This window comes from Meridianimarinicoccus sp. MJW13 (genome assembly GCF_014901205.1).
Classification (GTDB): Bacteria; Pseudomonadota; Alphaproteobacteria; order Rhodobacterales; family Rhodobacteraceae; genus Meridianimarinicoccus.
This window is the reverse complement of record NZ_JACNMU010000001.1, coordinates 341,791-450,853: the sequence shown is the minus strand read 5'-3', so window position 1 is coordinate 450,853 and position 109,063 is coordinate 341,791. Positions and strand designations below refer to the sequence as shown.

Annotated in this window: 128 protein-coding genes, 2 tRNA genes and 1 pseudogene (2 of these 131 running past the window's edge); 95 read left to right on the top strand and 36 right to left on the bottom strand. The window is 63.6% G+C overall.

The features are described 5' to 3' along the window. Positions 1–248, bottom strand: partial view of a 1-phosphofructokinase family hexose kinase gene (locus H8B03_RS02170; RefSeq protein WP_193139808.1) — the 5' portion only. The gene continues 709 nt to the left of window position 1, outside the view; 248 of the gene's 957 nt are visible here — the first part of the coding sequence; its start codon is at positions 246–248; the stop codon falls past the left edge of the window. A gap of 110 nt (positions 249–358) precedes the next feature. Then, positions 359–2,614, bottom strand: coding sequence for a DNA topoisomerase IV subunit A (gene parC / locus H8B03_RS02165; RefSeq protein WP_193139806.1), 2,256 nt, complete (start codon positions 2,612–2,614; stop codon positions 359–361). A 133-nt stretch (positions 2,615–2,747) separates the two neighbouring features. On the opposite strand from parC, the gene H8B03_RS02160 reads away from it, so the two are divergent. The 8 genes from H8B03_RS02160 (at position 2,748) to tuf (H8B03_RS02125) (ending at position 9,035) form a co-directional block, all read left to right on the top strand. After that, entirely contained in the window at positions 2,748–3,440 is a 693-nt protein-coding gene (locus tag H8B03_RS02160) for an SH3 domain-containing protein (protein WP_193139804.1), read from the top strand. Between the two features lie 68 nt (positions 3,441–3,508). After that, the gene (locus H8B03_RS02155) at positions 3,509–4,336 is read left to right on the top strand and encodes an SDR family NAD(P)-dependent oxidoreductase (protein WP_193139802.1); all 828 of its coding nucleotides are present in this window, start codon (positions 3,509–3,511) and stop codon (positions 4,334–4,336) included. An 80-nt stretch (positions 4,337–4,416) separates the two neighbouring features. After that, entirely contained in the window at positions 4,417–4,623 is a 207-nt protein-coding gene (locus H8B03_RS02150) for a twin transmembrane helix small protein (protein ID WP_193139799.1), read from the top strand. Positions 4,624–4,625: 2 nt separating this feature from the next. Beyond that, the gene (locus H8B03_RS02145; RefSeq protein WP_193139797.1) at positions 4,626–5,198 is read left to right on the top strand and encodes a cob(I)yrinic acid a,c-diamide adenosyltransferase; all 573 of its coding nucleotides are present in this window, start codon (positions 4,626–4,628) and stop codon (positions 5,196–5,198) included. A gap of 168 nt (positions 5,199–5,366) precedes the next feature. After that, positions 5,367–6,125, top strand: coding sequence for an electron transfer flavoprotein subunit beta/FixA family protein (locus H8B03_RS02140; RefSeq protein ID WP_193139795.1), 759 nt, complete (start codon positions 5,367–5,369; stop codon positions 6,123–6,125). Then, positions 6,125–7,054, top strand: a complete 930-nt coding sequence (locus tag H8B03_RS02135) for an electron transfer flavoprotein subunit alpha/FixB family protein (RefSeq protein ID WP_193139793.1) — start codon at positions 6,125–6,127, stop codon at positions 7,052–7,054. The genes H8B03_RS02140 and H8B03_RS02135 overlap by 1 nt, the downstream gene beginning before the upstream one ends. 115 nt (positions 7,055–7,169) lie before the next feature. Beyond that, a complete protein-coding gene (locus H8B03_RS02130) occupies positions 7,170–7,748 on the top strand; it encodes a hypothetical protein (protein ID WP_193139791.1) in 579 nt (192 codons plus the stop codon). 111 nt (positions 7,749–7,859) lie between these two features. Continuing rightward, positions 7,860–9,035, top strand: a complete 1,176-nt coding sequence (gene tuf / locus H8B03_RS02125; RefSeq protein ID WP_193139789.1) for an elongation factor Tu — start codon at positions 7,860–7,862, stop codon at positions 9,033–9,035. A 108-nt stretch (positions 9,036–9,143) separates the two neighbouring features. On the opposite strand, the gene H8B03_RS02120 is transcribed toward tuf (H8B03_RS02125), so the two are convergent. After that, complete coding sequence (locus H8B03_RS02120; protein ID WP_193139787.1) at positions 9,144–9,665, bottom strand: peptide-methionine (R)-S-oxide reductase; 522 nt, start codon at positions 9,663–9,665, stop codon at positions 9,144–9,146. 158 nt (positions 9,666–9,823) lie between these two features. Here H8B03_RS02120 and H8B03_RS02115 point away from each other — a divergent pair. From H8B03_RS02115 to H8B03_RS01915, 41 genes are all read left to right on the top strand, one after another. Beyond that, positions 9,824–9,899 (top strand) — tRNA-Trp (locus H8B03_RS02115). 120 nt (positions 9,900–10,019) lie between these two features. Next, on the top strand, positions 10,020–11,222 hold the full coding sequence (locus H8B03_RS02110) for a glycine C-acetyltransferase (protein ID WP_193139785.1): 1,203 nt from the start codon (positions 10,020–10,022) through the stop codon (positions 11,220–11,222). A gap of 8 nt (positions 11,223–11,230) precedes the next feature. Then, on the top strand, positions 11,231–12,256 hold the full coding sequence (gene tdh, locus H8B03_RS02105; RefSeq protein WP_193140128.1) for an L-threonine 3-dehydrogenase: 1,026 nt from the start codon (positions 11,231–11,233) through the stop codon (positions 12,254–12,256). A 115-nt stretch (positions 12,257–12,371) separates the two neighbouring features. Further along, positions 12,372–12,572, top strand: a complete 201-nt coding sequence (gene secE / locus H8B03_RS02100) for a preprotein translocase subunit SecE (protein ID WP_193139783.1) — start codon at positions 12,372–12,374, stop codon at positions 12,570–12,572. A 199-nt stretch (positions 12,573–12,771) separates the two neighbouring features. Continuing rightward, positions 12,772–13,305 carry a transcription termination/antitermination protein NusG gene (nusG, locus tag H8B03_RS02095; RefSeq protein WP_193139781.1) on the top strand — a complete coding sequence of 178 codons (534 nt, stop codon included), beginning with the start codon at positions 12,772–12,774 and terminating at the stop codon, positions 13,303–13,305. A gap of 125 nt (positions 13,306–13,430) precedes the next feature. After that, entirely contained in the window at positions 13,431–13,883 is a 453-nt protein-coding gene (gene rplK / locus H8B03_RS02090) for a 50S ribosomal protein L11 (RefSeq protein ID WP_193139779.1), read from the top strand. A gap of 2 nt (positions 13,884–13,885) precedes the next feature. After that, positions 13,886–14,587, top strand: a complete 702-nt coding sequence (gene rplA / locus H8B03_RS02085; protein ID WP_193139777.1) for a 50S ribosomal protein L1 — start codon at positions 13,886–13,888, stop codon at positions 14,585–14,587. 268 nt (positions 14,588–14,855) lie between these two features. Continuing rightward, positions 14,856–15,374, top strand: coding sequence for a 50S ribosomal protein L10 (rplJ, locus tag H8B03_RS02080; protein WP_193139775.1), 519 nt, complete (start codon positions 14,856–14,858; stop codon positions 15,372–15,374). Positions 15,375–15,434: 60 nt separating this feature from the next. After that, on the top strand, positions 15,435–15,815 hold the full coding sequence (rplL, locus tag H8B03_RS02075) for a 50S ribosomal protein L7/L12 (protein WP_193139773.1): 381 nt from the start codon (positions 15,435–15,437) through the stop codon (positions 15,813–15,815). 240 nt (positions 15,816–16,055) lie between these two features. Beyond that, positions 16,056–20,192: a DNA-directed RNA polymerase subunit beta gene (gene rpoB, locus H8B03_RS02070; protein WP_193140126.1), complete on the top strand. Its 4,137-nt coding sequence runs from the start codon at positions 16,056–16,058 to the stop codon at positions 20,190–20,192. Between the two features lie 100 nt (positions 20,193–20,292). Further along, positions 20,293–24,546 carry a DNA-directed RNA polymerase subunit beta' gene (gene rpoC, locus H8B03_RS02065; RefSeq protein ID WP_193139771.1) on the top strand — a complete coding sequence of 1,418 codons (4,254 nt, stop codon included), beginning with the start codon at positions 20,293–20,295 and terminating at the stop codon, positions 24,544–24,546. A gap of 98 nt (positions 24,547–24,644) precedes the next feature. Then, a complete protein-coding gene (locus H8B03_RS02060; protein ID WP_193139769.1) occupies positions 24,645–25,559 on the top strand; it encodes a DMT family transporter in 915 nt (304 codons plus the stop codon). A gap of 297 nt (positions 25,560–25,856) precedes the next feature. Beyond that, positions 25,857–26,228, top strand: coding sequence for a 30S ribosomal protein S12 (gene rpsL / locus H8B03_RS02055; protein WP_008331617.1), 372 nt, complete (start codon positions 25,857–25,859; stop codon positions 26,226–26,228). 12 nt (positions 26,229–26,240) lie between these two features. Further along, a complete protein-coding gene (rpsG, locus tag H8B03_RS02050; RefSeq protein ID WP_193139767.1) occupies positions 26,241–26,711 on the top strand; it encodes a 30S ribosomal protein S7 in 471 nt (156 codons plus the stop codon). A 27-nt stretch (positions 26,712–26,738) separates the two neighbouring features. Continuing rightward, positions 26,739–28,856 carry an elongation factor G gene (fusA, locus tag H8B03_RS02045; RefSeq protein ID WP_193139765.1) on the top strand — a complete coding sequence of 706 codons (2,118 nt, stop codon included), beginning with the start codon at positions 26,739–26,741 and terminating at the stop codon, positions 28,854–28,856. Positions 28,857–28,943: 87 nt separating this feature from the next. Next, positions 28,944–30,119, top strand: a complete 1,176-nt coding sequence (gene tuf / locus H8B03_RS02040) for an elongation factor Tu (protein ID WP_193139763.1) — start codon at positions 28,944–28,946, stop codon at positions 30,117–30,119. Between the two features lie 80 nt (positions 30,120–30,199). After that, positions 30,200–30,508 carry a 30S ribosomal protein S10 gene (rpsJ, locus tag H8B03_RS02035; RefSeq protein WP_009503373.1) on the top strand — a complete coding sequence of 103 codons (309 nt, stop codon included), beginning with the start codon at positions 30,200–30,202 and terminating at the stop codon, positions 30,506–30,508. Between the two features lie 14 nt (positions 30,509–30,522). Further along, positions 30,523–31,266: a 50S ribosomal protein L3 gene (rplC, locus tag H8B03_RS02030; RefSeq protein WP_193140124.1), complete on the top strand. Its 744-nt coding sequence runs from the start codon at positions 30,523–30,525 to the stop codon at positions 31,264–31,266. Next, the gene (gene rplD / locus H8B03_RS02025; protein ID WP_193139761.1) at positions 31,263–31,883 is read left to right on the top strand and encodes a 50S ribosomal protein L4; all 621 of its coding nucleotides are present in this window, start codon (positions 31,263–31,265) and stop codon (positions 31,881–31,883) included. Before rplC ends, rplD begins: the two co-directional genes overlap by 4 nt. After that, positions 31,880–32,176, top strand: a complete 297-nt coding sequence (locus tag H8B03_RS02020) for a 50S ribosomal protein L23 (protein ID WP_193139759.1) — start codon at positions 31,880–31,882, stop codon at positions 32,174–32,176. Before rplD ends, H8B03_RS02020 begins: the two co-directional genes overlap by 4 nt. A gap of 122 nt (positions 32,177–32,298) precedes the next feature. Next, positions 32,299–32,919: a YdeI family protein gene (locus tag H8B03_RS02015; protein WP_193139757.1), complete on the top strand. Its 621-nt coding sequence runs from the start codon at positions 32,299–32,301 to the stop codon at positions 32,917–32,919. Between the two features lie 170 nt (positions 32,920–33,089). Continuing rightward, positions 33,090–33,932 (top strand): 50S ribosomal protein L2, encoded by an 843-nt coding sequence (gene rplB / locus H8B03_RS02010; RefSeq protein WP_193139755.1) that lies wholly within the window; start codon positions 33,090–33,092, stop codon positions 33,930–33,932. A gap of 3 nt (positions 33,933–33,935) precedes the next feature. Further along, positions 33,936–34,214 carry a 30S ribosomal protein S19 gene (gene rpsS, locus H8B03_RS02005; RefSeq protein ID WP_193139753.1) on the top strand — a complete coding sequence of 93 codons (279 nt, stop codon included), beginning with the start codon at positions 33,936–33,938 and terminating at the stop codon, positions 34,212–34,214. Positions 34,215–34,217: 3 nt separating this feature from the next. After that, positions 34,218–34,598 carry a 50S ribosomal protein L22 gene (gene rplV, locus H8B03_RS02000; protein ID WP_193139751.1) on the top strand — a complete coding sequence of 127 codons (381 nt, stop codon included), beginning with the start codon at positions 34,218–34,220 and terminating at the stop codon, positions 34,596–34,598. Continuing rightward, positions 34,598–35,323 carry a 30S ribosomal protein S3 gene (gene rpsC, locus H8B03_RS01995; RefSeq protein WP_193139749.1) on the top strand — a complete coding sequence of 242 codons (726 nt, stop codon included), beginning with the start codon at positions 34,598–34,600 and terminating at the stop codon, positions 35,321–35,323. Before rplV ends, rpsC begins: the two co-directional genes overlap by 1 nt. Positions 35,324–35,335: 12 nt before the next feature. Then, positions 35,336–35,749 carry a 50S ribosomal protein L16 gene (gene rplP / locus H8B03_RS01990; RefSeq protein ID WP_193139747.1) on the top strand — a complete coding sequence of 138 codons (414 nt, stop codon included), beginning with the start codon at positions 35,336–35,338 and terminating at the stop codon, positions 35,747–35,749. Positions 35,750–35,908: 159 nt separating this feature from the next. After that, positions 35,909–36,505 (top strand): hypothetical protein, encoded by a 597-nt coding sequence (locus tag H8B03_RS01985; RefSeq protein WP_226925633.1) that lies wholly within the window; start codon positions 35,909–35,911, stop codon positions 36,503–36,505. Between the two features lie 94 nt (positions 36,506–36,599). Continuing rightward, positions 36,600–37,100, top strand: a complete 501-nt coding sequence (locus H8B03_RS01980) for an isoprenylcysteine carboxylmethyltransferase family protein (protein WP_193139746.1) — start codon at positions 36,600–36,602, stop codon at positions 37,098–37,100. Between the two features lie 35 nt (positions 37,101–37,135). Continuing rightward, on the top strand, positions 37,136–37,756 hold the full coding sequence (locus H8B03_RS01975) for a TIGR02466 family protein (protein ID WP_193139744.1): 621 nt from the start codon (positions 37,136–37,138) through the stop codon (positions 37,754–37,756). 211 nt (positions 37,757–37,967) lie between these two features. Then, positions 37,968–38,171 carry a 50S ribosomal protein L29 gene (gene rpmC / locus H8B03_RS01970; protein ID WP_193139742.1) on the top strand — a complete coding sequence of 68 codons (204 nt, stop codon included), beginning with the start codon at positions 37,968–37,970 and terminating at the stop codon, positions 38,169–38,171. Between the two features lie 12 nt (positions 38,172–38,183). Next, on the top strand, positions 38,184–38,414 hold the full coding sequence (gene rpsQ / locus H8B03_RS01965; protein WP_193139740.1) for a 30S ribosomal protein S17: 231 nt from the start codon (positions 38,184–38,186) through the stop codon (positions 38,412–38,414). A gap of 74 nt (positions 38,415–38,488) precedes the next feature. Continuing rightward, the gene (gene rplN / locus H8B03_RS01960) at positions 38,489–38,857 is read left to right on the top strand and encodes a 50S ribosomal protein L14 (protein ID WP_011567679.1); all 369 of its coding nucleotides are present in this window, start codon (positions 38,489–38,491) and stop codon (positions 38,855–38,857) included. Then, a complete protein-coding gene (rplX, locus tag H8B03_RS01955; RefSeq protein WP_193139738.1) occupies positions 38,857–39,162 on the top strand; it encodes a 50S ribosomal protein L24 in 306 nt (101 codons plus the stop codon). Before rplN ends, rplX begins: the two co-directional genes overlap by 1 nt. Next, a complete protein-coding gene (gene rplE / locus H8B03_RS01950; protein WP_193139736.1) occupies positions 39,162–39,722 on the top strand; it encodes a 50S ribosomal protein L5 in 561 nt (186 codons plus the stop codon). Before rplX ends, rplE begins: the two co-directional genes overlap by 1 nt. A 20-nt stretch (positions 39,723–39,742) precedes the next feature. Next, complete coding sequence (gene rpsN / locus H8B03_RS01945; protein WP_193139733.1) at positions 39,743–40,048, top strand: 30S ribosomal protein S14; 306 nt, start codon at positions 39,743–39,745, stop codon at positions 40,046–40,048. Positions 40,049–40,060: 12 nt separating this feature from the next. Next, positions 40,061–40,453 (top strand): 30S ribosomal protein S8, encoded by a 393-nt coding sequence (gene rpsH, locus H8B03_RS01940; protein WP_193139731.1) that lies wholly within the window; start codon positions 40,061–40,063, stop codon positions 40,451–40,453. 12 nt (positions 40,454–40,465) lie between these two features. Next, positions 40,466–40,999, top strand: a complete 534-nt coding sequence (rplF, locus tag H8B03_RS01935; protein ID WP_193139729.1) for a 50S ribosomal protein L6 — start codon at positions 40,466–40,468, stop codon at positions 40,997–40,999. Positions 41,000–41,010: 11 nt separating this feature from the next. Then, entirely contained in the window at positions 41,011–41,370 is a 360-nt protein-coding gene (gene rplR / locus H8B03_RS01930) for a 50S ribosomal protein L18 (RefSeq protein ID WP_193139727.1), read from the top strand. Between the two features lie 11 nt (positions 41,371–41,381). Further along, positions 41,382–41,960 carry a 30S ribosomal protein S5 gene (gene rpsE, locus H8B03_RS01925; protein WP_193139724.1) on the top strand — a complete coding sequence of 193 codons (579 nt, stop codon included), beginning with the start codon at positions 41,382–41,384 and terminating at the stop codon, positions 41,958–41,960. 12 nt (positions 41,961–41,972) lie between these two features. Next, the gene (gene rpmD, locus H8B03_RS01920) at positions 41,973–42,161 is read left to right on the top strand and encodes a 50S ribosomal protein L30 (protein WP_193139722.1); all 189 of its coding nucleotides are present in this window, start codon (positions 41,973–41,975) and stop codon (positions 42,159–42,161) included. A 78-nt stretch (positions 42,162–42,239) separates the two neighbouring features. Next, positions 42,240–42,557, top strand: a complete 318-nt coding sequence (locus H8B03_RS01915) for a hypothetical protein (protein ID WP_193139720.1) — start codon at positions 42,240–42,242, stop codon at positions 42,555–42,557. A 12-nt stretch (positions 42,558–42,569) separates the two neighbouring features. Here H8B03_RS01915 and H8B03_RS01910 read toward each other — a convergent pair whose 3' ends face one another. After that, complete coding sequence (locus H8B03_RS01910) at positions 42,570–43,589, bottom strand: TIGR00341 family protein (protein WP_193139718.1); 1,020 nt, start codon at positions 43,587–43,589, stop codon at positions 42,570–42,572. Between the two features lie 135 nt (positions 43,590–43,724). Here H8B03_RS01910 and H8B03_RS01905 point away from each other — a divergent pair. Next, positions 43,725–43,820: pseudogene (locus tag H8B03_RS01905) on the top strand (uL30 family ribosomal protein); the annotation flags it as partial. Between the two features lie 85 nt (positions 43,821–43,905). Here H8B03_RS01905 and H8B03_RS01900 read toward each other — a convergent pair. Then, complete coding sequence (locus H8B03_RS01900; protein WP_193139716.1) at positions 43,906–44,661, bottom strand: hypothetical protein; 756 nt, start codon at positions 44,659–44,661, stop codon at positions 43,906–43,908. A gap of 141 nt (positions 44,662–44,802) precedes the next feature. Here H8B03_RS01900 and rplO point away from each other — a divergent pair, with 141 nt between their 5' ends. The 16 genes from rplO to H8B03_RS01820 all read left to right on the top strand — a co-directional run bounded on the left by rplO (position 44,803) and on the right by H8B03_RS01820 (position 59,667). Further along, positions 44,803–45,276: a 50S ribosomal protein L15 gene (gene rplO, locus H8B03_RS01895; protein WP_193139714.1), complete on the top strand. Its 474-nt coding sequence runs from the start codon at positions 44,803–44,805 to the stop codon at positions 45,274–45,276. A gap of 102 nt (positions 45,277–45,378) precedes the next feature. Then, on the top strand, positions 45,379–46,731 hold the full coding sequence (secY, locus tag H8B03_RS01890) for a preprotein translocase subunit SecY (RefSeq protein ID WP_193139711.1): 1,353 nt from the start codon (positions 45,379–45,381) through the stop codon (positions 46,729–46,731). 88 nt (positions 46,732–46,819) lie between these two features. Beyond that, positions 46,820–47,944, top strand: coding sequence for a porin (locus tag H8B03_RS01885; protein ID WP_193139709.1), 1,125 nt, complete (start codon positions 46,820–46,822; stop codon positions 47,942–47,944). A gap of 274 nt (positions 47,945–48,218) precedes the next feature. After that, positions 48,219–48,587: a 30S ribosomal protein S13 gene (rpsM, locus tag H8B03_RS01880; protein ID WP_193139707.1), complete on the top strand. Its 369-nt coding sequence runs from the start codon at positions 48,219–48,221 to the stop codon at positions 48,585–48,587. Between the two features lie 15 nt (positions 48,588–48,602). Continuing rightward, positions 48,603–48,998, top strand: a complete 396-nt coding sequence (gene rpsK / locus H8B03_RS01875) for a 30S ribosomal protein S11 (RefSeq protein WP_193139705.1) — start codon at positions 48,603–48,605, stop codon at positions 48,996–48,998. A gap of 113 nt (positions 48,999–49,111) precedes the next feature. After that, positions 49,112–50,128 (top strand): DNA-directed RNA polymerase subunit alpha, encoded by a 1,017-nt coding sequence (locus tag H8B03_RS01870; protein ID WP_193139703.1) that lies wholly within the window; start codon positions 49,112–49,114, stop codon positions 50,126–50,128. A gap of 135 nt (positions 50,129–50,263) precedes the next feature. Next, positions 50,264–50,683, top strand: coding sequence for a 50S ribosomal protein L17 (rplQ, locus tag H8B03_RS01865; RefSeq protein ID WP_193139701.1), 420 nt, complete (start codon positions 50,264–50,266; stop codon positions 50,681–50,683). A 77-nt stretch (positions 50,684–50,760) separates the two neighbouring features. Then, positions 50,761–51,162 carry a DUF3052 family protein gene (locus H8B03_RS01860; protein ID WP_193139699.1) on the top strand — a complete coding sequence of 134 codons (402 nt, stop codon included), beginning with the start codon at positions 50,761–50,763 and terminating at the stop codon, positions 51,160–51,162. Between the two features lie 3 nt (positions 51,163–51,165). Continuing rightward, entirely contained in the window at positions 51,166–52,479 is a 1,314-nt protein-coding gene (locus H8B03_RS01855; RefSeq protein WP_193139697.1) for a replication-associated recombination protein A, read from the top strand. A gap of 96 nt (positions 52,480–52,575) precedes the next feature. Next, on the top strand, positions 52,576–53,616 hold the full coding sequence (locus tag H8B03_RS01850; protein WP_193139695.1) for an RluA family pseudouridine synthase: 1,041 nt from the start codon (positions 52,576–52,578) through the stop codon (positions 53,614–53,616). Beyond that, the gene (locus H8B03_RS01845; RefSeq protein ID WP_193139693.1) at positions 53,613–54,302 is read left to right on the top strand and encodes an HAD-IA family hydrolase; all 690 of its coding nucleotides are present in this window, start codon (positions 53,613–53,615) and stop codon (positions 54,300–54,302) included. Before H8B03_RS01850 ends, H8B03_RS01845 begins: the two co-directional genes overlap by 4 nt. After that, positions 54,295–55,005: an ATP12 family chaperone protein gene (locus H8B03_RS01840; protein WP_193139691.1), complete on the top strand. Its 711-nt coding sequence runs from the start codon at positions 54,295–54,297 to the stop codon at positions 55,003–55,005. Before H8B03_RS01845 ends, H8B03_RS01840 begins: the two co-directional genes overlap by 8 nt. A gap of 209 nt (positions 55,006–55,214) precedes the next feature. Next, positions 55,215–56,231: an amino acid ABC transporter substrate-binding protein gene (locus tag H8B03_RS01835; RefSeq protein ID WP_193139689.1), complete on the top strand. Its 1,017-nt coding sequence runs from the start codon at positions 55,215–55,217 to the stop codon at positions 56,229–56,231. A 119-nt stretch (positions 56,232–56,350) separates the two neighbouring features. Then, a complete protein-coding gene (locus tag H8B03_RS01830) occupies positions 56,351–57,565 on the top strand; it encodes an amino acid ABC transporter permease (RefSeq protein ID WP_193139687.1) in 1,215 nt (404 codons plus the stop codon). A 1-nt stretch (position 57,566) separates the two neighbouring features. Then, positions 57,567–58,865 carry an amino acid ABC transporter permease gene (locus H8B03_RS01825; protein WP_193139685.1) on the top strand — a complete coding sequence of 433 codons (1,299 nt, stop codon included), beginning with the start codon at positions 57,567–57,569 and terminating at the stop codon, positions 58,863–58,865. 10 nt (positions 58,866–58,875) lie between these two features. Further along, entirely contained in the window at positions 58,876–59,667 is a 792-nt protein-coding gene (locus tag H8B03_RS01820; protein WP_319022417.1) for an amino acid ABC transporter ATP-binding protein, read from the top strand. A gap of 65 nt (positions 59,668–59,732) precedes the next feature. Here H8B03_RS01820 and H8B03_RS01815 read toward each other — a convergent pair whose 3' ends face one another. The 10 genes from H8B03_RS01815 to ttcA all read right to left on the bottom strand — a co-directional run bounded on the left by H8B03_RS01815 (position 59,733) and on the right by ttcA (position 68,858). Then, the gene (locus H8B03_RS01815) at positions 59,733–60,161 is read right to left on the bottom strand and encodes a GNAT family N-acetyltransferase (RefSeq protein ID WP_193139683.1); all 429 of its coding nucleotides are present in this window, start codon (positions 60,159–60,161) and stop codon (positions 59,733–59,735) included. A gap of 70 nt (positions 60,162–60,231) precedes the next feature. Further along, positions 60,232–60,738 carry a histidine phosphatase family protein gene (locus H8B03_RS01810; RefSeq protein ID WP_193139681.1) on the bottom strand — a complete coding sequence of 169 codons (507 nt, stop codon included), beginning with the start codon at positions 60,736–60,738 and terminating at the stop codon, positions 60,232–60,234. After that, on the bottom strand, positions 60,723–61,391 hold the full coding sequence (locus H8B03_RS01805) for a ferredoxin (protein ID WP_193139679.1): 669 nt from the start codon (positions 61,389–61,391) through the stop codon (positions 60,723–60,725). The genes H8B03_RS01810 and H8B03_RS01805 overlap by 16 nt, the downstream gene beginning before the upstream one ends. Then, positions 61,388–62,254, bottom strand: a complete 867-nt coding sequence (argB, locus tag H8B03_RS01800) for an acetylglutamate kinase (RefSeq protein ID WP_226925632.1) — start codon at positions 62,252–62,254, stop codon at positions 61,388–61,390. Before argB ends, H8B03_RS01805 begins: the two co-directional genes overlap by 4 nt. A gap of 156 nt (positions 62,255–62,410) precedes the next feature. Further along, entirely contained in the window at positions 62,411–63,061 is a 651-nt protein-coding gene (yihA, locus tag H8B03_RS01795) for a ribosome biogenesis GTP-binding protein YihA/YsxC (RefSeq protein ID WP_193139677.1), read from the bottom strand. Further along, entirely contained in the window at positions 63,058–63,699 is a 642-nt protein-coding gene (locus H8B03_RS01790; protein WP_193139675.1) for a CatB-related O-acetyltransferase, read from the bottom strand. Before H8B03_RS01790 ends, yihA begins: the two co-directional genes overlap by 4 nt. Next, the gene (locus H8B03_RS01785) at positions 63,696–64,436 is read right to left on the bottom strand and encodes an MOSC domain-containing protein (RefSeq protein ID WP_193139673.1); all 741 of its coding nucleotides are present in this window, start codon (positions 64,434–64,436) and stop codon (positions 63,696–63,698) included. Before H8B03_RS01785 ends, H8B03_RS01790 begins: the two co-directional genes overlap by 4 nt. Beyond that, positions 64,433–66,262 (bottom strand): membrane protein insertase YidC, encoded by a 1,830-nt coding sequence (gene yidC, locus H8B03_RS01780; protein WP_193139671.1) that lies wholly within the window; start codon positions 66,260–66,262, stop codon positions 64,433–64,435. The genes H8B03_RS01785 and yidC overlap by 4 nt, the downstream gene beginning before the upstream one ends. A gap of 123 nt (positions 66,263–66,385) precedes the next feature. Next, a complete protein-coding gene (locus H8B03_RS01775) occupies positions 66,386–67,912 on the bottom strand; it encodes a GGDEF domain-containing phosphodiesterase (RefSeq protein WP_193139668.1) in 1,527 nt (508 codons plus the stop codon). A gap of 88 nt (positions 67,913–68,000) precedes the next feature. Beyond that, on the bottom strand, positions 68,001–68,858 hold the full coding sequence (gene ttcA, locus H8B03_RS01770; protein ID WP_193139666.1) for a tRNA 2-thiocytidine(32) synthetase TtcA: 858 nt from the start codon (positions 68,856–68,858) through the stop codon (positions 68,001–68,003). 123 nt (positions 68,859–68,981) lie between these two features. Here ttcA and H8B03_RS01765 point away from each other — a divergent pair, with 123 nt between their 5' ends. Beyond that, positions 68,982–69,935 (top strand): alpha/beta hydrolase, encoded by a 954-nt coding sequence (locus H8B03_RS01765; protein WP_193139664.1) that lies wholly within the window; start codon positions 68,982–68,984, stop codon positions 69,933–69,935. A gap of 171 nt (positions 69,936–70,106) precedes the next feature. Here H8B03_RS01765 and yidD read toward each other — a convergent pair whose 3' ends face one another. From yidD to rpmH, 3 genes are read right to left on the bottom strand one after another with little or no spacing between them, the layout of a single operon-like run. After that, a complete protein-coding gene (yidD, locus tag H8B03_RS01760; protein ID WP_193139662.1) occupies positions 70,107–70,328 on the bottom strand; it encodes a membrane protein insertion efficiency factor YidD in 222 nt (73 codons plus the stop codon). After that, complete coding sequence (gene rnpA, locus H8B03_RS01755; RefSeq protein ID WP_394355438.1) at positions 70,325–70,765, bottom strand: ribonuclease P protein component; 441 nt, start codon at positions 70,763–70,765, stop codon at positions 70,325–70,327. Before rnpA ends, yidD begins: the two co-directional genes overlap by 4 nt. 17 nt (positions 70,766–70,782) lie before the next feature. Continuing rightward, positions 70,783–70,917 (bottom strand): 50S ribosomal protein L34, encoded by a 135-nt coding sequence (gene rpmH / locus H8B03_RS01750; protein ID WP_012177012.1) that lies wholly within the window; start codon positions 70,915–70,917, stop codon positions 70,783–70,785. A 265-nt stretch (positions 70,918–71,182) separates the two neighbouring features. Between rpmH and H8B03_RS01745 the strand changes: the two genes are divergently transcribed. From H8B03_RS01745 to H8B03_RS01690, 12 genes are all read left to right on the top strand, one after another. Further along, on the top strand, positions 71,183–71,917 hold the full coding sequence (locus H8B03_RS01745; RefSeq protein ID WP_193139660.1) for a TVP38/TMEM64 family protein: 735 nt from the start codon (positions 71,183–71,185) through the stop codon (positions 71,915–71,917). A gap of 2 nt (positions 71,918–71,919) precedes the next feature. Further along, on the top strand, positions 71,920–73,335 hold the full coding sequence (locus H8B03_RS01740) for an NAD(P)/FAD-dependent oxidoreductase (protein ID WP_193139658.1): 1,416 nt from the start codon (positions 71,920–71,922) through the stop codon (positions 73,333–73,335). A 31-nt stretch (positions 73,336–73,366) separates the two neighbouring features. Then, positions 73,367–74,758, top strand: a complete 1,392-nt coding sequence (locus tag H8B03_RS01735; RefSeq protein WP_193139656.1) for a HAMP domain-containing sensor histidine kinase — start codon at positions 73,367–73,369, stop codon at positions 74,756–74,758. Positions 74,759–74,815: 57 nt separating this feature from the next. After that, positions 74,816–74,892 (top strand) — tRNA-Arg (locus H8B03_RS01730). 368 nt (positions 74,893–75,260) lie between these two features. After that, entirely contained in the window at positions 75,261–75,953 is a 693-nt protein-coding gene (locus tag H8B03_RS01725; protein WP_193139654.1) for a FadR/GntR family transcriptional regulator, read from the top strand. A gap of 3 nt (positions 75,954–75,956) precedes the next feature. After that, on the top strand, positions 75,957–76,685 hold the full coding sequence (locus H8B03_RS01720; protein ID WP_193139652.1) for a ribonuclease activity regulator RraA: 729 nt from the start codon (positions 75,957–75,959) through the stop codon (positions 76,683–76,685). 323 nt (positions 76,686–77,008) lie between these two features. Beyond that, complete coding sequence (locus tag H8B03_RS01715) at positions 77,009–78,586, top strand: ABC transporter substrate-binding protein (protein WP_193139650.1); 1,578 nt, start codon at positions 77,009–77,011, stop codon at positions 78,584–78,586. 193 nt (positions 78,587–78,779) lie between these two features. After that, on the top strand, positions 78,780–80,345 hold the full coding sequence (locus tag H8B03_RS01710) for an ABC transporter substrate-binding protein (RefSeq protein ID WP_226925631.1): 1,566 nt from the start codon (positions 78,780–78,782) through the stop codon (positions 80,343–80,345). A 108-nt stretch (positions 80,346–80,453) separates the two neighbouring features. After that, entirely contained in the window at positions 80,454–81,437 is a 984-nt protein-coding gene (locus H8B03_RS01705) for an ABC transporter permease (protein ID WP_193139649.1), read from the top strand. Next, the gene (locus H8B03_RS01700; RefSeq protein ID WP_193139647.1) at positions 81,437–82,390 is read left to right on the top strand and encodes an ABC transporter permease; all 954 of its coding nucleotides are present in this window, start codon (positions 81,437–81,439) and stop codon (positions 82,388–82,390) included. The genes H8B03_RS01705 and H8B03_RS01700 overlap by 1 nt, the downstream gene beginning before the upstream one ends. Before the next feature lies 1 nt (position 82,391). Next, a complete protein-coding gene (locus H8B03_RS01695) occupies positions 82,392–83,387 on the top strand; it encodes an ABC transporter ATP-binding protein (RefSeq protein ID WP_193139645.1) in 996 nt (331 codons plus the stop codon). Then, entirely contained in the window at positions 83,384–84,349 is a 966-nt protein-coding gene (locus tag H8B03_RS01690) for an ABC transporter ATP-binding protein (RefSeq protein WP_193139643.1), read from the top strand. Before H8B03_RS01695 ends, H8B03_RS01690 begins: the two co-directional genes overlap by 4 nt. A 20-nt stretch (positions 84,350–84,369) precedes the next feature. Here the strand turns inward: H8B03_RS01690 and H8B03_RS01685 are convergent, their stop codons facing one another. Beyond that, entirely contained in the window at positions 84,370–84,882 is a 513-nt protein-coding gene (locus H8B03_RS01685) for a hypothetical protein (protein WP_193139641.1), read from the bottom strand. 332 nt (positions 84,883–85,214) lie between these two features. On the opposite strand from H8B03_RS01685, the gene H8B03_RS01680 reads away from it, so the two are divergent. The 4 genes from H8B03_RS01680 (at position 85,215) to H8B03_RS01665 (ending at position 90,416) form a co-directional block, all read left to right on the top strand. Further along, a complete protein-coding gene (locus H8B03_RS01680; protein WP_193139639.1) occupies positions 85,215–86,183 on the top strand; it encodes a TAXI family TRAP transporter solute-binding subunit in 969 nt (322 codons plus the stop codon). A 74-nt stretch (positions 86,184–86,257) separates the two neighbouring features. Next, positions 86,258–88,867: a TRAP transporter permease gene (locus H8B03_RS01675; protein ID WP_193139637.1), complete on the top strand. Its 2,610-nt coding sequence runs from the start codon at positions 86,258–86,260 to the stop codon at positions 88,865–88,867. Next, the gene (locus H8B03_RS01670; protein ID WP_193139635.1) at positions 88,864–89,301 is read left to right on the top strand and encodes a universal stress protein; all 438 of its coding nucleotides are present in this window, start codon (positions 88,864–88,866) and stop codon (positions 89,299–89,301) included. The genes H8B03_RS01675 and H8B03_RS01670 overlap by 4 nt, the downstream gene beginning before the upstream one ends. A gap of 74 nt (positions 89,302–89,375) precedes the next feature. Continuing rightward, a complete protein-coding gene (locus H8B03_RS01665) occupies positions 89,376–90,416 on the top strand; it encodes an AI-2E family transporter (RefSeq protein ID WP_193139633.1) in 1,041 nt (346 codons plus the stop codon). A gap of 3 nt (positions 90,417–90,419) precedes the next feature. Here H8B03_RS01665 and H8B03_RS01660 read toward each other — a convergent pair whose 3' ends face one another. The 11 genes from H8B03_RS01660 to ffh form a co-directional block, all read right to left on the bottom strand. Further along, complete coding sequence (locus H8B03_RS01660; RefSeq protein WP_193139632.1) at positions 90,420–91,229, bottom strand: division plane positioning ATPase MipZ; 810 nt, start codon at positions 91,227–91,229, stop codon at positions 90,420–90,422. 319 nt (positions 91,230–91,548) lie between these two features. Beyond that, positions 91,549–91,770, bottom strand: a complete 222-nt coding sequence (gene rpmE / locus H8B03_RS01655) for a 50S ribosomal protein L31 (RefSeq protein WP_193139629.1) — start codon at positions 91,768–91,770, stop codon at positions 91,549–91,551. Positions 91,771–91,781: 11 nt separating this feature from the next. Beyond that, complete coding sequence (rplS, locus tag H8B03_RS01650; protein ID WP_193139628.1) at positions 91,782–92,174, bottom strand: 50S ribosomal protein L19; 393 nt, start codon at positions 92,172–92,174, stop codon at positions 91,782–91,784. A 48-nt stretch (positions 92,175–92,222) separates the two neighbouring features. Continuing rightward, positions 92,223–93,053, bottom strand: coding sequence for a tRNA (guanosine(37)-N1)-methyltransferase TrmD (gene trmD / locus H8B03_RS01645; RefSeq protein ID WP_193139625.1), 831 nt, complete (start codon positions 93,051–93,053; stop codon positions 92,223–92,225). Then, positions 93,050–93,598 carry a ribosome maturation factor RimM gene (rimM, locus tag H8B03_RS01640; RefSeq protein ID WP_193139623.1) on the bottom strand — a complete coding sequence of 183 codons (549 nt, stop codon included), beginning with the start codon at positions 93,596–93,598 and terminating at the stop codon, positions 93,050–93,052. The genes trmD and rimM overlap by 4 nt, the downstream gene beginning before the upstream one ends. Beyond that, a complete protein-coding gene (locus H8B03_RS01635) occupies positions 93,599–93,742 on the bottom strand; it encodes a hypothetical protein (RefSeq protein WP_193139620.1) in 144 nt (47 codons plus the stop codon). It lies immediately after the preceding gene. Positions 93,743–93,761: 19 nt separating this feature from the next. Next, on the bottom strand, positions 93,762–94,394 hold the full coding sequence (bluB, locus tag H8B03_RS01630; RefSeq protein ID WP_193139618.1) for a 5,6-dimethylbenzimidazole synthase: 633 nt from the start codon (positions 94,392–94,394) through the stop codon (positions 93,762–93,764). 8 nt (positions 94,395–94,402) lie between these two features. After that, positions 94,403–94,777, bottom strand: a complete 375-nt coding sequence (gene rpsP, locus H8B03_RS01625; protein WP_193139616.1) for a 30S ribosomal protein S16 — start codon at positions 94,775–94,777, stop codon at positions 94,403–94,405. A gap of 73 nt (positions 94,778–94,850) precedes the next feature. Further along, positions 94,851–95,147 (bottom strand): chorismate mutase, encoded by a 297-nt coding sequence (locus tag H8B03_RS01620; RefSeq protein WP_193139614.1) that lies wholly within the window; start codon positions 95,145–95,147, stop codon positions 94,851–94,853. Positions 95,148–95,271: 124 nt separating this feature from the next. After that, positions 95,272–95,799: a GNAT family N-acetyltransferase gene (locus H8B03_RS01615; RefSeq protein WP_193139612.1), complete on the bottom strand. Its 528-nt coding sequence runs from the start codon at positions 95,797–95,799 to the stop codon at positions 95,272–95,274. Then, positions 95,796–97,271, bottom strand: coding sequence for a signal recognition particle protein (ffh, locus tag H8B03_RS01610; RefSeq protein ID WP_193139610.1), 1,476 nt, complete (start codon positions 97,269–97,271; stop codon positions 95,796–95,798). The genes H8B03_RS01615 and ffh overlap by 4 nt, the downstream gene beginning before the upstream one ends. Positions 97,272–97,751: 480 nt before the next feature. Between ffh and H8B03_RS01605 the strand changes: the two genes are divergently transcribed. Together H8B03_RS01605 and H8B03_RS01600 are read left to right on the top strand one after the other, a co-directional pair. Next, positions 97,752–98,033, top strand: coding sequence for a DUF1153 domain-containing protein (locus H8B03_RS01605; protein ID WP_193139608.1), 282 nt, complete (start codon positions 97,752–97,754; stop codon positions 98,031–98,033). Between the two features lie 80 nt (positions 98,034–98,113). Continuing rightward, complete coding sequence (locus tag H8B03_RS01600; protein ID WP_193139606.1) at positions 98,114–98,818, top strand: response regulator transcription factor; 705 nt, start codon at positions 98,114–98,116, stop codon at positions 98,816–98,818. 18 nt (positions 98,819–98,836) lie between these two features. Here the strand turns inward: H8B03_RS01600 and H8B03_RS01595 are convergent, their stop codons facing one another. Beyond that, the gene (locus tag H8B03_RS01595; protein ID WP_193139603.1) at positions 98,837–99,421 is read right to left on the bottom strand and encodes an FMN-dependent NADH-azoreductase; all 585 of its coding nucleotides are present in this window, start codon (positions 99,419–99,421) and stop codon (positions 98,837–98,839) included. 217 nt (positions 99,422–99,638) lie between these two features. On the opposite strand from H8B03_RS01595, the gene H8B03_RS01590 reads away from it, so the two are divergent. Beyond that, positions 99,639–100,523, top strand: coding sequence for a LysR family transcriptional regulator (locus H8B03_RS01590; protein WP_193140110.1), 885 nt, complete (start codon positions 99,639–99,641; stop codon positions 100,521–100,523). On the opposite strand, the gene H8B03_RS01585 is transcribed toward H8B03_RS01590, so the two are convergent. Continuing rightward, positions 100,520–100,867, bottom strand: coding sequence for a helix-turn-helix transcriptional regulator (locus tag H8B03_RS01585; RefSeq protein WP_193139601.1), 348 nt, complete (start codon positions 100,865–100,867; stop codon positions 100,520–100,522). The genes H8B03_RS01590 and H8B03_RS01585 overlap by 4 nt on opposite strands. A 99-nt stretch (positions 100,868–100,966) precedes the next feature. Here H8B03_RS01585 and H8B03_RS01580 point away from each other — a divergent pair, with 99 nt between their 5' ends. The 7 genes from H8B03_RS01580 to H8B03_RS01550 all read left to right on the top strand — a co-directional run bounded on the left by H8B03_RS01580 (position 100,967) and on the right by H8B03_RS01550 (position 105,036). Next, positions 100,967–101,863, top strand: coding sequence for a DMT family transporter (locus H8B03_RS01580; RefSeq protein ID WP_193139599.1), 897 nt, complete (start codon positions 100,967–100,969; stop codon positions 101,861–101,863). Between the two features lie 30 nt (positions 101,864–101,893). Next, a complete protein-coding gene (locus H8B03_RS01575) occupies positions 101,894–102,145 on the top strand; it encodes a hypothetical protein (RefSeq protein ID WP_193139597.1) in 252 nt (83 codons plus the stop codon). A 241-nt stretch (positions 102,146–102,386) separates the two neighbouring features. Next, positions 102,387–102,731, top strand: a complete 345-nt coding sequence (locus H8B03_RS01570) for an AtpZ/AtpI family protein (protein WP_193139595.1) — start codon at positions 102,387–102,389, stop codon at positions 102,729–102,731. 46 nt (positions 102,732–102,777) lie between these two features. Next, the gene (locus H8B03_RS01565; protein WP_193139593.1) at positions 102,778–103,530 is read left to right on the top strand and encodes a F0F1 ATP synthase subunit A; all 753 of its coding nucleotides are present in this window, start codon (positions 102,778–102,780) and stop codon (positions 103,528–103,530) included. Between the two features lie 69 nt (positions 103,531–103,599). Continuing rightward, positions 103,600–103,836, top strand: coding sequence for a F0F1 ATP synthase subunit C (locus H8B03_RS01560; protein WP_193139591.1), 237 nt, complete (start codon positions 103,600–103,602; stop codon positions 103,834–103,836). A gap of 84 nt (positions 103,837–103,920) precedes the next feature. Then, positions 103,921–104,472, top strand: coding sequence for a F0F1 ATP synthase subunit B' (locus H8B03_RS01555; protein WP_193139589.1), 552 nt, complete (start codon positions 103,921–103,923; stop codon positions 104,470–104,472). Between the two features lie 3 nt (positions 104,473–104,475). Next, on the top strand, positions 104,476–105,036 hold the full coding sequence (locus tag H8B03_RS01550; RefSeq protein WP_193139587.1) for a F0F1 ATP synthase subunit B: 561 nt from the start codon (positions 104,476–104,478) through the stop codon (positions 105,034–105,036). A gap of 77 nt (positions 105,037–105,113) precedes the next feature. On the opposite strand, the gene H8B03_RS01545 is transcribed toward H8B03_RS01550, so the two are convergent. The 3 genes from H8B03_RS01545 to H8B03_RS01535 are packed head-to-tail and all read right to left on the bottom strand — an operon-like array spanning position 105,114 to position 107,568. Next, positions 105,114–105,899, bottom strand: a complete 786-nt coding sequence (locus H8B03_RS01545; RefSeq protein WP_193139585.1) for an FCD domain-containing protein — start codon at positions 105,897–105,899, stop codon at positions 105,114–105,116. A 59-nt stretch (positions 105,900–105,958) separates the two neighbouring features. Further along, the gene (locus tag H8B03_RS01540; protein WP_193139583.1) at positions 105,959–106,627 is read right to left on the bottom strand and encodes an OmpA family protein; all 669 of its coding nucleotides are present in this window, start codon (positions 106,625–106,627) and stop codon (positions 105,959–105,961) included. 59 nt (positions 106,628–106,686) lie between these two features. Continuing rightward, the gene (locus H8B03_RS01535; protein ID WP_193139581.1) at positions 106,687–107,568 is read right to left on the bottom strand and encodes a bifunctional helix-turn-helix domain-containing protein/methylated-DNA--[protein]-cysteine S-methyltransferase; all 882 of its coding nucleotides are present in this window, start codon (positions 107,566–107,568) and stop codon (positions 106,687–106,689) included. Positions 107,569–107,677: 109 nt separating this feature from the next. On the opposite strand from H8B03_RS01535, the gene nth reads away from it, so the two are divergent. Beyond that, positions 107,678–108,331, top strand: coding sequence for an endonuclease III (nth, locus tag H8B03_RS01530; protein ID WP_193140107.1), 654 nt, complete (start codon positions 107,678–107,680; stop codon positions 108,329–108,331). A gap of 60 nt (positions 108,332–108,391) precedes the next feature. Then, positions 108,392–108,772 (top strand): HIT domain-containing protein, encoded by a 381-nt coding sequence (locus H8B03_RS01525; protein WP_193139579.1) that lies wholly within the window; start codon positions 108,392–108,394, stop codon positions 108,770–108,772. A gap of 22 nt (positions 108,773–108,794) precedes the next feature. Here the strand turns inward: H8B03_RS01525 and H8B03_RS01520 are convergent, their stop codons facing one another. Then, a protein-coding gene (locus H8B03_RS01520) for a ribonuclease T2 (RefSeq protein ID WP_193139577.1) crosses the window boundary here: on the bottom strand, positions 108,795–109,063 show its 3' portion. It continues 388 nt past the right edge of the window; only the last 269 of its 657 coding nucleotides appear in the window; the start codon falls outside the window, past its right edge; its stop codon occupies positions 108,795–108,797.

Genomic DNA, 109,063 nt, shown 5'->3' with positions numbered 1-109,063 from the left:
CGCAGGCTGAGGCCTTCGGCAGTCATCATCTGCCGCACCGCTTCGCCAGTGGCGCCGCCAAGGGCCACCACGGCAAGGCTGTCGCCGCCCAAATGCCGGATGGCGCGGCTGACATTGATGCCGCCGCCGCCCGGATCCCGGCGCGGCGAGGCGCAACGCAGTTTGTCGCCTGCGCGGACCTGATCCACCTGCGAGGAGAGATCCAGCGCCGGGTTCAGGGTAATCGTCAGAATGGCCGGATGTGCCATATGCCTTTGCCTCTTGCCGCGCGGCGAAGGAACCGGGCGGAATTTCTTGAACGAATCATGCGAAGATCATGCTGAAAGGGAAAGCGTTTTCAGCCTCCCGTCGCGTTGCCTCAGGTGAACTTGCGATCCTTGGGAAAGCCGCGCGGCACCTGACGGCCCACACCCGCCCGTTTGCCCAGCCATTGCGCCACATCGGGTTCGCGGCGGGTCTGCCCGTTCGGCGTCTGCCAGCTGAGTCCCTGTTCCACATCGAAGGTCGTCAGATCGGCCAGACCGCCATCCAGTTCCAGGCTGCCCTGCCGTCCGCGCGCCATGTTGTATTTCTGCAGCCGGACGCCCTTGCCGCGCACCATTTCGGGCAGGTCCTCGACCGGGAAGGCCAGCAGCTTGCCGTTCTGACTGACCACCGCCACGTGATCGCCGCGCACCGGCCGACACAGCGCCGCGCGGGCAGGCTCCTTGACGTTCAGCGCCTGCTTGCCGCTGCGGGTCTGGGCCAGAACCTCGTCCTCGGTCACCACGAACCCATCGCCGGTGGTAGAGGCAAGGATCAGCTTGCGCCCCGGCACATGCAGGAACAGATCGACGATTTCCACGTCGTTGGGCAGGTCCACCATCAGGCGCAACGGCTCGCCCATGCCCCGGCCGCCGGGCAGGCTGACCGCCGACAGCGTGTAGAAGCGCCCGTTTGAGCCGAACACCAGCAGCTTGTCGGTGGTTTCGGCGTGGAAGATGAACCGGCCTTCGTCGCCGTCCTTGAACTTCAGGGCGCTGTCCAGCGCCACGTGGCCCTTCATCGCCCGGATCCAGCCCATTTTCGAACAGACCACGGTGATCGGCTCGCGGTCGATCATGGCTTCCAGCGGCACCTCGGCCACTTCGGTCAATTCCGAGAACTTGGTACGCCGGGCACCGCCGGGCGCCTTGGCACCGAATTTCTTGCGCACCTCGCGCAGTTCATCCGAGATCCGGCTCCATTGCAACTCGTCGCTTTCCAGAAGGTCCACCAGATCGGCGCGTTCCATCAGCAGCGCGTCGCGCTCGTTGCGCAGCTCCATCTCTTCCAGCTTGCGCAGAGAGCGCAGGCGCATGTTGAGGATCGCCTCGGCCTGCACCTCGGTCAGGGTGAATTCCTCGATCAGCTTGGCCTTGGGATGGTCGTCATAGCGGATGATCTCGATCACCCGGTCAAGGTTCAGGAAGGCGACCATATAGCCTTCCAGCACCTCAAGCCGGTGGTCGATCTTTTCAAGCCGATGCTGCGACCGGCGGATCAGCACCTCGCGGCGATGGTCCAGGAACGCGCGCAGAACCTCTTTCAGCGAACAGACCTTGGGGGTGCGCCCGTCGATCAGCACGTTCATGTTCAGCGAAAAGCGGATTTCCAGATCGGACAGGCGGAACAGGGTGCTCATCAGCACATCGGCATCGACGTTACGCGACTTCGGCTCCAGCACGATGCGCACGTCATCGGCGCTTTCGTCCCGCACATCGGCCAGGATCGGCACCCGCTTGGCCTGGATCAACTCGGCCAGCTTCTCGATCAGCTTGGATTTCTGCACCTGGTAGGGGATTTCGGTGACCACGATCTGCCACTGGCCGCGGCCCATTTCCTCGATCTCCCAGCGTGAGCGCAGGCGGAACGCCCCGCGCCCGGTGCGGTAGGTTTCCAGGATGCTATCGCGCGGTTCGACAATGACGCCACCGGTGGGGAAATCGGGGCCGGGGATCAGGTCGACCAGCGTTTCATCATGGGCATTCGGGGCTTTGATCAGATGCAGGCAGGCGGCGCAAAGCTCATCCAGATTGTGCGGCGGAATGTTGGTCGCCATCCCCACGGCGATGCCGCTGGACCCGTTGGCCAGAAGGTTGGGGAAGGCCGCCGGCAGAACTTCGGGTTCCTGCAGCGTGCCGTCGTAATTGTCGCGGTAATCCACCGCATCCTCGGCCAGCCCATCCAGCAGGGCTTCGGCGGCGGCGGTCATGCGGGCTTCGGTGTAGCGGGCGGCCGCCGGGTTGTCGCCGTCGATGTTGCCGAAATTGCCCTGACCGTCGACCAGCGGGTAACGGATCACGAAATCCTGTGCCAGACGCGCCATGGCGTCGTAAATCGCGGCATCGCCGTGCGGGTGATAGTTGCCCATCACGTCGCCCGAGATCTTGGCCGACTTGCGGAAGCCGCCGTTCGATGCCAGCCGCAATTCGCGCATCGCGTAAAGGATGCGCCGGTGTACCGGCTTCAGTCCGTCGCGGGCGTCGGGCAGGGCGCGGTGCATGATCGTCGACAGCGCATAGGTCAGATAGCGGCTGCCGATCGCGCGGCGCAGCGGTTCGGAATGTTCTTGGGGCGTCTCGGGCGTGTCCATGCTGAGGGTTTAGCGGGCAGCGCGGGGGCGGTAAAGCGGCGCTTGCGGGCAAGGACATCCGGGCTAGCTCCATGCTGGTATCTCGGGACAGAATGGGTACGATAATCTGGCGGGTCACGAAGGAAGTGTACAAATGGGGTTCAAGCTGACGGTCCTGCTGGCGATGGCCATCTTCATCGCCTTCTATTTCGCGCCGGAGCCGGACAGCGGCCCGAAACCGCCGCATGTGTTGGAGCGGGCAGCGGAACTGCAGGAAAATGCCCCGCCACCGGTGGACCAGGCGCCGGAGCGTTCCGCGACGGTGACAGAAAGCACCCCCGCATCGGCCCCCGCGAACACGTCGATTTCACCCGACGCATCCCCAGATGCGGCCCCGGTCGAAGAAACAGCAGAATTGCCCGAAGTTTCCGCCGAAGAACTGGCCACGGAACTGGCCGAAAGGCTGCCCGCGCTGGGGCTGGGCGGGTTGAGCGGCTCCGGTACCGCCGGGGCGCTGGCCCTGTCGGATTCCGTGCGCGCCCGCAGCGGGACCGAGGCCGGTGCCGATCTGACCCGCCCCAGTGTCAGTGGCGGCGAGGTGGTCGCGGTGGCGGAAACTGACCCGCTGCCCGAGGCCGAAGATCAGCCCGCACGCGCACAGGTGCTGGGCACGTCGGTCAACCTGCGGGCCGGGCCGTCGGTTTCTGATGCGGTGGTCGGGCGCGTGAATTTCGGTGATGAAGTGGTGCTGCTGGGCGAGGAGCGCGACGGCTGGCGCAGCATCGCGCATCCGGACACCGGGCAGCCGGTCTATATGGCCAGCCGATTCCTGCAACCGCTGCCCTAGGCCCGGCTTGCGAACGCGCTGCCCGCGTGGCAGGTCAGGCCAGCCGCAATGAAAGGGCCGTCCCCGCCATGTCCCGCACGATTCTGATCACCGGGTGCAGTTCCGGCATCGGCGCCCATGCCGCCCGGGCGCTGCACGAGGCCGGGTGGCGCGTGTTCGCCACCTGCCGGGCCGAAGCCGATGCCGCCCGCCTGCGCGACGCGGGGCTGGAAGCCTTGCGGCTGGATTACCGCGACAGCGCCTCAATGACCGCGGCGGTGGACGAGATCCTGTCGCGCACCGGCGGACGGCTGGATGCGCTGTTCAACAACGGCGCCCACGCGCTGCCCGCCCCGGTCGAGGATATCCCGACCGACGGCTTGCGCGATCTGTTCGAGGTCAACTTCTTCGGTTGGCACGAATTGACCCGTCTGGTGCTGCCGGCGATGCGGGCGCAGGGGCAGGGGCGGATCGTCATGTGCTCGTCGGTGCTGGGCTTCGTGCCGGCGAAATGGCGCGGGGCCTATGTGGCCTCGAAATACGCCATCGAGGGCTATTCGGATGTGCTGCGGCTGGAAATGCGCGAGTTCGGCATCCACGTCAGCCTGATCCAGCCCGGCCCGATTCGGACAGATTTCCGAAAGAACGCCATCCTCCAGTTCGAGCGCTGGATCGACTGGCGCAATTCGCCGCGCGCCGCGCAATACGAGGCCAGCCTGCTGGACCTGTTGCACAAGGGTTCGGGCGACAGCCCGTTCCAATTGCCGCCCTCGGCAGTGACGCAGCCGCTGATCCATGCGCTGACGGCGAAACGCCCGCGCCGCCGCTACCGGGTGACGACGCCCACGCGGGTGATCGCCCAGGTGCAGGGGCTGTTGCCCGCCGCGGCGCTGGACCGGTTGTATGATCGGGCGTAAGGCAGCAGGCAAACGCGACGAAAAGGCCGCTCGCAATCCCGGCAGGGCCGACTAGATGCAGCGCATCCGGAGGAAACACGATGCTCAATGATCCCCTGTTTTTCGTGGTCGCAGCGGCCTGCCTCGTGGTGGTGGTCATTCTGGCCATTGGCATCGGTGGTTTTGGCCGGGGCGGCGAATTCAACCGCAAGCACGGCAACCGCCTGATGCGTTATCGCATCGCGGCGCAATTCGTTGCCATTCTTCTGATCCTGGGCTTCGTGGCCCTGCGCCGCATGGGAGGCTGACCATGGTCGTTCTGAACAAGATATACACCCGCACCGGCGACAAGGGCGACACCGCCCTGGGCAATGGCACGCGGGTGCCGAAGAACGCGGCAAGGGTGAATTCCTATGGCACCGTGGATGAGTTGAACGCCACCGTGGGGATGGCCCGGCTGCATGCCGAGGGCGCGATGGACACGCAACTGGCCGCGATCCAGAACGATCTGTTCGATCTGGGCGCCGACCTGTGCCGTCCCGACATGGCCAGCGATGCCGAGGCCGAGTATCCGCCGCTGCGGCTGGCCGCCAGCCAGGTTGACCGGCTGGAGGCCGAGATCGATGCGATGAATGCCAACCTGTCGCCGTTGCGGTCGTTCATCCTGCCGGGCGGCTCGGCGCTGGCCGCACACCTGCATCTGTGCCGCACCGTGGCGCGGCGGGCCGAGCGGCTGGCGGTGGAGCTGGCCTTCGCCGAGGAGGTGAACCCGGCGGCGGTGAAATTCCTCAACCGTCTTTCCGACTGGTTCTTCGTCGCCGCCCGCATGGCCAACGATTCGGGGGCGGCGGATGTGCTGTGGGTGCCGGGGGCGAACCGTTAACGCTCACAGCGCCAAACCCGGGTCTGAAAATGCAGTCCCCACGGAAAGAACGTTGCGGATTCCGGGGCGTTCGGATCGCTTTTTTGCTGTTGAAGCCCCTGTGGATTGTCTAGATCATGCGCCGAAGCAAACGCTGCTGGTGCAGAAAAACGAACGGAGACCGCCGTCATGAAGGTAATCGTACCCGTCAAGCGGGTGATTGACTACAACGTAAAGGTTCGTGTGAAGGCGGACGGGTCGGGTGTGGATCTGGCCAATGTGAAAATGTCGATGAACCCCTTCGACGAAATCGCCGTCGAAGAGGCCATCCGCCTGAAAGAGGCCGGTGTCGCCTCGGAAATCGTCCTGGTGTCCATCGGCGTGAAACAGGCGCAGGAAACCCTGCGCACCGGTCTGGCCATGGGTGCGGATCGCGCGATCCTCGTGGTGGCCGCCGAAGACGTGCACACAGATATCGAACCGCTGGCGGTGGCCAAGATCCTCGCCAAGGTTGTCGAGGAAGAAGCCCCCGGCCTCGTGCTGTGTGGCAAGCAGGCCATCGACAACGACATGAACGCCACCGGCCAGATGCTATCAGCCCTGCTGGGCTGGAGCCAGGCCACCTTTGCCTCGGAAGTGAAGATCGACGGCGACAGTGCGCTGGTCACCCGCGAAGTGGATGGCGGCCTTCAGACCATCAAGGTCAAGATGCCCGCCATCGTCACCGTGGACCTGCGCCTGAACGAGCCGCGCTATGCCTCGCTGCCCAACATCATGAAGGCGAAGAAAAAGCCGCTGGATCAGAAAACCGCCGAAGACTACGGCGTCGACGTGACCCCGCGTCTTGAGGTCGTCAAGACCAGCGAACCGGCGGAACGCGCCGCCGGGATCAAGGTGGGCTCGGTGGACGAGCTTGTGTCGAAACTCAAAGAAGCAGGAGTCGTATAATGGCTGTTCTCCTTCTTGCCGAAGTCACCAATGGCGAACTGGCGCTGGACGCCACCGCCAAGGCCGTGACCGCCGCTGCCCAGATGGGCGAAGTCACCGCGCTGTGTGCCGGGGCCTCTGCCGCCGCCGCTGCCGAAGAAGCCGCCAAGATCGCCGGCGTCACCAAGGTGCTGGTCGCCGAAGATGCCTCGCTGGGCCATCGCCTGGCCGAGCCGACCGCCGCGCTGATCGCCAGCCTCGCGGGCGACTACGACCACATCGTCGCCCCGGCCACCACCGACGCCAAGAACGTGCTGCCCCGCGTGGCCGCGCTGCTGGATGTCATGGTGATCTCGGATGTCTCCGGCGTCGTCGATGCGGACACGTTCGAGCGGCCGATCTATGCCGGCAACGCCATCCAGACGGTGAAGTCGAAAGACGCCAAGAAAGTCGTCTCGGTCCGCACATCGACCTTCGACGTGGCGGGCGAACAGGCCGCAGCCCCGATCGAGACCATCTCGGTCGGCGACAACCCGGCGCTGTCGGAATGGGTCGAGGACAAGGTGGCCGAAAGCGACCGTCCCGAACTGACCTCGGCGGGTGTCGTTGTGTCCGGGGGCCGCGGTGTCGGCTCGGAAGAGGACTTCAAGCTGATCGAAGCCCTGGCCGACAAGCTGGGCGCTGCCGTCGGTGCGTCCCGCGCGGCGGTCGATTCGGGATTTGCCCCGAACGACTGGCAGGTGGGTCAGACCGGCAAGGTCGTGGCACCCGAGCTGTACGTCGCCGTAGGCATCTCGGGGGCGATCCAGCACCTTGCCGGGATGAAGGACAGCAAGGTCATCGTTGCCATCAACAAGGACGAGGAAGCGCCGATCTTCCAGGTCGCCGACTATGGCCTTGTGGCCGACCTGTTCCAGGCAGTGCCGGAACTGACCGAGAAACTGGGCTGATCGCTCAGCTACGCGGCCCTTCGGGGCCGCGTGCGCAACCGGGGCCAGACGCCCTGTTGCCGTGGCTTGGATGCTCGGGTACCACGGCCCGCAACGCCCCTCACGAGAGCCACCGATGACGTTGCTTCGCCTTCTTCCGACCCTGCTGGCCCTTGCGGTCCTGTCCGCCTGTACCACCGAACTGGATCCCGAAATCCAGAAGACGGGTCTGGGGGACTTCAGCCTTGACCGCCTTGTGGTGGTCATGGACGACAAGCCGCAAAGCGGGTTCCATTCCCGCAAGGTGTCCAACGACACGCTGAAGGCGGCGGTGGTCAAGGCGGTCGAGCCGCGCCTGTCGCGCTTTGACGGCGAGGGCAGCTATTCCATCGGCATCAAGGTGCAGGGCTATATCCTGGCCCATCCCGGCGTGCCGGTGCTGCTGGCGCCGCGCTCTACCCTGTTTTTGTCGGTCAACGTCTATGACGACGCGCCGCGCCGCCTGAACCCCAAGCCCGAGAACCTGACCGTCTGGGAAGATGCCGGCGGCGATACGGTGGTGGGCTCCGGCTATACCCAGACCGGCGAGGAGCAACTGGCCGAACTGGCTGACAACGCCGCCATCGAGATCGAACGTTGGCTGCGCGAGAACCCGCAATGGTTCAAACCCAAGCCCGGTGCCGTCCGCGCAGACGCGGCCCCGGACGAAGGCTGAGCCCCACCCACCGCGCCGGGACTGCAACTGGCGCTTGATTTTCCCCGCTGCGCTTTGTAACGAGCGCGCGATGTTAGACCCGGGCACGTTGATCGCCCCAAGGAGGCCATCATGGCAAAGGAAAAGTTTGACCGCAGCAAGCCGCACGTGAACATTGGCACGATCGGCCACGTTGACCACGGCAAGACGACGCTGACCGCGGCGATCACCAAGTATTTCGGTGATTTCAAGGCCTACGACCAGATCGACGGCGCGCCGGAAGAGAAGGCCCGTGGCATCACCATCTCGACCGCGCACGTGGAATACGAGACCGACAACCGCCACTACGCGCACGTCGACTGCCCCGGCCACGCCGACTATGTGAAGAACATGATCACCGGTGCCGCGCAGATGGACGGCGCGATCCTGGTGGTGAACGCGGCCGACGGCCCGATGCCCCAGACCCGCGAGCACATCCTGCTGGGCCGCCAGGTTGGCATCCCGAAGATGGTCGTGTTCATGAACAAGGTCGACCAGGTGGACGACGAGGAGCTGCTGGAGCTCGTGGAAATGGAAATCCGCGAACTGCTGGAAAGCTACGAGTACCCGGGCGACGAGATCCCGATCATCGCCGGCTCGGCGCTGGCCGCGATGGAAGGCCGTGATCCGGAAATCGGCGAGAACAAGATCCGCGAACTGATGGCGGCCGTGGATGAGTACATCCCGACCCCGGACCGCGCCGTGGACCAGCCGTTCCTGATGCCGATCGAAGACGTGTTCTCGATCTCGGGCCGCGGCACCGTGGTTACGGGGCGTGTCGAGCGTGGTGTGATCAACGTCGGCGACAGCATCGAGATCGTCGGCATCCGCGCCACCACCACCACCACCTGCACCGGTGTGGAAATGTTCCGCAAGCTGCTGGACCGTGGTGAAGCGGGCGACAACATCGGCGCGCTGCTGCGCGGCATCGACCGTGAAGGCGTGGAGCGCGGGCAGGTTCTCTGCAAGCCGGGTTCCGTGACCCCGCACACCAAGTTCGAAGCCGAGGCCTATATCCTGACCAAGGAAGAAGGCGGCCGTCACACGCCGTTCTTCGCGAACTACCGTCCGCAGTTCTACTTCCGCACCACGGATGTGACCGGCACCGTGACGCTGCCGGAAGGCACCGAGATGGTGATGCCGGGTGACAACCTGAAGTTCGAGGTCGAGTTGATCGCCCCGATCGCGATGGAAGAAAAACTCCGCTTCGCCATCCGCGAAGGCGGCCGCACGGTTGGGGCAGGGGTCGTTTCCAAGATCATCGAATGATCCAGGTTTGAAGCGCCCCTCTGCGCCTCAGGCATGACGATCAGGGGCCGCACCTTCGGGGGCGGCCCCTTTTTAATGACCGGCGGGGCGGGCGATGGCACCGGCGCGTCATACGGGTCCGGTGGTGAAGCTCAGGGCGGCGCCGTTGATACAGTGCAGCGATGTCTTGCCCACGGTCAGGATGTGGCCCAGATGAGAGCCGCAGCGGCGGCAGTGTGCCTCGATGATGGACAGGACGCGGATGTCGGTCATCCCGACATAGGGATTGCCATCAATCCCCATCAGGATCGCGTTGGGTTCGGCATGCCGGAAGAAGGCCCAGCCGACACCCGGATAGACCTGCCAGACCGAGGAATAGAGGGTCAGGTCGCAGCCCTTGCAAGCATATTGACCTTCATCGTGGGCGTTCCAGAAGGGGCTGGAAAACTTCTCTTCGGTGCCGCCCTCGCGCAGGATGTGGTACTCTGTTTCGCTCAGGCGGGCGCGCCATCCGGCCTCGCTGCGGGTGATTTCGAACTTGAAGTCGTCGCCGGGCGTTTCGGCCGCAGCCGTGCGGATCTGGGCCGCGCCCAGGGCTGCGATGGCCGTGCTGCTCAGAAAGACACGCCTGCTCAGGGTCGGGGCCGTCATGGGGGGTCTCCTTGAAAACGGAACGGGAAGAAATCATGGCTCAGCCTACCGCCCCGACCGGGACACGGAGAAACCACCTCTCGGAGAGCATCTTGTGATCTTCCCGCCGCTTTTGGCTTGCGGCCCGCAGCGAATACGCTTATCCAGCAGGCCGGCCTAGGGGTTTAGCTCAGTTGGTAGAGCATCGGTCTCCAAAACCGAGGGTCGTGGGTTCGAGTCCCTCAGCCCCTGCCAGTCCTTCAGACATCGTGAATACGCGCGCCTTCGGGCGCCCGGCGTTGTCCGGCGATTCCTCGTGACAGGGCGGCACGGCTTTGACAGGCTGTCATGGCGCAATCCACTTCCGGAGGGGCCATGACCGACGCGTTTCTCGACCATATCGGCACCACGCTGGACAGCCTCAGGGCCGACGGGCTGTATAAAACCGAACGCGAGATCACCTCGCCGCAGGGCGGGCGCATCGACGTGCAGCGCAATGGCACCGTGCAGAACGGAGTGCTGAACCTATGTGCCAACAACTATCTGGGACTGGCCGATCATCCGGCCCTGATCGCCGCCGCGAAGTCCAGCTATGACGACTATGGCTATGGCATGGCCTCGGTCCGGTTCATCTGCGGCACCCAGGACATTCACCGCAAGCTGGAGCGTCGCCTGGCCGCGTTTCTGGGCAAGGACGACGCGATCCTGTTTGCCGCCTGTTTCGATGCCAATGGCGGGCTGTTCGAGCCGCTGCTTGGCCCCGAGGATGCCATCGTCTCGGACGCGCTGAACCATGCCTCGATCATCGACGGGGTGCGGCTGTGCAAGGCGCAACGCTATCGCTACGCCAATTCCGACATGGCCGATCTTGAGGCGCAATTGCAGGCCGCCCGCGATGGCGGCGCGCGCTTCGTGATGATCGCCACGGATGGCGTTTTTTCCATGGACGGCTATCTGGCCAAACTGCCCGAGATCACCCGGCTGGCACAGAAATACGATGCGCTGGTGTTGGTGGATGATTGCCACGCAACGGGGTTCATGGGGCCGCAGGGGCGCGGCACGCCCGCGCATTTCGGGGTCGAGGTCGATATCCTGACCGGCACGCTGGGCAAGGCGCTTGGCGGGGCCATCGGCGGCTATATCGCCGGGCCGCAGGCGGTGGTCGATCTGCTGCGACAGCGGGCGCGGCCCTATCTGTTTTCCAACTCGCTGCCGCCGTCGGTGGTGATGGCCGGTCTGGCGGCGCTGGATCTGGTCGAGCAGGGCGACGCCCTGCGGGCGCAACTCTTCGAGAACACTGCCTATTGGCGAAACGGGCTGGAAAGCCTCGGTTTCACCACCTTGCCGGGGGAGCACCCCATCGTGCCGGTGATGCTGGGCGAGGCGCGGCTCAGCCAGGATCTGGCGGCAGCCCTGTACGACCGCGGCGTCTATGTCGCCGGGTTCTTCTTCCCGGTGGTGCCGAAAGGGCAGGCGCGCATCCGCACCCAGATGAACGCAGCACTGACACGCGAGGATCTGGATCAGGCACTGGACGCTTTCGCTGCGGCAGGCCGGGCCGTGGGGGCGCTGTCATGAGCAACCAGATGAAGGCCCTTGTGAAAGCCCGCGCGGAAATGGGCCTGTGGATGGAGCGTGCCCCGGTCCCCGAGATCGGCCCCGACGACGTGTTGATCCGCATCCGCAAGACCGGCATCTGCGGCACCGATGTGCACATCTGGAACTGGGACGACTGGGCCGCGAAGACGGTGCCGGTGCCGCTGATCACCGGGCATGAATTCGCCGGCGAGATCGTCGAACTGGGCCGTGACGTGACCGACCTGAAGGTCGGACAGCGCTGTTCCGGCGAGGGGCATCTGATCGGCCACCATTCGCGCCAGTCGCGGGCGGGCAAGTTCCACCTTGATCCGGAAACCCGTGGCATCGGCGTGAACGAGCAGGGCGCCTTTGCCGAATACCTGCGGCTGCCGGCCTTCAACGTGGTGCCGCTGCCCGATTCGATCCCGGACGAGATCGGCGCCATTCTCGACCCGCTCGGCAATGCCGTGCATACCGCGCTCAGCTTCGATCTGATTGGCGAGGACGTCCTGATCACCGGTGCCGGGCCCATCGGCATCATGGCCGCCGCCGTGGCCCGCCACGTCGGCGCGCGCCATGTGGTCATCACCGACATCAATCCCGACCGGCTGGACCTGGCGCAAGCGGTCACCGATTTGCGCCCGGTCAATGTGGCGAACGAAGACCTGAAGGATGTCATCGCCGAACTGGGGATGCGCGAAGGATTCGACGTCGGCATGGAAATGTCCGGCAACCAGATTGCGCTGGATCAGATGGTCGAAGGCATGGTCATGGGCGGGCGCATTGCCATGCTGGGCATACCGCCCGGAAAATCCCCCGTGGACTGGTCGCGCATCGTCTTCAAGGCGCTGACCATCAAGGGCGTTTATGGCCGCGAGATCTTCGAGACCTGGTACAAGATGATCGCGATGCTGCAGAACGGTCTGGATGTTTCGCGCGTCATCACCCATCGCTACCCGGTGGACGATTTCGTGGAAGGCTTCGAGGTCATGCGCTCGGGCAAGAGCGGCAAGGTGGTTCTGGACTGGGGCTGACGCCCCAGCGCTGCCGCCGGTTTCGTCCCGTGGCGTCGCGCGCAAGAGGGCCGCTTGAATTCCCCGTCCGAAAGGCGTATCTGCCGCCCATTGCGCAAGAAGGACTCCGTAGACGATGGCGAAGACCAACCCTTTCCAGTTCATCCAGCAGGTGCGTGGTGAAGTAGCCAAGATCGTCTGGCCCAGCCAGCGTGAAGTGCTGCTGACCTCGGCCATGGTGCTGGCGATGGCGACGCTGACGGCCATCTTCTTCTTCTTTGTGGACTTCCTGATCCGCAACGGGCTGACGCTCACTCTGAACTTCTTCGGCAGCTGATCCCGCCCCGGCCCGGCGCCCCGACCGACATTGTGACTTGTCATTCGGGCGTCAAAGGTCTAGCACACCGTGTGTTCTGGATGAGGGCGTGCAATGATTCGTGTTGCGCGCCGCTTTTTTCTTCCGGAATGCTTGAAAAAATTACACACGATCAGGGCCTTACGGGGCTCGGCAAGACGACGTAAAGGCGGCGAGCAAGATGGCGAAACGGTGGTATTCGGTCAGCGTTCTTTCGAATTTCGAAAAGAAGATCGCTGAACAGATCCGGACCGAGGCCGTCGAGAAGGGCCTTGAGGACGAGATCGAAGAGGTTCTGGTCCCTGAAGAAGAAGTGATCGAAGTGCGCCGGGGCAAGAAGGTCTCGGTACCGCGTCGCTTCATGCCCGGCTACGTGCTGGTACGGATGGAAATGACCGATCGGGGTTACCACCTGATCAACAGCATCAACCGGGTGACCGGATTCCTCGGGCCCCAGGGCCGGCCGATGCCCATGCGCGATGCCGAGGTGAACCAGATCCTGAACCGCGTCGAAGAGGGCGAGGCCCAGCCGCGCACCCTGATCCACTATGAGATCGGCGAGCGCGTGAAGGTCAACGACGGCCCGTTCGAGGATTTCGACGGCATGGTCGAGGAAGTGGACGAAGACAACCAGCGCCTCAAGGTGACGGTGTCGATCTTCGGGCGCGAAACGCCCGTGGAATTGGAATTCACGCAGGTCACCAAACAGGCCTGACGTGTCAGACGTGGGAGGCTTTCCGGGCGCGCCCGGCCGGCTGAACCACGGCAACCCAAGGCCGCCGACGCGTTGGCGGCTGTTGTAGGGCGGGGCGACCCGCCGCTGGAAGAAGGAGAGGCCTCATGGCCAAGAAACTTGCTGGGAAGATGAAGCTTCAGATCCCCGCCGGCAAAGCGAACCCGAGCCCCCCCGTGGGTCCGGCGCTGGGTCAGCGCGGCATCAACATCATGGAATTCTGCAAGGCGTTCAACGCCAAGACGCAGGAAATGGAAGCCGGCGCGCCGTGCCCGACCGTGATCACCTACTATCAGGACAAGTCCTTCACCATGGACATCAAGACGCCGCCCGCGTCTTACTACCTGAAGAAGGCCGCAGGTCTGAAGCCCGTGGGCAAGCGCAACCGTCCGCGCGGTGCCGAGAACCCCGGCCGCGACACCGTGGCGACCGTGACCGTGGCCCAGCTGCGTGAAATCGCCGAAGCCAAGATGAAAGACCTCAGCGCGAATGACGTTGAAGCCGCAATGAAGATCATCGTGGGCTCTGCCCGCTCGATGGGCATCGAGGTGAAAGGCTGATCATGGCAAAGCTCGGTAAGCGTACAAAGGCAGCCCGCGCTGCTTTTGCAGGTAAAGACAACATCACCGTCGAAGAAGCTGTCGCACTGGTGAAATCCAACGCCAACTCTAAGTTCGACGAAACCGTCGAGATCGCGATGAACCTGGGCGTCGATCCGCGTCACGCAGACCAGATGGTCCGCGGCGTGGTCAGCCTGCCCAACGGCACCGGCAAGACCGTTCGCGTCGCCGTGTTCGCCCGTGGTGCCAAGGCTGAAGAAGCCCAGGCCGCCGGTGCGGATATCGTCGGCGCCGAAGACCTGATGGAGACCATTCAGGGTGGCACCATCGAGTTCGATCGCTGCATTGCGACCCCGGACATGATGCCGGTCGTGGGGCGTCTGGGCAAGATCCTGGGCCCGCGCAACCTGATGCCGAACCCCAAGGTCGGCACCGTGACCATGGATGTCGCCGAAGCCGTGGCCAACGCCAAGGGCGGTGAGGTTCAGTTCAAGGCCGAGAAAGCCGGCGTTGTGCACGCAGGCATCGGCAAGGTGTCCTTCGACGAAGCCAAGCTGGTCGAGAACGTGCGCGCCTTCGTGGCCGCCGTGTCGCGCGCCAAGCCGTCGGGGGCCAAGGGCGCCTACATGAAGAAGATCGCGCTGAGCTCGACCATGGGTCCGGGCGTCAGTGTCGACGTGGATAACGCGGCAGCCGCCGAGTAATCCCGCAAGATCGGGCGGGGCGACCCGCCTGGTGGCAGGGCCGACAGGCCCTGTCCTGTCCGAGACGGAGGGCGTGTCGCTGACCGGGCCGCAAGGCTGCTGAAGCGGGGCTTAATTTCCTTCCCGAGATGGGGAACGAGACATTTCTCTGAGTGCCGCGTGCGGCCCTCGGGCGATCTGCTCGGGACCCTGAGTTGAGGACCCGAACGCTGGGGAAACCCGGCAGAAGTGAGCCGAGGGGGCAACCTCTCAAACTTGGAGTGAAACTGTGGATAGAGCCCAGAAAGAGAAATTGGTCGATGAACTCGGCCAGATCTTCGAAAGCTCTGGCGTTGTAGTGGTTGCACACTACGCGGGTCTCACGGTTGCCGAGATGCAGGATCTTCGGGGGCGCATGCGCGCATCCGGCGGATCCGTGCGTGTTGCCAAGAACAGGCTCGCCAAGATCGCCCTCGAGGGCAAACCCTGCGCAGGCATGGGTGAGCTTCTTACGGGCATGACCGTACTGTCCTATTCCGAGGACCCCGTGGCAGCAGCCAAGGTGGCCGAGGACTTCGCCAAGGACAACAAGAAATTCGAAATCCTTGGCGGGGCAATGGGCGAGACGATCCTGGACCGGGCTGGTGTTGAAGCCGTGTCGAAAATGCCGTCGCGCGAGGAGCTTATTGCCTCCATCGTCGGCTGCATCGGCGCGCCCGCTTCGAACATCGCCGGTGCGATTGGCGCACCTGCTTCGAACATCGCGAGCATCCTTTCGACAATCGAAGAGCGCGGCGAGGCCGCGTGAGATCCCGCGTGTGGAAATCATCGCACGTTGGAACACATCTAAAGATACGGAACAGAGAAAATGGCTGATCTGAAAGCACTTGCTGAGCAAATCGTCAACCTGACGCTGCTGGAAGCACAAGAACTGAAAACCATCCTGAAGGATGAGTACGGCATCGAGCCCGCCGCAGGCGGCGCCGTGATGATGGCTGGCCCGGCCGGCGACGCCGGTGGCGACGCTGCCGAAGAGCAAACCGAATTTGACGTGATCCTGAAAGCCGCTGGCGGCGAGAAGATCAAGGTCATCAAGGAAGTTCGCGGCATCACCGGTCTTGGCCTGAAAGAAGCCAAAGAGCTGGTCGAAGCTGGCGGCAAAGCTGTCAAAGAGCAGGTTTCGAAAGAAGAAGCCGAAGACATCAAGGCGAAGCTGGAAGCAGTCGGCGCCGAGATCGAGCTCAAGTAATCCGTCGGGCCATCTGGCCCGTAGGTTTCAAGATTGGCTGGGCCCGGGGATACTCCGGGTCCAGCTATCCGCGTCTTGGCGAGGCCCTGTTGACAGGGGTTCTCCAAGAAGCGGTCAAAGGTCGGGAGGCACCCCGTGGGAAGGGCGCCAGGCATGGACCGACCGTTTCGATGTTTCAGGGATGCGCCCCGTGGCCCCGGCGGTGGCGGTATTCCGGTGAAACGAAAGGCAACGGCACTTATGGCGCAGACTTATATCGGCCAGAAACGACTCCGCAAATATTACGGCAAGATCCGGGAAGTTCTGGAAATGCCGAACCTCATCGAGGTTCAGAAATCATCCTACGACCTGTTCCTGCGGTCCGGCGACAGCGATATTCCGCTGGATGGCGAAGGCATCAAGGGCGTGTTCCAGTCGGTCTTTCCGATCAAGGATTTCAACGAAACCAGCGTTCTGGAATTTGTCTCGTACGAGCTGGAAAAACCCAAGTATGACGTCGAGGAATGTCAGCAGCGCGACATGACCTACAGCGCGCCGCTGAAGGTGACCCTGCGCCTGATCGTGTTCGATGTGGACGAAGATACCGGCGCCAAGTCGGTGAAGGACATCAAGGAGCAGGACGTGTTCATGGGCGACATGCCGCTCATGACGCCGAACGGCACCTTCGTGGTCAATGGTACCGAGCGTGTGATCGTTTCCCAGATGCACCGTTCGCCGGGTGTGTTCTTCGATCACGACAAGGGCAAGACCCACGCCAGCGGCAAACTGCTGTTTGCCTGCCGCATCATTCCCTATCGCGGCTCGTGGCTGGATTTCGAATTCGACGCCAAGGACATCGTCTTTGCCCGTATCGACCGTCGCCGCAAGCTGCCGGTGACGACGCTGCTCTATTCCCTGGGCATGGATCAGGAAGGCATCTGCGACGCCTATTACGACACCGTTTCCTACAAGCTGGAAAACAGCCGGGGCTGGGCGACGAAGTTCTTCCCGGAACGCGTTCGCGGCACCCGTCCGACCTATGATCTGGTGGATGCAGCCACCGGCGAAGTCATCGCCGAAGCCGGCAAGAAGGTCACCCCGCGCGCCGTCAAGAAGCTGATCGACGAAGGCAATGTCACCGAACTTCTGGTGCCCTTTGACATGATCGTCGGCAAATACGTCGCCAAGGACATCATCAACGAGGAAACCGGCGCCATCTACGTGGAAGCCGGCGATGAGCTGACCTGGGAACTGGACAAGGACGGGGAAGTGACCGGCGGCTCGCTGAAAGAGCTGCTGGACGCGGGCATCACCGAGATCCCTGTGCTGGACATCGACAACATCAACGTCGGTCCCTACATCCGCAACACCCTGGCGGCAGACAAGAACATGAACCGCGACACCGCGCTCATGGACATCTACCGTGTCATGCGTCCGGGCGAGCCGCCCACCGTCGAAGCGGCCTCGGCCCTGTTCGACACGCTGTTCTTCGACAGCGAGCGGTATGACCTGTCCGCCGTGGGCCGGGTGAAGATGAACATGCGTCTTGCGCTGAACGCGGAAGACACCCAGCGCACGCTGCGCAAGGAAGACATCGTCGCCTGCATCAAGGCGCTGGTGGAACTGCGCGACGGCAAGGGCGACATCGACGACATCGACCACCTTGGCAACCGCCGGGTGCGTTCGGTCGGCGAACTGATGGAAAACCAGTATCGCGTCGGTCTGCTGCGCATGGAGCGTGCCATCAAGGAGCGCATGTCGTCGGTCGAGATCGACACGGTGATGCCGCAGGATCTGATCAACGCCAAGCCGGCCGCGGCCGCGGTGCGCGAATTCTTCGGCTCTTCGCAGCTGTCGCAGTTCATGGACCAGACCAACCCGCTGTCGGAAGTGACGCACAAACGCCGCCTGTCGGCGCTTGGGCCGGGCGGTCTGACCCGCGAGCGTGCGGGCTTTGAAGTCCGCGACGTGCACACCACCCATTACGGCCGGATGTGCCCGATCGAGACGCCGGAAGGTCCGAACATCGGTCTGATCAACTCGCTGGCCACCTTCGCCCGCGTCAACAAGTACGGCTTCATCGAAACCCCCTATCGCCGGGTGGTCGAGGGTCACGTGACCGACGACGTGGTCTACATGTCCGCGACCGAGGAAATGCGTCACACCGTGGCGCAGGCCAACGCGACGCTGGATGAAGACGGTAACTTCGTGAACGACCTGGTGAACACCCGCCAGTCCGGCGAATACACCATGGCGCCGCGCGAAAACGTCGACCTGATCGACGTGTCGCCCAAGCAGTTGGTGTCGGTTGCGGCCTCGCTGATTCCGTTCCTGGAAAATGACGACGCCAACCGCGCCCTGATGGGATCGAACATGCAGCGTCAGGCGGTTCCGCTGTTGCAGGCCGAGGCCCCCTTGGTCGGCACCGGGATCGAGGAAATCGTGGCCCGCGACTCGGGCGCGGCCATCGTTGCCAAGCGCGCCGGTATCATTGACCAGGTTGATGCCACCCGGATCGTGATCCGGGCCACCTCTGATATGGCACCGGGCGATCCGGGCGTCGATATCTACCGGATGCGCAAGTTCCAGCGGTCGAACCAGAACTCCTGCATCAACCAGCGTCCGCTGGTGAAGGTGGGGCAGGAAGTCACCAAGGGCGAAGTCATCGCCGATGGTCCGTCCACCGACATGGGGGAACTGGCGCTCGGCAAGAACGTCGTCGTCGCCTTCATGCCGTGGAATGGCTACAACTACGAAGACTCGATCCTGATCTCGGAACGCATCGTGCGGGATGACGTCTTCACCTCAGTGCATATCGAGGAATTCGAAGTCGCCGCCCGTGACACCAAGCTGGGGCCGGAAGAGATTACCCGCGACATCCCCAACGTCGGCGAGGAAGCCCTGCGCAACCTCGACGAAGCGGGCATCGTCTATATCGGTGCCGAGGTTGGCCCGGCGGATATCCTGGTCGGCAAGATCACTCCGAAGGGCGAAAGCCCGATGACGCCGGAAGAAAAGCTTCTGCGCGCCATCTTCGGCGAGAAAGCCTCGGACGTGCGCGACACCTCGCTGCGCCTGCCGCCGGGGGACTACGGCACCATCGTGGAAGTTCGCGTCTTCAACCGTCACGGTGTGGACAAGGACGAACGCGCGATCCAGATCGAGCGCGAGGAAGTCGAACGTCTGGCCCGTGACCGGGACGACGAGATGGCGATCCTCGAGCGCAACATCTATGCCCGTCTGCGCACGCAGATCATGGGCAAGGTGATCGTGAAGGGGCCAAAGGGCGTCAAGCCGGGCTCGGAAGTCACGCCGGATCTGCTGAGCACCCTGTCCAAGGGGCAGTGGTGGCAGTTGGCGCTGGAAGACGAGGCCGAGGCGAAGATCGTCGAGGCGCTCAACGAGCAGTACCAGAACCAGCGCCGTGCCCTGGAAGCCCGCTTCGAGGACAAGGTCGAGAAGGTGCGTCGTGGCGACGACCTGCCGCCGGGCGTCATGAAGATGGTCAAGGTCTTCGTTGCGGTGAAGCGCAAGCTGCAGCCGGGCGACAAGATGGCCGGTCGCCACGGGAACAAGGGCGTGATTTCGCGCGTGGTTCCCATGGAAGACATGCCGTTCCTTGCCGATGGGACCCCGGTCGACTTCGTTCTGAACCCGCTCGGCGTGCCGTCGCGGATGAACGTCGGGCAGATTCTGGAAACCCACATGGGTTGGGCTTGCCGTGGTCTGGGCCTGAGGATCGACGAAGCACTTGGCGATTATCGCCGGACCGGCGACATGACCCCGGTGCGTGATGCGATGCGTCTGGCCTATTGCGACGATGTCTATGAAGAGGGCATCGCCGGCATGGACGACGAGCAGCTGCTGGAAGCGGCGGGCAATGTCACCCGCGGTGTTCCGATCGCCACCCCGGTCTTTGACGGGGCGCGCGAGGAAGGCGTCAACGACGCGCTGAAGCGGGCCGGTTTCGACCAGTCCGGTCAGTCGGAACTGTTCGATGGCCGCACCGGCGAACAATTCGCCCGCAAGGTCACCGTCGGCATCAAGTACCTGCTGAAACTGCATCACCTGGTGGACGACAAGATCCACGCGCGTTCGACCGGCCCGTACTCGCTGGTCACCCAGCAGCCGCTGGGCGGCAAGGCGCAGTTCGGTGGTCAGCGCTTCGGGGAAATGGAGGTCTGGGCCCTGGAAGCCTATGGCGCCGCCTACACCCTGCAGGAAATGCTGACCGTCAAATCGGACGACGTGGCAGGCCGGACCAAGGTCTACGAAAGCATCGTGAAGGGCGAGGACAACTTCGAAGCCGGCGTGCCGGAATCGTTCAACGTTCTCGTCAAGGAGGTCCGGGGTCTGGGCCTCAACATGGAACTCCTGGACGCGGAGGGCGAGGAATAAGGCCGGCGGCGGCGGGGTGAACCCCGCCCTACGCAGCCCGGCAGGGCGGGGATCTCTCCGCCTTCACTCCCCCAAAACGCCCGTATTCTGAGGAAACTCAATGAACCAGGAACTCTCGACCAACCCGTTCAACCCGCTGACCCCGCCGAAGCAATTCGACGAGATCAAGGTGTCGCTGGCCTCCCCCGAACGGATCCTCTCGTGGTCCTACGGCGAGATCAAGAAGCCCGAAACCATCAACTACCGCACGTTCAAGCCCGAGCGTGACGGCCTGTTCTGCGCGCGCATCTTCGGTCCGATCAAGGACTACGAATGCCTGTGCGGCAAATACAAGCGCATGAAGTATCGCGGCGTCGTCTGCGAGAAATGCGGCGTGGAAGTCACCCTGCAGAAGGTCCGCCGCGAGCGGATGGGCCATATCGAACTGGCCTCGCCGGTGGCGCACATCTGGTTCCTCAAGTCGTTGCCGTCGCGCATCGGCCTGATGCTGGACATGACCCTGCGCGATCTGGAACGCATCCTCTATTTCGAAAACTACGTGGTGATCGAACCCGGCCTCACCGATCTGACCTATGGTCAGCTGATGTCGGAAGAGGAGTTCATGGACGCCCAGGACACCTATGGCATGGATGCCTTCACCGCCGGGATCGGCGCGGAAGCCATTCGTGAGATGCTGTCCCAGATCGATCTGGAAGCCGAAGCAACGACTCTGCGTGACGACCTTAAGGAAGCCACCGGCGAGTTGAAGCCCAAGAAGATCATCAAGCGCCTGAAGGTAGTTGAGAGCTTCCTGGAATCCGGCAACCGCCCGGAATGGATGATCCTGACCGTTGTGCCGGTCATCCCGCCGGAACTGCGTCCGCTGGTGCCGCTGGATGGCGGCCGCTTCGCGACCTCGGATCTGAACGATCTGTATCGCCGCGTCATCAACCGCAACAACCGTCTGAAGCGGCTGATCGAGTTGCGCGCACCGGACATCATCATCCGAAACGAAAAGCGGATGCTGCAGGAATCCGTGGATGCGCTGTTCGACAACGGCCGCCGTGGCCGCGTCATCACCGGCGCCAACAAGCGCCCGCTGAAGTCGCTGTCCGACATGCTGAAAGGCAAGCAGGGTCGTTTCCGCCAGAACCTTCTGGGCAAGCGGGTCGACTTCTCGGGCCGGTCGGTCATCGTGACCGGGCCGGAACTGAAACTGCATCAGTGCGGTCTACCCAAGAAAATGGCGTTGGAGCTGTTCAAGCCGTTCATCTATTCGCGCCTTGAAGCCAAGGGGCTGTCTTCCACCGTGAAGCAGGCCAAGAAACTGGTGGAAAAGGAACGTCCCGAGGTCTGGGATATTCTGGACGAAGTGATCCGCGAACATCCCGTCATGCTGAACCGGGCGCCGACGCTGCACCGTCTGGGCATTCAGGCGTTCGAGCCGAAGCTGATCGAAGGCAAGGCCATCCAGCTGCACCCGCTGGTCTGTTCGGCCTTCAACGCCGACTTCGACGGCGACCAGATGGCCGTGCACGTCCCGCTGAGCCTAGAGGCCCAGCTGGAAGCGCGCGTCCTGATGATGTCGACTAACAACGTTCTGTCGCCCGCCAACGGCGCGCCGATCATCGTGCCGTCGCAGGACATGATTCTGGGTCTGTACTATGTGACCCTGCAGCGGGCCGGCATGAAGGGCGAAGGCATGATCTTCGCCGATGTGGAAGAAGTGCAGCACGCGCTGGACAGTGGCGAAGTGCATCTGCACGCCAAGATCACCGCACGGATCAAGCAGATCGGTGAAGACGGGCTTGAGATCTACAAACGCTTCGAAACCACGCCGGGCCGGGTCTTGCTGGGGGCATTGCTGCCGCTGAACGCCAAGGCGCCCTTCGATCTGGTGAACCGCCTTCTGCGGAAGGGCGAGGTTCAGCAGGTCATCGACACCGTCTACCGCTATTGCGGTCAGAAAGAGTCGGTCATCTTCTGTGACCAGATCATGACCATGGGCTTCCGCGAAGCCTTCAAGGCCGGCATTTCCTTCGGCAAGGACGACATGGTCATCCCCGACAGCAAGTGGACAATCGTCAATGCCGTGCGCGACCAGGTCAAGGAGTTCGAACAGCAGTACATGGACGGCCTGATCACACAGGGCGAAAAGTACAACAAGGTCATCGACGCCTGGTCGAAGTGTTCTGACACCGTGGCCGACGCCATGATGTCCGACATCTCTGCCATGCGGGTCGAGGATGGGGTCGAGCAGGAACCGAACTCGGTCTACATGATGGCCCACTCCAAGGCGCGGGGGTCGCCCGCTCAGATGAAACAGCTGGGCGGGATGCGCGGTCTGATGGCCAAGCCCGACGGCTCGATCATCGAAACGCCGATCATCTCGAACTTCAAGGAAGGTCTGACCGTTCTTGAATACTTCAACTCGACCCACGGCGCCCGGAAGGGCCTTGCGGATACCGCGTTGAAGACAGCGAACTCGGGCTATCTGACCCGTCGTCTGGTGGACGTGGCGCAGGACTGCATCGTGCGGTCGCACGATTGCGGCACCGACAAGGCGATCACCGCCGAGGCGGCCGTCAACGACGGCGAAGTCGTGGCGACCCTGGGTGAGCGTGTTCTGGGCCGCGTGGCCGCGGATGACGTTCACGTGCCGGGCACCGAAGAGGTGATCGTGGCGGCGGGCGAATTGATCGACGAACGGCGTGCCGATCAGATCGAAAGCGCGGGCGTGGCCAAGATGCGCATCCGCAGCCCGCTGACCTGTGAAGCGGACGAGGGCGTCTGCGCGGCCTGCTACGGTCGTGACCTTGCACGCGGTACCCTGGTCAACCAGGGCGAGGCCGTGGGCATCATCGCGGCCCAGTCGATCGGCGAACCGGGCACCCAGCTGACGATGCGGACCTTCCACATCGGCGGCATCGCACAGGGTGGCCAGCAGTCGTTCCAGGAAGCCGGTGCCGAGGGCAAGATCGAGTTCCGCAACCCGGCGCTCGTGACCAACTCCAGTGGCGAAGCCATCGTCATTGGCCGGAACATGCAGATGGCGATCATCGGCGACGACGGCGAGGAGCGGGCCAGCTTCAAGATCGGCTACGGCACCAAGATCCTGGTCAAGGACGGGGCCGCCGTTGGCCGCGGCGACAAGCTGTATGAATGGGATCCCTATACACTTCCCATCATCGCCGAGAAGAGCGGTCAGGCGAAATTCGTCGATCTGGTTTCGGGCATCTCGGTGCGCGAAGATACCGACGATGCCACGGGCATGACCCAGAAGATCGTCTCGGATTGGCGGTCGGCGCCGAAAGGCAGCGACCTGAAGCCCGAGATCATCATCATGGATCCCGAGACCGGCGAACCGGTACGCAACGATGCCGGCAACCCGGTCAGCTATCCGATGTCGGTGGACGCGATCCTGTCGATCGAAGAAAGCCAGGATGTTCATGTGGGCGACGTCGTTGCGCGGATCCCGCGCGAAGGCGCCAAGACCAAGGACATCACCGGGGGTCTGCCGCGGGTGGCCGAGCTTTTCGAAGCCCGCCGTCCGAAGGACCACGCCATCATCGCCGAGATCGACGGCTACGTCCGCTTTGGCCGCGACTACAAGAACAAGCGCCGTATCTCGATCGAGCCTGCAGATGAGAATCTGGAGCCGGTGGAATACATGGTGCCCAAGGGCAAGCACATCCCGGTCGTCGAGGGCGATTTCGTCCAGAAGGGCGACTACATCATGGATGGCAACCCCGCGCCGCACGACATCCTGCGGATCATGGGCATCGAGGCGCTGGCCGACTACCTGATCAACGAAGTGCAGGACGTCTATCGCCTGCAGGGCGTGAAGATCAACGACAAGCACATCGAGGTGATCGTGCGGCAGATGCTGCAGAAGTTCGAGATCCTCGACAGCGGCGAGACCACGCTGCTGAAGGGCGAGCATGTCGACAAGGCCGAGCTGGACGAAATGAATGAAAAGGCGCTGGCCGACGGACGTCGCCCGGCCGAGGCGGAGCCGATCCTTCTGGGGATCACCAAGGCCTCGCTGCAGACCCGCTCGTTCATCTCGGCGGCGTCCTTCCAGGAGACCACCCGCGTGCTGACCGAAGCTTCGGTTCAGGGCAAGCGCGACAAGCTGATCGGTCTGAAGGAAAACGTCATCGTGGGCCGTCTGATCCCGGCGGGCACCGGCGGTGCCAGCCAGCGCGTGCGCCGCATTGCCGGCGAGCGCGACCAGAAGGTCATCGAACAGAAGCAGGCCGAGGCCGAAGCGGCGCTGGCGCTGCAGGCGCCGGAAGGCGAAGGTCTGGGCGATGTCTTTGGGGATGCACCCGGCGACACCCTGGTGGACACACCGGAGCGCGGCGAGCTCTGATCGCCCGCTGACACGCACAAGGAACCCCGCCCGGAACAGGGCGGGGTTTTTCATTGGTCGGCTTTCGCGGCTGGCCTGACGATCCAGGGAACCCTGCCGTGCCTGCTTTGGCCGAAGACAGCTCTGTTGCCAGCCGCAACCTGCGCGGCGCCTTCCTGATGACCCTCTCGATGGCGGCCTTCGTCGGCAATGACGCCTGCATGCGGGCCATGGCCGGGACCCTGCCGGTCGCGCAGATCCTGGTTTTGCGCGGTGGCTTGACCGCGCTGATCCTGCTGGCGCTGGCCATCCACGGCGGCATCCTTGTCCAGCTTTTCCGTCTGGAACGCCGGGGCTGGGCACTGGTCGCCCTGCGCAGTTTTGCCGAAATCTGGACCGCCTTCAGCGTGCTGATCTCGTTGCAGCACCTGAGCCTGTCCACATTTACCGCGATCATCCAGGCCGGGCCGCTGTCGGTGGCGCTGGCCGGGGCGGTGTTCCTGAAAGAGCCGATAGGCTGGCGCCGTCTGGTGGCGATCCTGATCGGTTTTGGCGGGGTGATGATCATCATCCGGCCCGGCACCGAGGTTTTTGACATCTGGTCACTGGCGGGCCTGTCGGCGGTGGCCGGGTTTACGCTGCGCGATCTGGCCGCGCGCCGCGTTCCGGCGCATTTCTCTCCGATTCTGACAGCGCTGTGCGGCGCCATCGCGGTTTTGCTGGCGGCGGCGGTGATCAGCCCGGCGGTGACCTGGCAGATGCCGACCCCGTCGCTGTGGGTGGGGATTGTGGCGGCGGCGGTGTTCTCGGCGGCGGCCTATATCCTGGCGGTGCGCTGCATGCAGGTGGGCGAGATCGCCTTTGTCATGCCCTTCCGCTACACCGGCCTGCTGTGGGCGCTTCTGCTGGGCGTGCTGTTCCTTGGCGAACGCCCGGATCTGCTGACCCTGGTCGGGGCGGCGATCGTGCTCGCCACCGGCGGATTCACCCTGTATCGCGAGCATCAGGCCCGCCGACGCAGCCGTCAGACGTGATCCGGCGCGCAGAGCGCCCGCTGGATGTTGACACCCCCTGCGACTCTGTCTATACGCCGCGCAATCGGGTGGGGTTTTCCCTGTCCTGACCCAAGATTAGTCGTGGTCATGATCCGAACGCTTGGCGCTCCGATCCTCTGGAACCCGCCGCATCGCCCCTGAATGCAGGAGGCGGGAGCGGCTTTTTCGCTTGTCCGTATATCAATCGGGCAGCGCCACGAGATAAGAAATGAACCGCGCGTCGTCTTGGCGTGCACCGACAAGACGAACGATGAGCAAAGCGGAGTACGAACCGGAATGCCAACGATCCAACAGCTGATCCGCAAACCGCGGCAGCCGAAAGTGAAACGCTCCAAGTCGCAGCACTTGGAATCCTGCCCCCAGAAGCGCGGCGTCTGCACGCGCGTCTACACCACCACGCCCAAAAAGCCGAACTCGGCCATGCGGAAGGTGGCCAAGGTGCGTCTGACCAACGGCTATGAAGTCATCAGCTACATTCCGGGTGAAAGCCACAACCTTCAGGAACACTCGGTGGTCCTGATCCGTGGCGGCCGTGTAAAAGACCTTCCCGGTGTCCGTTATCACATCCTGCGCGGTGTTCTGGATACCCAGGGCGTCAAAGACCGTAAGCAGCGCCGCTCGAAATACGGCGCCAAGCGCCCCAAGTAAGGAGAGACGCACATGTCCCGCCGTCACGCTGCCGAAAAGCGCGAAGTCCTGCCCGACGCCAAATATGGCGATCGCGTGCTGACCAAATTCATGAACAACCTGATGGTCGACGGCAAGAAGTCCGCCGCCGAGCGCATTGTCTACAATGCCTTCGACCGGGTTGAAGCCAAGCTGAAGAAGGCCCCTGTCGAGGTTTTCCACGAAGCTCTGGAAAACATCCAGCCGTCGGTCGAAGTGCGGTCGCGTCGTGTGGGTGGTGCCACCTACCAGGTGCCCGTCGAAGTGCGCCCCGAGCGCCGTGAGGCCTTGGCCATCCGCTGGTTGATCATCGCTGCCCGCAAGCGCAACGAGAACACGATGGAAGAGCGCCTGGCCGGCGAACTGATCGACGCCGTGAATGGCCGCGGCACCGCTGTGAAAAAGCGTGAAGACACCCACAAGATGGCCGACGCCAACAAAGCGTTCAGCCATTACCGCTGGTAAACAATACTCCGCCTAAGGACCGAACCCATGGCTCGCGATTATCCCCTCGACCGGTACCGCAACTTCGGTATCATGGCGCACATTGATGCAGGCAAGACCACCTGCTCTGAGCGTATCCTGTTCTACACCGGCAAGTCCCACAACCTCGGCGAAGTGCACGATGGCGCGGCGACAATGGACTGGATGGAACAGGAGCAGGAGCGGGGCATCACCATCACCTCGGCTGCAACCACCACCTTCTGGGAGCGCACCGAGGACGGCGTAACAGCCGACACCCCGAAGCACCGCCTGAACATCATCGACACCCCCGGCCACGTTGACTTCACCATCGAAGTCGAACGCTCGCTGGCGGTTCTCGACGGTGCCGTCTGTGTTCTGGACGCCAACGCCGGTGTCGAGCCGCAGACCGAAACCGTCTGGCGTCAGGCCGATCGCTACAAGGTTCCGCGCATCGTTTTCGTCAACAAGATGGACAAGATCGGCGCCGACTTCTTCAACTGCGTGCGCATGATCGAAGATCGCACCGGCGCGGTTGCTGTTCCGGTGGCTCTGCCCATCGGCGCCGAGAACGAGCTGGAAGGCCTCATCGACCTGGTCACCATGAAAGAGTGGCTGTGGAAAGGTGAAGATCTGGGCGCGTCCTGGGAGAAGGTCGATATCCGCGACAGCCTGAAAGACGTGGCTGAAGAGTGGCGCGGCAAGATGATCGAAGCGGCCGTCGACATGGACGACGACGCGATGGAAGCCTACCTCGAAGGCGAAGAGCCCGATGTGGCAACCCTGCGCAAACTGCTGCGCAAGGGCACTCTGGCCATGGCTTTCGTTCCGGTTCTGGGCGGTTCGGCGTTCAAGAACAAGGGTGTCCAGCCGCTGCTGAACGCCGTGATCGACTATCTGCCCAGCCCGCTGGACGTGGTCGACTACATGGGCTTCAAGCCGGGCGACGAGGAAGAAGTGCGCGACATCCCGCGCCGTGCGGATGACAACATGCCGTTCGCCGGTCTGGCGTTCAAGATCATGAACGACCCCTTCGTCGGTTCGCTGACCTTCACCCGGATCTATTCGGGCAAGATGAACAAGGGTGACTCGATCCTGAACTCGACCAAGGGCCGCAAAGAGCGCATCGGTCGGATGATGATGATGCACTCGAACAACCGCGAAGAAATCGATGAAGCCTTCGCAGGCGACATCATCGCGCTGGCGGGTCTGAAAGACACCACCACGGGCGATACCCTGTGTGACGCCAAGGATCCGGTGGTTCTGGAAACCATGACCTTCCCGGATCCGGTGATCGAGATCGCGGTCGAGCCGAAAACCAAGGCCGACCAGGAGAAGATGTCCCAGGGTCTGGCCCGTCTGGCCGCTGAAGACCCGTCCTTCCGCGTGGAAACCGACCTGGAATCGGGTCAGACCATCATGAAGGGCATGGGCGAACTTCACCTCGACATCCTGGTGGATCGTCTGAAGCGCGAATTCAAGGTCGAAGCCAACATCGGCGCGCCGCAGGTGGCCTACCGCGAGACCATCGGTCACGAGGTCGAGCACACCTACACCCACAAGAAGCAGTCGGGTGGTTCGGGTCAGTTCGCCGAAGTCAAGATGGTCATTTCCCCGACAGAGCCTGGCGAAGGCTTCTCGTTCGAGAGCAAGATCGTTGGTGGCGCCATTCCGAAGGAATACATTCCTGGCGTCGAAAAGGGCATCAAATCGGTTATGGATAGCGGCCCGCTGGCCGGCTTCCCCGTCATCGATTTCAAGGTCGCGCTGATCGACGGCAAGTTCCACGATGTGGACTCCAGTGTTCTGGCGTTCGAAATCGCGGGCCGGATGTGTATGCGCGAAGGCATGCGCCGTGCCGGTGCCAAGTTGCTGGAACCGATCATGAAGGTCGAAGTGATCACGCCGGAAGAATACACCGGTGGCATCATCGGCGACCTGACGTCCCGTCGGGGTCAGGTGCAGGGTCAGGACACCCGCGGCAACGCGATCGCGATCGACGCCTTCGTGCCGCTGGCCAACATGTTCGGCTACATCAATACGCTGCGGTCCATGTCTTCGGGCCGGGCAAACTTCTCGATGCAGTTCGATCACTATGATCCGGTGCCGCAGAACATCAGCGACGAGATCCAGGCAAAATACGCCTGATCGGGACGGCGGGGTTAACCCCGCCCTACCACCCACCGTAGGGCGGGGCTCACCCCGCCGACCGTAAAAAGATAGCAGGAGGCCATCATGGCAAAGGAAAAGTTTGACCGCAGCAAGCCGCACGTGAACATTGGCACGATCGGCCACGTTGACCACGGCAAGACGACGCTGACCGCGGCGATCACCAAGTATTTCGGTGATTTCAAAGCCTACGACCAGATCGACGGCGCGCCGGAAGAGAAGGCCCGTGGCATCACCATCTCGACCGCGCACGTGGAATACGAGACCGACGACCGCCACTACGCGCACGTCGACTGCCCCGGCCACGCCGACTATGTGAAGAACATGATCACCGGTGCCGCGCAGATGGACGGCGCGATCCTGGTGGTGAACGCGGCCGACGGCCCGATGCCCCAGACCCGCGAGCACATCCTGCTGGGCCGCCAGGTTGGCATCCCGAAGATGGTCGTGTTCATGAACAAGGTCGACCAGGTGGACGACGAGGAGCTGCTGGAGCTCGTGGAAATGGAAATCCGCGAACTGCTGGAAAGCTACGAGTACCCGGGCGACGAGATCCCGATCATCGCCGGCTCGGCGCTGGCCGCGATGGAAGGCCGTGATCCGGAAATCGGCGAGAACAAGATCCGCGAACTGATGGCGGCCGTGGATGAGTACATCCCGACCCCGGACCGCGCCGTGGACCAGCCGTTCCTGATGCCGATCGAAGACGTGTTCTCGATCTCGGGCCGCGGCACCGTGGTTACGGGGCGTGTCGAGCGTGGCGTGATCAACGTCGGCGACAGCATCGAGATCGTGGGCATCCGCGACACCACCACCACCACCTGCACCGGTGTGGAAATGTTCCGCAAGCTGCTGGACCGTGGTGAAGCGGGCGACAACATCGGCGCGCTGCTGCGCGGCATCGACCGTGAAGGCGTGGAGCGCGGGCAGGTTCTCTGCAAGCCGGGTTCCGTGACCCCGCACACCAAGTTCGAAGCCGAGGCCTATATCCTGACCAAGGAAGAAGGCGGCCGTCACACGCCGTTCTTCGCGAACTACCGTCCGCAGTTCTACTTCCGCACCACGGATGTGACCGGCACCGTGACGCTGCCGGAAGGCACCGAGATGGTGATGCCGGGTGACAACCTGAAGTTCGAGGTCGAGTTGATCGCCCCGATCGCGATGGAAGAAAAACTCCGCTTCGCCATCCGCGAAGGCGGCCGCACGGTCGGCGCTGGCGTGGTGTCGAAAATCATCGAGTAACAAGACCTTCGGGAATGACTGTGGGGCGCCCGATAATGGGCGCTCCACCTCTCTTTTCTGTGCCGCGAAAGGCGACAAGAATGCAAAGCCAAAACATTCGCATCCGGCTGAAGGCGTTTGACTATCGGGTTCTGGATGCCAGCACCCAGGAGATCGTCAATACCGCCAAACGGACGGGCGCAACCGTGCGCGGGCCGATCCCGCTGCCGAACAAGATCGAGAAATTCACCGTTCTGCGTGGTCCGCACGTGAACAAGAAATCTCGTGACCAGTTCGAGATCCGCACGCACAAACGCCTGCTCGACATTGTTGACCCGACCCCGCAGACCGTGGACGCGCTGATGAAGCTCGACCTCGCGGCCGGCGTTGACGTCGAAATCAAGGTTTGAGGAGGGCAGACATGATGCGCTCTGGCGTTATTGCGAAAAAGGTGGGCATGACCCGCCTGTTCATGGAGGACGGGAAGCAGATCCCCGTGACCGTTCTTCAACTCGACAACCTGCAGGTCGTTGACCAGCGGACCACTGAACGCGATGGCTACACCGCGGTTCAGCTGGGCGCCGGCACGGCCAAGGCCAAACGTGTGAGCCAGGCCATGCGCGGTCATTTCGCTGTTGCGAAAGTGGCCCCCAAGCGCAAGCTGGTGGAATTCCGCGTGGCCCCGGAAAACCTGATCGACGTGGGCGCCGAGATTTCGGCTGACCATTTCGTCGAAGGCCAGAAGGTCGATGTGTCCGGCACCTCGATCGGTAAAGGCTTTGCCGGTGCCATGAAGCGGCACAACTTCGGCGGCCTGCGCGCCTCGCACGGCGTGTCGATCTCGCACCGTTCGCACGGTTCGACCGGCCAGTGTCAGGATCCCGGCAAGGTGTTCAAAGGCAAGAAGATGGCCGGTCACATGGGCGCTGCCCGTGTCACCACCCAGAACCTGGAAGTGGTTCGGACCGATGCCGACCGTGGCCTGATCATGGTCAAGGGCGCGGTGCCGGGTTCGAAAGGCGGCTGGGTCACCATCAAGGATGCCGTGAAGAAGAAACTGCCCGATGGCGTGCCGTTCCCGGCTGCCCTGAAAGTGGTGGAAGCTGCGGCGACCGAAGCACCGGCAGAAGCTCCGGCTGAAGCCCCTGAAGGAGGTGCGGTAGAATGAAAGCGCAAGTGATCAAGCTCGACGCTTCTGAAGCGGGCGATGTCGATCTGAATGACGACATCTTCGGCCTGGAGCCGCGCGCAGATATCCTGCAGCGTGTGGTCCGTTGGCAGCGCAACAAGGCGCAGGCCGGCACCCACAAGGTCAAGACCCGGTCCGAGACCAGCTATTCGACCAAGAAGATCTATCGCCAGAAGGGCACCGGCGGCGCACGCCACGGTGACCGGAACGCACCGATCTTCCGCAAGGGCGGTATCTACAAGGGTCCGACCCCGCGCAGCCACGCGCACGATCTGCCGAAGAAGGTCCGCGCTCTGGGCCTGAAGCACGCCCTGTCGGCGAAGGCACAGTCGGGCAACCTGGTTGTGATCGAGGACGCGGCTCTGGACGCGGGCAAGACCAAGGCTCTGGCCACTGCGGTCAAGAACCTGGGCTGGAAACGCGCCCTGATCATCGATGGGGCAGAAGTGAACGCGAACTTCGCGCGCGCTGCGTCCAACATCGAAGGTCTGGACGTGCTGCCGTCGATGGGCGCCAATGTCTATGACATCCTGAAGCGTGACACCCTGGTGATCACGAAAGCGGGTGTCGAAGCGCTGGAGGCGCGCCTGAAATGAGCACCAAAGCCGAACTCTACGACGTGATCCGCAAGCCGATCGTCACCGAGAAAGCGACCATGGCCTCCGAGGCCAACGCGGTTGTCTTCGAAGTGGCCATCGACGCCAACAAGCCGATGATCAAGGAAGCCGTCGAGACCCTGTTCAACGTCAAGGTGAAGGCCGTCAACACGACCATCACCAAGGGCAAGGTCAAGCGTTTCCGCGGCATGCTGGGCAAGCGCAAGGACGTCAAGAAAGCCTATGTGACGCTCGAAGAGGGCAACACGATCGACGTCTCCACCGGTCTGTGATCGGGACGGCGGGGTGAACCCCGCCCTACGAAATCGGAAAGGCCCTCGCAGCGATGCGGGGGCTTTTCTTTTGCTCCGGGGAATTGTGGGGGTAGGGTGGCCCGAGACTGGGAAGGCAGGCCATGATCACCGAGGTTGAGGACTTTTTCACGCGTGGTTGCGGACGGTGTTCACGGTTCGATACGCCGGCGTGTTCCGCGCACCACTGGGCCGAGGGGCTGGCGTCTCTGAGACGGATCTGTCTGCAAGCAGGTCTTGGGGAAGCCGTGAAATGGGGGCATCCCTGCTATATTCACGCAAGCCGCAATATCGTTCTGATGGGTGCTTTCCGGGAAGATTTCCGGTTGACCTTCTTCAACGCCGCGTTGTTGAAAGATCCGGCTGGCATTCTGCAACGCCGGGGGCCGAATACCCAGAACCCCGACACGGTGGTTTTTACTTCCGCCGCCGGGGTGCGGGACCGAGAGAGCCTTCTGCGCGCCTATCTGGAGGAGGCCAAGGGCTATGCAGAGCGCGGCATCAGGGCGCCCAAAGTCGTGCGAACACTGGATCTACCGGTGGAACTGGAAGATGCGCTGACGGAGGATCCAGAGTTGGCAGAGGCGTTTTCAAATCTGACGCCGGGGCGCCAACGCAGCTATGCCATTGCCCTGAATTCCGCCAAGAAGCCGGAAACCCGAGTGGCCCGAATTGCCAGATTTCGCCCCGGGATTTTGGCAGGCAAGGGGGCCCTTGAACGCTGAGGTCAGGTTTTTCCGGGCCCGCGCTTGACCCTCCCCTGAGGCTCCTTTAGAGGGAACCATCCAATCGGCCCCGGATTCGTCCGGGGCTGATGGTTTTTATGAATTCGGGCACCTTCGGGGGCCTTTAGCCAGGGGCGCTTGCGTCCCGCCAACAACGGAAGACAGAAAGCATGGCACTCAAGTCGTACAAACCGACGACGCCTGGCCAGCGTGGGCTGGTTCTGATCGACCGTTCGGAGCTCTGGAAAGGGCGCCCGGTCAAATCCCTCACCGAGGGTCTGACCAAGTCGGGCGGCCGGAACAACACCGGACGGATCACCTCTCGCCGCCGTGGTGGTGGCGCGAAGCGTCTCTATCGCATCGTCGATTTCAAGCGTCGCAAGTTCGACGTCGAAGGCGTTGTCACCCGGATCGAATACGACCCGAACCGGACCGCGTTCATCGCCCTGATCACCTATACCGACGGCGAGCAGGCCTATATCCTGGCCCCGCAGCGTCTGGCGATTGGCGACAAGGTCGTCTCGACCGAGAAGGCCGATATCAAGCCGGGCAACGCGATGCCGTTCTCGGGCATGCCGATCGGGACCATCGTTCACAACATCGAACTGAAGCCGGGCAAGGGCGGTCAGATCGCACGCGCCGCGGGCACCTACGCCCAGTTCGTCGGCCGTGACGGTGGCTACGCCCAGATCCGCCTCAGCTCGGGCGAACTGCGCCTGGTGCGTCAGGAATGCATGGCCACTGTCGGTGCCGTGTCGAACCCCGACAACTCCAACCAGAACTACGGTAAAGCCGGTCGTATGCGCCACAAGGGCAAGCGTCCGTCGGTCCGTGGTGTCGTCATGAACCCGATCGATCACCCCCATGGTGGTGGTGAAGGCCGGACTTCGGGTGGCCGTCACCCGGTGACCCCCTGGGGCAAGCCGACCAAGGGTGCCCGCACCCGTGACACCAACAAGGCGTCGCAGAAGCTTATCATCCGCTCGCGTCACGCCAAGAAGAAGGGCCGCTAACATATGGCACGCTCCGTTTGGAAAGGGCCTTTCGTTGACAGCTACGTGCTGAAGAAGGCCGAGAAAGTCCGCGAAAGCGGCAAGAACGAAGTCATCAAGATCTGGTCGCGTCGTTCGACCATTCTGCCCCAGTTCGTGGGTCTGACTTTCGCCGTCTACAACGGCAAGAAACACATTCCGGTTGCCGTGTCCGAGGACATGATCGGCCAGAAGTTCGGCGAATATTCTCCGACCCGGACCTATTACGGTCACGCGGCGGACAAGAAAGCGAAGCGGAAGTAAGTCATGGGCAAGGCAAAGAATCCCCGCCGCGTGGCTGAAAACGAAGCAATGGCGAAAACGCGCATGCTTCGGACCAGCCCGCAGAAACTGAACCTGGTTGCGCAGATGATCCGCGGCAAGAAGGTCGAGAAGGCACTGACCGATCTCACCTTCTCGAACAAGCGGATCGCTGGCGACGTGAAGAAATGTCTTCAGTCCGCCATCGCCAACGCCGAGAACAACCACAACCTGGACGTGGACGAGCTGGTCGTCGCCGAAGCCTATGTCGGCAAGAACCTGACCATGAAGCGCGGTCGCCCGCGTGCCCGTGGCCGGTTCGGCAAGATCATCAAGCCGTTCTCGGAACTGACCATCAAGGTCCGCCAGATCGAGGAGCAAGCCTAATGGGTAACAAAGTCAATCCCGTCGGCATGCGCCTGCAGGTCAACCGGACCTGGGACAGCCGCTGGTACGCCGACAGCAAGGACTTCGGCGACATGCTTCTGGAAGATGTTCGCATTCGCGAATTCATCTTCAAGGAATGCAAGCAGGCCGGCATCAGCCGCATCATCATCGAGCGTCCGCACAAGAAGTGCCGCGTGACCATTCACTCGGCGCGTCCGGGTGTGATCATCGGCAAGAAAGGCGCGGATATCGAGCTGCTTCGCAAGAAGCTGGCCAAGATGACCGACAGCGAAGTGCACCTGAACATCGTCGAGGTTCGCAAGCCGGAACTGGACGCACGTCTGGTCGCCGAGAACGTCGCGCAGCAGCTGGAGCGCCGGGTGTCTTTCCGCCGCGCCATGAAGCGCGCCGTGCAGAACTCGATGCGGATGGGCGCCCTGGGCATTCGTCTGAACGTCGCCGGCCGTCTGGGCGGTGCAGAGATCGCGCGGACCGAATGGTATCGTGAAGGCCGCGTGCCTTTGCACACCCTGCGGGCCGACGTGGACTATGCACTGGTCGAAGCCGTCACGCCGTATGGCATCATCGGCATCAAGTGCTGGATCTTCAAAGGCGAGATCATGGAACATGATCCTCAGGCGCGTGACCGCAAGGCGGCCGAGCTTCAGGATGGTCCTGCCCCCCGTGGCGCAGGCGGCGGTGGCCGTCGCGACCGCGACCGCTAAGGAGAGCGACAAATGCTTCAGCCAAAGCGTACAAAATTCCGCAAGCAGCACAAAGGCCGTATCCACGGTCAAGCCAAGGGCGGTTCGGACCTCGCGTTCGGAACCTACGGCCTGAAGGCCCTGCAGCCGGAGCGTGTTACCGCACGTCAGATCGAAGCCGCACGCCGTGCCATGACGCGTCAGATGAAGCGTCAGGGCCGTGTCTGGATCCGCATCTTCCCGGATGTGGCCGTGACCTCCAAACCCACCGAAGTCCGGATGGGTAAAGGTAAGGGTTCGGTCGACTTCTGGGCAGCCAAGGTCAAGCCGGGTCGGATCATGTTCGAGATCGACGGCGTCAGCGAAGCCGTCGCCCGCGAGGCCCTGCGCCTTGCGGCGATGAAGCTGCCGATCAAGACCCGCGTGGTGGTCCGCGAGGACTGGTAAGCGGCGGCGGGGTGATCCCCGTCCTGGGAAATGGACCCCTGTCGAGCGATCGGCGGGGGTCTTTTCGTTTGGCCTGCGTTCAGGCTACATTCCAGCATTTCGATGTTTTAATCTTCCGGCTTTCGCCCTAGGCTCTGCCCGATCAGAAGGAGCCAAGGCATGAGACATCCGATCATGGGAAAAGCGCGCGGGGCAGGCCCCGTCATGGCCATTGCACTGGCGGGTCTGACCCTGGTGGCGGTACCCTCCGCCGCCCAGATGGGGCAGGGCGGGCACAGGATGCAGCATCATGGCGCCGATGGCACCGGCCACGACATGCGCGTGATGCCGGGGCTGCGCGGCGACAACGCGACGCCGCAGGAAAGCGCGGAATTGCAGGTCCTGTTCCACCATTTCGATACGCTGAGCCGCGAGGTTGAATTGCTGCCCGATGGCATCCGCACCGTGACCCGCGCCTCGGATCCCATGGTGGCCGAGGCGCTGATCAGCCATGTGGTCGGCATGATCGGCCGGGTGGAAGCCGCAGACGATCCGCAGATCTATATCCAGAGCCCGACCCTGGACATCTTCTTTCTGCGCGGGGACAGCATCACCTCGACCATCGAGACGACCCAGGACGAGATCGTCGTCATCCAGACCTCGACCGATCCCGAGGTGGTCGCGGCCCTGCAGACCCATGCAGCCGAGGTCACGCGCATGGCGGACCAAGGGATGCATGCCGTCCACATGATGATGATGGAGCGGGCGCAAAACTGACCCCTGATCGCGTACGGGTGGGGCAAGGCTTGGGCGTGCGGAACAGGGCTGCTATCAAGGCCGCACTTCTGTCACCACATCCGGCATTGCGTGCATGACCAATCCCTTCAAAGACGGCCCTTCAGCACAGGATGCAGGCGCCCATGGCCATCCGTGGAAAATCTCGGATGTGGTCCTGTTTCCGTTGCTGGGATTGGGGCTTGTCCTTGAATGGGTCTGGCCGACCACGCTCCCGCTCTGGCGTGTGACTGGAGGTGTGTTAGGGGTCGGGCTGTTCCTGTTCGGGTTCTGGCTGATCCACCGCGCCAAGACGGAACTGGACAAGGCAGACCAGCCGTCGCTGCCGGGGGCTGCGACGACGCGGCTTGTCACCACCGGACCCTTCGCCTGGTCGCGCAATCCGAACTATCTGGGGGCAGCGCTGGCCGGGATCGGCGGGGCGCTGGCGCTGGAATCCTGGTGGCTCATCGCCACGACACTGCTGGCCTGTGCGATACTCGAGGTCTGGATGATCCGGCCCGAGGAACGTTATCTTGCCGAACGGTTTGCAGAGGAATACCAAGACTACCGACGCCGGACCCGGCGCTGGTTGTGACGACCGGCAGTGGTGCGGCCACAGGAGATCACCGCATGCCTACCATCGAATCCCTCTTTGTCACCCGCCTGTATCGCGCCGCCCTGTCGGAGTTCGGAACACCCGTCGATCCGGCCGAACTGGAATCCTCCTGCATGGTCATCGCGCAGGATGACGAGGCCGGGCAGGACTGGTGCGAGGAAAACGGCTATCCCGGCTACACCTCCTATGCCTCGCTGACCGACCTGCCGTGGCGGTTTCCGATCTTTGCCGATGTGGTGGCAACCCTTGATCTGCATGTGGCGGAATTCGCCAGGGATCTGGAGTTCGATCTGGACGGCCGCGCGCTGAAGCTGGAAGACATCTGGATCAACATCCTGCCCGAGGGCGGCATGCACGCCTCGCACATCCATCCGCATTCGGTGATCTCGGGCACGACATATGTGGCGATGCCGGAAGGGGCCAGCGCGCTGAAGCTGGAAGATCCGCGATCCGCCCGCATGATGGCCGCGCCAGCGCGCGCGAAACAGGCCCGGCGCGAGTTGCAGACCTTCGTCTACGCCAAGCCAACGGTCGGCGACGTGCTGCTGTGGGAAAGCTGGCTGCGCCACGAGGTGCCGATGAACATGGCCGAGGACGAACGGATCAGCGTGAGCTTCAACTACGGATGGGAATAGGGCACAAGTTGCCCGTTTGATCGCCCGGACGCGGCCTCACTGGCTGTTTTCCACATTCTCCCTTGCCACCAAAGCCCCCGTCTTGTAGGCAGCGCCATCTCACGGATTCCCGCTTGCGGGATTCGTGGTTATTGCCATTCAACCACCGGGCTTCGGGTGACCCTGAACCAACCGTCAGGGGCTTGCTGGTGTATTGAGAAAGGAACGGCGCATGAACGCCACTGAACTGCGTGACAAGACGCCCGATCAGCTCCGTGACGAGCTGGCCGCGCTGAAAAAGGAGGCCTTCAACCTCCGCTTCCAGAGCGCCACGGGCGCCATGGAAAACACCGCGCGTACCCGCGTTGTCCGTCGTGACATCGCGCGTGTGATGACCGTGCTGAACGAAAAAGCCGCTGCTGCAGCCGCCGAATAAGGAGCCTTAGACATGCCCAAGCGTATCCTGTCCGGCACTGTGACCAGCGCCAAGAACGACCAGACCGTCACCGTATCGGTAGAACGTCGGTTCAAGCACCCGGTTCTTCAGAAGACCATCCGGAAATCGAAGAAGTACCGGGCCCACGACGAGGCCAACACGTTCAAGGAAGGCGATTTCGTTCGCATCCAGGAATGTGCGCCGAAGTCGAAGACCAAACGCTGGGAGGTCGTGACCGCTTAAGGTCACGCCAACCGGTTTCATCGAAACCCTGGGGCCTATGTCTGTAAAGCGGTCCCAAAGGTCGGGAGTATCCCATGATCCAGATGCAGACAAATCTGGATGTTGCTGACAACTCTGGCGCTCGCCGAGTTCAGTGCATCAAGGTTTTGGGCGGATCCAAACGGAAATATGCCTCCGTGGGCGACATCATCGTGGTGTCGGTCAAGGAAGCCATTCCGCGTGGCCGCGTCAAGAAAGGCGACGTTCGCAAGGCTGTCGTCGTGCGCACCGCCAAGGAAGTTCGCCGTGAAGACGGCACCGCCATTCGCTTCGATCGCAACGCTGCTGTTATCCTGAACAACAACAACGAGCCGATCGGCACCCGGATCTTCGGACCGGTTGTGCGCGAACTGCGCGCGAAGAACTTCATGAAAATCATCTCGCTTGCTCCGGAGGTGCTGTGATGGCTGCCAAACTCCGCAAGGGTGACAAGGTCCGCGTTCTCGTGGGCAAGGACAAGGGCCGCGATGGCGAGATCCAGTCCGTCGATCCAAAAGCCGGCAAGGCTGTCGTGGAAGGCGTGAACATGGCCATCCGCCACACCAAGCAGACGCAGAACTCGCAAGGGGGTCGCGTGCCGAAGGCAATGCCGATCGACCTGAGCAACCTGGCTCTGCTGGACGCCAACGGCAAACCGACCCGCGTCGGCTTCCGTGTCGAAGACGGCAAGAAAGTGCGTTTCGCCAAGTCCACCGGGGAGGCCGTGTGATGCTGGATACCGCAGACTACACCCCGCGCCTGAAGGCCCAGTATCGGGAAACGATCCGCGCCGCGCTGAAGGAAGAATTCTCGTACAAGAACGAGATGATGATCCCGAAGCTGGAAAAGATCGTCCTGAACATGGGTGTCGGCAAAGCCGTGCAGGACACCAAGAAGGTGAAATCGGCCCAGGCCGACCTGACCCTGATTGCCGGTCAGCACGCTGTCGTGACCCGCGCCAAGAAATCGGTGGCAAGCTTCCGCGTTCGCGAAGACATGCCGCTGGGAACCAAGGTGACCCTGCGCGGTGACCGGATGTATGAATTCCTCGACCGTCTGATCACCATCGCGCTGCCGCGCGTGCGTGACTTCCGGGGCGTGAAAACGACGTCGTTCGACGGCCGTGGCAACTATGCCATGGGCCTGAAAGAACACATCGTGTTCCCGGAAATCGAATACGACAAGGTCGATGAAGTCCGCGGCATGGACATCATCATCTGCACCAACGCATCCACCGACGCGGAAGCCAAGGCGCTGTTGAAAGCTTTCAACATGCCCTTCACCAGCTGAGCCGCGGGAGAAATCACGACATGGCAAAAAAATCGATGATTGCTCGGGAAGTGAAGCGTCAGAAGCTGGTGGAGAAATACGCCGCCAAACGCGCTGAACTGAAAGAGATCGCAACCGACGAAAACCGCCCGATGGAAGAGCGCTTCAAGGCGCGTCTGAAGCTGGCGAAGCTGCCGCGGAATTCCTCGGCAACCCGTCTTCATAACCGGTGTCAGCTGACCGGCCGTCCCCACGCTTACTATCGTAAGCTGAAGGTCAGCCGTATCGCGCTGCGGGAACTTGGCTCGAACGGCCAGATCCCCGGTATGGTCAAATCGAGCTGGTAAGGAGCGTATATAATGAACGATCCTCTCGGTGATATGCTGACCCGTATCCGCAACGCGCAACTGCGCGGCAAGTCCACCGTGACTTCGCCCGCGTCCAAACTGCGCTGCTGGGTGCTGGATGTTCTGGCCGACGAAGGCTACATCCGCGGCTATGAGAAAACCACGGATCTCAACGGCCACCCGGCCATTGAAATCAGCCTGAAATACTTCGACGGCACCCCGGTCATCCGCGATCTCAAGCGCGTTTCGACCCCTGGCCGCCGCGTCTATGCCGCCTCGCAAAACCTGCCTCAGGTCAAGCAAGGCCTGGGCGTTTCCATCGTCTCCACACCTCAGGGTGTGATGTCGGATGCAGCTGCACGTTCTGCCAATGTTGGCGGCGAAGTGCTCTGCACCGTATTCTAGGGAGGTCCGGAAATGTCTCGTATTGGCAAGAAACCGGTCGACATTCCTTCGGGCGTGACCGCGAACGTGTCGGGTCAGACCATTGAAGTGAAGGGCGCGAAAGTGACCCGCAGCTTCACTGCGTCCGACGACGTTTCGGTCTCCGTGGAAGACAACACCATCGTGATCACGCCGCGTGGCATGTCCAAGCGGGCGCGTCAGCAGTGGGGTATGACCCGCACCATGATCCAGAACCTCGTGACCGGTGTTACCACCGGGTTCAAGAAGGAGCTGGAGATCAACGGTGTGGGTTACCGGGCACAGATCCAGGGCAACTCCCTGAAGCTGGCGCTTGGATACAGCCACGATGTCGACTTCGCGATCCCCGAAGGCATCACGGTCACCTGCCCTAAGCAGACCCAGATCGTGGTCGAAGGGACCGATGAACAGCTCGTTGGCCAGGTTGCGGCAAACATCCGCGAATGGCGTGCTCCGGAACCCTACAAGGGCAAGGGCATCAAGTACAAAGACGAGTTCATCTTCCGTAAGGAAGGCAAGAAGAAGTAAGGACGCGAGAAATGGCAAACAGCAAAAGGGAACTGTTCCTGAAGCGCCGTCTGCGCGTTCGGAACAAGCTTCGCAAGATGAACTCGGGGCGCGTGCGCCTGAGCGTTCATCGTTCGAACAAGAACATCAGCGTCCAGCTGATCGACGATGTGAAAGGGGTCACCCTGGCCTCGGCCTCGTCGCTCGAAAAGGATCTGGGCATCACCGGCAAGAACAACGTCGAGGCCGCCGCGAAAGTGGGCACCGCGATTGCCGAACGTGCCAAGGCAGCTGGTGTCGAAGAATGTTACTTCGACCGTGGCGGCTTCCTCTTTCACGGCAAGGTGAAGGCTCTGGCCGACGCTGCGCGTGAAGGCGGACTGAAGTTCTGAGGAGACGATAGATGGCAAGAGAAGATAACCGCCGGGGTGGTCGCGATCGCGACGAAAATCCGGAATTCGCCGATCGTCTCGTGGCGATCAACCGGGTCTCGAAGACCGTCAAGGGTGGTAAGCGTTTTGGCTTCGCCGCACTTGTGGTCGTCGGCGATCAGAAGGGCCGTGTCGGGTTTGGCAAGGGCAAGGCGAAAGAGGTCCCCGAGGCCATTCGCAAGGCCACCGAGCAAGCCAAGCGCAACCTCATCCGTGTGCCGCTGAAAGAAGGCCGCACGCTGCACCACGACGTCCACGGGCGTCACGGGGCAGGCCGGGTGACCATGCGCACGGCACCGACCGGGACCGGCATCATCGCCGGTGGTCCGATGCGCGCCGTGTTCGAAATGTTGGGTGTTCATGACGTGGTGGCGAAGTCCATCGGGTCGCAGAACCCCTACAACATGATCCGCGCAACGCTGGACGGGCTTCAGAGCGAATCCAGTCCGCGTATGGTGGCGCAACGCCGTGGCAAGAAGGTTGCCGATATCCTGCCCAAGCGGGATGACGCACCGGCGGCCGATGCGTCGGCCGAAGCGGCTGAAGCCTGAGGAGACTGACCCATGGCGAAAACCATTGTTGTAAAGCAGATCGGCTCGCCGATCCGTCGCCCCGCCAAGCAGCGTGAAACGCTGATCGGCCTGGGCCTGAACAAGATGCACAAGACCCGTGAACTGGAAGACACCCCTTCCGTGCGCGGCATGGTCAACATGATCCCGCATCTGGTCGAAATCATCGAAGAACGGGACTGATCCTGATCTTCTGATAGATTGATGGCGTCCCGCGATAGCGGGGCGCTTTTTTCGTTGTGCATTTGCTGGAGTGACCAGATGTTCTTTCCCCAAAAATCCCTGTTCGACGCCATGCAGACATGGCAGCGGGCCAATCTGGCCACTGCCGAGATGATGATGGCGGCGAACCTCGTGATTCTGAACCGGACGACCCAGATGATGCTGGGGATGATGTCCTCGCAGGAAGCGGCGCGGATGATCTTCGAGAAACCCGCCGCCTTTGCCAAGTCGATGGAAATGGCGGCCCGGGCGCAGGCCGCAGGGCGGGACCATGCGGCGATGGCGCTGGCTGCGGTCAGGCCGATCCGCACCAAGACCCGCGCCAATGCGCGGCGGCTGTCACGGCCCCGTCGCTGAAGGCTGTCGCAATCAACTGGGCTGGCGCAGCCACAGCAAGATGGCCAGGATCACCAGAAGGCTCAGCCAGATCGCGCCATTGATGAGGCTGTGCCGCTTGGCGCGTTTCTTTTCGTACCAGCGCCGGGGGGTGATGCCGCGTGTCAGCATCACCGCCTGCGCCGACAGGTTGATGCAGACGATGTTCATCAGCAGCATCACGCCGGCCTCCAGCGCGTGGTAGCCTTGGCTGAAGCCCAGAAACAACCCGATGGCCGTGGCCGGCGGCAGCAGCGCCACCGCGACCATCACCCCGACCAGCGCCGAGGATACCCCGGTCACAAGGCTCAGCGCGGCGGCCGCCCCCGAGGCCAGGGCAATCGCCAGCCCGTCAAAGCCGATGTCGGTGCGGCTGAGCAATTCGTCCGCGTCCGAGATCGGCATCAGCAGCCCGATCACGAAGCCAAGCGCGATGCTCAGCACCGTGCCGATCACCAAGGCTGCCGCCGAGCGCAGGATCAACTTGCCGTCGCCAAGCGCGACGCCCACCGACAGGGCCAGGTTGGGGCCCAGCAGCGGCGCGATCACCATGGCGCCCAGAACCACCGGCACGTTGTCCTCCAGCATCCCGAAGGCCGCCACCACGGTCGAAAGCAGCACGAAGACCAGATAGGCGCGGTCGATCCGCCCCTGCTTTTCCACCTGCTCATAGATCTCTTCCCGCGACAGCCCGCCGGGAAGTTTCATGGCCTTTTCGGCCTCTTCCTCGGGATCCGGTTCGGCGTCTTCCTCCTCCTCCTCTTCCTTGCGGGGGAGGGACGTGTCGACCGGTACGATGGCAAGGCGCCAGCCGTCCTGGCTGTCAAGTTCGGTCTGGATGGCGTCCAGCAGGTTCTGACGGCAGTCGTCATCGGCCAGGATATGCAGGGTCCAGCGGGTCTTGTCGCCGGAATCCTCGCGGTGTTTCATCACCGCGCCGTCGCAAATGTCCTTGGCGGTGGCGAAGATCTTGTCGCAGGCGTGGTTGGGAAGACTGAGGATGATCAGGCGCATCCTTCCTTGATACGGCAGCAGGCGGGCCTGCCAAGCCCAAAAAAGCGTGGGGCGGGCACGCGCGAACGGTCTTGATCCCGCCCTTGATCGGCTGGCAATCCGGCACGGGGTGAAGAAAGAGGTCAACAGAGAAGGAGCAAGACCCGCGAGCTGGAGGACACCCCTTCCGTGCGCGGCATGGTCAACAAGATCCCGCATTTGGTCGAGATCATCGAAGAACGCGGCGAGTAATCGCAGCCCTTCGCAGAAATTGAACGCCCCGGTGGGAGCGCTGGGGCGTTTTTCGTTTTTGGGGATTGACCCGTTTGGCCGCGCCTCAGGGTGTTCGGTCCTGAAAGTGAGGCGTCATTCTACTCATGAGATCTAGTGCGTTGGCGTAAAGTCCCTTGTCTCCAAGAGCCGCAGCAGCGGCGCCGATCGAAATCACGCCACGATAGAATTGATTTTCAAAGTCATCGGCATGTTCGGCCAGAAGTGGGGAACTCGTGTAGCCAAGGAGCTGAAATTTGCCCAGCTCAGGGTCGTATAGTTCAAGGACATGGGGGGCTGCAGCATGTACGAACCCGGAATAGACGCGATACAGATAACCCGATGCAGCAATTGATACATGATCGTGCTTCCCACCATTTGTGACTTTTGAAACGTAGTTACGAATATCTTTGCGACTGGTTTGGTGCTTGTTCTTGGGCCTCTTTTGATAGTCTGTGGTTTCAGGCTCCTCCATCCAAAAGGCGTCCAAATACTCATCATGCTTCCCGGTCGAGTCGTGCCCCAAAAGTGGATATGCGAGAAACAAGATATCTTCGTGTATCTCGTCCAATGTTCTCTGAATGACTCCAAGTTCTTGCAGGTAGCCGCCCTGAAGGAGTAGCCGACCGGCTCCAAGTCCGCTGACATATCTAACAGCCTTCAGCAGAACTGCTTGCTCGGTCAGTTTCTCTTCGAACCTGTAGGCGAGTGTTCCGCGAAAGCGGATGTCTACAGGCGGTGGCACCGATTTAGAGAGCTGTTCAACGGCACTTTCGAACCAGGTCAACTTGGGAATAGGCCGGGGCAAAACTATGTCCTTCACGCTACAACGCCAGCCTTGCCGATCATTCCAAAGATGTCTATACGCCTCCGGTGGTCATTCGAGACCCGACTCAAGCAACAAGAAATGCCGTGGCTGGCCCCGTTTTCGCTTCGGGGGCTACATCCGGCAAGGAGAAGCGACATGAAACTGAATGAACTGCGTGACAACGACGGCGCCGTCAAGAAATCCAAACGCGTTGGCCGTGGCCCGGGTTCGGGCAAGGGCAAGATGGCTGGCCGTGGTATCAAGGGTCAGAAATCGCGTTCGGGCGTGGCCCTGAACGGCTATGAAGGCGGCCAGATGCCGCTGTACCAGCGCCTGCCGAAGCGGGGCTTCAACAAGCCCAACCGCAAGAAGTTCGCGGTCATCAACCTCGGCATCCTGCAGAAATTCATCGAAGCCGGGAAGCTGGACACCGCCAACCCGGTGGACGAAGACGCATTGGTGGCTTCGGGCCTGGTGCGCCGCAAGCTGGACGGCGTCCGGGTGCTGGCGAAGGGCGAGATCACCTCGGCCGTCAACCTGACCGTGACCGGCGCTTCGCAAGCCGCCGTCGACGCGGTGGCCGCGGCCGGTGGTTCGCTGACTGTCGCAACTCCGGCGGCCGCCGAGTAAGTGGTTGTGGGCGGCGTCCAAGCCGCTTACATCCTCTCAAAGGTTTTCAGCGCCGCCGACCGGAAACCCGGTTCGGCGGCGCCCGCATGAAAGAGACACCACATGGCATCAGCAGCGGAACAGATGGCCGCGAACATGAGCTGGGGCGCCTTCGGCAAGGCGACCGAGCTGAGGCAGCGCATCCTCTTCACCCTGGGACTACTGATCGTCTACCGCCTGGGCACCTATATTCCGGTGCCGGGCATCGACGGCGGCGAATTGCGTGCCTTCATGGAACAGGCGTCCGCCGGCATTGGCGGCATCCTGAACATGTTCACGGGCGGCGCCATCAGCCGGATGGGCATCTTCGCCCTAGGCATCATGCCCTATATCTCGGCCTCGATCATCATTCAGCTTCTGGCCTCCATGTGGGCGCCGCTGGAGCAATTGAAGAAAGAGGGCGAGCAGGGCCGCAAGAAGATCAACCAGTACACCCGGTACGGCACCGTGGCGCTGGCGCTGTTCCAGTCCTATGGCCTGGCGGTCAGCCTGGAATCCGGCGGCCTTGCCCATGATCCGGGCTGGTTCTTCCGCATCGCCTGCATGATCACGCTGGTCGGCGGCACCATGTTCCTGATGTGGCTGGGCGAACAGATCACCCAGCGTGGCATCGGCAACGGCATTTCGCTGATCATCTTCGTGGGCATCATCGCCGAGGTTCCCGCAGCCCTGGCGCAATTCCTGGCGTCGGGCCGCTCGGGCGCCATCAGCCCGGCTGTCATCATCGCGGTGATCGTCATCATGATGCTGACCATCGGCTTCGTGGTGTTCATGGAACGCGCGCTGCGCAAGATCCACATCCAGTACCCGCGCCGCCAGGTTGGCATGAAGGTCTATGACGGCGGCTCGTCGCATCTGCCGATCAAGGTGAACCCGGCGGGCGTGATCCCGGCGATCTTCGCCAGTTCGCTGCTGCTGCTGCCGACGACACTGGCCACGTTCTCGGGCAATTCCACCAGCCCGGTCATGTCGACGATCCTGGCCTATTTCGGGCCCGGTCAGCCGCTGTACCTGCTGTTCATGGTCGGCATGGTGGTGTTCTTCACCTACTTCTACACCCACAACGTCGCCTTCAAGGTCGAAGACGTGGCGGACAACCTGAAGAACCAGAACGGCTTTGTGCCGGGCATCCGTCCGGGCAAGCGCACCGCCGAGTACCTGGAATACGTGGTCAACCGCGTCCTGGTACTGGGGGCTTCCTATCTGGCGCTGGTCGTGCTGCTGCCCGAGATCATGCGTTCGCAACTGGCGATCCCGTTCTACTTCGGGGGCACCTCGGTGCTGATCGTCGTGTCGGTCACCATGGACACGATCCAGCAGGTGCAGTCGCATCTTCTGGCGCACCAGTACGAAGGGCTGATCGAAAAGTCGCAACTGCGTGGCAAGAAGCGCAAGAAAGGCCCGGCGCGGCGCTAACATTGCCGGTCAAGCCGCTTGGTGCTTGCCTGAGAACCCCAAAGGCCCTTTTACTGGTGGCATACGCACCGGTGAAAGGGCCTTTGTCATGAAACGAGCACTCACGATCCATCTGCCGCTGACGGCGGCATTGGCCATGGGCGTGGCCTCGCCGGTGATGGCCGAGCTGGAATACACCAACGGCACCGGCGGCAGCGCGCGCGTCTACGGGCAGCTGACCCCGGCCTGGCTGAACGTTGACGACGGCAAGGACACAGACGGCAATCTGGTCGACAACTCCCGTTCGAACTCGCGGGCGGGCATCTGGCTCGATCAGGAGTTCGACAACGGACAGATGCTGCTGTTCAACTTCGAAGCGGCACTGGGCGCCCCGCAAAGTTCCAAGTTCAGCCAGAATTTCCAGCCGGACTGGGATTGGCAACGGACTGACCTGCGGAAGCTGGAATTCATCTATAGCGGCAATTTCGGTACCGTGTTTTTCGGGCAGGGCTCGATGGCGTCGGACAACACGTCAACCCTTGATCTTTCGGCGACCACCCTTGCCAGCACGGTGACGGTGCCGGACGCGGCCGGCGGCTATTTCTTCCGCCAGAAGGACGGGACCCTGTCCAGCGTCGCGGTCAGCAACGTCTTCAAGGACTACGATGGCGGTCGCAAGGCGCGCATTCGCTATGACACGCCCCGGTTCGGGGGCACCGAGCCCGGCAAGGGGATCAGCATCGGCGCGTCCTACGGGCAGGACCTTCTGAATTCCAGCGACGATGCCGAATATTACGACATCGGCCTGAACTACAGCGACACCATCAGTTCGATCACCGTCAGGGCCGGGTTGAGCTATGCCTGGAAAGACGACGATGGCACAACCGAGCGCTACGGCGGCTCGATCTCGGCGCTCAGCGACGTCAACGGGCTGAACGGTACACTGTCCTTTGGCGGCGACCCGGATGGTGGCCAATTCGGCTATATCAAGCTGGGCTGGATCACCAGTTTCTGGACCATCGGCGACACCGCGTTCTCGGCGGATTACTATTCGGGCAACGATATCGCCGGGTCGGATGGCACGTCCACATCGACCGGCTTGCAGGTGGCGCAGTATTTCGACGACACCAACCTGTCGATCTACTTTGGCTACAACCGCCTGACCTATGACGACAAGGCGGCCTCCTATGACGACATGGATGTCATCCTTGCCGGTCTGCAGTGGAAATTCTGATCCACTGGGGTCTGGATTGCCGCGCCAAGGAACGCTAGACTGAACCCCAGACAGGCCAATGTGCCGTCTGGGGTCGAATTGCCGCGAAAGCGGCTTGACCTGTTTGCAAATTCGCAATACCCGATGCTCTCTCGTCACAGAACCGATTCCGTGACCGCGATGTTCGCGCGTGGAATGGTTCCGTGTTAAATGGCTGCGGCCGGGTCCTTGCCCGGCCAATGTTGTGAAAAAAGGTTCTGGAGCTACGGAACCGCAACGGAAAAGGAACGACCACTTGGCACGTATTGCCGGCGTCAACATCCCGACCAACAAACGGGTGCCCATCGCCCTCACTTACATCCACGGTATCGGCCCCGCAGCGGCGGCCCAGATCTGTGAAGCCGCCGGCATCGCGACCGAGCGCCGCTTCAACGAACTGTCGGATTCCGAGGTTCTGGCGATCCGCGAACAGATCGACGCCAACTTCACCGTCGAAGGTGACCTGCGCCGTGAAGTTCAGATGAACATCAAGCGTCTGATGGACCTGGGCTGCTATCGCGGTCTGCGCCATCGCCGCAACCTGCCTGTGCGCGGTCAGCGCACCCACACCAACGCGCGTACCCGCAAGGGCCCCGCGAAGCCGATCGCCGGCAAGAAGAAGTAAGAGGGGGCAGGTTATATGGCACGCGATACAAAAGCACGTGGCGGCAAGCGCAAAGAGCGGAAGAATATTGCCGCTGGCGTCGCACATGTGAATTCGACATTCAACAACACCAAGATCCTGATCTCGGACGTGCAGGGCAATGCGATCGCATGGTCGTCGGCTGGCACCATGGGGTTCAAAGGCTCGCGGAAATCGACGCCCTACGCAGCACAGCTGGCTGCAGAAGACGCCGGCAAGAAGGCTCAGGAACACGGCGTGAAAACGCTGGAAGTCGAAGTTCAGGGGCCCGGTTCGGGCCGTGAATCGGCGCTGCGCGCACTGGCCGCGGTTGGCTTCAACATCACCTCGATCCGTGATGTGACCCCAATCGCCCACAACGGCTGCCGTCCGCCGAAGCGCCGCCGCGTCTGATCCAGACCAAATTTGGTCGGGCTGCGTCCTTGGGCGCGGCCCGGCTTTGTCATTTTACCTCGGGTGTTTCTGACTTTGGTCATCGGTCGGGAACGAGCATGGAGGCGACAGGCATGATCCAGAAGAATTGGCAAGAACTCATCAAGCCCACTCAGCTTGACGTAAAGCCGGGGAACGACCCGGCGCGTCAGGCAACGGTGGTTGCAGAACCGCTGGAGCGGGGCTTTGGTCTGACAATGGGCAATGCCCTGCGTCGCGTATTGATGTCGTCGCTGCAAGGCGCGGCCATCACCAGCGTTCAGATCGACAACGTGCTGCACGAGTTCTCTTCGGTCGCCGGGGTGCGTGAAGACGTGACCGACATCGTTCTGAACCTCAAGGGCGTTGCCCTGCGCATGGACAACGAAGGCCCCAAGCGGCTTTCGATCTCGGCCAAGGGGCCGGGCGTGGTCACCGCGGGCGACATCTCCGAAACCGCAGGGGTCGAGGTTCTGAACAAGGATCACGTCATCTGCCACCTTGACGATGGTGCCGATCTGTTCATGGAGCTGATCGTCAACACCGGCAAGGGCTATGTCTCGGCAGACAAGAACCGTCCCGAGGATGCGCCCATCGGCCTGATCCCGATCGACGCGATCTATTCGCCGGTCCGCAAGGTCAGCTACGACGTGCAGCCCACCCGCGAGGGCCAGGTGCTGGACTATGACAAGCTGACCCTGAAGCTGGAAACCGACGGGTCGGTCACCCCCGATGACGCCGTGGCCTATGCCGCGCGCATCCTTCAGGACCAGCTGCAGATCTTCGTCAACTTCGACGAGCCGGAGCCCGCGCGTTCGGAAGCCGACGACGACGGTCTGGAGTTCAACCCGCTGCTGCTGAAGAAGGTCGACGAGCTGGAGCTTTCGGTCCGTTCGGCAAACTGCCTGAAGAACGACAACATCGTCTACATCGGGGATCTGATCCAGAAAACCGAAGCCGAGATGCTGCGCACTCCGAACTTCGGCCGCAAGTCGCTGAACGAGATCAAGGAAGTGCTCTCGGGCATGGGTCTGCACCTGGGCATGGATGTCGAGGACTGGCCGCCGGAGAACATCGAGGATCTGGCCAAGAAGTTCGAAGACCAGTTTTAAGGTGGCGGCGGGGGAAACCCCGCCTCGCCAAATGCCCGGACAGCCGGGGAATACTCGGGCCCACGCCCCAAGGTGAGCGGTTGACACGCATCAGCCGCCTGACAAAGCAAAACACGCAAGACAAGGATAGATACCATGCGTCACGCCCGCGGATACCGCCGCCTGAACCGTACTCACGAGCACCGCAAGGCGCTCTTTGCCAACATGGCCGGCTCGTTGATCGAGCACGAGCAGATCAAGACCACGCTGCCGAAAGCCAAGGAACTGCGCCCGATCATCGAAAAGCTGATCACCCTGGGCAAGCGCGGCGATCTGCACGCGCGTCGTCAGGCCGGTTCGCAGCTGAAGCAGGACGCCTATGTGGCGAAACTGTTCGACGTTCTGGGCCCGCGCTACAAGGATCGTCAGGGCGGCTACGTCCGGGTTCTGAAAGCCGGCTTCCGCTATGGCGACATGGCGCCGATGGCGATCATCGAATTCGTCGATCGTGATGTCGATGCCAAGGGCGCTGGCGACAAGGCCCGCGTTGCCGCTGAAGAAGACGCCGCGGAATAATCCCGGCCCTTTCGACAGCTCGAAGCCCCGCCTCTGGTGGGGCTTTTTTCTTGGCCGGACAGGACTGGAGTGGCGCCATGGCTCAGGCAGGATACTCAGGAAAACCCTTGTACAAGAAGCTGGGCTTCAAGCCGGGTTTCCGCGTCGGGCTGGTGGCCGCACCGGACCACTACGGCGACCTGCTGGCCGGTGTCGAAGAGGTGACCTTCGAAGGGCCGCGCGCAGGCGATCTGGATGCGATCCACATGTTTCTGAGCAGTCCCGACGACATCGCCCAGACCATCACCGATGCCCTGCCGCGTCTGCGGCCCGGTGGGATGCTTTGGGTGTCCTGGACCAAGAAGTCCTCGGCTTTGCACACCGGTGTCACCGAGGATGCGCTGCGCGATGCGGTGTTGCCACTGGGCTGGGTCGATGTGAAGGTTTGCGCGGTGGATGCGGATTGGTCGGCGCTGAAATTCCTCAAGCGGAAAGGGTGAGCCATGGTTGATCTCTTCTCCAGCGGCGCCTCGGATGCGTCCGACACCGCCCCGCGTCCGCTGGCGGACCGGCTGCGCCCGGCGGCCCTGGCCGAGGTTGTGGGGCAGGAGGGGGTTCTGGGCCCCGAGGCGCCGCTGGGCGCGATGCTGGCGTCCGGGCGGCTGGGCTCTCTGATCCTCTGGGGGCCGCCGGGGGTGGGCAAGACCACCATCGCGCGGCTGCTGGCCCTTGAAACCGACATGAGTTTCGTGCAGATCAGTGCCATCTTCTCGGGCGTGCAGGAGCTGAAAAAGGTCTTCGAGGCCGCCAAGCTGCGCCGTGGCAACGGGCAGGGGACGCTGCTGTTCGTGGACGAGATCCACCGCTTCAACAAGGCGCAGCAGGACAGCTTCCTGCCGCACATGGAAGACGGCACCATCCTGTTGGTGGGCGCCACCACCGAGAACCCCTCGTTCGAGTTGAACGCCGCACTGCTGTCGCGGGCGCAGGTGGTGGTGCTGGTGCGGCTGGAAGCCCCGGCGCTGGAAGCCCTGCTGGTCCGCGCCGAAGAGGTCGAAGGCCAGCCGCTGCCGCTGACCGAGGCTGCCCGCGCCGCGCTGATCGAAATGGCCGATGGCGATGGGCGGGCGATGCTGAACCTTGCCGAAACCGTGCTCAGCTGGAAGCTGAAGGCGCCGATCGATCCCAAGGCGCTGTCGGCGCGGCTGGCCCGGCGGGCGGCGCAATATGACAAATCCGGCGATGCCCATTACAACCTGATCTCGGCGCTGCACAAATCGGTGCGCGGCTCGGATCCCGACGCTGCCCTGTATTGGCTGGCGCGGATGCTGGAGGGTGGCGAAGACCCGCGATACCTGGCCCGCCGCATCACCCGCATGGCGGTCGAGGACATCGGCCTTGCCGACCCGCAGGCCCAGACCCTGTGCCTGGGGGCCTGGGATGTCTATGAACGGCTGGGCAGCCCCGAGGGCGAATTGGCGCTGGCGCAGGCGGTGGTCTATCTGGCGTTGGCCCCGAAATCCAACGCCGCCTACACCGGCTACAAGGCCGCGCGGAAGCTGGCCAGGGACAGCGGCTCGGCCCCGCCGCCCAAGCACATCCTGAACGCGCCCACCGGGCTGATGAAGGAGCAGGGCTATGGCGACGGCTATGCCTATGACCATGACGCCGAGGACGGGTTTTCGGGCCAGAACTATTTTCCCGACGGGATGGACCGGCCCAGCCTTTATGCGCCGGTCGAACGCGGGTTTGAGCGGGATCTGGCCAAGCGCACTGCCTATTTCGCCCGCCTGCGCGCCAAGCGCCAAGACGGTTGACAAGCCTGCCGTCACGGGAAAGAGAAAGCCCATGTTCAACACAGCAGCAACAGACGCGCGCGCCGCAGGGGCCGCCCGAAACCCGATGGGGGTCGCATGAGCGGAGTGCAGATGCGCCAGGTTGGCGCCGACGAGGCCGAACAGCGGCTGGACCGCTGGTTCCGCCGCCATTTCCCGCAGATCAGTCAGGGCCGGATCGAGAAACTGTGCCGCAAGGGCGAGATCCGGGTCGATGGCGGGCGGGTGAAGGCCTCCAGCCGGGTCGCGCCGGGCCAGACCGTGCGCATCCCGCCGCTGCCAGACGAGGCCGCGCCCAAGCCTGAAGCCCCGCGTCTGTCCGAGGCCGATACCCGGATGATGCAGGACATGGTGTTGTACCGGGACGAGCATATCCTCGCCATCAACAAACCGCCCGGCCTGCCCAGCCAGGGCGGCAGCGGCCAGACCCGCCATGTCGACGGGCTGGCCGAGGCGCTGCGCTATGACAAGCCGCTGAAACCGCGACTGGTGCATCGGCTGGACAAGGACACCTCGGGCGTTCTGTTGCTGGCCCGCACCGGGGCCGCGGCCACCGATCTGACCAAGGCGTTCCGCGCCCGCAGCACCCGCAAGATCTATTGGGCTGCCGTCGCCGGGGTGCCGCATCCGCAGATGGGCACCGTGAAGTATGGCTTGGTCAAGGCGCCGGGGCATGGGCCGCGCGGCGAGGGCGAGAAGATGCATTGCCTCCACCCGCGCGAGGTTGACGGCACGCCGGACGCCAAACATGCCACCACCGATTACGCGGTGCTCTCGGCGCTGGCCAAGCGCACCGCCTGGGTGGCGCTGGTGCCGATCACCGGGCGCACCCACCAGTTGCGCGCGCATATGGCCGAACTGGGGCATCCGATCATCGGTGACGGCAAATACGGCGGCTCGGGGCAGGAAAACCTTGGTGATGGCTGGGGCGCGCAACTGGGCGGGGACATTTCGCGCAAGCTGCACCTGCATGCCCGCTCGATCAGCTTTGACCATCCGGTGACCGGCGCGCGGGTGACCGTGACCGCACCGCTGCCCGCGCATATGAAGCGCACCTGGAAGGAATTCGACTGGCGCGAGGCGGATGTGCCCGAAGATCCGTTCGAGGAATTCCTGTGAGCAGCGGTCTGAAACTGGCGATCTTCGATGTCGACGGCACGCTGGTGGACAGCCAGGCGCATATCCTACGCAGCATGACGGCGGCCTTCGACAGCGTCGGCCGCGAGATGCCGGAACGCGGCGCGGTGCTGGAACTGGTGGGCCTGTCCCTGCCGCTGGTGATCGCGCGGCTCTGTCCCGATCTGTCCGACACGGTGCGCGACGGCATGGTCGCGACCTACAAGGACACCTTCGCCGCGACGCGGGTGGCCGACGGGGCGGCGACCGCGCCGCTCTATCCCGACATTGCCGAAACGCTGGACCGGCTGGCGCGGGTCGAGCCGCTGCTGCTGGGCGTGGCGACGGGCAAGTCGCGGCGCGGGCTGACCCATGTGCTGGACCAGCACGGTCTGAACCGCCGCTTCGTGACCCAGCAGGTGGCCGACGATCACCCGTCGAAACCGCATCCGGCGATGCTGGAGGCCGCCTTGCGCGACACCGGGTGTGATCCCGCCGACGCGGTGATGATCGGCGACACGGTATTCGATCTGGAAATGGCGCGGTCCGCCGGTATTCCCGCCATCGCGGTCGGTTGGGGCTATCACCCGGTGGCCGACCTGCAACGGCTGTCGCCGCGTGCGATGGTGCAGGACACCGGCGAACTGGCCGCGACGATCCTTGACGTTCTGGGAGTGAGCGATGACTGAATGGGCGCAGAAACGGTTCTGGAAAGAGACCAGCGTCGAACCTGCGGAGGGCGGATACACGGTCCGCCTGGACGGGCGCGGCATCCGCACCCCGTCCAAGGCGCCGCTGATCGTACCCACCGAGGCGCTGGCCCGTGCCATGGCCGATGAATGGGATGCGCAGGAAGAGGCCATCCAGCCCGCGACCATGCCGATGACGCGCTCCTCCAACTCGGCCGTGGACAAGGTGGCAGTCCAGTTCACCGAGGTCGCGGACCTGCTGGCGGCTTATGGCGAAAGCGATCTTCTGTGCTATCGCGCCGAACATCCGGAAGAATTGATCCAACGTCAGGCTGCGGCCTGGGATCCGGTTCTGGACTGGGCCGCACGGGAATTTGACGCCCAGTTGAACGTGGCCTCGGGCGTCATGTTCGTGCCCCAGCCGGAGTCCAGCATCGCTGCGTTGCGGCGAAAAACACATGCGTTGTCGCATTGGCAGTTGACCGCCTTCCACGATCTGGTGGCGCTGACCGGGTCTTTGGTGCTGGGGTTCGCATCCCTGGATCCGCGCTGGAATCGCAAGGATATCTGGGCCTGGTCGCGTCTGGACGAGGATTGGCAGGCCGAGCAATGGGGCAAGGATGAGGAGGCCCAGGAGGCCGCGGCATTGAAGGCTCAGGCCTTCGCAGATGCAGCAAGGTTCTACGATTTGGTCACGGGCTGACCAAAGCCGCCCGCAAACAGGGCAGGCCTGAAACCACGTCCCCTTGTCCACCAAGTTCATTATTCTGTCCCACGTCTCCCCTTGACTGTCCATTGGGCTTTTGACCAAGGTTTGACCGGACCCGGAACCAACCGGGACCGGACCATGAATGGCACCCTAAATAACGGGGCCGAACCGCATCATCTGCGGTCCATCAGGAAGAGGTAGACATGAAGACGAACGTACTCCTTGGCACCATTGCCCTAGCCGGCTTGGCTGCCGGCGCCGTAGCGGCTGACACTCTGGAAGAAGTGAAGGAGCGTGGGAAGCTGAACTGCGGTATCAGCACCGGCCTTGTTGGCTTTGCAACGCAGGACGCGCAGGGCGATTGGCAAGGTTTCGACGTGGCTGTCTGTCGCGCCGTGGCCGCCGCGGTTCTGGGTGACCCCACCGCTGTTGATTTCACCCCCGTGACCAACAAGGTCCGCTTCGAGGTTCTGAACTCGGGCGAGATCGACATGCTGTCGCGCAACACCACCTGGACCTTCTCGCGCGATGTGGACCTGAAGCTCGAGTTTGCGGGCGTCAACTATTACGACGGCCAGGGGTTCCTGGCACCCAAGGAACTGGGCGTAAGCTCGGCCAAGGAACTGGATGGCGCCACGGTCTGCATCCAGTCCGGCACCACCACCGAGCTGAACCTCGCGGACTTCTTCCGCACCAACAACATCAGCTATGAGCCGGTGCCGATCGCCACCGCGTCGGAAGCGCAGCAGCAGTATCTGGCCGGGGCCTGTGACGTCTACACCACCGACGCCTCCGGTCTGGCCGCGACACGCGCCGCATTCGAAGATCCCTCGGCGCATGTGATTCTGCCGGAAATCATCTCGAAAGAGCCGCTGGGCCCGCTGGTCCGCCATGGCGACAACAACTGGGGCGACGTGGTGCGCTGGACCCTGAACGCGCTGATCGCCGCTGAAGAACTGGGCATCACCTCGGCCAATATCGAGGAACTGGCGGCAGGCACCACCAACCCGGAAGTCAACCGGATCCTTGGCACCGAAGGGTCGTTGGGCGAAATGCTGGGCCTGTCGCCCGACTGGTCCAAGAACGCCATTGCCGCGGGCGGCAACTATGGCGAGATCTTCGAGCGTCACATCGGCCAGAACACCCCGATCGGGCTGGCGCGCGGCCTGAACGCCCAGTGGCTTGAAGGCGGCCTGCTGTATGCGCCGCCGTTCCGGTAAGATCCTCAGGGGGCGGCGGATGTGGATCCGCCGCCCTGTTCCATTCGGGGTCCTGACCCCACCCGCGCCTGTCTTGCGCGACCTCGGCAACCCAGCCCTGCCGAACAAAGGATAGTTTCATGGCCAGTATCAGCGATCCGGCGCAGCCTGCTTTCCGATTGAGCATGCTCGTCAACGATACCCGGTATCGCGGGATCACCTTCCAGATCATCGCGTTCCTTGCGATTGTCTTCTTCTTCGGATGGCTGATCTGGAACGCCACACAGAACCTGGCCGCCCTGGGGCAGGACATCTCGTACAAGTTTCTGGGCGAGCAGGCCGGATACGACATCAACCAGCAACTCATCCCCTTTGTCAGTACCGACACCCATTTCCGTGCTGCGATGGTCGGGATCCTCAATACCCTGCTGGTGGCCTTCCTGGGATGTATCACCGCCACGATCATCGGGGTCGTGGTCGGGGTGCTGCGGCTGTCGAAGAACTGGCTGGTGGCCAAGGTCATGTCGGTCTACGTCGAGATCTTCCGCAACGTGCCGGTGCTGATCTGGATCCTCATCATCTTCTCGGTGATGTCCAACGCCCTGCCAAGCCCGCGCGACTTTCGCGGCGACAATGCGACGGCGTCGATGGTGTTTGACGCGATGGCCTTCACCAACCGCGGTGTCTATGTGCCCGGTCCGGTGTGGGAGGCTGGCTCGGGCATCGTGGTCGCGGTGTTCCTGGCCTCGATCGTCGGCATCTTTTTCCTGCGCCGCTATGCCACCAAGCTGCTGTACGACACCGGACGTGAACTTCCGGTGCTGCAACTGTCGCTTGGCCTGTTCTTCGTGCCGGCGCTGATCGCCTATTTCGTGATGGGATCGCCCATCGGCCTGGATTACCCCGAACTCAAGGGGTTCAACTTCCAGGGCGGGTTGAAGGTTCAGGGCACGCTGATTGCCTTGTGGTGGGCGCTGGCGCTGTATACCGGGGCCTTCATCGCTGAAAACGTGCGCGCCGGCATCCTGGCCGTCAGCAAGGGCCAGACCGAGGCCGCCGCCGCCCTGGGCCTGCGCCCCGGCAAGATCATGCGCCTTGTCGTCCTGCCGCAAGCCCTGCGGGTCATCATCCCGCCGCTGATCTCGCAGTACCTGAACCTGACCAAGAACTCGTCGCTGGCCGCCGCCATCGGCTACATGGACATCACCGGCACGCTGGGCGGGATCACCCTGAACCAGACCGGCCGCAGTTTCGAAGCGGTGCTGCTGCTGATGCTATTCTACCTGATGATCTCGCTGGCGATCTCGGGGGTGATGAACCTTTACAACAACGCCGTGAAGCTGAAGGAGCGCTGAGATGTCCCAAGGCGATCACTCGGTTGCATTCGTCCGCCACGATCCACTCCCGCCGCAGGCCCCGCCGGTGTCGCAGGCCGGGGTGATCGGCTGGCTGCGCACCAATCTTTTCAGCTCGATCGGCAATTCGATCATGACGCTGATCACGCTCTACGTCATCTACGCCTTGCTGGCCGCCATCGTGCCGTGGATCGCCAATGGCGTCTGGGATGCCTCGTCGATCCGCGAATGCCGCGAGCAGTTGCAGGGCGTCAATGCCGCCTGCTGGGCGGTGATCGAGGAACGTTGGCCGCAACTGGTCTTCGGTAACTACCCGCCCGAACACTACGGCCGTGCCGTGCTGGCCTTCGTGCTGCTGTTCGTGGCCCTGGCGCCGGTGCTGTATTTCGGCTTGCCGCGCAAGATGCTGTGGTTCACCGGGCTGTATCCGTTTCTGGCCTACTGGCTGATCTGGGGCGGCACGCTGTGGATCCCGATCATGGCGCTGGTCGGCGTGGTCGTCGGCTTCGTGGTGTTCCGGCTGCTGGAAGAAAAGTCGTTCTTCGGGGCAATGGTGGCCGCATTGGCCGCGGCCTTGGCCTTCTGGATCGTGCTGACCGCCCCCCTGGCCGAGGCGCTGGCCGGTGTGCTGCCGCTGGCCCTGACCCCGGTGGCCAGCCGCGAGATCGGCGGCTTCATGATCAACTTCATCCTTGGCACCAGTGGCATCGCCCTGTCGTTGCCGCTGGGCATCATGCTGGCGCTGGGGCGGCAATCGACCCTGCCGATCATCAAGATGATCTGCGTGATCTTCATCGAGTTCGTGCGCGGCGTGCCTCTGATCACGCTGTTGTTCGTGGCCTCGGTGATGCTGGCCTATTTCCTGCCGCCGGGCACCAATTTCGACCTGATGCTGCGCGTCATCATCATGGTCACCCTGTTTGCCGCCGCCTATATGGCCGAGGCGATCCGGGGCGGTCTGGCGGCCTTGCCCAAGGGCCAGTACGAGGCCGGTGACAGCCTTGGCCTGGACTATTGGCAGAAGATGCGGCTGATCGTGCTGCCGCAGGCCCTGAAAATCTCGATCCCCTCGATCGTGAACATCGCCATCGGCCTGTTCAAGGACACCACGCTGGTGTCGATCATCTCGATGTTCGACGTGATCGGCATGATCCGTGGCCCGATCCTGTCCTCGACCGAATGGTTCGGGGTCTACTGGGAGCTTCTGGGCTTCGCCGGGGTCCTGTTCTTCGTCTTCTGCTACGGCATCTCGCAATATTCTCAATGGCTGGAGCGCAAGCTGGCCACCGATCATCGTTAAGGAGCCGGTCATGAGCCAACCCATCGACGCTGCCCCCGCTGTTCCGAGCCATCTGGAAGTCTCGGATGAGGTCGCCATCGAAATCAGCGGCATGAACAAGTGGTACGGCCAGTTCCACGTGCTGCGTGACATCGACCTGACCGTCTATCGTGGCGAACGCATCGTGATCTGCGGCCCCTCGGGGTCGGGGAAATCCACGCTGATCCGCTGTATCAACGCGCTTGAGGAGCATCAGGCCGGGAAGATCACGGTGGATGGCACCTTGTTGTCGTCGGACCTGAAGAACATCGACAAGATCCGTTCCGAGGTTGGCATGTGCTTCCAGCACTTCAACCTGTTCCCGCATCTGACCATCCTTGAGAATTGCACGCTGGCGCCGATCTGGGTGCGCAAGACCCCCAAGCGCGAGGCCGAGGCCACGGCGATGCATTTTCTTGAAAAGGTGAAGATCCCCGATCAGGCCAACAAGTACCCCGGCCAACTGTCGGGCGGTCAGCAGCAGCGGGTGGCGATTGCACGGTCGCTGTGCATGAAACCCAAGATCATGCTGTTCGACGAACCCACCTCGGCGCTGGACCCCGAGATGATCAAGGAAGTGCTCGACACCATGATCGAGCTGGCCGAGGACGGCATGACCATGCTGTGCGTGACCCATGAAATGGGCTTTGCGCGGCAGGTGGCGAACCGGGTGATCTTCATGGATGCCGGCCAGATCGTCGAGCAGAACGAGCCGGAACCGTTCTTCAACAACCCGAAAAGCGAGCGGACCAAGCTGTTCCTGAGCCAGATCCTGGGACACTGACGCCCCGCAAGACGAACAATGCCTGGCGGCCTCTGTGGGGACTCCCCCGCGGGGGCCGCAGACGTTCAGGGCACGCTGTAGCGCATCACCGTCTCAAGGGCGTCGAACATGGCGTTGCGCCGGTCCTCGACCGGTTCAAATCCGTAGCGATCGTAAAACGCCCGTGCCCGGCTGTTGTCGTGGAAAACGCACAGGTGCAATTCGGGATGCAGGGTGGCGGCGTGGTCCAGCAGGGCGCGTCCGAAGCCGTGCCCCTGCCACGCGGGCAGGATGAAGAGCCCGCCGATTTCGGCCCCGAGCAGGGACAGGAAGCCGACGCAGCGCCCGTCTGTCTCGTACATATGGGTGTCGGCGACTTGCAGAAGCTGGGTCGCGATGAGCGTGTCGGCCTGCGCGACGACCTCGGCGCTCAGGAAGGGGTGGGCCTGGGCATTGGCCTCGCGCCAGATGGCCATGACGGCGGCTTTGTCGCTGTCGGTATAAGGGCGGATCATGAAAGCGGCATCCGTTCGGTTTGAAGCGCCGGTGTGTCCGACCATTGGCTGCGGTTCCCGAAGCGTCGGGTCAGTCCGTCAATTCACGCGGGACGATGAAGTCCAGCACCTTGCCCGTGCCGGGCTTCAGGTCGGACCAGGCGTCGATGGGAAATTCCAACACCAGCGTGGCCAGCGTCGGATAGATGTCGAAGCGCGGATGCGCCGGGGCGGCTTGCACAAGCTGGGCGGCCAGATCTCCGACGCCGGGGTTGTGGGTGAGCAGGATCACGGTGTCGCCGCTGGCCTCGCTCAGCGCCGTGCGCAGGGCCTTGGCCGAAGCGAGGTACAATTCGGGCATCAGCGCCGGCGTGGGCGTGGGCGGAAAGTGCGGCGCCAGCCGGTCCCATGTCTCGCGGGTGCGGGCGCTGTCGGAACACAGGATCTGGTCGGGCACATGGCCGCGCGCCGCCAGCCAGGGGCCGATCGCGTCGCAGGAGCGCCGCCCGCGTGCGTTCAGCACCCGGGCGTGATCGTCCAGGTCCGTGTCCTGCCACGAGGACTTTGCATGGCGCATCAGGATCAGGCGTTTTGGCATGGGTGGAAGGCTCTCATGTGGAACGCGGATTGGTCGGGGTGACGCCCGGAGGCGGCCCCCAGCGGGCAGGCGCGGCGTGCGGCGCAGCCCCGTGTCATGCAGTCCTGGCCTGCCGCGCGATCCAGAAAACCATGACAGGCGGCAAGATCATAGCCCCGATCGGCGCTGAACGCGGATACCGGGCAGGCCGACAGGCAGGGACGCGCCGCGCATGTGTCGCAGGGGCTGGCCGCGGCGGGCTGGGCGGGCGCCGCCCAGGGCAACGCCACGGCAGCCCGGAAAGACACCCAAAGCCCGGCCGTGCGGCTGACCAGCAGCCCCATGGGCGCGGCCCAGATCCGGGCGCTGCGCAGCGCCCAGGACACGAAAGGCGGATAGGGCGGGCCATCGGAGGGAAACAGGGCCATCCCCCCGACCGAGGCCGCCACCGGCGTCACCAGCCGCCGCGAGAGCCGATCCAGCGGGTCGGACAGGCCGTCGCGCATCTCGGGCGCGGTTTGGGCCAGGGTCCAGAAGCCGGGTTCCTGCGGCGCGACAAGGGCGATGCTGGTGAAATCCGGCGGCATGCCGTCGCTGGCTTCCAGCGGCACATGGGCCGCCTGCAACAACTGGCAGTCCGCAAGGGCCCGCTGAAAGGCAGCCGGGCCGGTCACGCGCTTCGGATGATCGACCCGGCACCGTGATCGGTGAAGAGTTCCAGCAGGCAGGCGTTGGGGGCACGCCCGTCCAGGATAACGGCCGCCCGAACGCCGCTTTGCAGGGCCGCCAGCGCGGTTTCGGTCTTGGGGATCATGCCCCCGGCGATGGTGCCGTCCGCCGTCATCTCGCGAATTTGCCCCGCGGTCAGTTCGGTCACGACAGTGCCCGTGGCATCCTTGACGCCCGGCACGTCCGTCAGCAGCAGCAGGCGATGCGCCTTCAGCGCCCCGGCGATGGCCCCGGCAGCGGTGTCGCCGTTGACGTTCATGCTGTGGCCTTCGGCATCGGCGCCGATCGGCGCGATGACCGGGATCATGCCGGCCTCGAAAATGGTGCGCACCACGTCGGTGTTCATCTGTTCCGGGGTGCCGACGAAGCCGAGGGACGGATCGGTCTGGCGGCAGATCATCAGGTTGGCGTCCTTGCCCGACAGGCCCACCGCGCGCCCGCCCTGGCGGTTGATCGCGGCCACGACACGTTTGTTCACGAGACCCGCAAGCACCATTTCCACCACGTCCATCACCGGCTGGCTGGTGACGCGCTTGCCGTTGACGAACTCGAACTGGATATCGAGCCTGCCCAGCATCTCGTTGATGGCCGGGCCGCCGCCATGAACGATGACCGGATGCACGCCGACCTGGCTCATCAGCACGATGTCGCGGGCGAATCCGTCCATCGCCTCGTCGCTGCCCATCGCGTGGCCGCCCAACTTGATGACGACGGTCGCGCCCTCGTAGCGTTGCAGGTAGGGCAGGGCCTCGGACAGGGTCCGGGCGGTGGCGATCCAGTCGCGGGTCATGTCGGTTCGTTTTCTCATCATCGGGATCCAGAAGCGTCCGCCGGTGTTATTATGTTGCGCGGGCGCTGCCAAGAGGCCGATGTGGATCGCCCCTGGCAGGCCGGGGCCTTCGGCGAGAGTATTTTCGCCAAGAAGAAGCCGCCGCCGCTGGGTCAGCTGCAGGGCGTCGGCGCGTCAGTCGCGCAGGCCGTGGATGGTGCTGCGCAGGGTCGGCAGTCCGAGGCCCTTTTCCGAGGAGGTGGCGATCAGTTCGGGAAAGGCGGCCGGGTGCTTGGACAGCGCCTTGCGCACCTGCGCCAGAATCGGGTCGCGATCCTTTTCCTTGATCTTGTCATCCTTGGTCAGCACCACCTGGAAGGGGACGGCGGATCTGTCCAACAGGGTCATGATTTCCTCATCCACCGGTTTCACGCCGTGGCGCGAATCGATCAGCATGAAGGCGCGGCGCAGGGTCTGGCGCCCCGACAGATAGGATTTCAGCAGGCGCTGCCATTTCTCGACCACCGCGACGGGCGCGTTGGCAAAGCCATATCCAGGCAGGTCGACGATGTAGAGGTCGTCACGTTCGAAGAAGTTGATCTCTTGCGTGCGGCCGGGGGTGTTGGACGCGCGCGCAAGCCCCTTGCGTCCGGTCAGCGCGTTGATCAGCGAAGATTTTCCGACGTTCGAACGGCCGGCGAAGCAGACCTCGGCGCGGTCGGCGGCGGGCAGGCCCGACATGGCGACCACGCCTTTCACAAAGGTGGTCTCGCCGGCGAAGAACTTGCGCGCGGCTTCGGCGGTGATGTCGTCGGGCTCGGGGGCGAGGGGGAAGGGCAGCATCATCGGGCAGCCTCCAGCGTGGCCAGGTCGGCGCCGCGAATGGCGTCGAGGTTTCGGGTGAGCTTGTCGAGCGGCCAGTCCCACCAGGCGATGGCGAGCAGGCGCGCGACGGTACCGGCATCGAACCGCGTGCGGATTTCGCGCGCCGGGTTGCCGCCAACCACGGTGTAGGGCGCCACATCGGCGGTGACGACGCTGCGGGCGGCAATGATGGCGCCGGGGCCGATGGTGATGCCGGGCAGGATCAGGGCTTCGGTGCCGATCCAGACGTCGGCGCCGATCACCGTGTCGCCGCGATTCTCCGCCGCCCAGCTGGCCGGATCGAATCCTTCTTCCCAGCCGTGGCCGAAGATGTTGAAGGGAAAGGTGGAAAAGCCGCCCATGGCGTGGGTGGCGCCATTCATGATGAAGGTGGCGCCGCGTGCGAGGGCGCAGAACGGGCCGATCACCAGCCGGTCACCGACGAAATCGAAGTGATAGCGCAGGTTGCGGTCGAAGAAGTGTTCTGCCCCGTCCGGGTCGTCGTAGTAGGTGAAGGCACCAACCGAGACGTTGGGCCGGTCTTTCGCCAGCGGACGCAGGAACACCACCTGGTCGATGCCGGGCATCGGGTGCAGGACATCGGGGTCGGGGGCGTTCATGCCAACACCTCTACCGTGTCACCTACCCCGATGGTGCCGGGCTTGGTGACCACGGCCTTGATGCCGAAGTCGATGTGACCCCAGTGGCGGCGCAGCAGTTGCAGGGTGGTCACGTCATGGGTGCCGGTGTCGGGGTTGGTCTCGGTGGCGCGGCAGCGGGTGATGCGTTCGTCCACGCGCAGCTCGGCACTGCCGATGCGCAGGGTGCGGCCGACCCAGTCCAGTTCCTCGAACGGGGCCAACCCGTCGAGCCAGAGGTTGCCACGGAACCGCCGCATGTCCAGTGCCTGGCCCGCAACCTCGCCCAGGGCGTCCAGCGCGGCGCGGCCCAGGATGGCAACCGAAGGGAAGGGGGCATCGCTCATCCCCTCTGGTGGGGCCTTGATCACCCGTGTCGGGGCCGGGCGCTCGGCGGGGTAAAGCGGGCGCAGCCAGTCGATCAGGCGCGGACCTTCTGTTGCGGGATCGATGATCAGGTCCGTATGCCGGGGGTGGCTGAGATGGATGCGATCGCCGATGGTGCGCGCGGTGATTGCCATCAGCTCGGGCCCATAGCAGCCGCGCGCAAAGTTACGGCAGGGCTGCCAATCACCGGTGTCGGTGGCGTCACCGGTCAGGACAGCCCAGGCCCGGTCGCCCGGCAGGGGGCGATCCGGGGTCAGTTGGGTGGTTTCCAGAGGCTCGGCGCCGATGCCCTTGATCGGGTGACGCCAGATGGCGGCGAGCCTGTGGGTCATTCCTTCGACGCTCCGGCCTTCTTCTTGAAGCTCGAGAGGATGTTGCCCAGGATGTCTGGCTTGAAGCCGTGGGTGCGCATGATGAAGTACTGCTGCGAGAAGGTGATCACGTTGTTGGCGATCCAGTACAGCACCAGGCCACTTGCGAAGCTGCCCAGCATGAACATGAAGATCCAGGGCATCCAGGCAAAGATCATGGCCTGGGTCTTGTCGGTGGGTGCCGGGTTCAGTTTCTGCTGCAGCCACATGGAGACGCCGAGGAAGATCGGCAGGATGCCCAGCGACACGATCGCAAAGATCGACCCGGGATCGGGCACCCCGTAGGGCAGCAGCCCGAAGAGGTTCAGGATCGACGAGGGATCCGGCGCTGACAGGTCGCGGATCCAGCCGAACCACGGCGCGTGGCGCAATTCGATGGTGACGAAGATCACCTTGTAGAGTGAGAAGAAGATCGGGATCTGCAGGATGATCGGCAGGCAGCCCGAGGCCGGGTTGACCTTTTCCTTCTTATAGAGCGCCATCATCTCTTGCTGCATCTTCTGCTTGTCGTCGCCGCAGCGTTCCTTCAGCTTCTCCATCTCGGGCTGAAGTTCCTTCATCTTCGCCATCGAAGAATAGGATTTCCAGGCCAGGGGCAGGACCAGCGCCTTGATGATCAGGGTCAGGACGATGATCGACCAGCCCATGTTGCCGATGATGCCGTTGAGGAAGTGCAGCAGCTGGAAGATCGGCTTGGTCAGGAAGAAGAACCAGCCCCAGTCGATGCTGTCGACGAAGCCTTCGAAGCCCAGATCCTGCTCGTAGTGCTTGATGGTTTCCCATTCCTTGGCCCCGGCGAAGAGGAAGGTCTGCACCTCGACCGTCTGGCCGGGTTCCACTGTCTGGGTCGGCAGGCGGGTTTCGGTCTGGTAGATGTCGGCGTTGGCGACGTATTTGGCGACCGACAGGAAATTCTGGCCGGGGGCCGGCATCAGCGCGGTCATCCAGTATTTGTCGGTGAACCCGATCCAGCCGTTGGCGGCCACGTCGATGATCTCGGCGCGGGCGGCTTCCCGGTCGACGTAGTCGAGATCCGGCATGTCGCCGTATTCGATTTCTTCCAGCGTGCCGTCGGACATGCGCACGACGCCTTCATGCAGGATGAAGAAGTTGGTCAGTTCCGGCTCGCCATGGCGGGCGACAATGCCGTAAGGGGCCAGTCGCTGGGCGGTTTCGCTGGCGTTGGTGACCGACTGGGTGACGGTGAAAAGATACTCTTCGTCGACGCTGATCACGCGGCGGAAGGTCAAGCCGGCGCCGTTGTCCCATTCCAGTGTGACCGGGCTGGTGGGGGTCAGCTTGTCGCCGCTCACCAGCGACCAGGGGGTGTTGGCCCCGGGGACCTGTTCGAAGGTCAGACCCGCGCCGGGCGCCCAGCCATAGAGCGCATAATAGGCATGTGAACCGCCCACCGGGGACAGCAGCGTGACGTTGGGGCTGTCGGGTTCGATCGTGTCGCGATAATCCTTCAGCGCGATATCGTCGAGCCGGCCGCCGGTCAGCGCGATGGAGCCTTTGAGCTCGGGGGTGTCGATGGTCAGGCGCTCGGAAGCGGTCAGGGCCGCGCTGCGCGTTTCGACGGGGCTGGCTCCGGGGGCCGGGGCCGCAGTGCCGCCGGCAGGCGGGGCAATGGCGATGCCATCCTGCGTCGCCTGCGCGGTGGAATCGGCCGCGGGTCGCTGGGGCTGGACCGGCGGTTCCTCTGGCGGAAAGAGCAGAAACCAGCCGAGGATCACCAGGAAGCTGAGTGCCGTCGCCAGAATCATATTCTTGTTTTGATTGTCCATGTAGAACACCGCCTCGAAACTTGGGATTGCGGGCAGGTTCAACAGGCGCACCGGACAAAGGTCAAGCGGTTTTAGGCCGCAGCCTCTGCAATGTCGTGAATGAGCGCGCCGCGAATCGGTGGTTCAGCCCAGTTTCCGGTGCAATGGGGCGGGTTTGGGCAGGCGATGGCGCAACTCGTGGACCCAGGCGGGCAAATCGTCTTGGGGCATCGGTCGCGCGATGCCGTAGCCCTGGACATGGGTGCAGCCCAACTGTGCCAGCATGGCGTGCTCGCCGGGTGTTTCCACGCCTTCGGCCAGGGCATCCAGATCCAGTCGCTCGGCCATGGTCACGATGGCCGAGATCATCTGCTGTTGGTTCCGGTCGTGATCTACCCCGGTGACGAAGGACCGATCGATCTTGATCCGGCCCACCGGGAAGCGCCGCAGCGAGGTGATCGAGGCATGGCCGGTGCCAAAGTCGTCAAGGTCCAACCCGCAACCATAGGAGGCGAGCATCTGGATATTGCGGGCCACCACATCCCCGGAGGTGCCGGAGACCACGGATTCGAGGATTTCCAGCGTCAGCCGGTGCGGCAGAATATCGAAGCCATCCAGTTCCCAGGCGATCTTGTCCGCGAAGGCCGGGTTGCGCAGTTCGGCCAGGGTCACGTTGACGCCGATACCGGGGATGTCGAGGCCGTCCGTGTCCCAGGTTTTCAACGCGAGGTAGGCGTGGCGGCGCATGACTTCGCCCAGGCGTTCGAAGCGGCCGGCGGCTTCGATCTCGGGGAAGAACTCGGCGGGCCCAAGAAGGCCGCGATCCGGATGAACCCAACGGGCCAGCGCCTCGACCCCGCTGATGTCGCCGGTATCATTGGACACCTGCGGCTGAAACCACGGGCGGATCTGCCCGCTTTCCAGAGCGTCCAATGCGCGGGTGATGCGCGCGGTGTCGGGTATCTGTGGCACAGGGCGGGCGGGATCGTGGACCCGGATGGAGCCGGCCCCGGCGTATTGCGCGCGCTTCAGGGCGGTTTCTGCCGCGGCCAGGACCGCGTCCCCGGATCCGGACGCGACCTGCGCCGATAGCGCAATGCCCACCGAGAAGGACAACCGCTGCGGATCCTCGCCCACGGGGATCGGATCGGAGAGCCTGGCCTGAAGCCGCGCACCGATTTGCAGCGCGGTTTCCAGATCGTAGCGCGCCGCCGGGGCCATCGCGATGGCAATCAGCCCTGGCGCAAGCGCCGCACAATGATCCTGGTCGCGCAGCGTCTGCTGGGCCCGGTCCGCCAGCGCGTCCATCGTCCGGTCCAGCGTTGCGGGGGAATACCGTTCCAGCAGGCGTGGCGTGTCGTCCAGGTTCAGCAGGATGCAGACAGTCTGGCCCTGCGCAGCATCCCTGTCGGCGCAAAGCGCCCGGATCAGGCGTTGCCGTGGCGAAGCCAGCGGCAGTTGCGCCAGCCGATGCCCCGCCCGCCACAGGGGAAGCCACGCCAAAGCCAGCACCACTGGGCCCGACAGGGCCATCCCCCAGGCCACGTCACCGGATTTCAGATACCAGAACAGCGCCAGAAGCGGGGCCGAGGCCGCCAGCCCCCATTGCCCCCGAACGACAGAGGCGAGGAAATGTATCCCAGAGGGCAGTGTCTGTCCCGGAACCGGCATCGCGTTCCCCTTCGGCCAAGCGTTTCAGGTGACGCTAGGGTGGCGGCCTTTGGGGAAGGTTAATGCAACGGCGCGATCTGGGACGGAATTAGATCAAATTGTCCGGATCTGCGGGTTCGGACGTCCCGCGCGTCAGCCCGGCGAAATCGAACAGCTTGGGATCCAGAAGATGCGAGGGCCGCGCGTTCATCAGCGCCCTGAACATGACCTGCCGGCGGCCGGGGGCGTTGGCCTCCCAGCCATCGAGGATCTGCTTGACCTGCTGGCGTTGCAGCCCGTCCTGACTGCCGCACAGATCACAGGGAATGATCGGATATCCCATCGCCTGCGCGAATTTCTGACAATCGGCCTCGGCCACATGCGCCAGCGGACGATAGACAAAGAGATCGCCTTCCTCGTTCACCAGTTTCGGCGGCATGGTGGCCAGCCGCCCGCCGTGAAACAGGTTCATGAAGAAGGTTTCCAGAATGTCATCGCGATGATGGCCCAGCACCACCGCCGAACAGCCTTCCTCGCGCGCGATCCGGTAGAGATGTCCGCGCCGCAGGCGGGAACACAGCGCGCAGAAGGTTCGGCCCTGGGGGATCTTGTCCATCACCACGGAATAGGTGTTCTGGTACTCGATCCGATGCGCAACGCCCATGCGCTCCAGAAATTCGGGCAGGACGGTTGCGGGAAACCCCGGCTGGCCCTGGTCCAGGTTGCAGGCCAGGATCTCGACCGGCAGCAGCCCGCGCCATTTCAGTTCGTGCAACACCGCCAGCAGGGTATAGCTGTCCTTGCCGCCCGACAGGCAGACCAGCCAGCGGGCGTCGCGTTCGATCATGCCATATTGCTCGATGGCCTCGCGGGCATGGCGCACGATCCGCTTCCGCAGCTTGCGGAACTCGGTTGTTTTGGGCGCGCCGTGGAACAGCGGGTGAATGTCATCGGCATCATCAAGCATGGCCAGCCCCTAAACCCGCGTCCGCAACAGATCAAGCGTTCCCGCAAGGATCCGTAAATTTCCTCGCGCCCCGAAGGTCCCCTGCCTAAGGTGAGCGGAAGTTCCGATTTCAGAGAGAGCAGGATGCCTGACTACATCTTTACCGTTCGCAGGATTCGCAAGGGGGTCTTCCTGCCCGAACCCGGCCCCGCGCATTTCCTGGAGGTGCCGGACAAGGCCACCACCCATGGTCCCGATGACAAGATCAGCCGCGCAAGCTGGTTCAAGAAAGTGCAGGAGGATTGCAAGGGGCGGGTCAACCCGATCACCGGCGAGGATGTCGGCGATATCGTGGTCTACGTGCATGGATTCAACAATTCTCTGGACGCGGTGGTGACCCGGCATCGGTTCATCAAGAAGTGCTTTCAGGACTTCGGTTTCGAAGGCACCGTGGTCAGCTTTGACTGGCCCTCGGATGACAGCGCCCTGAACTATCTTGAGGATCGCTGGGATGCCAAGCAGACAGCCAACCAGCTGGTCAAGGAAGGCATCGCCAATTTCGTGCGCCTGCAGCGCCCCGATTGCGAGATCAACCTGCACATCATGGCGCATTCCATGGGCACCTACGTGGTGCGCGAGGCCTTCGACGATGCTGACGACCGGCGCCAGCTGGCGGCGAAAAGCTGGGCTGTCAGCCAGGTTCTGCTGTTCGGCGCCGATATTTCGGCGGGCTCGCTTGCGGCGGACAGTTCGAAGTCCTCATCGCTCTATCGCCACTGCGCGCGTCTGACCAACTATTACAACCACTTCGACAATGCGCTGAAACTGTCCAACGTGAAACGCATCGGCGTGTCGCCCCGCGCCGGTCGTATCGGCCTGCCCGACGATGCCCCCGACAAGGCCGTCAACATCAGCTGCACCGAGAGGTTCGATGCGTTGCCCGAAACCTTCAAGAAAGACGATCTGGCCGGACACCGCTTCTATTTCGAAGACACCGAGTTCATGCGCGACGCTTTCTACACGATCCTCGGGGACACCGACCGGCACAACATTCCCACGCGCGCACGTCTGGGCGACAAGCTGATCCTGAAACCCTGACGGACCGGAGCGCCCGTCCCGGGGCATTGCGGGCTTGCAAAGATCGCTTGGGGCTCCGCCGGGTCGCATCTGAACCGCTGCCCCGCCCGAACTCCGGGCGCGCCTCGTTCTTCTTGGGGGCAATACTCCCGCCGGAGGCAAGAAGTTCGCACTGCCAGAAGTCAGAAGCGGTCAGTCCGGGACGTTGTCGATGCCCGATCCGCCCCATGGATGGCAGCGGGCAATGCGCCGGGCGGCCAGCCAACTGCCCTTGATGGCCCCGTGGGCGGCAAGGGCCTCCAACGCATAGGCCGAACAGGTGGGGTGGAATCGGCAGCCGTGGCCGACCCAGGGCGACAGCAACAGGCGGTAGGCGCGCACCGGCAAAGCGACGACATGGGCCAGCGGGCTCATGTGCGGGCGGCTTTAGGGGCGTGGATCTTGGTCAGGGCGCGGGACAGATCGCCCTGCATCTCGGCAAAGGGGCGCTGGGCGGTGGCGTCCTTGCGGCCCACCAGCACGTAGTCCCAGCCGGGCTTGCCCTGTTCTGCGATCACCTCGCGCGCCAAGGCGCGCAGGCGGCGCTTGGCGTGGTTCCGGGCCACCGCATTGCCGACCTTCTTTGAACAGGTGAAGCCCACGCGGATCACATCGCCCTCGGCCTCACCGTCCCGCCTTTTGCGGCCCTGCAGGACAAATCCCGGCATGGCACGATAGCGCCCGCGCGACGCCGCCAGAAAATCGGTGCGCTGGCGCAGGGTCTGGATGGGATGGCAAACGGCAGAAAGGCCGCCGTCGCAAGGCGAGGCGGCCATATCAGGCTGTTCCACGGTCAACTCGGGCACCGTCATGGACGGAGCCAACGCCCTCAGGCGCTGAGCGACTTCCGGCCGCGGGCGCGGCGGGCGTTCAGGATCTTGCGACCGGCCTTGGTGGCCATACGGGCGCGGAAACCATGACGCCGCTTGCGGACGAGATTGCTGGGCTGAAAGGTGCGTTTCATCGCGCCGTCTCCATTTTCTTGTGCGGGACCGCGAACGGGATTCGCGGGCATCGGAATTCGAAGCCCCGCTCCTAGAGCCTAATCCCGCGCCCGTCAACGTCGCTGGCCGGAAATCTGGCGGGTTTTTCCGCCCTTTCCGCGATTGTTACAGAAAAACCGCCCCGGCTCACAATCCCCTACAGAAGATCAAGGGCCCGTGAGAGGGGCTTCCGCGACCGCTCCAAAGGGGGCATGTCCAAGGCATGGGTTGGCAAAGGGCACCGGCATGAGCGACATTCCCACGACTGAAAACCTTGGTCCCCTGAAACGGTGGCTGCCGCTGGCGGTGATCGTGGCGGTGGCTGCGGTTGGCGCCTTTACCCTGCGCGATGTGCTCAGCTTCGAGGCGCTGGCGGCCAACCGCGAGGCGCTGCTGGCGTTCCGCGACGCCAACTACACCATCACTGTCGCGGCCTTCATCGCGCTCTATACACTGATCGTGGCCTTCAGCCTGCCCGGTGCCACCATTGCCACCCTGACCGGCGGGTTCCTGTTTGCCACCTTTCCCGGCGCGCTGTTCAACATCGTTGCGGCCACCCTTGGCGCAACAGCGATCTTCCTGGCTGCGCGCTGGGGGCTGGGAGATCGGCTGGCGGCGCGGATGGATGCCTCGAAAGGCACCGTCGGGCGGATCAAGACGGGCATCGACGAAAACCAGTGGGAAATGCTGTTCCTGATCCGGCTGGTGCCGGCGGTGCCTTTCTTCGTGGCCAACCTGGTGCCGGCGCTGGTGGGCGTGCCGCTTTTTCGCTTCGTGGTCACCACCTTTCTGGGCATCATCCCCGGCGCGGTGGTCTATACCTCGGTCGGCGCCGGTCTGGGCGAGGTCTTTGCCAGCGGCGCGACCCCGGACCTTGGCGTGATCTTCGAGCCGCATGTGCTGCTGCCGATCCTCGGCCTGTGCGCGCTGGCGGCGCTGCCGATGGGTCTGAAGGCGCTGCGCGGCAGGAAAGGGATCTGACCATGGAAACCATCTCGTGCGATCTGTGCATTCTCGGGGCTGGCTCTGGCGGGCTGTCGGTGGCGGCGGGGGCGGCCCAGATGGGCGCCGACGTGGTGCTGCTGGAAGGCCACAAGATGGGCGGCGACTGCCTGAACTATGGCTGCGTGCCCTCCAAGGCGCTGCTGGCGGCGGGCAAACGCGCCCATGCCATGGGGCAGGGGGCGGCCTATGGGGTCACCCCGGTGGTTCCGCAGGTGGATTTCGCCGCCGCCAAGGACCACGTGGATGCCGCCATCGCCACCATCGCCCCGCATGACAGCCAGGAGCGGTTCGAGGGGTTGGGGGTGCGCGTCATCCGCGACTTCGGGCGCTTTGTCTCGCCGACCGAGGTCGAGGTCGGGGAGCATCGCATCACCGCGCGCCGCTTTGTCATCGCCACAGGATCACGTCCCTTCGTGCCGCCCATCGAGGGGCTGGACGACGTCACCTATCACACCAATGAAACCATCTTCAGCCTGCGCGACCGTCCCGAGCATCTGATCATCATCGGTGGCGGGCCCATCGGCATGGAGATGGCGCAGGCGCATCGGCGGCTGGGCTGCGCGGTGACGGTGATCGAAGCCGCGACGGCATTCGGCAAGGATGATCCCGAACTGGCCGCCATCGTTCTGGATCGGCTGCGCGGTGAAGGCATCGAGATCCTGGAGGACACCGAGGCCGGGTCGGTCTGGGACTTCGAAGGCCGGATCACCGTGGAAACCTCGAAAGGGCCGATCACCGGCACGCACCTGCTGGTGGCGGTGGGGCGGCAGGTCAATATCGACAAGCTGAACCTTGAAGCCGCCGGGATCGACCATGATCGCAAGGGCATCACCGTGGATGCCGGGCTGCGCACCTCGAACCGCCGGGTCTATGCCATCGGCGATGTGGCGGGCGGGATGCAGTTCACCCATGTGGCGGGATACCACGCCGGGATCGTGATCCGGTCGGCCCTGTTCGGGCTGCCGGCCAAGGCGCGCACCGACCACATCCCCTGGGTCACCTATACCGATCCGGAACTGGCCCAGATCGGCCTGACCGAGGCCCAGGCTCGCGCCGCGCATGGCGACAAGCTGGAGGTCGCCCGGTTCGACCTGTCCGGCAACGATCGCGCCATTGCGGAAGGCACGACCACCGGGCTGACCAAGGTCATGGTGGTGAAAGGGCGGCCCGTGGGCGTTTCCATCGTCGGGCCACAGGCGGGCGAACAGATCGCGCTTTGGGCGCTGGTGCTGGCCAACAAGCTGAAACTCAGCGCGGTCACGAATATGGTTGCCCCCTATCCGACCATGAGCGAAGCTGGAAAGCGCGCGGCCGGGGCCTATTTCTCTCCCCGGCTGTTCGAAAACCCGACGGTGAAGCGGATTGTCCGGGCGATTCAGCGCTTTTTGCCGTAGCACCGTGGCACGGACCAGGATCAGGGCGGGCATGTTCAACACTCTATCAGGCCGTTTTCTTGTCCTGACCATCCTGTTCGTGATGCTGGCCGAAGTTCTGATCTTCGTGCCGTCCGTGGCCCGGTTCCGCGAGGATTACCTTCTGGCGCGGCTGGAGCGGGCGCAGATCGCCTCGCTGGTGCTGCTGGCCGACGATATGATCGCGCCGGAACTGGAGCGCGAGCTTCTGCAAAACGCCGAAGTCTACAACGTCGTGCTGCGCCGCAACGAGATGCGGCAGTTGATGCTGTCCTCGCCGCTGCCCGCACCCATCGCCGCGACCTATGACCTGCGCGAAGCGCCCCCCGCACGGTTGATCGGCGAGGCCATGATGCAATTGCTCAATGGCGAGAACGAGATCATCCGCGTGATTGGCAACCCGACCCGCGCGGCCGGCCTGCTGATCGAGGTCACGATGGATGCGGCGCCCCTGCGCGCGGCCATGCTGGACTATGGCGTGCGCATCCTGTGGCTGTCGGCCCTGATCTCGGCGGTGACGGCGGGGCTGCTGTTCTTCGCCGTGCGCCGGATGATGGTGCTGCCGATCCGCCATGTGGTGACCCACATGAAGGAATACGCCGCCGCCCCGGAAGACGTGCGCCACATCATCAACCCGCGCACCAAGGTGCGCGAATTGCGCGACGCGGAATTGGCGCTGCAATCGCTGCAAACCCAGTTGACCGGAGCCCTGCGGCAGAAGGATCGGCTGGCACAGCTAGGCGGCGCGGTGGCCAAGGTCAGCCACGACCTGCGCAACATCCTGACCACGGCGCAGCTGTTCGCCGACACCATGGAGCGGTCCAAGGATCCCCGCGTGCAGCGCGCCGCCCCCAAGCTGGTCAATTCGATCAGCCGGGCGGTCAACCTGTGCGAGTCCACGCTGGCCTTCGGCAAGGCCGAAGAGCCGCCGCCCAAGCTGGACCGGCATCCGCTGTACGATCTGGTCGAGGAGGTCTTTGACAATGAACGCATCGCGGCCACCGATGGCTCGATCACCTATGTCAACGAAGTGCCGCCCGCGCAGATCATCCGCTGCGACTCGGAACAGTTGTTGCGCATCCTGGGAAATCTTGTGCGCAATGCGCGGCAGGCCATTGCCAGCACCGGGGCGCCCGGCACCGTGACGGTCCATGCCGACGAAAGCGAAACCGCCTGGACCATCACCGTGGCCGACACCGGGCCGGGGCTGCCCCCCAAGGCACGCGAGGCCCTGTTTCAGGCGTTTCAGGGCAGTTTCACCAAGGGTGGCACCGGGTTGGGCCTGGTCATCGCGGCTGAACTGGCCCGCGGCCACGGCGGCACCCTGACGCTGGAAAGCAGCGATGACAGCGGCACCGTCTTCCTGCTGACGCTGCCGCGCGGCGAAAGCGGATTGGCGGCGTAGAAAACTTCATTTTTTTGCTTGCAGTCCCCCAAGGCCGCGACTAGAAGGACGCCCTACGCGCTGGTAGCTCAGTTGGATAGAGTACTTGACTACGAATCAAGGGGTCGGGGGTTCGAATCCTCCCCAGCGCGCCACTTCCCTTCCATATCCAACTGAAATCTCCCGATAATTCGGGTGCGGCACGCCGTGGCTATCGCCCTTCGGTTCGTGCGGGTTGCGGCGCGACAAACGCCGTCGGTTGCCGACTGACCACGCCGCAGACACAGCCCGTCCCGGTGGCGTGATTGCCCCTGTCTTACCCCTGTGTTGCCTGAACCGGGGGGCGCCCTTCTTCGGTTCAATCTTCTTGCCCGGCGAGACCCCGGAGCCGAAGGCCGTGTCGGTTCTGCGATCCGCGCATCTGTGTGACAGGTTTGAAATCTGTCGGGCATATCGTAAAGTTGTTTGACTGATTGCGGCGATGTTCATAGGGTGAGCCCCGAAACAGTAGGGGCAGGGCACCTTGGACGGTGGATCCGACAGCACGGAACGGCGCAGCGACCAGATCTATCGGCAATTGGCCGAAGGTATCGCGGCCGGGCGACTGGCGCGCGGAGAGAAACTTCCCTCGGAAACCGCGCTGGCGACGGAATACGGGGTCTCGCGTCCCACCGTGCGCGAGGCGCTGGCGCGGCTGCGCGAGGAGGGGATGATCGCCTCGCGTCGCGGTTCCGGGGCCTATGTTCAGGACGCGGCCGAGCGCATCACTCGCATAGCGCCCCTGACCAGCATTCAGGATCTGCAGATGTGCTTCAGGTTCCGGATCGGGCTGGAATCCGAGGCCGCGCGCCTTGCCGCGCAGAACCGCACACGCGACGATCTGCGTGGACTGGAGGCCGAGATCGCGGCCATGGACAGCGCCAACGTCAGGGGCGAAACCGGGATGGAGCAAGACTTAGGCTTTCATATGGCTGTCGCCCGCGCCAGCCAGAACCGCTTTTTCGTGGCCGGGCTGGAGCAGGTGCGGCCGCATATCGCCCAAGGGATGACGATCAACCGAACGCTGTCTCTGATGTCCGAAGCCCCGCGTCTCGTGAGGGTGCAGGACGAACATCGCCGTGTCTGCGACGCCATCCGCAAGGGCGATGGCGACGCTGCTGCCGAAGCCATGGCCACCCATCTTGGCAATGCATTGAACCGACTCTTCGAAGGATAACCCATGACTGATCTTGCTCCCGTTTCGTCCGGTACGCTGGACACGCTGCGCAACACCTCGACCGCGACCATCGCCACGCTTCTGTACAAGCATGGCATCCGCAATGCCTTCGTTCAGGGGGTCGGGCGGCTGGGCGGGCAAAAGCCGCGCATGGTCGGGCCGGCCTTTACCCTGCGCTATATCGCGGCGCGCGAGGACACCGACCAGGTGACCGAATTCCGCAAGCCCGACCATCCGCAGAGGCAGGCAATCGAACAATGCCCCGAAGGCCATGTGCTGGTGATGGATTGCCGCGGCGACGCCTCGGCGGCCTCGGCAGGCTCGATCCTGCTGACTCGGCTGGAAGTGCGCGGCGGTGCGGGCGTTGTCACCGATGGCGGTGTGCGCGATGCCGATGGCGCGGCGGCGCTGGACATGCCGGTCTATGCTGCGGGCCCTTGTGCGCTGACCAATCTGACCAAACATCATGCGGTCGATCTGAACGTGCCGATCAGCTGCGGCACCTGCCCGGTCTATCCCGGTGACATCGTTGTCGGCGATGGCGATGGCGTCATGGTGATCCCGCGCCACATGGCCGACCAGATCGCCGAAGAGGCCGGACCGATGGAACTGTACGAAGATTTCGTTCTGGAAGAGGTGCGGGCCGGGGCCACGATCATCGGCCTCTATCCGGCCACCAAGCCGGAAAACCTGGAAAAGTTCGAGAAATGGAAGGCCGAAAAGGGGCTGTGAGGCCCGTTTCGACAACCATGATCGGTTGAACCGCCGCCGGGGAAACCCGGCGGCAGGCCGATCCGATACTGATGATCGGCACGCAAGGCTGCCTGCCTGGTCTGGTCCGGCGGGGGTCGTGTGCGCCGCGATCCGGTGCGCCCTCGACACGCATTTTTCAAGCTGCAAGCGCGCGTCTCTGCACTGTCCGGGGCAGAGATGACGAAATTGTGAACACGAAAAGCACAGAGTTACCCAACGTTTTTTGCCTTGCGAAAGGTCACCCCTTGCGCGGGGCCATGGGTGTGACAGTCTGCCCCGACAAAAACAGGGAGCTCAAAACAATGAAAAAGACGACTCTTCTCGCGGCGGCGCTTCTGGCAAGCACGGCACTGTCCACGCAGGCAGAGACCCTGCGGTGGGCCCGCGCCGGCGACAGCCTGACGCTCGATCCGCACGCCCAGAACGAAGGCCCGACCCACACGATCGCCCATCAGATCTATGAGCCGCTGATCATCCGCGATGCCACCGGCACCCCGGAACCGGCGCTGGCGACCGACTGGGCGCCCAAGGCCGATGATCCCAATGTCTGGGTCTTCAACCTGCGCGAAGGTGTGACCTTCCACGACGGCGCGGCCTTTGACAGTTCGGACGTGGTGTTCTCGTTCCAGCGCGCCCAGACCGAAGACAGCGACATGAAAGAGCTGCTGAACTCGATCGTCGAAGTGCGCGCCACCGGCCCCTACCAGGTGGAATTCGTAACCGACGGGCCGAACCCGATCCTGCCCAACAACCTGACCAACCTGTTCATCATGGACGAGGATTGGACCAAGGCGAACAACGCCGAGAAGGTGCAGGACTTCGAAGGCGGCGAGGACACGTTCTCGGCCAAGAACGCCAATGGCACCGGCGCCTACATGGTTGAAACCCGCGAGCCGGACGTGAAGACCGTGCTCAAGCAATTCCCCGACTATTGGGGCAAGGGCCAGTTCCCGCTGGAGGTGACCGAGATCATCTACACCCCGATCCAGAACGCCTCGACCCGTGTCGCGGCACTTCTGTCGGGCGAGGTGGATCTGATCCAGGACGTGCCGGTGCAGGATCTGGGCCGCGTGGCCGGAACCGACGGGCTTGAGGTGCGCACCGCGCCGCAGAACCGGGTAATCTTCCTGGGCCTGAACATGGGCGCCGCCGACATCGAGCGTGACGACGTGGAAGGCGCAAACCCGCTGGCCGACGCCCGCGTGCGGCAGGCGATGAACATGGCCATCAACCGCGACGCCATCAAGCAGGTGGTGATGCGTGGCCAGTCGCAGCCCGCCGGCATGATCGCGCCGCCCTTCGTCAACGGCTGGACCGCCGAGAAGGACGCCGTGCCTGCCACCGATATCGCCAAGGCCAAGGAACTGATGGCCGAAGCCGGCTATGGTGACGGGTTCTCGCTCCAGCTGGATTGCCCGAACGATCGCTACATCAACGATGAAGGCATCTGTCAGGCGGTCGTGGGCATGTTCGCCCAGATCGGCATCACCGTGAACCTGGATGCCAAACCCAAGGCGCAGCACTTCCCGCTGATCGCCAATGGCACCACGGATTTCTACATGCTGGGCTGGGGTGTTCCGACCTATGACAGCGAATACATCTTCAACTTCCTGGTCCACAGCCGCGGCGATGATCGCGGATCCTGGAACGCCACCGGCTATGCCAACCCGGAACTGGATGCCAAGATCCAGTCGCTGGCTTCGGAAACCGATCTGACCGTACGTGATGCCACCATCAGCGACATCTGGGACGTGGTGCAGGCCGAGACCCTGTATCTGCCGATCCACCACCAGGTGCTGAACTGGGGCGCCAAGGCCAACGTCAAGGTCAACCCCGATCCCGAAGATCAGCCCAAGATCAAATACGTCACCATCGAGTGACAGGGCGTTTGCCCAATCGGGAGACATCCCGTTCGAAATCCCCCGGCAACGGGGGATTTCACGTGTTTCTGACCGCCAAGACGTTTCGGCTGCCGCAGACGGCTTCACGGTGACGTGAGATGACGCGCGGTGCGCCGGATGTCCAAGCTGGCCCCCCGGCCTGGCGGCCACGACGACCAGAGGAGATTTGACCATGCGTTCCCTGATGCTTGCCGCCGGACTGGCCGCAACCCTTGCCCCACCAGTCGCGGCCGCCGAATTCCGCTGGGCCTCGACCACCGATCCGCAGACCATGGACCCGCATGCGGTGAACACGGCGGCGGTTCTGGGCTTTCTCAACAACGTCTACGAAGGGCTGGTCCGCCGCGGCAAGGACATGGCCATCGAACCGGCGCTGGCCACGGCGTGGGAGCCCATTGGCGACGGCGAGGGCTGGCGCTTTCACCTGCGCGAAGGCGTAACCTTCCACGATGGGTCCGACTTCACCGCCGAGGACGTGATCTTCAGCTATCAGCGCGCGTCGTCCCCCGAGGCCGATACCTCAAGCTGGTTCGCGCCCGTGGCCGGGGTCACCATGGTGGACGACTATACCGTCGATATCCTGACCACCGCGCCCAACCCGATCTTTCCAGACAGCATCGCCAACTGGATGATCATGGACAGCGGCTGGGCGGCGGATAACGCTGCCGAGCGGCCCGCCAAGGAAGCCGAAAACCATGCCACCCTGAACGCCAATGGCACCGGCGCCTTCCGCGTGGCGGCGCGCCAGCCCGGCCTGGAAACCGTGCTGGAGCCCTTCGCGGACTGGTGGGACACGGCCGAACACAACGTCACCCGCGCCACTTTCACCCCGATCCAGAACCCGGCCACTGCCGTCGCGGCGCTGTTGTCGGGTGACATCGACATGATCAACCCGGTGCCGATCCAGGATGCCGCCCGTCTGTCGCAAAGCCCTGATGTGCAGGTGATCCAGGGCATCGAGGCCCGTGTCATCATGCTGGGCTTCGCGCATCAGGCCGAAACCCTGAAATACGGCACCGATCAGGGCGCCCCCAACCCGTTCCGCGATGTGCGGGTGCGGCAGGCCGTGGCTCATGCCATCAACGTGCCGGCGATCCTGCAAACCATCATGCGCGGCAATGCCGAACCGGCCTCGCAACTGGTCAGCCCGTCGATGCGCGGCTTTTCCAAGGATCTGGCGGCGCGTCCGGCCTTCGATCCAGAGGCGGCCCGCGCGCTGCTGGCCGAGGCGGGCTATGCGGACGGGTTCTCTTTCGGGCTGAAGTGTCCCAACGACCGCTACCTGAATGACGAAAGCGTCTGTCAGGCCGTGGTGTCGATGCTGGCGCAAATCGGGATCGAGGCGCAGCTGGATGCGATGCCGGTGCGCGGCTACTGGCCGGAGCTGCGCGAGGACAATTTCGACATGTTCCTGCTGGGCTGGTCGCCGGGCACCTTCGATGCCGAACATCCGATCCGCTTCCTGGCCGCCACGCCCAACGACGAAAAGAAGCTGGGCAGCTGGAACTTCGGCGATTATTCCAACCCGCGCGTGGACGAACTGCTGCCGCTGATCCAGTCCGAGATCGACGACACCAAGCGGCAGGCGATGCTGGACGAGGTCGCCGCGATCCTGCAGGACGAGGCGGCCTATGTGACGCTCTACGTGCAACCGCTGCTCTGGGGGGCGGCCAGCAATATCGCGCTGACCCAACGCCCGGACAACTTCTTCATCCTGCGCTGGGTCACGGTGAACTGAGCGCCGACCAACGCTGCGTCAAAGGCAACACAAGGCAGATCCGACCGGGCAAAGCTTGACCGGGTCTGCATACGCGGATCAAAGTGATCCGCACATTCTGGGGGTGCGATGCTCGCCTATATCATCCGTCGTGTGCTGCAATCGGTCCTCGTCCTTCTGGTCGTGGGACTGGTGGCGTTTTCCATGTTCCGCTTCGTGGGCGATCCCATCGACAACATGCTGGGGCAAGAGCGGACGCAAGCCGATATCGAACGGCTGCGCGATGTGCTGGGGCTGGATGATCCCTTCCCGGTGCAATACTGGAAGTTCATGAGCCAGGCCGCCGAAGGCAATTTCGGTATCTCCTACCGGCAGGGCCGCCCGGTGTCCGACATTCTGCTGGAACGCGCGCCCGCAACGCTGGAACTGGCCGCCGTGTCGGGCCTGTTCGCCATCACCTTCGGCATCGGCTTCGGGGTGCTGACCGCGATCCGGCGCGGCGGGCTCTTATCAAGCACCGTCATGACATTATCCCTGGTCGGGGTTTCGCTTCCAACCTTCCTGATCGGCATCTTGCTGATCTATCTGTTCTCGGTCGAACTGGGCTGGCTGCCCAGTTTCGGGCGCGGGGACACGGTGATGATCGGGGGCTGGAGTACCGGTTTTCTGACCACCAGCGGGCTGAAGGCGCTGATCCTGCCGTCCATCACCCTTGGTCTTTACCAGATGACGCTGATCATGCGGCTGGTGCGCTCTGAAATGCTGGAGGTGCTGCGGCAGGACTACATCCGCTTTGCCCGCGCCCGCGGCCTGCGTGAACGCTCGGTCAACTTTCGCCACGCGCTGAAGAACACGCTGGTGCCGGTGATCACGGTGACCGGTTTGCAACTGGGCTCGATCATCGCCTTCGCCATCATCACCGAAACGGTGTTCCAGTGGCCCGGCGTCGGTCTGCTGTTCATCAACGCGATCCAGTTCGTCGATATCCCAGTCATGGCGGCCTATCTGATGCTGATCTCGGTGATGTTCGTGGGCATCAACCTGATCGTCGACCTGCTGTATGTGGCCATCGATCCGCGCCTGCGCAGCGATTCCAGCAAGAGGGGGCACTGATGTCGGACCTACCGCAAAGCACGCCCGCGCCGCGCCGCCCATCCGCCCTGCGCCGGGCCTGGGACAGCGACCTTGCGTGGTCGTTCCGCCACGCGCCGCTGGCAGTGATTTCGTTGTGCCTGGTACTGCTGCTGGTGCTTTCGGCGGTCTTCGCGCCGTTGATCGCGCCGCATGATCCGTTCAACCCGGCCTCGCTGAACCTGATGAACGGCTTCACCCCGCCGATGGAACCCAACGCCTTCACCGGCGACGAATTCTGGCTGGGCACCGACGATCAGGGCCGCGACGTGTTCTCGACCATCCTGTTCGGGTTGCGGATCTCGTTGTTCGTGGGGTTTGCCGCGGTGATGTTCGCCATGACCCTTGGCATCACGCTGGGGCTGCTGGCCGGCTATCTGGGCGGCTGGGTGGACACGGTCATCATGCGCATCGCCGATGTGCAACTGACCTTTCCGGCGATCCTTGTGGCAATGCTGATCTTCGGCATCGCCAAGGGCATCACCCCGGTGGAATATCGCGACCAGATGGCGATCTGGGTGCTGATCTTCGCCATTGGCCTGTCCGACTGGGTGCAATTCGCCCGCGTCGTGCGCGGCGCCACCATGGTCGAGAAAAGCAAGGAATACGTGCAGGCGGCACGGCTGATCGGACGGTCAGGCCCGGCGATCATGATGCGCCACATCCTGCCCAACGTGCTGTCGCCGGTGCTGGTCATCGCCACCATCTCGCTGGCGCTGGCGATCATCGCCGAGGCAACGCTCAGCTTCCTGGGCATCGGCGCGCCGCCCACGCAACCGTCGCTGGGCACGCTGATCCGCATCGGGCAGGGCTACCTGTTCTCGGGCGAATGGTGGATCCTGTTGTTCCCCTCGGTGATCCTGCTGGCGCTGGCGCTGGGGGTGAACCTGCTGGGCGACTGGCTGCGCGATGCGCTGAACCCGAGGTTGAAGTGACATGAGTGAAAGCATGCAACCCACCCTGTCGATCCGCAAGCTGGTGGTCGAGATCCCGACCCGCCATGGCATCCTGCGGCCTGTCGATCAGGTCAGCTATGACATCCAGCCGGGCGAGATCCTGGGCGTGGTCGGCGAATCCGGCGCCGGGAAATCCATGGCCGGCAATGCGGTCATCGGCCTGCTGTCGCCGCCCGCCCATATCGCCGGCGGCGAGGTCTGGCTGAACGGCAACCGCATCGACAACCTGTCGCGCAGCCAGATGCGCCGCAAGCGCGGGCGCGAGGTCGGCATGGTCTTCCAGGACCCGCTGACATCGCTGAACCCGCTGCTGCCCATCGGCGACCAGTTGAGCGAAACCATCATCGAGCATCTGAATGTCGGCAAGTCCGAGGCCCGCCGCCGCGCCATCGCCGCGCTGGAAGAGGTGGGCATCCCCGCCGCCGCCGAACGGGTGGACAGCTATCCGCACGAGTTCTCGGGCGGGATGCGGCAACGGGTGGTGATCGCGCTGGCACTCTGTGCCGAGCCGACGCTGGTCATCGCCGACGAGCCGACCACGGCGCTGGATGTCTCGGTGCAGGCCCAGATCATCGCGCTGTTGCGGCGGCTGTGCCGCGAACGGGGCACGGCGGTGATGCTGGTCACCCATGACATGGGCGTGATTGCCGAGGCCGCCGACCGCGTGGCGGTGATGTATGCCGGACGTCTGGCCGAGATCGGTCCGGTGCGCGAGGTGCTGACCGCGCCGCGCCATCCCTATACGGCGGGGCTGATGGCCTCGACCCCGCTGGCGTCGCAAGGCAAACGGCGGCTGAACCAGATCCCCGGCTCGATGCCGCGGCTGGGCGCGCTGCCTGAAGGCTGCGCCTTTCATCCCCGTTGTCCCCGCGCCGCCGCGCGCTGCGCCGCCGGTGACAGCCCGCATATCGACAGCTGCGACGGACGCGCCGCCTGCTGGTTTCCCATCGACGCATCCGCCAAGGAGTCCGCATGACCGCGCTGGTCCGCATTTCCGGCCTGAGCCGGGTTTTCGACGTCTCCAAACCCCTGCTGAACCGGCTGATCGAACGGCTGCCGAAGGCCATGCTGACCGCCGTGTCGGATGTCAGCCTGGAGATCGAGGAACGCACGGTCTATGCGCTGGTGGGCGAAAGCGGCTCGGGCAAATCCACCATCGGCAAGATGGTCGTGGGGCTGTTGCCGCCGTCCGAAGGGGCGGTCGAGATCGACGGCATCGACCTGGCCTCGGAAACCGACGCGCAGAAGATCGACGCCGCCCGGTCCGAGATCCAGATGATCTTTCAGGATCCCTTTGCCAGCCTGAACCCGCGCTGGCGGGTGCGCGACATCATCAACGAACCGGTGACCGCGCGCGGCGGCAAGGCCAACGGTCTGGCCGAACGCCTGTTGGACCAGGTCGGCCTGAACGCCGCCGATGCCGCGAAGTATCCGCATGAGTTTTCGGGCGGACAGCGTCAGCGGATCTGCATTGCCCGCGCGCTGGCCTCGCAGCCGCGGATGATCGTCTGCGACGAGCCGACCTCGGCGCTGGACGTGTCGGTGCAGGCGCAGGTGCTGAACCTGATGAGCGATCTTCAGGAAGAATTCGGTCTGACCTATCTGTTTATCAGCCATGACCTGACCGTGGTGCAACATATGGCCGACCGCATCGGCGTGCTGTACCTGGGCCGTCTTGTGGAAGAAGCCGCTGCCGACGCGCTGTTCGAAACGCCGCGCCATCCCTATACGCAGATGCTGTTTGCCGCTGCGCCGAAGATGGATGGGTTTGGCCGGGAGGTGGAGCCGCCCAAAGGCGAAATCCCCGATCCGATCAGCCCGCCGTCAGGCTGCGCCTTCCATCCGCGCTGCCCCATTGCGGTGGACCGCTGTTCCCGCGAACGGCCCGAGATGCGGCAGGTGCACGGCACCCGCGTTGCCTGCCACCTGGCGGAATAGCTGCGCCCCCGCTTCGGGGGTCAGACGATCAGGCTGAGGATGGTCAGGCCCGCCACCGCGTAGCTGAGCTGTGGAAAATAGGGCGCATCCGGGTTGCGCCACAGGGATACCAGCAATCCCAGCAGGCCGACTGTTACCAGAAGCGGCAACCAACCCGGACTGCCGAACAGAACCGCGAGTCCCAGACCCCAGAGATGAAAGGCCGCCAGGCTGGCAAGGAACGGCTTTGACAGGCCGGGGCGATCATTGCCGGGCAGGCTTGTGCTGGCAAAAAACAGGAACGCGGCGCCGAGGATCATGTAGAGAAATTCGACGAAGCTCCAGTTCTCGACCAGGAAGATGGCCGCGCAGCGCCAGAAGGTTCCAAGGATCACCAGGCAAAGGATGGCCCACCAAAGCCCGTGCAGGGGGTGGATGAACAAGGGCTCCTTGGCTTGAATCTTCGGTGCGAAGGCCGCCAGGATGTTGCCAAACCCCATGGTCAGAAGGGTTACGAACATCAGCGCCACGAGAAGGCCGGTTGGTACGTCCATGCGTGTCCCTCATTCTTCATGATTGCTGGATCTGTGTGAACGCGGCCTTGTTGTTTGTCCAGTTCGTTGGCTTCGCAACGGCAGTGCCGCCAGTGTCCAGACCTTGGTGACAAACGCGGAAAGTGACGCCTTTCCAGAGGGTCGCGGCCCGAGTTCGGTGCCGAATATCATGCGTCGCCCCATCCATGTCCCTGAATTCTGGCACGGATTTCGCGCTAGCCGTTGACACACGCCCGTGAAGCCGCTTGAGTCGGTGGCATCAGGCCGCTGAAAAATATCCGATGGAATCGGGAGGCGGCTGTCGAAAATACGCATCAATCAGGGAGATCAAGATGCTGATGAAGACGAAACTCGCCGCGGCCGCGGTGGCTGCCGGCGCACTTGTCGCGCCGATGGCGCAAGCCCAGGAATTTTTCACGATCGGCACCGGCGGTGTGACCGGCGTCTACTACCCGACCGGCGGCGCGATTTGCCGTCTGGTGAACAAGGGCCGCAAGGATCACGGGCTGCGCTGCTCGGTCGAATCCACCGGCGGCTCGGTCTACAACATCAACACCATCAAGGCTGGCGAGCTGGAATTCGGCGTCGCCCAGTCGGACGTGCAGTACAACGCCTACAACGGCGAAGTGCAGTTTGCCGAATCCGGTGCCTTCCCCGAACTGCGGTCGGTGTTCTCGGTTCACCCCGAACCTTTCACCGTCGTGGCCCGCTCTGACACCGGCGTGACCAACTTCGAAGAGCTCTTCGGCAAGCGCGTGAACATCGGCAACCCGGGGTCGGGCCAGCGCGCCACGATCGAGGTGCTGCTGGATGCCATGGGCAAGTCCACGGGTGATTACGCTCTGGCCACCGAGCTGAAAGCCGCCGAGCAATCGGCCGCCCTGTGCGACAACCAGATCGACGCGATGGTCTATACCGTGGGCCACCCTTCCGGGTCGATCCAGGAAGCCACCACCGCCTGCGACAGCACGCTGGTGAACGTCACCGGCGAGTCGGTCGACAAGCTGGTCGCCGACAACCCGTATTTCCGCAAGGCCACCATCCCCGGCGGCATGTATCGCGGCAATGACAACGACACCGAAACCTTCGGTGTTGGTGCGACCTTCGTGACCTCGACGGCCGTGTCGGACGAAACTGTCTACCAGCTGGTCAAGGCGGTCTTCGAAAACTTCGATGACTTCAAGAAACTGCACCCGGCCTTTGCCAACCTGAAGCAGGAAGAAATGGTCAAGGACGGTCTTTCGGCTCCGCTGCATCCCGGCGCCGAGAAGTACTACAAGGAACAGGGCCTGATCGAGTAATCGACAGACCAACCTGAAACCGGGCGCCACGGTGCCCGGTTCTCTTCCATCAGAAGAAGCCAGGGGATTGCAGCATGAGTGACTCGTCTAATCGTCCGTTGTCGGAAGAGGAACTGCAGGAGCTCGTCTCTTCGTCCGACTCCGGCGCCCGCAACCCCGTAGGCTGGGTCGGCTCGATGCTGGCGTTGACCGCGCTGATCTGGTCGATCTTCCAGGTCCTTCTGGCTTCGCCCGTGGCGAATTACATCCTGCCCGGCGATCTCATCAACAACTCGCGCCAGATCCATCTGGCCTTCGCGATGTTCCTGGCGTTCATGGCCTATCCGGCCCTGAAGTCCAGCCCGCGCCACTATATTCCCATTCAGGACTGGGTGTTCGCCGTCGGCGGCGCCTTCCTGTCGCTGTACGGGTTCTTCTTCTATGCCAAGATCGTGCAATCGGGCGGTCTGGCCGACAACGTGGACAAATGGTTCGCCCTGATCGGCCTGATCCTGTTGTTCGAGGCCGCGCGCCGCGCGCTGGGACCGGCGATGGCGATCATCGCGACGATCTTCCTGGCCTATGTGTTCTTCGGATCTGCCGGCTGGGTGCCGGAGGTGATCCGCTGGAAGGGCGCCTCGCTGCAAAAGGCCATGAGCCACATGTGGATCACCTCGGAAGGGGTGTTCGGCATCGCGCTCGGGGTCTCGACCAAATTCGTGTTCCTCTTCGTGTTGTTCGGGGCGCTGCTGGACAAGGCAGGTGCGGGCAACTATTTCATCAAGATGGCCTTCGGGGCCCTGGGCCACCTGAAGGGCGGCCCGGCCAAGGCCGCCGTGGTCGGCTCGGCCGCCACCGGCCTGATCTCGGGCTCTTCCATTGCCAACGTGGTTACCACCGGCACTTTCACCATTCCGCTGATGAAGCGGGTGGGCTTTTCGTCGGAACAGGCGGGTTCGGTCGAGGTGGCCTCGTCGGTCAACGGCCAGATCATGCCGCCGGTCATGGGGGCCGCGGCCTTTCTGATGGTGGAATACGTCGGCATTTCCTATGTCGAGGTCATCACCCACGCCTTCCTGCCGGCCGCGATCAGCTATATCGCGCTGGTCTATATCGTCCATCTTGAGGCGGTGAAGCGCAACATGCCGACGCTGGGCAACAAGGTGACCTCCACCGGACGCACGGTGCTGGGCATGGCCCTGTTCTTCATCGGGTTCGCGGCCATCTGCTACGGGGTCAAATACCCGGTCGGCTGGATCGCCGCCGCCGTGCCCGAGGGCGCGGGCTGGATCCTGGCGGCGATGGTGTGCCTGGCCTACTTCGCGCTGCTGTACCTGGCTGCGCAAGGCCCCGACCTGGTGCCGGATGATCCCAACGCCGAGCAGGTCGAACTGCCGGTGGTGGCCGAGATCTACAAGTCCGGCCTGTACTACCTGCTGCCGATCATCGTTCTGGTCTACTTCCTGATGATCGAACAGAAATCGCCGGGCCTGTCGGCCTTCTGGGCGACCTCGCTGCTGTTCGTGATCCTGCTGACCCAGCATCCGCTGAAGGCCATCATGCGGGGCAACGGTGACGTGGCCGGTGCTGGCCTGAACGGCGTGGTGGACCTGATCCAGGGCATGATCGACGGCGCCCGCAACATGATCGGCATCGGTCTTGCGACCGCCACCGCTGGTGTGATCGTCGGCACCGTGACCCTGACCGGCATCGGGCAGGTGATGGCCGACCTTGTCGAGTTCGTGTCGGGTGGCAACCTGGTGCTGATGCTGATCTTCGTTGGCATCCTCTCGCTGATCCTGGGCATGGGCCTGCCGACCACCGCCAACTACATCGTTGTCAGCTCGTTGATGGCAGGGGTCGTGGTGGAACTGGGCGCGCAATCGGGCCTGATCGTACCGCTGATCGCCGTGCACCTCTTCGTCTTCTACTTCGGGATCATGGCGGATGTGACGCCACCTGTGGGGCTGGCGAGTTTCGCGGCCGCAGCCGTGTCCGGGGGCGATGCCATTCGCACCGGCTTCATCGCCTTCTTCTACAGCCTGCGCACCATCGCGCTGCCCTTCGTGTTCATCTTCAACACCGACCTGCTGCTGATCGATGTGGGGTGGGTCCAGGGGATATTGGTCTTCGTGATCGCGACAATAGCCATACTCGTGTTCACGGCGGGCACCATGGGCTGGTTCCTGACCAAGAACCGGATCTACGAAAGCGTCGCGCTGGTGTTCATCGCCTTCGCCCTGTTCCGCCCGGACTTCTTCATGGATCGGCTGATGCCGGCCTTTGATGACATCCCGCCGGCACAGCTGGAAATGGCGATGGATGGCGCAACGGTGGGCGACTCGGTCCGGATCGAGGTTGCTGGACCGGACTTCCTGACCGGAGAGCCGAAATCCACGGTTCTGGTCCTGCCGGTCGAAGGCGATGGTGTTCCGGGCGTGGAGCGGCTGGAGTCCCTCGGGATCGTCCTGACCCCCGAAGGCGACCAGATGCTTCTGGAAGAACCCTTCTTCGGCACGCCCTACGCCGACGTCATGAGTGGTTTCGACTTCTACGGCGATACGCCCGTGGTGGTCGCGGCGGCCCGCGCCGCGGCAAGCCAACTGCCGAAGGAGTTGATCTTCATCCCGGCCCTGCTGCTGCTGGCCGGGGTAGTCTTCCTGCAAAGGGGGCGTGCAGCCCGGCTAGAGGAGAACCCGGCATGAGCAACATCGTTCTTTGTGCGCTGGATGTGAGCCAGCCCGAACATGAAAAACCCGTCCTGCTGCGCGCGGCGCAGATCGCCAGGCTGGACGGGGCACGACTGGATGTCTTGACCGTGGTGCCCGACTTCGGCGCGTCGATGGTCGGCAGCTACTTCAGCCCGGACTTCCACGAAAAGGCGATCGAGAAAGCGCAGGCCGACCTGTCGGCCTATATCAGCTCGGTTCTGGGCGAAGATGTGGATCACGAAGTGCGTCACATCGTGGCCACCGGCTCGGTCCATGAAGAGGTGCTGCGCGCCGCCCAGGCCGACAAGGCCGGGGTCATCGTGATCGGCTCGCACCGGCCCACCTTGCGCGACTACTTCCTGGGCCCGAATGCCGCGCAGGTCGTGCGTCATTCGACCTGTTCGGTCTTCGTTGTGCGCGGCGACTGAAAAACGCCCCTGGGCTGCCTTGGCCTTGACGCCCCAGCGCGATAGCACTGGGGCAACTACGCTTGAGAGGCCGCATGAACATTCGCGACGTTTTTCATTTCACTGCCCTGACTGCCCTTGTGGGGTGGTTCCTGGTGGTTGGCGGCGGGGTTCTGCTGCCACTGGTCGTTGCGGTAATGCTGACCTACGTTCTGATCGGAGCCTCGCAGGGGTTGCGCAAGCTGCCTGGGCTGTCGCTGTTGCCGATCTGGTTCTCCTACGTGCTGGCGTTGACCCTGTTCGGGCTGGCGCTCTTGTCGATCAGCCTGATCGCGGTGTCGAACCTGCGCGACATTGCCCGCACGGCACCGGACACAGAAGACAACATCCTGGCCCTGACCCGCGGGATCGGCAGCATGTTCGGCCTGCATGACACGCCGTCCTGGGACACCTTGCGCGCCATCACGCTGGATCGGCTGGATGTGCCCGACCTGTCGCTGCAAGTGCTGACCTCGGTCGCCTCGGCGGGCGGCTACGTGGTCTTGATCGGCACCTATATGGTGTTCATGGTGGCCGAGCGTGGGCCGATGTCGATCAAGATCGACATGCTGTTGCCGGATACAACGGAACGCGGCAACGCGCGGCATGTGTTCAACAAGATCAACAACCAGATCGTCACCTATCTGTCCACCAAGACCCTGATCAACGTGATTCTGGGCGTGGTGTCCTATGCGCTGATGTGGCTGATGGGCATGGACAACGCGGTTTTCTGGGCCTTTCTGGTCGCGATCTTCAACTATATCCCCTATGTCGGCTCGCTGGTCGCGGTCGGGGTCATCGTCTTTTACCGGGCGCTGGTCACCGGCGATCTCACCACGATCCTGACCACCATTGTGCTGCTGACCGCGGCGCAGGTCTATGTCGGCAACTGGCTTGAGCCGCGCGTGATGAGCCGGTCGCTGAACCTCAGCCCGCTGACGGTGCTGGTGGCCTTGGTGGTCTGGGGGTCGCTTTGGGGGCTGCCGGGGGCGATCATCGCGGTGCCGATGACGTCGATCGTGATGATCGTTCTGGCCTCGTTCAAATCGACACGGGCGGTGGCGGTTCTGGCCTCGCGCGATGGCGAAATCACCTGACGCCTAGAAGTTCGGCTTCACGCCGGGCAGGTTCAGGGCGGTGACCAGGTCGCGGACCTCTTGCCGGGCGGCGATGTTGGACAGGCTGAGAGTGCCGCCGCCGGTGTCGCGCAGATCCAGCAGGGTCAGCCCGCGCGGAAACAATTCGCGGAAGATCACCCGTTCGGCAAAGCCCGGCGCGACGCGAAACCCGATGCGCCGGGACAGGTCATTCAGCGCATCGCCCACACGCTTCTTGTTGTGCATCTGCTGGCGGCCCATCCGGTTGCGGATGACCAGCCAGTCGATCGGCTTCAACCCGGCCTGCGCGCGCAACTGGCGGGCGTTCCACACCATCTCGGAATAGACCGAGGGGCCGCTGATCTGCCCGGTGGCCGGATCGTGCCGGGCCAGAAGGTCGAAGTCGACGAAACTGTCGTTCAATGGCGTGATCAGCGTGTCGGCCATGGAATGCGCCAGCTGGCTCAGCCGGGTATGGCTGCCGGGACAGTCGATCAGGATGTAATCGACCTTGTCGTCGAGTTCCGTGATCGCCGCGTCAAGCCGCAGGTCATAGATGTTCTGGCCCTCGGGCACATGGGCGCGGTCGATCTCGGGCAGGGGCAGGTACAGCGGGATCGGCAGATGCAGCCCCTCTCGGGCGCAATAGCCCTGCCGGTTCTCGACATAGCGCCCGAACGAGCGTTGCCGCAGGTCAAGATCCAGCCCGCCCACGCGATAGCCCATCCGCACCAGCGCGGTGGCCAGATGCATGGTGGTCGTGGACTTGCCCGAGCCGCCCTTTTCGTTCCCCACCACGATGATATATGCCACCCGAACCTCCGGTCCGCCTTACTGCCCTTGCCCCTTTTGGGGTTTGGTCAACCTATATGTTGTGCAGCGGGGCTTGGGAAGCGCGGAACCGACCGGGATCTGATCACGGCCGCTTTGAGGCCGCAAAAGCCATGACAATGCGGCGCGGTGCGAAGAAAACGCGGCCTGGCAGCGCGCGGGGGACGGATCCTTCTGGGCCAACCGGCAAGTCTGGCGGCTGCAGGGCCGGGGACATGGCCGCATTTCCCCCACCCGTTGCCCAAAAGAAAACGCCCGCGGCGGAACCACGGGCGTTTCATCATTCGGATGCGGCAGAGGCTTAGAAGCCCAGGCCTTCGTATTTCTTCTTGAACTTCGACACGCGGCCGCCCTGGTCCATCAGGCGGGTGGTGCCGCCGGTCCATGCCGGGTGCGAGCTGGGATCGATGTCCAGCGACAGGGTGTCGCCTTCCTTGCCATAGGTCGACTGCATCTTGACGATGGTGCCGTCGGTCATCTTGACGTCGATCATGTGATAATCGGGGTGAATGTCTTTGCGCATGATACCCGTCCTTATGCGTCGGCACCGGCCTTGGCGGCCAGCGGCTTGTAGTTGGTCTTTTCAGCGATACGGGCAGACTTGCCGCGACGTGCGCGCAGGTAGTACAGCTTGGCGCGGCGCACCTGGCCACGACGAACCACTTCGATGTTGTCGATGTTGGTCGAATACAGCGGGAAAACACGCTCCACGCCTTCGCCGAACGAGATCTTGCGAACGGTGAACGAGCCGGCGATGCCTTTGCCGTTCTTGCGCGCGATGCAGACGCCTTCGTAGTTCTGCACGCGGGTCCGCGACCCTTCGGTCACCTTGTAGCCCACGCGAATGGTGTCGCCGGGTTTGAAATCCGGGATGGTCTTGTCAAGCTGAGCGATTTGCTCGGCTTCAAGCTGTGCGATCAGATTCATCGCAATCTTCCTTTTCCTGTGCGGTTCGATCCGCAACGTGATGCACCCTCAGAGCTCTTGGTCCCCGTCCGGGTCCTTACCGTGGGTTTCACAGTAAGCCCGCCAGAGGTCAGGGCGGCGTTCCTTGGTCAGCCTTTCGGCCTGGACCTGTCTCCAGGCGGCGATGTTCGCGTGGTGTCCGGAAAGGAGAATCTCCGGGACCTTGCGGCCGTTCCAGTCGACAGGTTTCGTATATTGCGGGTGTTCCAGAAGTCCGGTGGAAAAGGATTCCTCTTCGACCGAGGCCTGATTCCCCAGCACGCGGGGTATAAGACGGACTGTCGCATCGATCAAGGCCGTCGCGGCAATCTCTCCGCCGGTCAGGACGAAATCGCCGATCGAGACCTCTTCGACACCGTAAGCATCCAGAACCCGCTGATCATAGCCCTCGAAACGCCCGCACAGAAGGGTCAGGCCCTCGGCCCTGGACAGCCTTTGCGCCATGGCCTGATCGAAGGGCTTTCCACGCGGCGACATGGCCAGTACCGGCCAGCGCGCGGCGTTGCGCGGGGTGCCGCGTGCGGCCTGATCCAGCGCCTTGGCCAGCACGTCGGGGCGCAGCACCATGCCGGCACCGCCGCCCACGGGCGTGTCGTCGACGTTGCGGTGACGGCCTTCGCCGTAAGGGCGCAGCCCGATGGTTTCCATCTGCCACAACCCGTCCTTCAAGGCCTTGCCGGTCAGCGAGGCCCCGAGGATGCCGGGAAACACCTCTGGAAACAGCGTCACGATCTTGGCGGTCCACACGCCGGCCAGCTTGTCGGCCCCGCCCATCAGGTCTTTCGGGACCAGGTTCGCCTGGATGCTCTTGCGCCCGTGCGAGCGGGTCGGGCCGGTCATGCGTCCTTGCCCTTGCCCTTGTCGTCAGGATCGGGAAACAGCCCCTCGGGCGGGTCGGCGATGATGCGTCCCGCGCCAAGATCAACGGTGGGCACATGGGCCAGGGTGAAGGGCAGCAGCACGCTTTCGCGCAGGCCGGGGCCGCGCACGTCCAGCAGATCGGTGGCGCCGTGGTTGTGCACCGCGGCCACCTTGCCCAGCAGGCCACCGCCGGTGTCCAGCACCTCAAGCCCGATCAGGTCGGTGTGATAGTATTCGTCGTCGGGCAGGCCGGGCAGGCGATCGCGGGGCGCGTACAGGCGGGTGCCTTTCAGCGCATCGGCCTGTTCCTTGGTCGACACGCCCCCCAGACGCCCGGTCAGGCCGTTCTTGACCTGTCCGGTCAGGCGCAGCGTGTAGGTCTGGCTGCCGTCCTCGGACAGCAGGGGCGCATAGTCGGCGATGGCTTCCGGCTCGGCGCAGAAGCTTTTCAGCCGCACTTCGCCGCGCACGCCATAGGCGCCCGAAAGGGCGCCGACGCAGATCAGGTCTTCCTTGCGCGCCATCTATTGCGCTCCCATGCAGAAGCCGCGCGGGTCGACCGAGCCGCCCGCGTTCAGGCAGCGTTCCATCGCGGTGACGCGTTCGTATTCCGAGCCCGCGTACAGGCCCGCGCCGAACATCACGACATAGATAATGAGACGGATCATGAGGGTCCTCCGCGTCGGGTCAAATGGTTTCCAGTGGCGGCAGGCTCCGCCGCGTTTCCCAGCCGGCTTTTTCCAGCTCGGGGTCGGTGCCGTCATCTTCCGGCCAGCCGACGCAAAGATAGGCGACCAGTTCCCAGGTCTCGGGCATGTTCCAGTCCCGGCACAGGGCCGGTGCATTCAGGATCGACACCCAGCCGACGCCCAGCCCTTCGGCCCGTGCCACCAGCCAGAACTGCATGATCGCGCAGACCACCGAATAGCGGCGCATCTCGGGCAAGGTGCCCGCGCCCAGACCGGCGCCCTGGGCCGTGGCCTCGTCACAGAATACGGCGATCTGTTCGGGCGCCCTGTCCATGCCGCTGAGTTTCAGTCCAGCATAGGTGGCCGCCTTGTCGCCATCATAGCCGCCCAGGGCGGCCGCGTTGGCGGCGGTGAAATTGCGGCGCGCGGCGTCCCGTGCCGGACCGGATGCGATCCGGCGCAGGCGCCACGGCTGCGACAGCCCCACCGAAGGGGCCAGGGTGAAGCTTTGCAGACAGCGGTCCAGCACGCGCGTATCGACGGGGTCGCTGCGGAAGCGGCGTACATCGCGCCGCCAGCGCATCAACTCCGCCAGGTCGTGCCGGAAGCTGTCCGAGAACTGCACCCCCAAGCGCCCGCTTATTCCGCGGAGGCTTCTTCCGGTGCCTCGGCGGCTTCGGCAGCCTTGGCGGCCTTTTCTTCGGCGCGATCCTGGGCTTTCTTGCCCGGAACGCCCTTTTTCAGGTTGGCGCGCTCTTTCTTGGCGACAACACCGGCGGCTTCCAGGAAGCGCGACACGCGGTCGGAGGGCTCGGCACCCTGGCTCAGCCAGTGCTGCACGCGCTCAACGTCCATTTTCACGCGATCTTCGCTGTCTTTCGGCAGCTGCGGGTTGTAGGTGCCCAGACGCTCCACATAGCGGCCGTCGCGCGGCATGCGGCTGTCGGCGGCAACGATGCGGTAGAAGGGGCGCTTTTTCGAGCCGCCACGGGCGAGACGGATTTTCATAGCCATTGTATTGTTCTCCTTTGAATGGCGTCTGTCAGGCGCAAGCACCTGTCATCTTTGGGGGGCGATCCCGCTGGGATCACTTCTGTTGCTTCTTGTGGTGTCGGATGACTTCCTGAATGATGAAGTTCAGAAATTCCTTTGCGAAATCGGGATCCAGGTCCGCCTCTTTCGCAAGGGCTTCTAGCCGCTCGATCTGCCGCGCTTCGCGGTCGGGATCGGACGGGGGAAGATCGTGTTCGGCTTTCAGCTTGCCCACCGCCTGGGTGTGCTTGAACCGCTCTCCCAGGGTGTAGACTAGGATCGCGTCCAGCCGGTCGATGCTGGCCCGGTGATCTTTCAGAAGCTCTGCGGCGCGGGTGATGGCGTCGGTCATCGGGGGGCTCCGGGGGCTGGACAGGGATGCGGGGTGCGGATCATCGCGGCACGCACGGGCACGGCCCAGCCTGGAAACGGCTGGGAGCGGCGCGGGGCCAGGCGTTGTGTGGTCAGCGGCCCCATCAGGCCACGCCCTTTGCCAGATCGACGGCCGAGGGGTGACGCCAGATCTGCAGGGCACCGAACATCGGGTGATCCATGTCGCTTTCGTGCCAGGCTCCCAGACGGGTGCAGACCTTGGCCGAGCCGGCGTTGGACGGGTCCACAAGGCTGATCGCCGTTGTCCAGCCGCAGTCCGCATAGGCCCAGTCGCGCACGGCGCGGGCGGCTTCGGTGGCGTAACCCTTGCCTTCGAACCCGGCAAACAGGCTCCAGCCCAGTTCCGGTTCCGGCCAGCCTTCGGGGTTCCACGGCCCGGCATAGCCGGCCAGCTTGCCGGTGGCGGTCTCGGTCACCGCGAAATTGCCATAGCCGCGCAGATGCCAGTGGCCGAATTCCAGCCCGAACTGACGCCAGGCCTCGTCACGGGTCTTCACCCCGCCCACAAAGCGCGAGCGGTCGTCGGCATAGAAGGCCGCGAACCCGTCGAAATCTTCGGGCACAAAGCCGCGCAGCGTCAGCCGCGCGGTGGTGAGGGTCGGGAAGTTCATTTCTTTTTCCCGAAGCCCGACAGACCCGGTGGCAGACCGCCGCCGCCCAGACCCGGCATCCCGCCGGGCATCGAGCCCAGTTTCTGCTGTGCCGCCGCCATCTCGGCTTCCGAGGGCTGCTTGCCGCCGAACATGCTGCCGAGGTTCTTCAGCATGCCCTTTTTGCCCATCTTGCCCATCTTCTTCATCATGTCCGCCATCTGGCGGTGCATCTTCAGAAGCTTGTTCAGCTCGGACACTTCCATGCCCGCGCCGGCCGCGATGCGCTTCTTGCGCGACGCTTGCAGAAGCTGCGGGTTGGCGCGTTCCTTCTTGGTCATGGACTGGATCAGGGCGATCTGGTGCTTGAGCACCTTGTCGTCCAGACCGGCGGCATCGACCTGTTTCTTGTACTTGCCCATGCCCGGCATCATGCCCATGACGCCTTCCATGCCACCCATCTTCATCATCTGCTCAAGCTGGTTCTTGAGGTCGTTCATGTTGAACTGACCCTTCTGGAACCGCTTCATCATGCGCTCGGCCTGTTCGGCCTCCAGCGTCTCCTGCGCCTTTTCCACAAGCGAAACGATATCGCCCATGCCAAGGATGCGGCCGGCGACGCGGCTGGGGTGGAATTCCTCCAGCGCGTCGACCTTTTCGCCAAGGCCCACGAACTTGATCGGCTTGCCGGTGACGGCGCGCATGGACAGGGCCGCACCGCCGCGTCCGTCGCCATCCATCCGGGTCAGAACGACGCCCGAGATTCCGATGCGCTGGTCGAAGTTCTCGGCGGTGTGCACCGCGTCCTGACCGGTCAGCCCGTCAACCACCAGCAGGGTTTCCCGCGGGTTGGTAACGTCACGGACCTGCTCGACCTGGGTCATCAACTCTTCGTCGATGGACAGGCGGCCGGCGGTGTCCAGCAGATAGACATCATAGCCCGCCAGCGTCGCCTGCTGCTTGGCCCGCTTGGCGATCTGTACCGCAGTTTCGCCCTTGACGATGGGCAGGGTGTCGACACCGATCTGATTGCCGAGGATGGCCAGCTGTTCCATGGCCGCCGGACGGTTGGTGTCGAGCGAGGCCATCAGCACCCGCTTGCCGTTCTTCTCGGTCAGGCGTTTGGCCAGCTTGGCGGTGGTGGTCGTCTTGCCCGACCCCTGCAGACCGACCATCAGGATCGGCGCTGGAATGGTGTCGATCTTCAGCGCGCCGGGGTTGGGGTCGTCCCCCGCCAGCACCTGCACCAGTTCGTCATGGACGATCTTCACGACCTGCTGGCCCGGTGTCACCGACTTGGTGACCGACGCGCCGGTGGCCTTCTTCTGCACGGCTTTGGTGAAATCGCGGGCCACGGGCAGCGAAACGTCGGCTTCCAGAAGGGCGACGCGAACCTCGCGCAGGGCGGTCTTGACGTCATCCTCGCTCAGCGCACCCTGCTTGGTCAGCCGGTCAAAGACGCCGCCAAGGCGTTCGGACAGATTTTCAAACATGCGCGTGGCACTCCTTGTCGTTCGGTTCCCTGCCAAGGCTCAAAGCACAATCGCGCCCACGGGCGCAACGCGCTGGTGGACGGCGATCCTGGCATGGGCCAAGGACCGGAAGACTCACGGCTCCCGGAAGGTTTGCGAAGCAGATGGACCGTTGGGCGGGAAATGTCAAGCGAAGCAGGGGCAGGGAGGACATATGCCGGAATGTGCTTTCGTATAGTGGGCCTATCCCAATTTCCGAAAGCGTAGGCTTTTGGGCGCCTGATTATCCCTCAGCAGAGGTGATCGCACGCGGCCCCTGACCCTAGATCATTACTATCGCAAGGACGTGGTTAACAAGTTACCGCCGCACCTCAGACTTTCCGGTGCGGAATTGGAAGACCCGCCCCTGCGATCCTCGCTCCGCCCCGGAAAACGCTGTGTCGCAACAGTGCCGGGGCCGCCGATCGAGGCCAAGGGTATTGAGGAAAAGGGATCTGTCGCATGTTTGTCAGAAAGCTCAAGGGACCGCGCGTCGTTCGCCTGCCGGATGGCGGCAGCATTTCGGTTGCCGATCTGCCAAAGTCCGGCACCACCCGCTGGGTGGCCAGCCGCAAGGCCGTGGTCGCCAAGGCCGTGAAATACGGGCTGATCGCTGCCGATGAGGCCATCGCCCGCTACGACCTGTCCCGCGAAGAACTGCAGGGCTGGATCGGGGCGATTGATCGCCACGGTGCCGCGGGCCTGAAGATCACCCGGATGCACGACCTGCGGACCGGTCATTAGCTCTTGAAATCTGCACAACGGATCAACACATCTTTAGATAGCAATATGAATTGCCATCAATGGATGGGGAAGGAGACCCCATGAATATCTGTATCGTGTCCCAGAACCCCATGCTTGTGAAAAGCATCGAATTGATGCTGGCCGACGAGGCCTTCGGGATGTCCGTTGCAAGGTTCGACAGCACCGACACGCGCGCCTTGCCGGTGCCCGGTCTGGTGATCCTGGATTCGCATCTGCCCGCGCTCGAGATACAGGCGTTCCGCGCCTATCAGGCCGCGCAACTGGGCAACGTCCCGATGCTGGTGATCGTCGGCAACGAGCCTGATCCGAAACTGCCCCGTGGCCTGGAAGATGCCGACACGCTGGCGACCCCGTTCCACCGTGGCGACCTGCTGGCCCGGATTCATGCCAGCCAGCAAATCCGCCGGAGCCACGGCAAGACGGTCAAGGTCGGGGCGCTGCAGCTGGATCTTGAGGCGCAGCAGGCCCGCTTCGGTGACCGGCCGGTACCGCTGACCGCCAAGGAATACGAAGTTCTGGAATATCTCGCCGTGCGCAAGGGCACGACGCTGACCAAGGAGATGTTCCTTGACCGTCTTTACGGCGGCATCGACGAGCCCGAGGTCAAGATCATCGACGTGTTCGTCTGCAAGATCCGCCGCAAGCTGAAGCAGCTGACCGGCGGCGATCCGATGATCCAGACCGTCTGGGGCCGTGGGTATGTCCTGCGCGATCCCGTGGTTGATATCGACGCCATGCCACGGGCGGTCAGCGCGATGGTCTGACCGCCGGGCAATGGCCTGTCACGCCGCGATTTTAGGAATGGCTGCGAAGGCTTTCGCCAGGGTTTCCTCGGGATTGCGGGCCAATTGGTCGGCGGCCACGATCTCGATCTGATCCAGACCGATGAAGCCCAGAACATGGCGCAGATAGCCGGTCATGTGGTCGATGGGCGACCCGACCTGTGTGCCGCCCGACGCGACCGCCAGTACCACGCGCTTGCCCGTCAGCAGGCCCTGCGGCCCTTCCGAGGTATAGCGGAAGGTGCGCCCGGCGCGGGCCACCAGATCGATCCAGGCCTTGAACACCGCCGGTGCGTTGAAGTTGTAGACCGGCACTCCGATCACGATGGTTTCGGCGGATTCCAGTTCGGACACCAGCGTATCCGACAGGGCCAGTTCGGCTTTTTGGGCTTCGGTGCGTTCGGCTTCGGGCGTGGCGTTCGCGATCACCCAGGTTTCGGACAGCAGCGGCAGGCCACCAGCAAGGTCGCGGCGGATCACTTGGGTTTCAGGGCCGGAAAGCTGTGTGACGATCCGGGCGCTGAGATCGCGGGTCACAGAGTCTTGCAAGCGGGCGGAGCTGTCGATGTGCAGAATGTGGGTCATGAGCGTATCCTTTCGTTGCGTTGAGATACAGATAGAACTGCGCGCCAATCGTGTTAATTGATACATTTCGCGCGGTTTATGCGCATTGGTGCACAGAAAAGATCTGGCATCCTGCGCGCGTCGTTCTAATGCGATTGCGCTTGAGGGACGCGGGCATGTGCGGTTCTATGGGGTTTCGTCTGATCCTGTCCGCGAGCGAGTGTGCCTGCCCATGTCCATTGATGCCTGGGATGAAATCCGCACGGCCTTTCATGTTGCCCGCCAGGGCACGGTCTCCGGCGCGGCGTCGGAACTGGGGGTCCATCACGCCACGGTCATCCGCCACATAGATGCGCTGGAAGCCCGCCTTGGTACCAAGCTGTTTCAGCGCCACGCACGCGGCTATACCGCGACCGAAGCCGGGCAGGACCTGTTGCAGGTGGCACAGGCCACCGACGATCAGTTCACGCAACTGGCCGGGCGCTTGCGCGGACGCGGCGATTCGGTAACGGGCGAGTTGGTGGTAACCAGCCTGCCGGGGCTGTCGCCGCTGCTGGTGCCCTCGATGGCGCGCTTTCTGAACCTGCATCCGGACCTGACCCTGCGGTTTCTCACCGACGAGCGGGTGTTCCGACTGGAATACGGCGAGGCGCATGTGGCGATCCGCGCCGGGGCGCAGGCCCCGGACGAACCCGACAACGTGGTGCAAAGCCTGACCAGCCTGCCCGCCGCGCTGTATGCCGCGCCCTCGTATCTGGAACAGCACGGCATGCCCGAGACCGATGCCGACCTGGAGCGTCACATCTTCATCGGGCCGGATCACGAAGACAGCCGTGCGCCGATCTATCGCTGGCTGCGCACCGCCGTGCCCCGCGACCGGGTGCGGTTCCGCTGCACCGATGCCCGCGCCCTGAAACATGCCATCCTGTCGGGGGCTGGGCTGGGGTTCCTGTCGTGCTGGGAGGTTCAGGATCTTCCCGAACTGGTGCAGGTGCTGCCGCCGCGTCCGGAATGGCAATCCCGCCTGTGGCTGGTCACGCACGTGGACCTGCACCGCACGGTCAAGGTGCAGACCCTGCTGACCCATCTGAAGGCCGAGGCGCGCGGCTGGGATTTCGCCTAGCCCGGATCGGTGTCGGGCACCGGGGCCGACAGTTCCTGTTCCAGAAACCGCTCGAACGCGTCCAGGTTGACCGCCTCGAACTGGCCGAAGCTCTGCATCCAGATGCTGGCCTCGCGCAGGGCGTCGGGGTCCAGCTTGCACCATTTCACCCGGCCGCGTTTTTCCTGGGTGATCAGGCCGGCGCGTGTCAGGATCACCAGATGTTTCGATACCGCCGCCAGCGACATCTCGAAGGGTTCGGCCACATCCGTCACCGCCATGTCGTCCTCCAGCAGCATCGACAGGATCGCGCGGCGCGTGGGGTCGGCAAGGGCCGAGAAAACCGTATCCAGGGACAGTGTCATGGCCGCAGACGATAGAATGCGGCGCCCCAAAGGCCAAGCGCATCCTCGGTCTGGACAAACCGCCGCGCCCGGCGCAGGGAGGGGGCAGGAGGGTCCGCAATGGAACTGCGCTATTGGCTGGTGATCTTCGCCCTCGGCATCGGCTGGGGCGGATCGTTCTTCTTCAACGAGATCCTTCTGCGCGAAATCGGGCCGCTGTCGGTGTCGCTGGTGCGGGTCGGCTTCGGGGCCTTGGGCTGCTGGATCTGGATTGCCGCCCGTCGCATCCCGGCGCCTTTCCCGAAAGAACTGGCCGGGGCCCTGCTGATCTTCGGTGCCATCCAATACGCGCTGCCGCTGACCTTCTATCCGCTGGCCCAACAGGGCATCACCAGCAGCGCGGCGGGCATCATCAACGCGGCCACCCCGATCTGCGCGGTGATCTTCGGACATTTCCTGCCCGGCGGCGAACGCGCCACGAAGGTCAAGAGCCTGGCAGTGGGGCTGGGCTTTGCCGGGATCGTTGTGCTGATGCTGCCGGCGGCGCGCGGCGACGGGGTCAATGCGCTGTGGGGGCTGCTGGTCGCGCTTCTGGCACCGGTTTGCTATGGCATCGCCGTCAACTATCTGCGCCGGTTTCAGGGCATGGACCGGGTGGTGCTGACGGCCTGGTCGGCGACCATCGGCGCGGCAATGATCCTGCCGGTATCGCTGACGCTGGAAGGGCTGCCGGTGATGCACCGGCCCGAGACCTGGGCGGCGGCCCTGATCATCGGATTCGTGCTGACCTCGGCGGCCTTCATCACCATGTTCTGGCTGATCCCGATAGTCGGCGCGACGGCGGCGTCGACCATCACCTTCATCGCGCCAATCTCGGCGGTGGTGCTGGGGGTCTTTGTCCTGAAGGAACGGCTGGAACCCGAACACCTGCTGGGCATGGCGATCATCTTCGTGGCGCTGCTGATCCTCGACGGGCGGCTGGCCAAATGGCTGGGGCGCGGCAAGCTGGCACGGTGACGGCGCGACCGCAGAAATTACCTCGGATGCATGAGCATCCTTACTCCCATCCCGCCCTCCGTGCCCTGGTATTCCAGGGTTCTTCTGAAACTCCCGGTGCTGGGATGGATCGCCCGCGACGTCCTGTTCGGCCATCGCGAGAACATCTGGTATGCGCTGGCAATCGTGGCCACGGTCTGGATCCTGGCAATCTCTACCTGGGGGCTGGTCGCCTTTGCCGTGCCCTTCGTGGCCTCGGTGCCGCTGTGTTTCGTGCTGCTGCTGCTGATCTCGCGGGGATGAGTGGCATACGACGCCGCAAGGGGCGGGGTCGTGTGCCCGCGCCCCGCCTTGTCGGTCTGAGGGACGCTAACGGGGCTTTCGGGTGTGTTCCTCAACCGCGTGGTTGAATATCCCGCAGGTGCGGCACTTGTGTCGCACAGGTGTCAAGTGGCTGAAAATAATGGGTTTTGGCAGAGTCGATTGGCTTTGACTTTGGCGCCCCCCCTGCCTAGGTTCCGGCTCGAACCTGAAGGGGGATTGCATGGCCGAGGAGTCCGAGCGGGAAAAGCTCAGACAACTGGAAGCGCGGATCGACGCCGCGAAACAGGCTGGCGGCACAAGCAAACCCCATCAGGAAGAGCATTATTCGCAGGCCCAGATGGGTTGGCGCATGGTGATCGAGCTTGTGGCCGGTCTGGGGATCGGCTTCGGCATCGGGTACGGGCTGGACACCCTTCTGGGGACCATGCCGATACTGATGGTGCTGTTTGTATTCTTGGGGCTGGCGGCCGGCGTGAAGACGATGATGCGCACCGCCGAAGAGTTCCAGGCCGCGCGGAAGGCCGAGGCCGCCGCGAAAACCGATCCGCCCGACGCGGGCGACTGAACAACGACCCGCGTCACCGGCGCGGACAGGCAAGAGGGACGACAACGTGGCAACGGAAGCACCAGCCGAAGGCGGTCTTGTTTTTCACCCGATGGACCAGTTTATCGTCAAGCCCCTGTTCGGGGATGGCGCGGTGCATTGGTATACGCCCACCAACGTGACCCTGTGGCTGGCCCTGACAGTGGCCGCGATTGCCGCCCTGCTGGTGCTGGGCACCCGTGACAGCAAGATCGTTCCCGGCAAGACCCAGTCGATTGCCGAACTGGCCTATGGCTTTGTCTACAAGATGGTGGAAGACGTCGCCGGCAAGGATGGCGTGCGCTACTTCCCCTACATCATGACCCTGTTCATGTTCATCGTCTTCGCCAACTTCCTTGGCCTGCTGCCGATGTCCTTCACCACCACAAGCCACATCGCCGTGACCGCAGTTCTGGCGCTGGCGGTGTTTGTGACCGTGACCGTTCTGGGCTTCGTCAAGAACGGCGTCGGCTTCCTGGGCCTGTTCTGGGTGTCCTCGGCACCGCTGGCGCTGCGCCCGGTGCTGGCGCTGATCGAGGTGATCTCGTACTTCGTGCGCCCGGTCAGCCACTCCATTCGTCTTGCGGGCAACATGATGGCCGGCCACGCGGTGATCAAGGTGTTCGCGGGCTTCGCCGCGATTGCCGCGATCTCGCCGATCTCGGTCCTGGCCATCACCGCAATGTACGGCCTCGAAGTTCTGGTGAGCTTCATCCAGGCCTATGTCTTCACGATCCTGACCTGCGTCTACCTGAAGGACGCCCTGCACCCGCACCACTAAGCGGCGCCGGGATCGAACAACCGAAACACCAACTTATACCTGCCAATTCCAACGTAAGGAGAACACGACATGGAAGGCGATATCGTACAAATGGGTGCATACATCGGCGCTGGTCTGGCCTGCATGGGCATGGGCGGCTCCGCGATGGGTGTGGGCAACGTGGCCGGCAACTTCCTGTCTGGCGCCCTGCGCAACCCGTCGGCCGCTGCCGACCAGACCGCGACCCTGTTCATCGGCATCGCGTTCGCGGAAGCTCTGGGGATCTTCTCGTTCCTCGTTGCCCTTCTGCTGATGTTCGCCGTCTGATCCACCCGGACCCATCCTTACGACCGGGCGGGGCGCCGACGCGTTGCCCTGCCCGTGTAAGTCTCTAGGTTCCAGGAGGACGACATGGCCGACACCAAGCATGTTGCCGCAGATGCGGCACACGGGGGTGGGCACGCAGCCGAAGCGGCAGGAATGCCGCAGCTGGAATTCGCGCATTTCCCGAACCAGATCTTCTGGCTCATCATCGCGCTTGGCGCGATCTACCTGATCCTGTCGCGCGTGGCGCTGCCGCGCATCGCGGCCATCCTGGCAGACCGTCAGGGGACGATCACCAACGATATTGCTGCCGCCGAAGAGCTCAAGCTCAAGGCGCAGGAAGCTGAAGCGGCCTATCAGAAGGCCCTGGCCGATGCGCGTGCCGAAAGCGCCCGTATCACCGCGGAAGCCCGGACTGCCATTCAGGCGGACCTGGACGATGCGATTGCCAAGGCTGATGCCGAGATCTCGGCGAAAGCCGCGGAATCGGAAGCCCGGATCGGCGAAATTCGCGCCGGGGCCGTGGAAAGTGTCGAACTGGTGGCCAAGGACACTGCTGCCGCTCTGGTGGCTGCCCTGGGTGGCGCCAGCGATGATGACGCCGTGAACGCCGCGGTTTCCGCGCAGCTGAAAGGGTAAGCCATGAAACGACTGAGCCTTGCCTTTGCCGCTGTCGTGGCTGCCAGCCCCGCGCTGGCCGCCAGCGGTCCGTTCTTCTCGCTGCACAACACCAACTTCGTGGTGCTGCTGGCGTTCCTGCTGTTCATCGGCGTGCTGGTCTACTTCAAGGTACCGGCGCTGCTGGGTGGCTTGCTGGACAAGCGCGCAGACAACATCCTGTCCGATCTGGACGAAGCCCGTAACCTGCGGGAAGAAGCCCAGACGCTGCTGGCCTCTTACGAGCGCAAGCAGAAAGAGATGCAGGAGCAGGCCGAGCGCATCGTCGCCGGTGCTAAGAAAGAAGCCGAAGCGGCAGCCGAACAGGCCAAGGACGACCTCAAGGTCTCCATTGCCCGTCGTCTGCAGGCGGCCGAGGACCAGATCGCGTCGGCGGAAGCTAATGCGGTGAAAGAGGTCCGCGACCGTGCGATCACCGTGGCAATCGCCGCGGCCCGCAACGTGATGGTCAAGAACACCAGCGCCGAGGCGGTTTCGGCCAGCATCGACGCCTCGATCGACGAAGTGTCTGCCAAGCTGCACTGAGCGGTTTGTGACATGTGATCTCGTGAAACCCGGCCTCTGGCCGGGTTTTTCGTGTGCGGGGCAGGGGGCCAGGCCGGTCAGCCCTTGCGCCCGGCGGCCCGTTCTTCCTGGTGCGCCAGTCGCTGCGCGGCGACGGCTTCGTTGTCGCGGGCGCGGGCTTCATCCCGCAGGGTGGCCTCGACAAACCCCAGATGCGCCTCGACCGCCTCGCGTGCTGCGGCAGGGTCGCGGGCCTGCAGGGCGCTGTTGATGGCCTTGTGCTGCTGCAACAATTGCTCCCGCACGGTGCGCTGGCGAAACATGGACTGGCGGTTGTAGAACACGCCCTGCCTGAGCAGGTCGAACATTGACCGCATCATGTGCAGCATGATGACGTTGTGGCTGGCCTCTAGGATCGACAGGTGAAACTCGGCGTCCAGCGCGGCCTCTTGCGTGGGGTCGCGATCCGCGTGGGCCGCTTCCATGCGGCGATAGACCGTGTCGATCACCGCAAGGTCGGTGTCCGAGCCCAGCCGCGCGGCGCGGGCGGCGGCCATGCCCTCAAGCTCGCGCCGGAATTCCAGATAGTCGAAGACAGCCGTTTCATTCGAGGCAAACAGCTCGATCAGCGCCGGTGCGAAGGCCGAGCCCAGAACCTCGGCCACATAGATTCCGGCCCCGGCACGGCGGGTCAGCAGACCGCGCTCAGACAGATCGGCAATGGCATCGCGCAGGGTCGGGCGCGATACCCCAAGCCGTTCGGCCAGATCGCGTTCGGGGGGCAGGCGCTCTCCGGGACGTAGGATGCCGCGCAGGATCAGATCTTCGATCTGGCGGATCACCGAAGCGGAGACCGTTTCATGCTCGATGCGGCGGAACGTCAAGGGCGGGCCTTTCACTCTGGTCAAAGGGTATGACCGGCGCGGCCCGCCCGCAAGGCGTGTCAGCCGTTGGGCCGGATGACGACCTCGACCCGACGGTTCTGGGCGCGGCCCTCGACCGACAGGTTCGACGCGATGGGCGCATCCTCGCCCCGGCCGATGGCGCTCAGACGCTTGCCCGCGACACCGGCACCCACCAGTACCGAAGACACCGCGCCTGCGCGCCGGGCCGACAGGTCGAAGTTGTAGCTTGCCGCGCCGGTGTTGTCGGTATGGCCGATGATCTGGACCGTGGTGTCGGGATAGCGTTGCAGGTTGGCCGCCAGCGTGCGCAGTTCGGCCTTCTGGCTTTCGGCCACCGAGGCGCTGTCCACGGCGAACAGAATGTCCTGCGGGAAGTTCACCAGCAGCTTGTCGCCCTGGTTTTCCACGGTGATGCTGTCGCCCAACTGCTGGTCCAACTCGGCAGCCTGCCGGTCCAGCGCGCTTCCGATGGCCGCGCCCACGGCGGCCCCTGCCACGGCGCCGACGGCGGCCTTGCCGCCGTTGCCACCGGTGACGGGACCGGCCAGAAGCCCGCCCGCCACGCCGCCGATGATCGCGCCGGTGGTGGTGTTGCGGTTGCCTGAGCCGGTGCCTTGCTCATAAGTCGGGGTACAGGCGGTCAGGGCCAATGCAAGGGCCAGAAGACCGGCGCCTTTGGCGGCGGTCGGGATGCGGGTGGGGAACATGGGTTTGCCTCTGCTCGTTTCTTTGCCGCCAATATGGCGAATCCGAGCCGAATAGCGAGTCAGGCTTGCGTGAACTCGGCGTCTCTCCGCGCACTTTCCCAGGCCAGGATCGCGCGTTTGACCGGCAGCCCCCAGTGATAGCCGCCCAGAGCCCCGGATTTGCGCAACGCCCGGTGGCAAGGGATCAACAGGCTGATAGGGTTGCGCCCCACGGCGGTGCCAACGGCGCGCTGCGCGTTGGGCTTGCCGACCACGCGCGCGATGTCGGAATAGGTGGTCACCTGGCCCGAGGGGATATGCAGCAGCGCCTCCCAGACCTTGATCTGGAACGGCGCGCCGATCAGGTGCAGCCGGGCCCCGCGTCCCCCCAGGGCATCCGCGACCATCGGCGCGACCGCGTCGGGATCCTCGACGAAACGCGCGGCGGGCCAACGGGCACACAGGTCGGCGCGGGCCGCGTCCTCGCCGGTTTCGGCGGTGAAGGCCAGCCCGCACAGCCCGTGCTCGGTGGCCATGGCCAGCGCCGGGCCGAAGGGCGTGTCGGTCATCCCCATGCGGATCAGCAACCCCTTGCCGGCGCGGGCATAGTCTCCCGGCGTCATCGCTTCCCAGCGCAAGAACAGGTCGTGGAGGCGGCCCGAGCCACTCAACCCCACTTCCTGCGCCGTGGCCAGGGTGGTGGCTTGTTCGGCCAGCAGCCGCTTGGCATGGTCAAGCGCCAGGTATTGCTGATAGCGTTTCGGCGAGACCCCGGCCCAGCGGGTGAAGATGCGCTGGAAATGGGCCGGCGACATGTGCAATTCAGCGGCCAGATCGGCCAGTGGCAGGGGCGTGCCCCCGGCAGCGTCGATGGCGGCGATGGCACGCGCCATGACGCCATAGTGATAGGCCCCCTCGGGGGTGGTGTCCGCTGCGGACGAGGATGAGGAAGAACGGGTCATGGCCAAGGATGTAGCGGCAAAACCGGCGTCAAACGACCCGAAACCTGCGCAAGCGAAACCGCGTCGCAAGGCGAAGGCTCCCGCGGCCGGGGCGCCCTCGGCCACGCCGATGTCGCCGCAGGCCGATTATGCCACCATTGTCGAGGCGTTCTCGCGGTTCCGCGATGCCGAGCCCGAGCCAAAGGGCGAGTTGGAACATGTCAACGCCTTCACGCTGGTGGTCGCCGTGGCGCTGTCGGCACAGGCGACGGACGCCGGGGTCAACAAGGCCACACGAGAGTTGTTCAAGATCGCCGATACCCCCGAGAAGATGCTGGCGCTGGGGGAGGAGGGCGTGACCGAGCACATCAAGACCATCGGCCTTTACCGCAACAAGGCCAGAAACGTCATCAAGCTGAGCCGGATCCTGGTCGATCAGTTCGGCGGGCAGGTGCCCTCGTCCCGCGCGGCGCTGGTCTCGCTGCCCGGCGTCGGGCGCAAGACCGCCAACGTGGTGCTGAACATGTGGTTCAAGATGCCCGCGCAGGCGGTCGACACCCATATCTTCCGGGTCGGCAACCGCACGGGCCTGTGTCCGGGCAAGGATGTGGATGCGGTGGAACGCGCGATCGAGGATCAGGTTCCGGCCCAGTTCCAGCAGCACGCCCATCACTGGCTGATCCTGCACGGGCGCTATCACTGCAAGGCGCGCCAACCCATGTGCGGCACCTGCATCATCCGGGATCTCTGCGCCTTCGAAGACAAGGTCATTCAGCCCGCTTGACAGTCGCCGGTCCGGAAGCGGACACAGGCACAACGATTTCCTGACACATGAGGCGCCCCAATGGCCTTTACCTATGACAATCAGAACATCTTCGCCAAGATCCTGCGCGGCGAGATCCCAAACAACACCGTGCTTGAAACGGAACACAGCCTTGCGTTCCGCGATATCCAGCCGCAGACGCCCGAACATGTGCTGGTGATCCCCAAGGGGCCCTATGTCACCTTTGATCATTTCGCGCAGGAGGCCTCGGACGCCGAGATCGTGGATTTCACCCGCGCCGTCGGGAAGATCGCCGAGATGCTGGGCGTGCAGCCGACCAGCGGCGCGGGCGGGTTCCGCCTGATTTCCAACGCGGGCGAGGATGCGATCCAGGAAGTGCCGCACATGCATGTGCACCTGCTGGCGGGGCGACCGCTGGGCCGCATCCTGCAGCCCACCTGACCGTCGGGCGCCGCAGGCGCCCCTAGCGGATCGGGGCGAACAGGGCGTCGTCCAGCGAGCAATCGCGGGACACGCCATCGCCGCAGGGCCGTGGGTCCAGATCGCGGGTCAGGCAGATGCGCGCCTCCTGGATCATGCCATCGCGGCATGTGATGGTGAGGGCTGCGGCGGACAGGGCCGGGTTGACCTCAAGAAACGCCTCCTCGATGACCGTGGCGGGCAGCTTCACCGTCTTGTCCAGCTTGCGCAGCAACTCGGGGCGGGTGATCCGGCCATAGGCCTCGCGCGACA

Coding starts and splice junctions, on each gene's coding strand:
- H8B03_RS01815 (WP_193139683.1), bottom strand. CDS start 60,161: ATGATCCGCCCTTATACCGACAGCGACAAAGCCGCCGTCATGGCCATC.
- H8B03_RS01855 (WP_193139697.1), top strand. CDS start 51,166: ATGGTTGATCTCTTCTCCAGCGGCGCCTCGGATGCGTCCGACACCGCC.
- H8B03_RS01765 (WP_193139664.1), top strand. CDS start 68,982: ATGCCTGACTACATCTTTACCGTTCGCAGGATTCGCAAGGGGGTCTTC.
- rpsH (WP_193139731.1), top strand. CDS start 40,061: ATGAACGATCCTCTCGGTGATATGCTGACCCGTATCCGCAACGCGCAA.
- rpsG (WP_193139767.1), top strand. CDS start 26,241: ATGTCCCGCCGTCACGCTGCCGAAAAGCGCGAAGTCCTGCCCGACGCC.
- H8B03_RS02155 (WP_193139802.1), top strand. CDS start 3,509: ATGTCCCGCACGATTCTGATCACCGGGTGCAGTTCCGGCATCGGCGCC.
- H8B03_RS01670 (WP_193139635.1), top strand. CDS start 88,864: ATGAGCAACATCGTTCTTTGTGCGCTGGATGTGAGCCAGCCCGAACAT.
- yidD (WP_193139662.1), bottom strand. CDS start 70,328: ATGAGCCCGCTGGCCCATGTCGTCGCTTTGCCGGTGCGCGCCTACCGC.
- H8B03_RS01600 (WP_193139606.1), top strand. CDS start 98,114: ATGAATATCTGTATCGTGTCCCAGAACCCCATGCTTGTGAAAAGCATC.
- rpmC (WP_193139742.1), top strand. CDS start 37,968: ATGAACGCCACTGAACTGCGTGACAAGACGCCCGATCAGCTCCGTGAC.
- rplO (WP_193139714.1), top strand. CDS start 44,803: ATGAAACTGAATGAACTGCGTGACAACGACGGCGCCGTCAAGAAATCC.
- parC (WP_193139806.1), bottom strand. CDS start 2,614: ATGGACACGCCCGAGACGCCCCAAGAACATTCCGAACCGCTGCGCCGC.
- H8B03_RS01570 (WP_193139595.1), top strand. CDS start 102,387: ATGGCCGAGGAGTCCGAGCGGGAAAAGCTCAGACAACTGGAAGCGCGG.
- rplX (WP_193139738.1), top strand. CDS start 38,857: ATGGCTGCCAAACTCCGCAAGGGTGACAAGGTCCGCGTTCTCGTGGGC.
- rplD (WP_193139761.1), top strand. CDS start 31,263: ATGAAAGCGCAAGTGATCAAGCTCGACGCTTCTGAAGCGGGCGATGTC.
- H8B03_RS01585 (WP_193139601.1), bottom strand. CDS start 100,867: ATGACACTGTCCCTGGATACGGTTTTCTCGGCCCTTGCCGACCCCACG.
- H8B03_RS02015 (WP_193139757.1), top strand. CDS start 32,299: ATGATCACCGAGGTTGAGGACTTTTTCACGCGTGGTTGCGGACGGTGT.
- rpsQ (WP_193139740.1), top strand. CDS start 38,184: ATGCCCAAGCGTATCCTGTCCGGCACTGTGACCAGCGCCAAGAACGAC.
- H8B03_RS01635 (WP_193139620.1), bottom strand. CDS start 93,742: ATGATCCGTCTCATTATCTATGTCGTGATGTTCGGCGCGGGCCTGTAC.
- argB (WP_226925632.1), bottom strand. CDS start 62,254: ATGAGAAAACGAACCGACATGACCCGCGACTGGATCGCCACCGCCCGG.
- rplA (WP_193139777.1), top strand. CDS start 13,886: ATGGCAAAGCTCGGTAAGCGTACAAAGGCAGCCCGCGCTGCTTTTGCA.
- H8B03_RS02120 (WP_193139787.1), bottom strand. CDS start 9,665: ATGACGGCCCCGACCCTGAGCAGGCGTGTCTTTCTGAGCAGCACGGCC.
- H8B03_RS01835 (WP_193139689.1), top strand. CDS start 55,215: ATGAAGACGAACGTACTCCTTGGCACCATTGCCCTAGCCGGCTTGGCT.
- rpsC (WP_193139749.1), top strand. CDS start 34,598: ATGGGTAACAAAGTCAATCCCGTCGGCATGCGCCTGCAGGTCAACCGG.
- H8B03_RS01735 (WP_193139656.1), top strand. CDS start 73,367: ATGTTCAACACTCTATCAGGCCGTTTTCTTGTCCTGACCATCCTGTTC.
- tdh (WP_193140128.1), top strand. CDS start 11,231: ATGAAGGCCCTTGTGAAAGCCCGCGCGGAAATGGGCCTGTGGATGGAG.
- rplR (WP_193139727.1), top strand. CDS start 41,011: ATGGCAAACAGCAAAAGGGAACTGTTCCTGAAGCGCCGTCTGCGCGTT.
- rpsP (WP_193139616.1), bottom strand. CDS start 94,777: ATGGCTATGAAAATCCGTCTCGCCCGTGGCGGCTCGAAAAAGCGCCCC.
- H8B03_RS01980 (WP_193139746.1), top strand. CDS start 36,600: ATGACCAATCCCTTCAAAGACGGCCCTTCAGCACAGGATGCAGGCGCC.
- H8B03_RS01850 (WP_193139695.1), top strand. CDS start 52,576: ATGAGCGGAGTGCAGATGCGCCAGGTTGGCGCCGACGAGGCCGAACAG.
- H8B03_RS01785 (WP_193139673.1), bottom strand. CDS start 64,436: ATGACCCACAGGCTCGCCGCCATCTGGCGTCACCCGATCAAGGGCATC.
- H8B03_RS01790 (WP_193139675.1), bottom strand. CDS start 63,699: ATGAACGCCCCCGACCCCGATGTCCTGCACCCGATGCCCGGCATCGAC.
- tuf (WP_193139763.1), top strand. CDS start 28,944: ATGGCAAAGGAAAAGTTTGACCGCAGCAAGCCGCACGTGAACATTGGC.
- rpmH (WP_012177012.1), bottom strand. CDS start 70,917: ATGAAACGCACCTTTCAGCCCAGCAATCTCGTCCGCAAGCGGCGTCAT.
- H8B03_RS02150 (WP_193139799.1), top strand. CDS start 4,417: ATGCTCAATGATCCCCTGTTTTTCGTGGTCGCAGCGGCCTGCCTCGTG.
- fusA (WP_193139765.1), top strand. CDS start 26,739: ATGGCTCGCGATTATCCCCTCGACCGGTACCGCAACTTCGGTATCATG.
- ttcA (WP_193139666.1), bottom strand. CDS start 68,858: ATGCTTGATGATGCCGATGACATTCACCCGCTGTTCCACGGCGCGCCC.
- H8B03_RS01620 (WP_193139614.1), bottom strand. CDS start 95,147: ATGACCGACGCCATCACCCGCGCCGCAGAGCTTCTGAAAGATCACCGG.
- H8B03_RS01615 (WP_193139612.1), bottom strand. CDS start 95,799: ATGAACTTCCCGACCCTCACCACCGCGCGGCTGACGCTGCGCGGCTTT.
- secE (WP_193139783.1), top strand. CDS start 12,372: ATGGCGAAGACCAACCCTTTCCAGTTCATCCAGCAGGTGCGTGGTGAA.
- rpsK (WP_193139705.1), top strand. CDS start 48,603: ATGGCACGCGATACAAAAGCACGTGGCGGCAAGCGCAAAGAGCGGAAG.
- nth (WP_193140107.1), top strand. CDS start 107,678: ATGTCGCCGCAGGCCGATTATGCCACCATTGTCGAGGCGTTCTCGCGG.
- rplQ (WP_193139701.1), top strand. CDS start 50,264: ATGCGTCACGCCCGCGGATACCGCCGCCTGAACCGTACTCACGAGCAC.
- rplN (WP_011567679.1), top strand. CDS start 38,489: ATGATCCAGATGCAGACAAATCTGGATGTTGCTGACAACTCTGGCGCT.
- secY (WP_193139711.1), top strand. CDS start 45,379: ATGGCATCAGCAGCGGAACAGATGGCCGCGAACATGAGCTGGGGCGCC.
- H8B03_RS01535 (WP_193139581.1), bottom strand. CDS start 107,568: ATGACCCGTTCTTCCTCATCCTCGTCCGCAGCGGACACCACCCCCGAG.
- H8B03_RS02020 (WP_193139759.1), top strand. CDS start 31,880: ATGAGCACCAAAGCCGAACTCTACGACGTGATCCGCAAGCCGATCGTC.
- H8B03_RS02140 (WP_193139795.1), top strand. CDS start 5,367: ATGAAGGTAATCGTACCCGTCAAGCGGGTGATTGACTACAACGTAAAG.
- H8B03_RS01915 (WP_193139720.1), top strand. CDS start 42,240: ATGTTCTTTCCCCAAAAATCCCTGTTCGACGCCATGCAGACATGGCAG.
- H8B03_RS01540 (WP_193139583.1), bottom strand. CDS start 106,627: ATGTTCCCCACCCGCATCCCGACCGCCGCCAAAGGCGCCGGTCTTCTG.
- H8B03_RS01595 (WP_193139603.1), bottom strand. CDS start 99,421: ATGACCCACATTCTGCACATCGACAGCTCCGCCCGCTTGCAAGACTCT.
- rpmD (WP_193139722.1), top strand. CDS start 41,973: ATGGCGAAAACCATTGTTGTAAAGCAGATCGGCTCGCCGATCCGTCGC.
- rplV (WP_193139751.1), top strand. CDS start 34,218: ATGGGCAAGGCAAAGAATCCCCGCCGCGTGGCTGAAAACGAAGCAATG.
- H8B03_RS01825 (WP_193139685.1), top strand. CDS start 57,567: ATGTCCCAAGGCGATCACTCGGTTGCATTCGTCCGCCACGATCCACTC.
- rplC (WP_193140124.1), top strand. CDS start 30,523: ATGCGCTCTGGCGTTATTGCGAAAAAGGTGGGCATGACCCGCCTGTTC.
- H8B03_RS01870 (WP_193139703.1), top strand. CDS start 49,112: ATGATCCAGAAGAATTGGCAAGAACTCATCAAGCCCACTCAGCTTGAC.
- H8B03_RS01840 (WP_193139691.1), top strand. CDS start 54,295: ATGACTGAATGGGCGCAGAAACGGTTCTGGAAAGAGACCAGCGTCGAA.
- rplS (WP_193139628.1), bottom strand. CDS start 92,174: ATGAATCTGATCGCACAGCTTGAAGCCGAGCAAATCGCTCAGCTTGAC.
- H8B03_RS01740 (WP_193139658.1), top strand. CDS start 71,920: ATGGAAACCATCTCGTGCGATCTGTGCATTCTCGGGGCTGGCTCTGGC.
- H8B03_RS01700 (WP_193139647.1), top strand. CDS start 81,437: ATGTCGGACCTACCGCAAAGCACGCCCGCGCCGCGCCGCCCATCCGCC.
- H8B03_RS02110 (WP_193139785.1), top strand. CDS start 10,020: ATGACCGACGCGTTTCTCGACCATATCGGCACCACGCTGGACAGCCTC.
- rpoB (WP_193140126.1), top strand. CDS start 16,056: ATGGCGCAGACTTATATCGGCCAGAAACGACTCCGCAAATATTACGGC.
- rplP (WP_193139747.1), top strand. CDS start 35,336: ATGCTTCAGCCAAAGCGTACAAAATTCCGCAAGCAGCACAAAGGCCGT.
- rplF (WP_193139729.1), top strand. CDS start 40,466: ATGTCTCGTATTGGCAAGAAACCGGTCGACATTCCTTCGGGCGTGACC.
- H8B03_RS01975 (WP_193139744.1), top strand. CDS start 37,136: ATGCCTACCATCGAATCCCTCTTTGTCACCCGCCTGTATCGCGCCGCC.
- H8B03_RS01715 (WP_193139650.1), top strand. CDS start 77,009: ATGAAAAAGACGACTCTTCTCGCGGCGGCGCTTCTGGCAAGCACGGCA.
- H8B03_RS01690 (WP_193139643.1), top strand. CDS start 83,384: ATGACCGCGCTGGTCCGCATTTCCGGCCTGAGCCGGGTTTTCGACGTC.
- rnpA (WP_394355438.1), bottom strand. CDS start 70,765: ATGACGGTGCCCGAGTTGACCGTGGAACAGCCTGATATGGCCGCCTCG.
- H8B03_RS01860 (WP_193139699.1), top strand. CDS start 50,761: ATGGCTCAGGCAGGATACTCAGGAAAACCCTTGTACAAGAAGCTGGGC.
- rpsL (WP_008331617.1), top strand. CDS start 25,857: ATGCCAACGATCCAACAGCTGATCCGCAAACCGCGGCAGCCGAAAGTG.
- H8B03_RS01910 (WP_193139718.1), bottom strand. CDS start 43,589: ATGCGCCTGATCATCCTCAGTCTTCCCAACCACGCCTGCGACAAGATC.
- H8B03_RS01820 (WP_319022417.1), top strand. CDS start 58,876: ATGAGCCAACCCATCGACGCTGCCCCCGCTGTTCCGAGCCATCTGGAA.
- H8B03_RS02135 (WP_193139793.1), top strand. CDS start 6,125: ATGGCTGTTCTCCTTCTTGCCGAAGTCACCAATGGCGAACTGGCGCTG.
- H8B03_RS01550 (WP_193139587.1), top strand. CDS start 104,476: ATGAAACGACTGAGCCTTGCCTTTGCCGCTGTCGTGGCTGCCAGCCCC.
- H8B03_RS02130 (WP_193139791.1), top strand. CDS start 7,170: ATGACGTTGCTTCGCCTTCTTCCGACCCTGCTGGCCCTTGCGGTCCTG.
- rplL (WP_193139773.1), top strand. CDS start 15,435: ATGGCTGATCTGAAAGCACTTGCTGAGCAAATCGTCAACCTGACGCTG.
- rplK (WP_193139779.1), top strand. CDS start 13,431: ATGGCCAAGAAACTTGCTGGGAAGATGAAGCTTCAGATCCCCGCCGGC.
- H8B03_RS01580 (WP_193139599.1), top strand. CDS start 100,967: ATGGAACTGCGCTATTGGCTGGTGATCTTCGCCCTCGGCATCGGCTGG.
- rpsE (WP_193139724.1), top strand. CDS start 41,382: ATGGCAAGAGAAGATAACCGCCGGGGTGGTCGCGATCGCGACGAAAAT.
- yihA (WP_193139677.1), bottom strand. CDS start 63,061: ATGATGCTGCCCTTCCCCCTCGCCCCCGAGCCCGACGACATCACCGCC.
- rimM (WP_193139623.1), bottom strand. CDS start 93,598: ATGGCGCGCAAGGAAGACCTGATCTGCGTCGGCGCCCTTTCGGGCGCC.
- H8B03_RS02160 (WP_193139804.1), top strand. CDS start 2,748: ATGGGGTTCAAGCTGACGGTCCTGCTGGCGATGGCCATCTTCATCGCC.
- rpsJ (WP_009503373.1), top strand. CDS start 30,200: ATGCAAAGCCAAAACATTCGCATCCGGCTGAAGGCGTTTGACTATCGG.
- yidC (WP_193139671.1), bottom strand. CDS start 66,262: ATGGACAATCAAAACAAGAATATGATTCTGGCGACGGCACTCAGCTTC.
- H8B03_RS01680 (WP_193139639.1), top strand. CDS start 85,215: ATGCTGATGAAGACGAAACTCGCCGCGGCCGCGGTGGCTGCCGGCGCA.
- H8B03_RS01985 (WP_226925633.1), top strand. CDS start 35,909: ATGAGACATCCGATCATGGGAAAAGCGCGCGGGGCAGGCCCCGTCATG.
- rplE (WP_193139736.1), top strand. CDS start 39,162: ATGCTGGATACCGCAGACTACACCCCGCGCCTGAAGGCCCAGTATCGG.
- tuf (WP_193139789.1), top strand. CDS start 7,860: ATGGCAAAGGAAAAGTTTGACCGCAGCAAGCCGCACGTGAACATTGGC.
- H8B03_RS01830 (WP_193139687.1), top strand. CDS start 56,351: ATGGCCAGTATCAGCGATCCGGCGCAGCCTGCTTTCCGATTGAGCATG.
- H8B03_RS01685 (WP_193139641.1), bottom strand. CDS start 84,882: ATGGACGTACCAACCGGCCTTCTCGTGGCGCTGATGTTCGTAACCCTT.
- H8B03_RS01885 (WP_193139709.1), top strand. CDS start 46,820: ATGAAACGAGCACTCACGATCCATCTGCCGCTGACGGCGGCATTGGCC.
- H8B03_RS01745 (WP_193139660.1), top strand. CDS start 71,183: ATGAGCGACATTCCCACGACTGAAAACCTTGGTCCCCTGAAACGGTGG.
- H8B03_RS01720 (WP_193139652.1), top strand. CDS start 75,957: ATGACTGATCTTGCTCCCGTTTCGTCCGGTACGCTGGACACGCTGCGC.
- rpmE (WP_193139629.1), bottom strand. CDS start 91,770: ATGCGCAAAGACATTCACCCCGATTATCACATGATCGACGTCAAGATG.
- ffh (WP_193139610.1), bottom strand. CDS start 97,271: ATGTTTGAAAATCTGTCCGAACGCCTTGGCGGCGTCTTTGACCGGCTG.
- rplB (WP_193139755.1), top strand. CDS start 33,090: ATGGCACTCAAGTCGTACAAACCGACGACGCCTGGCCAGCGTGGGCTG.
- H8B03_RS01710 (WP_226925631.1), top strand. CDS start 78,780: ATGCGTTCCCTGATGCTTGCCGCCGGACTGGCCGCAACCCTTGCCCCA.
- H8B03_RS01605 (WP_193139608.1), top strand. CDS start 97,752: ATGTTTGTCAGAAAGCTCAAGGGACCGCGCGTCGTTCGCCTGCCGGAT.
- H8B03_RS01775 (WP_193139668.1), bottom strand. CDS start 67,912: ATGCCGGTTCCGGGACAGACACTGCCCTCTGGGATACATTTCCTCGCC.
- H8B03_RS01525 (WP_193139579.1), top strand. CDS start 108,392: ATGGCCTTTACCTATGACAATCAGAACATCTTCGCCAAGATCCTGCGC.
- H8B03_RS01705 (WP_193139649.1), top strand. CDS start 80,454: ATGCTCGCCTATATCATCCGTCGTGTGCTGCAATCGGTCCTCGTCCTT.
- H8B03_RS01665 (WP_193139633.1), top strand. CDS start 89,376: ATGAACATTCGCGACGTTTTTCATTTCACTGCCCTGACTGCCCTTGTG.
- H8B03_RS01695 (WP_193139645.1), top strand. CDS start 82,392: ATGAGTGAAAGCATGCAACCCACCCTGTCGATCCGCAAGCTGGTGGTC.
- H8B03_RS02145 (WP_193139797.1), top strand. CDS start 4,626: ATGGTCGTTCTGAACAAGATATACACCCGCACCGGCGACAAGGGCGAC.
- rpsN (WP_193139733.1), top strand. CDS start 39,743: ATGGCAAAAAAATCGATGATTGCTCGGGAAGTGAAGCGTCAGAAGCTG.
- nusG (WP_193139781.1), top strand. CDS start 12,772: ATGGCGAAACGGTGGTATTCGGTCAGCGTTCTTTCGAATTTCGAAAAG.
- rpsS (WP_193139753.1), top strand. CDS start 33,936: ATGGCACGCTCCGTTTGGAAAGGGCCTTTCGTTGACAGCTACGTGCTG.
- rpoC (WP_193139771.1), top strand. CDS start 20,293: ATGAACCAGGAACTCTCGACCAACCCGTTCAACCCGCTGACCCCGCCG.
- H8B03_RS01555 (WP_193139589.1), top strand. CDS start 103,921: ATGGCCGACACCAAGCATGTTGCCGCAGATGCGGCACACGGGGGTGGG.
- H8B03_RS01575 (WP_193139597.1), top strand. CDS start 101,894: ATGAGCATCCTTACTCCCATCCCGCCCTCCGTGCCCTGGTATTCCAGG.
- H8B03_RS01560 (WP_193139591.1), top strand. CDS start 103,600: ATGGAAGGCGATATCGTACAAATGGGTGCATACATCGGCGCTGGTCTG.
- H8B03_RS01810 (WP_193139681.1), bottom strand. CDS start 60,738: ATGCCAAAACGCCTGATCCTGATGCGCCATGCAAAGTCCTCGTGGCAG.
- trmD (WP_193139625.1), bottom strand. CDS start 93,053: ATGACCGGCCCGACCCGCTCGCACGGGCGCAAGAGCATCCAGGCGAAC.
- H8B03_RS01675 (WP_193139637.1), top strand. CDS start 86,258: ATGAGTGACTCGTCTAATCGTCCGTTGTCGGAAGAGGAACTGCAGGAG.